Below are 115,343 nucleotides of genomic sequence, written 5' to 3'. Positions count from 1 at the left end.
AGTCGACGCATTCGTCCGGGTGGATGTACAAGGACCGCTGGCCCTCGTAGATGCAGTCGACGGGGCACTCTTCGATGCAGGCCTTGTCCTTCACGTCGACACAAGGCTGCGCGATGACGTAGGTCACGCTGTCGTTCCTCCTCGGTAGGGCGTTGGCTCTCGCGCGGGAGCGCGGCGTCGTCGATGCCCGCCCCTAGTATCTCCGTTCTCGGGCACGATCCGAACAGGAGGGGCGGACAGAGCTGTGGAATTCACCATGGGCGGACGGCTGGAAGTCCGCATCACACCGGCTGACGTGGGCAAACGCGTCTCCGTCCGGCGGCGGTCCGAGGGGGGCGGCGCGGGCGCGGAGTTCACCGATACGGTCGGTGTTCTCACATCATGGGACGAAGGTGTGGTCGCGATCACACGAAAGAGCGGGGAGTCCGTCCACATCGCGGAATCCTCCCTGGTCGCGGGCAAGGTCGTCCCGGCCGCCCCGGCCCGCCGGCGGGGCCCGGCGGCCTCCTTCCAGGAGCTGGCCGCCGTCACCGCGCGGGCCTGGCAGCCGGTGGAGAGCGAGCCCTTGGGCGAGTGGCGGCTGCGCGCGGCCGGGGGTTTCACCCGGCGCGCCAACTCGGCCCTGCCGCTCGGCGATCCGGGGATGCCGCTCGGCGAGGCGTTCGGGCGGGTCGGAAGCTGGTACGAGGAGCGGGGCCTGCCCCCGTACATCCAGACGGCGACCGGGGCCGAGGGCACACAGGAGGCCCTCTGCACGGAGCTGGAGCGGCACGGGTGGCGGCGGGAGGTCACCGCGGAGGTGCGGATCGCCGCGCTGGCGCCCATCGGCGACCTGGACGCGGATGTGTCGGCGGTCCGGCTGAGCCGTGCGCCGGACGAGCCGTGGCTCGCGCGCTACCAGCGGTTCTCCACCCCCGGCCCGCATGTGCTGCGGGTGCTGGGCAGCGGGCCCTCGGTCTGGTTCGCCACGGTGCCGGGCGCGGGCGACGGCGGGGAGGCTCCCGCCGCGATCGGCCGGTGTGTCGTGGACGGGCGGTGGGCGGGGTTCATGGCCGTCGAGGTCGCCCCCGAACACCGGCGGCGCGGGCTGGCCACCTCCGTGATGGCGGCCCTGGCCCGCCGCGCCCTGGACGAGGGCGCCTCGGCCGCCTGGCTCCAGGTCGAGGAGGACAATGGAGGGGCGCGGGCGCTGTACGACGGCATGGGCTTCGCGGCGCACCACCGCTACCACCACTTCCGGCCCGCGTAGCGGGGACCGCAGAGCCCCTGGCCGGGCGGGGGCAGCCAGCAGCAGGGACGAGCAGGGGCATGGGTCGCATATGAGCGCGCAGGATTCCGGTACGGCCGACCGCCGGCGGCAGTTCGCCGAGGAGGCCCGGTCGGAGCGGCCGGATCTGGCGCTGCTCTGCCTGCTGCTGGGCGCGGAGGCGGGCCCGGTCGGTCCGGAGGAGCCGCGCCCGGTCGATCCGGGCCATGCCTCTCCCGACCCGTACGGGATCGACGCGGCGCAGATCGAACTGGACCGGCTCGCCGGGCTGTTGCCGTACGGCTCCCGCTCCGCCGCCGGCTGGGCCTCGGCGCTGGCGGAACTGCTGGGCGAACGGTTCGAGTTCGGCGGCTCCTCCGGCGACTACCAGCGGCTGGAGTCCTCGCTCCTCCAGCAGGTGCTGCGGCGCCGCCGGGGGCTGCCGATCCTGCTCTCGGTGGTCTGGATCGAGGTCGCCCGGCGGGCCGGCGCCCCGGTCTACGGGGTGGCGCTGCCCGGCCACTTCGTCGTCGGCTTCGGGGACCCGGCGCAGCCGGTGCTCGTCGATCCGTTCACCGGGGGCGCGCCGCTGACCGGTGACGACGCGGAACTCCTGGTCACCGCGGCGACGGGGGCACGGCTCGAGCCGTCCATGCTGACGCCCGCGCGGCCGCTGGAGATCGTGCTGCGGATCCTGAACAACATCAGGGCCTGGGCGGCCGCCCGCCCCGAGCGCACGGATGTGGCCCTCTGGGCGGTGGAGCTCTCGCTGCTCCTGCCCTCGCACCCGGCGCGGCTGCGCTACGAGCGGGCCCAGCTCCTGGTCCAGCGCGGGGAGTTCCAGCGCGGGGCGGCGGAGATGGAGGAGTACGCGGAGGTCCTGGAGACCATCGAACCGACGACGGCCGAGACGGTCCGCCGCAAGGCCCAGGCGGCGCGGGCGCTGCTGAACTGAGGCCCCGGGGCGGGGCGGTGGCGAACCTGGCCGAAAGCAGGCCGCATTCCGGCTGGAAACCGCACCTTGCCGTCGTCCATGGCCGAACCCCGGAGAGCCGGTTCCGGCCAGTCCGACACTCCGTGCGCTCCCGATGTACATCCGAACGCCCCCATCCGCGCCCATCAGGCACGGGAATCCGCCAATTCGTCGGCGTACCCGAATGCTCATGCGCTCCACTGGAGACCCGTCACCCGACGCGCACACGCCATCGCATTCTGCGATACGCCTGTAGTGCGCGCGCCAGGAGAGAAAAGCCGAGGGCAGCTTGATGACAACCGTTCTGCTGGTCCACACCGTGCCCCTGTGGCGCGCTTCGCTCGCCTCCCTGCTCGGTTCGGGGCAGGGAATAGACGTACGGACAGCCGACCGGGGCGCGATACGTTCGGCACTCGCAGGCACAGGGCCGGCCCCAGGGCCGGATGTGCTCCTCACCGACCTCGACTGTCCGGACGCACTGGACGTCCTGGAGGAGGTGAGGTCCCTGGCCGAACCGCACGGCAGGTGCTGTCCGCTGGCGGTGCTCACCCGCAGCGACCGGCCGCGCGGGCTGCGCCGGGCCTACGAGGCGGGGGCCCGCGGCTATATCGACAAGTACCGTCCGGTGGACGATCTCTCCGAGGTCATGCACAAACTGGCCGACGGCGGACGGCATATCGACGAGTCACTTGCCTTCAGCCTGTTACAGGTGGCCGACATGCCCTTATCCCCCAGGGAATTGAGCGTGCTGTCCCTTGCCGAGGGCGGGGAAACCGTCTCGGGAATCGCGCAGCGGCTGCATCTGACCCCGGGGACGGTACGCAATTACCTCGCCGCCGCCATTCGGAAGTCGGGGGCGCGCAATCGGGTCGACGCGATCAGAAGAGCGAAGGAGGCGGGGTGGATATGAGCCCGTTCCCACGGGGCCGGCTGTCCGGTTCGCCGTTGGTGTGCCGGGGCTCCTCGTCCGGTTCCCAGAGTCCGGCCAGGTCCCGGTAGAGGGCCGAGGTGCGCAGCAGTTCGGCGGAGGTGCCGCAGCAGGTGCGGGGGCCGTCCATCACGAGGATCCGGTCGGCGCGCCGGGCCGAGCTGAGGCGGTGGGCGACGACGACCAGGGCGCCGGGCAGCGCGGCGAAGGCCAGCTCGGCGCGGGTCTCGGCGGCCGGGTCGAGGCGGCTGGTCGCCTCGTCGAGGACGGTGAGGGGCGGGGCCGCCAGATAGGCCCGGCCGAGGGCGACGAGCTGGCGTTCGCCCTGGGAGAGCCGGTCCGGTTCGAGGGGCGCGTCGAGGGAGCCGAGCCGGGAGATCAGGGGATCCAGGCCGAGCGCGTCGATCATGGCGGCGACGGACCGGTCGCTCGCGTCGGGGCGGAGGTAGCGGAGGTTGTCCCGCAGCGAACCGGTGAACACGTACGCGTGCTGGGGCAGCAGAACCCGTACGGAGGTGGCGTCGGCCCCGCGCACCGGCCGCCCGTGCCACCGCACCGAGCCGCCGGTGGGCGTCTCCACCCCGGCGAGGACGGCGGCGAGCGTCGACTTGCCGCTGCCGCTCGGCCCGACGACGGCGAGGTGTTCACCGGGGTCGACGGTGAGCGAGAGCCGGTCCAGGACGGGATGCGCGGCAGGGCCGTACGCGAAGGTGACGGCCCGGAGTTCGGCGACGGGGGCGGGTCCCTTCGGGAGCGGTGCCCGGTCGTCGGCGGTGCCCTCGGCGGGGGCGGGTGGCCGTCGGTCTCCGTCGCTGTCCTCGGCCGGGGGCGGCGGCGCGTCCGTGAAGCGGTCCAGGACCACCAGCAGGCGGCCGCCGACCGTGGAGAGCATGGTCATCAGCGCCTGGACCGCCGGGGCCAGCGCCTGGGTGAGGTACGTGAGCGCGCCGACCAGTGCGCCGGGGGTGAGGCCGTTGCGGAGCAGCCAAGGGGCGCCGAGGAGCAGCAGGAGGGGCGGGAAGCGGCCGCAGACCGCCAGCGCCACCACCCGTACGCCGGACCAGCGGGCCAGTGAACGGGCCGCGCGGACCTGGTCCTCGGCCAGGACCCGGGACTCCGCCACCGTGCGGTCGGCGGCCCCGGCGGCGGCGATGTCCCGCAGATCGGCGGTCGTCCGGCCCGCGTGGGCGGCGTACGCCTCGTCGGCGGTGAGGTAGTCGCGCTGGCGGGCGGCCATCGGCAGCAGGGTGGCCAGGAAGAGGGCGGCGCCCAGGACCAGCGGGGGCAGCACGATCAGCAGGAGTCTCGGTTCCAGGGCCAGCAGCCCCGCCACGGCCCCGGCCACGGTGAACACGAACGACCGCAGCGTCAGGACGAGTCCGGCCCAGCCGTCGCGGGCGATCTCACTCTGATGGGTGACCTGGGAGAGGGAGCGGGCGGTGGTGTCGGCGGGGTGCGCGAGGGCGCCGGAGAGCGCCCGGGAGACCGCGCGCCGCACCAGCCCGTCGCGCAGCGGCTCCACCAGGTCCGCGAGGCGTCCGAAGACGCCCCGGGTGGCGAGCTGCGCGGGGAGCACGGCCGCGGCGGCGACGGCCAGCCAGAGGAGGCCGGTGAGCGGGCGTCCGGCGAGGAAGCCGTGGTCCAGGGCCCTGGCGACGCCGAATCCGCCCAGGAAGGTCTGGACGAACTCCAGCAGGGACCAGCTGGCCAGCCGCAGGACGACCCCGGTGCGGGCGCGGAGGAAGGGGCGGGCGTCGCGGGTGACCCGGGTGAGGGCGCCGTTGCGGCGGGCGTCGCCCTTGGCCGGTCGGGATGGCCTTGGCGGCTTCACCGGGCCTCCGCCTCCTGCATCGCCGTCGCTTCGGTGCGCGGCGGCCCTGGCAGCGCCTCCGCCTTCCTTTCCGCCTCCCCCGCCTCCGTACGGAACACCGCCCGGTACTCCGGGTCGGCCCACAGCTCCTCGTGCGGCCCGGATGCCCGGACGCGGCCGTCCTCCAGCCAGAGCACCCGGTCCGCGCGGGCCGCCGAGGAGAGCCGGTGGGCCACGATCACGCGGGTGGAGCGCCCGGCCCGCTCGTCGAGGGCGCGGCGGACGTGGTGCTCGGTGACGGTGTCGAGGCCGGAGAGCGCGTCGTCCAGGATCAGCAGGCGGCCCGGGTGGGCGAACGCGCGGGCCAGGCCCAGGCGTTGGCGTTCGCCTCCGGAGAGCGGGGCCTCGGTGAGCGGGGTGGCGTAGCCGTACGGGAGGAGCCCGACGAACCCGTCCGCGCGGGCGGCCCTGGCCGCGTCCCGTACCGCCTCGGGGTCGGCGGTCCACGGCCCGAAGGCGATCGTGTCCTCGACCGTGGCGCCGGGCAGGGCGGGACGGGCGAAGGCGTAGGCGACCTCGGGGCGCAGGAGGGCGGGGTCCATGGCGGTCAGCGGTACGCCGTCGAGGAGCACGGTTCCGGTGTCCGGGTCGATGAGCCGTCCGGCGACAGCCGCGAACACCGACTTGCCCGAGCCCGAGCGGCCGACGACGGCCAGCGACGTACCGCCGGGGACGGTGAGGCGTACGCCGGTGAGCAGGGGCTGTCCGTCCTGTACGACGCCCACGTCCCGGAGTTCGAGGCGGCCCGGGCCGCCGGGGACCGGGCCCAGGCCCTCGTGCGGCAGCGGGTCCAGGGTGAGCAGCGGGTCCAGGGTGCGGGCGGCGGCGCGGCTGCGGGCGAGGGCGCCGAGCGCTCCGGTGAGGGCGCCGATGCCGACGGCGAGGGCCGCGTACCGGGAGGCGGCGACGAGGTCGCCGACGCCGATCGCGCCCGCGCCGAGGCGGAGTCCGGCGACCGCGAGGACCAGCAGCATGAGGAGCGGCAGCAGCAGGGCGCTCTGGCCGGAGGCCCGCCCGTACACGGTCCAGGTGCGGCGGCCGTGGTCGGCCAGGGCGCCCAGCGGTTCGAGGATGCGGCGGTACTCGCGCGCGCCGGTGCGGGCGGCCCGGATGGTGTCGGCGCCGTCGAGGGCCTCGGTGAGGCGGTGGGCGATGACGGACTGGGCGCGCTGGTAGTCGGCCCCGGCGTCGGCGGTGCGGCGGGTGAAGGTGCGCAGGAGGGCGACGAGGAGGGGCGCGCCGAGGAGGAAGGCGGCCGCCGTCCAGGGGTCGATGAGGAAGAGGCCGGCCACCGCGCCGAGCGGGAGCAGGACGCCCGATACGGCTCCGGCGGCGGTGACGGGTGCGGCCGCCGCGTCGGCGGTGCGGGCGGTGAGCCGGGCGGTGAGGTCGCCGGTCGGTACGGCGAGGGCGGCGCGCGGTTCGGCGGCCAGGACCCGGGCGGTGGTGCGGGTGCGCAGATGGGCGGTGAGGCGGGCGGTGGTGCTGGTGCCGAGAACGGCCGCGCCCGCGTCGAACCCGGTCTCGGCGAGGGTCAGTACGGCGCAGAGCAGCAGCCCGGACCAGGGCACGGGTCCGCCGCCGACGAGCCCGTCGACGGTGTGGCCGAGGGCGGCGGGCAGGGCGAGGGCGGCGAGCGCGCCGCCGGTGGAGCAGAGGAACAGGGCCAGGAGGGCGGCGGGGTGGCGCCGGGCGAGCCGCCGGGTGCCGGACACGGTCGCGGGGCGGGGTTTCAGCCGCACGTGGTCTTCCCTTCCGGCTCGCGGCAGCGCATATGGGCTGGCGGCATCGGCTGGCGTACGGACGCCGCCGGTCCCGGGCGGATGAACCGCTCGGGACCGGCGGACGGGCCGCCCGGCCCGCCGGTGGGATCACCGGCGGAGCGGGCGGCGGGGTGTCACGGGGTGCAGAGGGTCACGCTGAGGGAGCTGTACTCACAGACCAGCAGCGAGACCTGGCTGCCCGTGGCGAGCTCGCCGAAGTTCTCCTCGGCCGGGGTCTCCATCGCCTGAAGGTCAAGAAGCGCCATGATGGTGTTTCCTTTCTGGGACGGTAACCGGAACCCGTTGCTCCGGCTGGGTGTTGAGCGGTTGTGGTGCTACGACTCCTGAAGGAGCCGGTCCGTGGGGCCGCTCGCGCGGCCGGGGTGGGCCGCCTGTGGAGCGGCGGCGAGGAAGGGAAGCGTGGTGGGCGGGCCCGGCGCGGGGTCCAGCGCGCTGCCCAGGGCGAGCAGGCAGCCGGCGGTCCCGGTGGCCAGGTCCATCGACAGCCGCATCAACTGCTCACCGGCGAAGGCGAGTCCGCCTTCGTACGTGAGGGCGTGACCGGCCAGGAGGCGGGTGTGCAGGCGGACCGCCCGCTGCCGGGTCTCCTCGTCGCACAGCGGGGTGGCCGCCAGGTGCAGGAGGAGTCCGGCCGAGCCGCGCAGCAGTCCGGGCTGGATGTAGAAGGCGGAGAGCGCGGCGGGGAGCAGGGCGCGGCCCTTGGCCTCCAGCTCCGGGTCGGGGCGGTGGGCCAGGTAGGCGTCGATGACGGCCGCGATACCGGCGCTGCCCGCTCCGAGGTAGGGCATCAGCCGCTTGCCCTCGACGACGAGGAGTTCGCCGTCGTCGCCCGCCCGGCACCGGTCCAGGTCGCGCCGCAGGGCGGCGGCCGCCAGGTCGAGGAGGGCGGTGTCCCCGGTGGTCCCGTACCGCCGGATCAGCAGCAGGGCGACTCCGGTCGCACCGTGCAGGAGGCCGGTGCGGGGTGAGGGCGGGCCGTCGGCCAGGGCGCGTACGGCGAGGGCGGTGCAGCGGCCGGCCGCTGCGGCGAGCACCGGGGCGTCGGCGGCGGAGGCGGTGCGGGCCAGGTCGTCGAGGGCGAGGCCGATACCGGCGTACCCGCTGTGCAGTCCCGGCGTCAGCCCTTCCAGGGGCTGCTCCAGGACGATCCGGGTGAGGTCGGCGGCCTCGGCGGTGCGGCCGATCCGGTTCAGGGTCCAGGCGATGCCGGTGAGGCCGTCGTAGAAGCCGAGGGGGGAGCCGGAGGCCGGGTCCTTGGCCTGCCGGACCAGCCACTCCTCGGCCGGCTCGCAGCGCGGGGCGCCGGTCTCGTGCAGGGCGTAGAGGACCCCGGCCGCCCCGTAGGCGAAGGACTGGCCGCCGGTCGCGGTGGCGAACTGGGCGATGTCGCCCGGGAAACATCGGTCCTCGCGCTCGGGCGTACAGGAGGCGGCGATGGCGCGGGCCATCGCGGCACGGCTCTCCGGCCAGTCACCGGGCGCGGGCGGCGGTGACGAGGGCTTTCCCGCGCCCCGCTGGATCTCCTCCACCGCCGGCCGCAGGCTCTCCTCCGCCACCGGGAAGATCTGCGCGATCTCCCGGGCGAGGCCGTCGGCCTTCGTCCGGTCGATGCCGAAGAGCGTGGTGAGCGGCAGGTACAGGGCGAGCCGCAGACAGGCGAGCGCGTACCGGTCGATCTCGGTGCCGCGCCGGTCGGGCGGGGCGACGAAGGCCGGGTTGGCGACGATCTGGCGGCGGCGGTCACCGGCCGGGGAGGCGGCCTCGAAGTCCAGCAGGACGATCCGGGAGGTCTCCTCGTCGACCATGACGTTGCTCATGTGCAGGTCGCTGATGACGATGCCCCGGGCGTGCACGGCCTCGACGGCGCTCTCGACCTTCCCGTACAACTCCTCGGCCCACGCCGCGTGTTCGGCGAGCAGCTCGGGGGACGGGTTCCGCCGGGCGAGCGGGAAGCGGCGGGCGAAGACGGTGTTGAGGGTGGTGCCCGGTATGAACTGGAGGACGAGGAAGTGGTGGCCGCCGACCTCGAACGCGTCGTGCACGGCCGGTACGCAGTCCAGTCCGGCCAGCTGCTCCAGCGCGGTCCGCTCCCGCTCCAGCCGGGCCACGGCGTCCGCCCCGTCGGCGGCGAGTCCGGCGTAGGGGCGGGCCTCCTTGAGGACGATCTGCTCGCCGGTGCGGGTGTCGCGGCCGAGGTAGACCCCGCCGCCGTTGGAGAAGTGGAGCGCCTTCTCGACGGTGTACGGCACATCGCCGAGTCCGACGGCGGCGCGGGCTTCGAGGTGCGGCTTCAGGAAGTCCGGCGGGGTCACCCAGGCCGGTATCCGGAAGGCCGGGCCCCGGTCGTCGGGGACCAGGCGGCCCTGCGGGTCGGCGACGGCGGGCACGGGCCGCCCGTCGGGGCCCGTGCAGAACCGGGCGGCGAACGCCCCGTACCGGGTGTGCACCGGACCGTTCCCGCACCGCAGATCGCTCAGGATGTACGGGCCGTGCTCGCCCTCCAGCAGCTTCATCAGCGCGGCGCACACCTCGGGGAACGTGTCCTCGGAGTGCGGGTAGACGGTGATGAACTTGCCGCTCCCCGCCCGGTCCGCGTACTTGGAGTTCCGCAGGTTCAACAGGCCGGGCGACGGTACGCACTTGAAGGGCAGCCGGTGGGCCAGACAGTGCTTGGCGACCCGCTCCAGCACGGACGCGGCGTTGTCGGCGGCGGCCGATATGTGGAGCTTCCACCCCTGGGCCGGCAGCCGGAGCCCGTCCGGGCTGTAGGAGAGCCAGTCGCCGCGCCGGGAGCGGGTCCACCCCTGGGGTGCGGCGCCCTGGACCGGTGCGAAGAACGTGCGCTCCTCGGCGCCGTCCTCGAGGGAACGGTGGGGTGCGTCGTAGAAGCGGCGGTCCGCCTGGCAGTACGCGGCGTACTCCGGATTCACGACATTCCCCTCGCTCGGTCGTTGCTGGCGAGAGAGAAATTGTCACAACGATGAGCACCGCCAATAGTCACCGATGTCACGACTCATACATGCGCACGATCCATGCGGACCGCATCGCGCAACGGTGCTTTCCCTGCTGCGGGCGGGGGCGCGCGCGGGGCGCGTTCAGCCTGCGGCGCGCACCAGTCCGTCCCCGGCCGACGTACGGAAATAGAGCACGGACCGCCCGTCCCTGCGGCGCCGCACCAGCCCCGCGTCCAGCAGAACCCGCAGGTGGCGGCCTACGGAGCCCAGCCCCTGACCGGTCAGCGCGGTGAGCTGGGTGGTGGACAGCGGCGAGGCGAGCAGCACGAGGACTCCCGCCCGCGCCGGGCCGATCAGCGCGCCGAGCGCCTGCGGTACGGGGCTGCGCCCGGAGTCGGCGAGGGCGCCCGAGCACGGGTAGACCACGCCGTAGCGGTACGGGATGTCCCAGCAGACCCAGCTGGCGTCGGCGGTGACGGGGGTGAACACCAGCTGGGCGCCGTCCAGTTCGCGCGGCGGGTTGTCGTACGTGTTGATCTGGAGCCGGCTCCCGCCCAGCCACCGCATCCCCGGCCGCATCCCGTCGAGTGCCCGCGCCCACCCGCCCCGGCTCAACTGGGCGGCCCGCGCGATCACATCGGCCTCCAGGACCCGGCGCCGGGCGGGCCACTCGGGCTCCACGGTGTGCGTCCACACCCACTCCAGGAGGTCGGCGCTGTGCCGGGGCAGGTCGTCGCGGTCCAGCGCGCCGGGCAGCGGCCCGCGCAGCGTCACGACGAGATCGGCGCGGGCCTGCTCGGGTGGGGTAGCCCGTACACGTTCCAGCTCCTGCGCGAACGTGTCCGGCTCCTGCCCCGCGGGCCGGGGGACGGGGGCCGGGGTGAGGAAGTCGGCGCTCCAGCGGGGCGTGAAGGCGGCGCGGACGATCCGGGCGGCGAGCGGGTGCCCGGCCTGCCGACGCCGGTAGGCGGGCAGCCACCGCTCCAGCCAGGCACGCTCGCGCGGATGCGCGGCGGCGGCCCGCTCCAGGGTGCGCAGGCTCGCGACGGTCTCGGCGAGCGGGGAGACGACAAAGCGGCTGCTCGCGAGGGTGTCGGCGCTGATCTGCCACCAGCCCATGGGCGCTCCCTGGTGTTGATGTTCGGGCTCGCCGCGGGAGGGCGGCGGGCGGCGTTCCATTTCCGGGGACCGCGACGGAGCGGCGAGCCATGTTCCGCTTCCGGTGGCCGCGAGGGAGCGACGGGCGCCAAGCCCCGTTCCGCGCCCCCACCGGAGATCGGCGAGCGGTGCGCTACGTTTCGCCTCTCCGCGAAAGAGTAACGACCCCGGAGAGCGCCCTCGCACACTCCGCTGATGCGCACCTACCGCGAACTCTTCCGCACCCCGGAGTTCCTCCCGCTCTTCGCGACCGCCTCCGTGCAGGTGGCCGCGCAGACCGCGAGCGGCCTCGCCCTCGGCACCCTCGTGTACGCCTCGACCGGCTCGCCGCTGCTGTCGGCGCTGGCCATGTTCGGCCCGTCGCTGGCGCAGGTCGCCGGAGCCCTCACCCTCCTCTCGGCGGCGGACCGGCTGCCGCCACGCGCCACGCTGGCCGGCTTGGCGCTGCTGTTCGCGCTCGGCACCGGCGTACAGGCGGCCCCGGGCCTGCCCCTGTGGGCCGCCTTCGCCGTCCTGCTGGGGCTCGGGGTGGCCTCCTCGCTGGGCGGCGGGGTGCGGTACGGGCTGCTCAACGAGATCCTTCCGCAGCGGGGCTTCCTGCTCGGCCGGTCCGTGCTCAACATGTCGACGGGAACCATGCAGATCGTCGGGTTCGCCGTGGGCGGGGTGCTGGTGACCGCCCTGTCGGCGCGCGGCACGCTGCTGGTGGGGGCGTCGCTGTACGTCGCCGCCGCCGCCCTCGCCCGGTTCGGCCTCACGGCCCGGCCGCCCCGCGCCACCGGCCGGGCCTCGGTCCGGGAGACCTGGCGGACCAACGCCCTGCTCTGGTCGTCCGGGCCGCGCCGCTCCGTCTACCTCGCCCTGTGGGTGCCCAACGGGCTGGTGGTGGGGTGCGAGTCCCTGTACATCGCCTACGCGCCCGCGCACGCCGGGCTCCTCTTCGCCTGCGGGGCCCTGGGGATGCTGGCCGGGGACACGCTGGTGGGCCGGTTCGTACCGGGGCGGTGGCGGGCCCGGCTCGGCGCCCCGCTGCGGCTGCTGCTGGCCGCCCCGTACCTCGTGTTCGCGCTGAACCCCGGGGTGCCGGTGGCGGTGGTCGCGGTGGTGCTGGCGAGCGTCGGGTTCAGCGCGAGCCTGCTGCTCCAGGAACGGCTGATGGCCCTCACGCCCGAGAAGCTGAGCGGCCACGCGCTGGGGCTCAGCTCCTCGGGGATGCTGGCGATGCAGGGCGTGGGCGCGGCCGTCGCGGGGTCCGTCGCCCAGCTGACCTCGCCCGGGACCGGGATGGCGGCGGTGGCGGCTCTCTCGCTGGCGGTGACGGTGGCCCTGGCGCCGGGGCTGCGGGCGGGACGGGGGCAGGGACCGGCAGGCAGACTGCGGAGGGACGGATCACCCGACGCATCACCCCGTACGAAGGAAACGAAGGAGACGACGACCTCGTGACCAGCCAGGACACCCCCAACTCCCCCGACAACGAAGCGAAGAAGGCGCCGGTCAGCCAGCGGGAGGCCATGCTCGCGGGCGAGCTGTACCTCGCCGACGACCCGGAGATCGCGGCGGACGCCCTGCGCTCGGCGCTCCTGAACGAGCGCTTCAACGCCACGTCGGCCGGTGACCCCGAGGCCCGCCGCGCCGCGCTGGCCGAGTTGCTGGGCGAACTGGGCGAGGGCGCCGAGATCCGGCCGCCGCTGCGGGTGGACTACGGGCACCAGATCACCGTGGGCCCGCGCACGTTCGTCAACTTCGGGGCGGTGTTCCTGGATGTCGCCCGCATCACGATCGGCGCCGACGTCCAGATGGGCCCCAACGTCCAGCTCCTCACGCCGACCCACCCCATCGACCCCGAGCCGCGCCGCGCCAAGTGGGAGGCCGCGCAGCCGATCACGATCGGGGACAACGTGTGGCTGGGCGGCGGGGCGATCGTCTGCCCGGGGGTGAGCATCGGGGAGAACACCGTGGTCGGCGCGGGCGCGGTGGTCACGAAGGACCTGCCGGCGAACGTGGTCGCGGTGGGCAACCCGGCCCGGGTGATCCGGAAGATCGGAGAGGCGGAGGGGGAGACGGAGACGGACCCGACGACTCCGTAACCGTAAACCTGGGGTCGTGGACGTCGTGGACGTCGTGGACGTCGCGGGCCCGTCGGCTCACGGGCTCGCGGGCTCGTGGACGTCGCGGGCTCACGGGCTCGCGGGCTCGTGGACGTCGCGGGCTCACGGGCTCGCGGGCTCGTGGGCTCGTGGGCTCGTCGGCTCACGGGCTCGCGGGCTCGCGGGCCGCCCCGGGCCCACGACCCAGGCGGCCCCCGCCCCTACGCCTCCCGCCACGCCTCCGTGGAGCACGGGACCTCAAAGTGCCACCACCCCTCGTCCTGCCCCCGGACGAGCAGCTCCTTGATCGCCCGGAGGTCCGCGCCGCCCGGCACGGTCAGCGCGACCAGCGGGAACTCCGCGCTGAAGACCTCGCCGCCCAGCCCGAACGGGGCGAACCGCGCATGTACGGCGTGGGCGTCCCGCCCGAGCGGACCGTCCGGCACGGGCAGCACCCGTACGGTGATGTTGCCCGAGTCGGCGACCCGCCCGGTGGCCCAGTGCACCCCGTCCGCGTCGGTCGTGAACCGTACGGTCTCGCCCTCGGCGACCCCGTCCTGGAGGAAGGGCACGTTGTCGAGGCGGGCGGTGTCGGCGCTCAGCCGGGTCGCCCACAGCCCCTCGGTGTCGTACGGCAGCCAGTCCTCACGCGGCACGAAGCGGAACCAGACCTTGATCCGTCGGCCGACGTCCTGGGGCGGGTGCTCGTCGCGGGGCGGGCGCGGCGGACCGGCGTCGGGCGAGCTCATGGCCCCATGGTCCCCCCTGTGCCGGACGCCCGCTCGTCCGGCCTCGCGCCGCCGGGGGCCCACGGCACACACGCGGGACATCAGTTCATGAAGTCAACGAGCGCCCCAACTGCGTACGAAGTCGGCCAATCGCCGCACCACTGACGTCAGTTGTTGCGAATCCGACCTCTCCCACGAGACACATCCCGCACACCTCTTGACGCGTACAGGCCCACCGGGGAAACATCACCGTAACGAGAGAGCGCTCTCTCGCATTCTCCCCCACAGGCGCTCTCCCGCCCGTCCGTCGTGCACGCGTACCACGACCCAGGAGACGTACCTTCATGCATGCTCCCCCCACCGCACCAAGCACCGCACCACGCTCCGCACCGCGCAGGCACCGCCGGTCCAAGGCCCTCGGGTTCGCCGCGCTCGCCGTATCGCTGCTCATGGCCGTCCCCACCGCCCAGACAGCGTTCGGCGAAGAGTCCCAGCAGGTCCAGGCGATCCCCGGCGGCGGTGACCTGGGACCGAACGTCCATGTCTTCGACCCCTCCACGCCTGACATCCAGGGCAAGGTCGACGAGATCTTCAAGAAGCAGGAGTCCGCGCAGTTCGGCCTCGACCGCTACGCGCTGCTGTTCAAGCCGGGCACGTACGACAACATCAACGCGCAGATCGGCTTCTACACCTCGATCGCGGGCCTCGGGCTCAACCCGAACGACACCACGTTCAACGGCGATGTGACGGTCGACGCGGGCTGGTTCGACGGGAACGCCACGCAGAACTTCTGGCGTTCGGCCGAGAATCTGACGCTGAACCCGGTCAACGGCACCAACCGGTGGGCGGTCTCCCAGGCGGCCCCCTTCCGCCGCATGCACGTCAAGGGCGGGCTCAACCTGGCGCCCGACGGTTACGGCTGGGCCAGCGGCGGCTACATCGCCGACAGCAAGATCGACGGCGAGGTCGGGCCGTACTCCCAGCAGCAGTGGTACACGCGCGACAGCTCGGTGGGCGGCTGGACCAACGGCGTCTGGAACATGACGTTCTCGGGCGTCGAGGGCGCACCGGCCAACAGCTTCCCGGAGCCGCCGTACACCACGCTCCAGACGACCCCCATCTCCCGCGAGAAGCCGTTCCTCTACCTCGACGGGGACGACTACAAGGTCTTCGTCCCGCAGAAGCGGGAGAACGCGCGGGGTGTGTCCTGGGCCAACGGCACACCGGCGGGTGAGTCGATCCCGCTGGACCAGTTCTACGTCGTGAAGGAGGGGGCGGACGCCGCCACCATCAACGCGGCCGTGGAGCAGGGCCTGCACCTCCTCTTCACCCCCGGCGTCTACCACGTCGACGAGCCGATCACCATCAACCGCCCCGACACCGTGGCCCTCGGCCTGGGCCTCGCGACGATCATCCCGGACAACGGGGTGACCGCGATCAAGGTCGGTGACGTGGACGGCGTCAAGCTCGCGGGCCTCCTGGTCGACGCGGGCCCGGTGAACTCCGAGACGCTGATCGAGGTCGGCCCCGAGAACGCCTCGGCCGATCACGCGGCCAACCCGACGTCGCTCCAGGACGTGTTCGTACGGATCGGCGGCGCGGGCCCTGGCAAGGCGACCACCAGCATCGTCGTCAACAGCGACGACACGATCATCGACCACACCTGGGTGTGGCGCGCGGACCACGGCGAGGGCTGGGGCTGGGAGACCAACCGGGCCGACTACGGGGTCCGGGTCAACGGTGACGACGTGCTGGCCACCGGGCTGTTCGTGGAGCACTTCAACAAGTACGACGTCGAGTGGTACGGCGAGCGCGGCCGGACGATCTTCTTCCAGAACGAGAAGGCGTACGACGCCCCCAACCAGGAGGCGATCCAGAACGGCGACACCAAGGGCTACGCGGCCTACCGGGTCGACGATTCGGTCGAGGAGCACGAGGGCTGGGGCATGGGCAGCTACTGCTTCTACAACGTCGACCCGACCATCGTACAGGGCCACGGCTTCAAGGCCCCGGTGAAGCCGGGCGTGAAGTTCCACAGCCTGATCGTGGTCTCGCTGGGCGGCCAGGGACAGTACGAGCACGTGATCAACGAGGTCGGATCCCCCACGTCCGGCACGGACACGATCCCCTCGCAGGTGGTGTCCTTCCCATAATCGCGAGACCTGTACGGGAGCGGGGCCCGGCTGCTGATGAGCGCCGGGCCCCGCTCCGCTGCCTTCTCCTGTGCCCTCAGGTCCGCCCGTACCGGATCTTCTCCCGTGCCCTCAGGTCCGCCCGTACCGGATGGTGTGATCGGCGAACTCCAGCGCCATCTCGGTGGTGACGGTGGGCCGGGTGCGGCTGATGGTGCGCAGGAAGTCCTCGGTGGTGGGCTGTGCCCGGGTCCCGGTGTCGAGGGTGCGCTCGAAGACGGCCTGGGCGACGGTCCGGGCGGCCTGCTTGATGTCGGCGGGGGTGAACCCCTCGCTGGCGTCGGCGAGGAGGGCGGTGTCGGCCTCGGCGCCGGTCCGGGCGAGGTAGCTGGCCCAGAGCGCGTTGCGGGCCGCGTGGTCGGGCGGGCCGACGGGCAGGACGTAGTCGAACCGGCCGTGGCGCAGGAAGGCCGGGTCGAGGGCGGCGACGGTGTTGGTGGCGCAGATGAGGAGCCGCCCGTCGCGGTCGCGGAACCGCACGATGGACTTGAGCAGCTCGTTGACGACGCCCACGGAGACGGGATCGGCGAGGTTGCGCGTCCCGGCGACCTCCTCCACCTCGTCGATGAAGACCAGCACATGATCGAGTTGGGCGATCTCCTCGAAGCGGCGGCCGAGCCCGTTGGCGAGCCCGTCCTCCAGGGCGAGGCGGGAGGGGAAGAGCTCCACGAAGGGCCAGCCGAGCCGGGAGGCGACGGCCTGGGCGAAGGTGCTCTTGCCGGTGCCCGGGGGCCCGAACAGGACGACGGCCTGCGGCGGTTCGACGCCGTGCTCGTCGGCGAGCTCGGGGTTGGCCAGCGGCAGGACGAGCCGCCTCTCGACCAGCTCCTTCGCGTCGGCCATCCCGGCGAGCCGCTCCCAGAGCCCGGCGGGCGGCACGGTGGCGCCGAGCGAGGAGAGGACCGCGGACCCCTCGGCGGTCACGGACTGGGCCTTCTCGTAGTAGGTCAGCCCCCGATGCCGGCTGAACCCGGAGTTCACGAGCGCGGCGGCCCCCGTCTCGTCCTCCGGCAGCACCGCCGCGACGAGCACCGCCCCGGCGGCCCGCATCCGCTGCTCCAGCGCGGAGAGCAACGCGGTCCCGAGCCCGAGATTGCGCCAGGCGGGATGCAGCGCCACCCGCAGCACCCAGGCCCGGTCCCCCTCGATCCGCCCCACGGCGGCCCCCACAAGATGCCCGTCGGCCACGGCGACGACCCCGGGATTACGCCCCTGAAGCGCGGCGACGATTTCGGAGAGCCGGAACACGGCGGGCCGCCCACTGGTACGGCTCTCCCCGTCGAGGCGCACGACGCCCTCAAGATCCTCGGCCACGAAATCCCGCACATGCCACACGGCCATGCTCCGGCCCTGCCCAGCCTCCGACGGTCCCCGTCCTGTCTTCCATCATCGACCCGGTGGGGGCGGGGCGCCTGTCGGGGACGGAACGGGCGCAGCCCCCGCCCGGGGTGTCCGGGTGGGGGCTGCGGAGGGTGCGTACGGCGGGCGGGTGGGTCAGCCCTCGCCGGTCAGGTCGATCGTTACCGTGCGTTCTGCCGGGGTCTTGCCCGTCAGGGCCGTCTTCATGGCCTGGGCCACGTCGTCCGGGCCGACCGGGTGCTGCTGGCCGTCGGCCTTGACGGCCGTGATGCCGTCGAAGACGCCGTCCAGGAGGGTCTCGATCGCCTTCTTGTCGTAGACGTCGACCAAGCGGCCGTCCACGGCCTTCATCGACAGGATCTGCGGCAGCGAACGCGCCGGGCCGAACTGGATCTGCTTCGGGCCCGCCTTGATGGTGATCAGGTCGGACATCGCGGGCTCGGCGAACTCCTTCATCGCCCGGGTCAGTTCGGCCTGGGTGATGGTGGGCTCCCTGGTGGCCACGGGCAGTTCGACCACCCTGGCCTGACCGGTCTGGACCTGGGCGCGGTAGGCGTCGCGGACCGAGATCAGCGACTGGCCGACGTCCAGGGTCTTGCCGGGCTTGCCCGGTACCGCGACCGCCTTGTTCGGCTCGAAGCGGATCGTGCCGTCCTGGGACGAACCTGCGGTGCCCGCCAGATCGTTCAGCGCGACGCCGAGCTTCTCCTCGTCGACCGGGATCACCGGGTCGGCGGTGCGCGCCCCGCCGAAGAGCGAGCCGATCACCGAGACCGGGTTGTAGTCGCTGCCCGCGGCGCCGCGCACGGTCTCCTGGCTGTCCAGGGTGAGACCGGCCTTCTCCGGGTCCAGCTTCTGCTCCTTGCCGTCCACGGACAGCGTCAGCGGCGCCTGGGACCGCTCGCCGAGCGCGGCGTCCAGCTTGGCGACCGCCTCCTCCTTCGTGCCGCCGCCGATGTCGACGCCGAGCACGGTGGTGCCCTTGGGGACCTCGGAGTGGTTCAGCAGGAGGCCGGCGCCGTAGGCGATGCCGAGCAGCACGATCGCGGCCACGCCGAGGAGGACCAGCTTGGAGCGGCCCTTCTTCGCGGGGGCGGAGGGGGTCGGTGCGGGGCGCGCGGCGGCGGGGGTGGGCGAGGGGGCTGCCGTGCCCGGACCGCCGGGGAACGGGCCGCCCGCGCCACCGGGGCCGCCCGCGAACGGGCCGCCGGTGCCGCCGGTGTCCGGCCTGCCCGGGAACGTCGTCCGGGGCTCGCTGGGCACCACGGGGATGCCGCTCGTCAGCGTGTCGCCCGAGACATGGCCGCCGGGGCCGGGGCCGAAGTCGGCGTCGGGTCCCGGGGACTGCGGCGTCAGGATCGCGGTGTCGTCGGAGAGCCGGGGCGGTACGCCGCCTCCGGGGGTGCCCGGGACCATCGGGCCGGGGCCGCCGAGGCCCGGAACGCCGTCGAGGTTCGGGGTCAGCGACGAGGTGCCGGTGACGGGGCCCGTGGTGGGGCCGGACGGGCCGGGTGAACCGGGCGAACCCGGCGTACGGACTCCGAGGTCGGGCGTGGAGCGCGGGCCCGCGCCGGGCGGCTCCGTGCTGTAGCCGTCCAGGGCGCTGCCGGAGCCGGGCATGCCGGGGGCGGGGAGGCCGGAGCCGGACGTGCCGGGGCCGCCGCCGGGGCGCGGAGCGGCGTCCGAGAAGTACGGCAGGTCGGGACGCGCCCGGCCGCCGTCGTCGGGGCCGCCACCGGGGCCCGCCGGGCCGGGCAGGCCGGAGCCACCCGGAGCGCCGGAGCCCGCACCCGCGCCGAGAGGGCCCGCGCCGCCGGAACCCGTACCGGGCGCACCACCGGAACCAGGCGCACCGCCCGTACCGGAAGCCGGTGCGGGCGCCGGAGCCGGGCTCTTGCGCGGGGCGAACCAGTCGCTCCCGCTCTTCGCCTTGGCCGGCTCGTCGGCGGCGGCGGACGCCTCCGTGGAGCCGCCGTCCCGGGGCTGCGCGGAGGACGGGGAGGACGGGCCACCGGACGCACCGGTTCCGCCCGACGCGCCGCCCGTCAGGCCTGAAGGCGCGGACGGAGGCGTGCCGGGGCGCGGAGTGCTGCCGGTGCGCTCCGCGTCGGAACGGCCGGCGGCGATGTCGCTCTCGGCCATCGGCGTACGCATCACGACCGGCGGGATGGGACGCGACCCGGGGATGTTGATCCGGATGCGCGTCGTCAGCGTCGTCTCGGTCTTCGGCTCTTCGGGCCGGGGCGGATCGACGGATTCCGGGGTCTCGTCCGAGCCGGCCGGCGACGAATACTGGCGGGATCCGTACGGCGGCGTACCCGACGGGTACGCGGCTCCACCGCGCCCCTGGGGCCCGGAGGACGAACTGTCAGTTTCACGACTCAAAGCAGGTTCTCCCGATTGGCTCCGCCGCCCGTACTTCCCCCATGCCGCAGGCCAGGGGACGGCTCGGCGCGCGCACCACCATACTGGCCGCCGCCGTAGGACACTCCGCGACCGGGGGAAACCTCCACCTCGGCATCACACCTGTGGGGGGCATTCCGGGCGCGGACTTAGCACTTCAGATACCGGACCGGCCATTGCGCGTGGCTGATTGCGGCACTTTCGAGGTGGTGGCACACATCACAGCGACGGCGGTTCCGCCGAGCATGAAGAGCACCAGGCCGAGTTCGTCGCCGAAGACGTAGTCGCCTTCCGGCCGGCCGGACAGCAGAAGGAAGACGGTGATGAACCAGCCGACCGCCGGGGCGAGTGCGCCGATCTGGGTGCCGGTCAGGATCCGGCCGCCGTAGAAGAGGCCCGCTGATCCCGCCAGCGCGATGATCAACCCGCCCGGGAACCACGCCGCTTGGACGAGCGTTCCGGCGAGCGCGACGAGGGCGCCGAGTACGGCGAGCCCGAAGTAGGCAGCGATCCGGGCCGGGTTCGGCCGGGCGGTGAAGCCGGTGCCCTCCGGCACCCTGGGGGGCGCGTTGGTCCGTGGGGCGTTGCTGCCGGTGGCGCCGGAGCGTGCCGCTTTGGTACGTGAAGCGGCGGTACGGGCTCCGTCGGCGCGAGAGGCACCGGTGCGCGGCGCGCTGGCGCGGTCACGGCCCTTGCCGGGGTTCCCGCTCATGCGCCCGCCCCCGACACGGAACCCGAGGCAGGACCGTCGACCGGACCCGAAGCAGGAGCAGATGCGGAACCCGGCCGGGCGTCCGAAGCGGAACCCGAGCCGGTCACGTAAGCGGAACCCGTTCCGGCGCCCGAAGCGGAACCGGAAGCCCCACCCCGTACAGAATCCGTATCTACACCCGTCCCAACACCCGTCTCGACACCCGCATCTGCACCCGTCCCGACACCCGTATCGGCAGCCGTCCCGGCGCCCGCATCGGCGCCCGTCCCAGCGGCCACCCCCGCCTCCGCCACCCCCGCGAACAGGTCGTCCTCCCGCGCTCCCCCGTCGGCCCCCGGCACGCCCCGCACCAACTGGTAGCACTCCGCCGTCAGCAGCGGCTGGCCCAAGTCGTTGGAGAGCGCGAAGAAGGCGTCCCCGCCGTCCACCGCGATCTGCGTCGCGTGGGCGCGCATCGCCGCCGCCTTCGCCCCGGCGTACGCCGATCCGTCGATCTCCGCCGTGATCTCGTCCCCGTCGACCACCCCGGGGACGTCGTCCACCGCCGCGATGCCCGGGAAGGCGTCCGGCGCCGTCGTGCGGAGGCGGTCGAAAGCGGCCTCCACCACGGCCCGCTCGGCGCGGTTCCAGTAGATCTTGGCGATGGTGTGCGGGGCGCCCGTGCCGTACGCCGGGTCGGCGGCCAGGTCGGCGGCGCGCATCGCGACGCGGTGGGCCTGGATGTGGTCGGGGTGGCCGTAGCCGCCGTCGGGGTCGTAGGTGACCAGGACCTGGGGGCGGACCTCGCGGATCACCTCGACCAGGGGCGCGGCCGCCTCGTCGACCGGGGTGGACCAGAAGGCGCCGGGGCGCTCGTTCTGCTCGGTGCCCATCATTCCGGAGTCCCGGAACCGGCCCGCGCCGCCGAGGAAGCGGTGGTCGGCGACGCCCAGCTCCTTCATCGCCGCGGCCAGCTCGCCCACGCGGTGGGGGCCGAGGACGTCGTCGCGGTCGGCGGCGAGGTGGGCGAGGACGGGCGGGATGACCTCGCCCTCCTCGCCCAGCGTGCACGTCACCAGCGTGACGTGGGCGCCCTCGGCCGCGTACCTGGCCATGGTGGCGCCGTTGTTGATCGACTCGTCGTCCGGATGCGCGTGCACCAGCAGCAGACGGCGGGCGGGGAGGTCCTTCATGGGGACCACCCTACGAGCCCGGCGGGCCCCGGTGTCCCCCCCTCCCCGCCGACCGCGTCAGCCGTGGGCGTACCCGGCCGGAAACCGGGTACACGCGGTCGGAAGGCGCATGCACGCGGTCAGAACTTGATGCTTCCGATCATCCCCGCCACGTTGGACGTCAGGTCCGAGATGGTCGGAGCCACGGACGAACTGGCGATGTAGAACCCCAGCAGCATGCAGACCACCGCATGTCCGCCCTTCAGTCCGGATTTCCGGATCAGCAGGAAGACGATGATCGCCAGCAGCACCACCGCCGAAATCGAGAGCGCCACGGCGGTTCACCTCCATCAGTACGGTCGGGACGGGGACACGGGGATACACGGAGTCGACGGGTTCTTACCCACCGAGCGCTACGGATCATAACTATCCGTGCCAACGCATTGATCGGGGCACAGCAGCACGAGGGGCGCACGGACCGCTGCGCGAGGCTAAGTTCGGGGCCATGACCTCACCGAAGCTGTCCTTTCCCCGCCAGCACGCACGGACCCAGCGGTTCACTCTCGGCGCACCGCGCGCCTTCACCGTCTCACCGGATGAGACGCGAGTGATCTTCCTGCGCTCCACCTCGGGCACCGACCGCACCAACCGGCTCTGGGTCCTCGACCCGGCCTCCGGCGAGGAGCGGCTCGTCGCGGACCCCGAGGCGCTGCTGGGAGGTTCGGCGGAGCGGCTGTCGCCGCAGGAGCGGGCGCGGCGCGAGCGGACCCGTGAGGGGTCGGCCGGAATCGTCTCCTACGCGGTGGACGCGGCGGCCGAGCTGGCCGCGTTCGCCCTGTCCGGAAAGGTGTACGTGGCCGAGCTGCGGGCCGGAACCGCGCGGGCGCTGCCGGTTCCGGGCCCGGTCATCGACCCGCGCCCCTCCCCCGACGGGCGCCTCATCGCGTACGTCTCCAAGGGTGCGCTGCGGGTCGTGGGCGCCGAGGGCGAGGAGGACAGGGCGCTGGCGGAGCCGGAGGACGCCCATGTCACCTACGGTCTGGCCGAGTTCATCGCCGCCGAGGAGATGCACCGCTTCCGGGGCTTCTGGTGGTCGCCCGATTCGGACCGGCTGCTGGTGGCGCGGGCCGACGACAGCCCCGTACAGCGCTGGTTCATCGCCGATCCCGCGCACCCGGAGCGCAAGCCGGCCGAGGTCGCCTATCCGGCGGCGGGGACGCCCAACGCCGAGGTGCGGCTCTTCGTGGTGGACCTGGAGGGGGCCCGTACGGAAGTGGTCTGGGACCGGGCGGCGTTCCCGTACCTGGCCCAGGTGCACTGGTCCTCCGCGGGGGCCCCGCTGCTCCTCGTGCAGGCCCGTGACCAGCGCAGCCAGCGGTATCTGGCCGTGGACCCGGAGTCGGGTGAGACCCGGGTCGTCCATGTCGACCAGGACCCGGTGTGGCTGGATCTGTTCGGCGGGGTGCCCGCGTGGGCGCCGGACGGGCGGCTCGTGCGGATCGCGGACGAGGGCGGCGCGCGGGTGCTGGCCGTCGGTGACCGGCCGCTGACCGGGGCGCAGTTGCACATCCAGGCGGTGCTGGACATCGGGGAGTCGGACATCCTCGTCTCCGCCGTGGCGGGCGAGGAGGCGGCCGCGCCGGAGACCGGTGAGAGCCATGTGTACCGGGTCAACGAGCTGGGAATCGAGAGGATTTCCGAAGGGGTGGGTGTGCACTCCGCCGTCCGCTCGGGCGGTCTGACCGTACTGGTCTCGGCCACTCCGGACGAGCCCGGATCGGCCGCCTGGGTCCTCCGGGACGGCAAGCGGCTGGTCCGGATCGCGAGCCACGCCCAGGAGCCGGTGCTCGCCGCCCGGCCCACGCTCACCGAGGGGGGCGCACGGCGGATTCCGTGCGCCGTGCTGCTTCCGTCGGACTACCAGGAGTCGGACGGTCCGCTTCCGGTACTGATGGATCCGTACGGTGGACCGCACGGCCGCCGCGTGGTCGCCGCCCACAACGCGTACCTCACCTCGCAGTGGTTCGCGGACCAGGGCTTCGCGGTGATCGTGGCGGACGGGCGCGGCGCGCCGGGCCGCTCGCCCGCCTGGGAGAAGGCCGTACGGGACGACTTCGTCCTCACCCTGGATGACCAGATCGAGGCCCTGCACGCACTGGCCGGCCGCTTCCCGCTGGATCTGGACCGGGTCGCCATCCGGGGCTGGTCGTACGGGGGTTACCTCTCCGGCCTCGCGGTGCTGCGCCGCCCCGACGTCTTCCACGCGGCCGTGGTGGGCGCCCCGGTGACGGACTGGCGGCTCTACGACACCCACTACACCGAGCGCTATCTCGGCGACCCGGCCGCGCGGCCCGAGGTGTACGCGTACAACGCCCTGATGACCGAGGACGGGCTCTCCCACGCCGCCGAGCAGGTGCGGCCGATGATGATCGTCCACGGGCTCGCGGACGACAACGTGGTGGTCGCGCACGCGCTGCGGCTCTCCTCGGCGCTGCTGGCGGCCGGGCGGCCGCACGAGGTGCTGCCGCTGAGCGGGGTGACGCACATGACGCCGCAGGAGCAGGTCGCGGAGAACCTGCTGCTGCTCCAGGTGGACTTCCTCAAGCGGTCGCTGGGGCTGACCGGCGCCTAGGGCCTGGCCCTGGAGGGTGTCCGACGGGTCGGGGCCGGAAAACGGGCGACCGGCCGGAGCGACAAGACGACGCTCCGGCCGGTCCACGGCACCCGCACGGCCGTACGTTGTCCAGCATGGGGCGTCCGTATATCGGTGTGGCGACGGCCAAGTTGCCTGGCTGTTAACGGATCCGGCGGCGGTGCGGGAGGTGCCGGGCGGTAGGTTTCTGCACTGATCATCACATCACCCGCACGGGGGAACACCTTGACCAGGAACATCCACGGGCCGCTGCGCCTCGCCGCCGCCCTGACCGCCTGTACGGCACTCCTCGCCGGCTGCGGTGCGTCCGGCTACAACCTCACCAAGCCGCCCTTCTCGGGCAGTCCGGCCTGCACCACGCTCACCGGCAAGCTCCCCGCCAAGCTGGGCGGGTACGAGCTGGAGAGATCGGACGTGACCGGCGCCGCCGCCTGGGGGGACGGCGACGTCATCGTGTACTGCGGGATGCCCGCGCCGAAGGCCGGCGGCGACTGCATCGACGAGGGCGGCGTCGACTGGGTCGCCCAGACGCCCGCGGACGACCGGACCGCCAAGATGTTCGCCACCCACGGCCGCGAGCCCAGCGTCCAGGTCCGGCTCCGCAACGAGACCACCGACGCCTCGGCCGTCCTCTCGGACCTCGGCCCGGCCGTGCAGGACATCAAGGCCGGGGAGCCCTGCGGCACCGCGGGCTGACCCCGTAACGCAGACGGGCCGAAGGGTCAGGACCGCGGAGGCTCCTCCGGCGGACCCTCCGGCCCGCCCAGATCCTTCCCGGGCCTGCCCAGCCCCTCCCTCGGCCCGCCCAGGCCCTCCCCCCGCTCGCCCAGATCCGCCCCCGCCCCGCCCACGTCCTCCACCGGCCGCCCGCGCGTCGTCGTCCCCGGGGCCTCCACGTCCGGGCCCGGTGAACGGCCCGGCGGCCGCCCCGGCGCCTCCAGCTCCCCCTCCTGCGGCACCACCTGCTTCTCCTCCGCGAAGTGGCACGCCGAGTCGTGCCGGGCCGGGGTGTCCACCAGCCGGAACTCCGCCGGGACCGCCAGCAGCGGCACCTCCAGCTCGCACCGCTCCCGCGCCTTCCAGCAGCGGGTGCGGAAGCGGCAGCCCGAGGGGATGTCGGCCGGTGAGGGCACATCGCCGTGGAGGATGATCCGCTCCCGGTGGGCGCGGGCCTCCGGGTCCGGTACGGGGACGGCGGAGAGCAGCGCCTGCGTGTACGGGTGGGTGGGGTGGTCGTAGATCTCCGCGTCGGAGCCGATCTCCACGATCCGGCCGAGGTACATCACGCCGACCCGGTCGGAGATGTGCCGCACGATGGAGAGGTCGTGCGCGATGAAGACGAAGCTCAGGCTGAACTCCGCCTGGAGCCGGTCCAGCAGGTTGACGACCTGGGCCTGTACGGAGACGTCGAGGGCGGAGACCGGTTCGTCGGCGACGATGATCTCCGGGTTGAGCGCGAGGCCGCGGGCGATGCCGATGCGCTGGCGCTGGCCGCCGGAGAACTGGTGCGGATAGCGGTTGATGTACTCCGGGTTGAGCCCGACGACGTCCAGCAGGTCCTGCACCCGCTGCCGGCGGCTGCCCTTGGGGGCGACCTCGGGGTGGATCTCGTACGGCTCCCCGATGATGTCGCCGACCGTCATGCGCGGGTTCAGCGAGGTGTACGGGTCCTGGAACACCATCTGGATGTTGCGGCGTACGGCCTTCAGCGCGCGCCCGGAGAGCTTGGAGATGTCCTCGCCCTTGTAGCGGATGGCCCCGGCGGTGGGCTTCTCCAGGTGGACCAGCATCCGGGCGACCGTGGACTTGCCGCAGCCGGACTCCCCCACGATGCCGAGCGTCTCGCCCGCGTGGAGGTCGAAGTCGACGCCGTCGACGGCCCGGACCGCGCCGACCTGCTTCTTGAAGAGGATGCCCTGGGTCAGCGGGTAGTGCTTGGCCAGCTCCCGTACTTCGAGGATCGGCTCGCCCTCGGCGTACGGCCGCCTGCCCTCCCCCGCCTTGGACAGCAGGGTCGAACCGGCCGCGTTCCCCTCGTGGTCAGCGGGCATCGAGTGTCTCCTTCCAGAAGTGGCAGGCGCTCCGGCGCTGTTCGTCCACCTCGTAGAGCGGCGGCACATCGGTGCGGCACACGTCCTGCGCCATCGGGCAGCGGGGGTTGAACGCGCAGCCGGGCGGGATGTGCAGCAGGTTGGGCGGCAGGCCCTTGATCGCGTACAGCTCCTGCCCCTTCTGGTCCAGGCGCGGGATCGACCGGAGGAGGCCCTTGGTGTACGGGTGGGCGGGCGCCTTGTAGATCTCGTGGACGGGGGCGGTCTCCACGATCCGGCCCGCGTACATCACCGCGATCTTGTCGGCCACGTCGGCGACCACGCCGAGGTCGTGGGTGATGAGGATGAGGCCCATGTTCAGCTCGCGCTGGAGCTCGGCGAGGAGGTCCATGACCTGGGCCTGGACGGTGACGTCGAGGGCGGTGGTCGGCTCGTCGGCGATGATCAGGGACGGCTCCAGGGCCAGCGCCATCGCGATCATGATGCGCTGGCGCATCCCGCCGGAGAACTGGTGCGGATAGTTGCCGACCCGCTCCTTCGCGGCCGGGATGCGGACCCGGTCCATCAACTCGACCGACTTGGCCCGCGCGTCCTTGCGGGACATGCCCCGGTGGACGACGAACATCTCGCCGAGCTGCTCGCCCACGGTGAGGACCGGGTTCAGCGAGGAGAGCGCGTCCTGGAAGATCATGGCCATCTCCTGGCCGCGGATCTTGCGCCGCTCCTCCGCCTTGAGCTTCAGCAGGTCCTGGCCCTTGAAGACGATCTCGCCGCCGGTGATCTTCCCGGGCGGCATGTCGAGGATGCCCATGACGGCCTGGGCGGTGACGGACTTGCCGGAGCCGGACTCCCCGAGGACGGCGAGCGTCTCGCCCTCGGCCACCGAGTAGTTGACCCCGTTGACGGCCTTGGCCACGCCCTCGCGGGTGTGGAACTCCACGTGCAGATCGCGCACTTCGAGCAACATGGCAACCGGCTCCTCAGCGCAGCTTGGGGTCGAGGGCGTCGCGCACCGCGTCGCCGAGCATGATGAACGCGAGCACGGTGACCGCCAGCGCTCCGGCGGGCCAGAGCAGCATGTGCGGGGCGTTGCGGATGTAGTTGGAGGCCGCGGAGATGTCGATGCCCCAGGAGACCGCCGGGTCCTTCAGGCCGACCCCGAGGAAGGAGAGCGTCGCCTCCAGCGAGATGTACGTGCCGAGCGCGATGGTCGCCACGACGATGACGGGCGCGATGGCGTTCGGGGTGATGTGGCGCAGCAGCATCCGGGAGTTGGAGGCGCCGAGCGCGCGGGCCGCCTGGACGTAGTCGTTCTGTTTGGCGGTGATCACCGAGCCGCGGGCGATACGGGCGATCTGCGGCCAGCCGAGCAGGACGATGAACCCGACGACGGGCCAGACGGTGGAGCTGGTGACGACGGAGAGGAAGACCAGGCCGCCGAGGATGACGGGGATGCCGAAGAAGACGTCGGTGAGGCGGGAGAGGATCGAGTCCCACCAGCCGCCGAAGAAGCCCGCCAGCCCGCCGAGCACGGAGCCGAGGATCGCGACGCCGAGGGTGGCGCAGACGCCGACGGTGACCGAGGTGCGCGTCCCGTACACGACCCGGGTGTAGACGTCGCGGCCCTGCGGGTCGAAGCCGAAGGGGTGGCCGGGCTCGGAGCCCTTCTGGGCGTCGTCCAGATCGGCCTGGAGGGGGTCGCCGCTGGCGATGAGTGAGGGCCAGATCGAGATGACCACCAGGAAGAGGATGACCAGCGCGGAGATGATGAAGACCGGGTTGCGCCGCAGGTCGCGCCAGGCGTCCGACCAGAGGCTGCGCGGCTTTCCGGCGGGTCCGGTGCCCTCGGGGCCGCCCGGGGTCTTCTCCAGGCTGGTGCCCTCCTCCATGGCGAGGTCCGTCGCGCCGCCGGCGCCCGCCTGGGAGATCGCTTCGTCCGGGGTCTGCGGCTCAGGCATAGCGGATCCTCGGGTCGAGTACGGCGTACAGGAGGTCGACGATCAGGTTGGCCGCCAGGAAGACGAGGACCAGGATGGTGACGAACCCGACCACGGTCTGGGAGTTCTGGCGCAGGATGCCCTGGTAGAGCTGGTAGCCGACCCCGTGGATGTTGAAGATCCGCTCGGTGACGATGGCCCCGCCCATCAGGGCGCCCACGTCCGTACCGATGAAGGTGACGACGGGGATCAGGGAGTTGCGCAGCAGGTGCCGTACGACGACCCGGCGCCGGGGCAGGCCCTTGGCGACGGCGGTGCGTACGTAGTCGGCCCGGGCGTTCTCGGCGATCGAGGTCCGGGTGAGCCGGGTGACGTAGGCGAGCGAGACCGAGGCGAGGACCAGGCCGGGGACGAGGAGCTCGTCGATGGTGGGGTCCGAGGAGACCGAGGGCTTGATGATGCCCCACTTGACGCCCAGCAGGAGCTGGAGCAGCAGTCCGGTGACGAAGGTCGGGACGGCGATGACGACCAGGGTCAGGATGAGGACCGTGGTGTCGACGGGGCGGCCGCGCCGCAGGCCGGTGACGACGCCGAGGCTGATGCCGATGACGATCTCGAAGACGATCGCGACGATGGTGAGCCGGATCGTGATGGGGAAGGCGGTGGCCATCAGCTCGGTGACCTTCTGCCCGTTGAACGCGGTGCCGAAGTCGCCGGTGAAGAGGTTCCCCATGTACGTCAGGTATTGCTGCCAGACCGGCTTGTCGAGGCCGAACTCGGAGCGCAGCTGGGCGGCGGTGGCCGGATCGCACTGGCGGTCGCCGCAGAGGCCCGCGATGGGGTCGCCCATCACGTTCACCATGAGGAAGATCAGCAGCGTGGTGCCGAAGAAGACGGGGATCATCTGCAGCAGCCGCCGGATCACATAACGTCCCATGAGGGGCTCCGGGGGTCGGGGCGGGTCTGGCGGGATGGACCGGGGCCGGGGCGCGCACGTCGGGCGCCCCGGCCCCCTCGGCCTCAGCGGGTCACACGGCCGTGGTGTCCGTACGGACGGGCCTCGTGCGGCGGTCTCCGTACGGACGGGTCACTTGACCGTGATGTCCGTGTAGACCGGCACGCTGAACGGGTTCAGTGCGACGTTGTCGACCCGGTCCGAGTAGCCCGCGCTGCCGTTCTGGTACCAGAGCGGGATGGCCGGCATCTGCTCCACGAGCACCTTCTCGGCGTCCTGGAAGGTGGTGATCGCCTTCGCCTTGTCGGTCTCGGCGTTCGCCTGGTCGACCAGGTCGTCGAAGTCCTTGTTGGTCCACTTGCCGTCGTTGGACGAGGCGTTGGTGTAGTAGAGCGGCTGGAGGAAGTTCTGGATCAGCGGGTAGTCCATCTGCCAGCCCGCGCGCCAGGGACCCGTCAGCTTCTGGGTGGAGACCTGGCTGCGGAAGTCGGCGAAGGTGCCGATCGCGCCGCCGACGCAGGCCTGGTTGTTGCCCATGACGTTGTTGATGCTGTTGCAGACGGCGTCGACCCACTCCTTGTGGGAGCCGGTGTCCGCGTTGTACGAGATCTTCAGCTGGCCGCCGGGGATGCCGCCGCCCTCGTCGATCAGCTTCTTGGCCTCGGCCTTGTTGTACGTGCACTCCTTGCCGCAGAGCCCCTTCTTGAAGCCGCCGTCCTCGCCCAGGACCGGGGAGGTCCAGTCGGAGGCGGGGGTGCGGGTCTTCTGGAAGATCTGGTCGGTGATCTGCGGCCGGTTGATCGCCATGGACAGGCCCTGGCGGACCTTGCGGGCGTTGTCGGTGTCCCACTTCTCGTCGTAGAAGGGGAAGGCGAGCGTCTGGATGATGCCGGCGGGGGTGTTGATGTACCGGTCGCCGAGGTCCTGCTCCACGTTCCTGAGCTGGGAGGCGGGCACGTCGTCGACGAGGTCGAGGTTGCCCGAGGTCAGGGAGGTGTAGGCGGTGTTGTTGTCGGTGAAGACCTTGAGGTCGACGCCGCCGTTTTTCGCCTTGTCGTCGCCCGGGTAGTCGTCCCAGCGGCGCAGGTTCATCGAGGAGCCCTTGGCGTACGACTCGACGGTGTACGGGCCGTTGCCGATGGGCTTGGAGAGCCAGGCGTCGTGGTCGTCGTAGAACGCCTTGGGCAGCGGGGCGAAGGCCGCGTAGCCGAGGGTGTCGGGCCACAGGGAGAACTTCTGGCTGAGCTTGGCGGTGAAGGTCAGGTCGTCGACGACCTTGAGGCCCGAGAGGGTGTCGGCGGAGGCCGAGCCGGACTCGGGGTGGACCTTGTCGTACCCCTCGATGTACTGGAAGAAGTAGGCGTTCTTCTGGTTGTTCTTCAGCGCCGCGCCGTAGTTCCAGGCGTCCACGAAGGACTTGGCGGTGACCTTCTCGCCGTTGGAGAAGGTCCAGCCGTCCTTGAGCTTGATCGTGAAGTTCTGGGCGTCGCTGGAGTCGATGGACTCGGCGAGCATGTTCTGCGCCTCGCCGGTCCTGGGGTCGTACCGGACGAGTCCCCGGAAGACCATGTCGAGGACCTTGCCGCCCTGCACCTCGTTGGTGTTCGCGGGCTCCAGCGGGTTCTGCGGGTCGCCCCAGGAGGAGCTGACGATCCCGTCGGCACCGCTGCCGCCGCTGTCGTCGCCTCCGCCGCCGCAAGCCGTCGCTGCCAGGGCGACGGCCACCGCACATGCGGCCCACCTGGCCCGTGTGGCTCCGCGCATGAAGTGCCTCCTAGAGTCATCGAGTAGCTCAATGCCTCATATCACCCCATACCGCCATGCATCGCATGCGGGCTTACCCCGTACGGGCACGGGGTCGGCCGGACGCACGGATGCCCGGCCCCTCGAAAGGGGCCGGGCATCCGACGTACAGCTACCGGAAGCGGTTACGCCGCGTGAACGACGTCCTTCTCCTCGGCGAAGTGGCACGCCGACTCGTGCGCGGCCGGGCCGCCCGAGGCGACGAAGCGCTCGGGGATCGCCAGCAGCGGCATCTCCGTGGCGCAGCGCTCCTCCGCCTTCCAGCACCGGGTGCGGAAGCGGCAGCCCGAGGGCGGGTTCGCCGGTGACGGAACGTCACCGGTGAGGATGATCCGCTCGCGGCCCTCACGCGCGGAGGGGTCCGGCACCGGCACCGCGGAGAGCAGCGCCTGGGTGTACGGGTGCGTCGGGTGGTCGTAGATCTGCGCGTCCGTACCGATCTCGGCCATCTTGCCGAGGTACATGACGCCGACCCGGTCCGAGATGTGCCGCACGATGGACAGGTCGTGCGCGATGAAGAGGTAGGAGAGGTTGAACTCGTCCTGGAGCTTCTCCATCAGGTTGATGACCTGCGCCTGCACCGACACGTCCAGCGCCGAGACCGGCTCGTCGCAGATGATGATCTCCGGGTTGAGCGCGAGGCCGCGGGCGATGCCGATGCGCTGGCGCTGACCGCCGGAGAACTGGTGCGGGTACCGGTTGATGTACTCCGGGTTCAGGCCGACGACGTCCAGGAGCTCCTGGACCTTGCGCCGCCGGTCGCCCTTCGGAGCCACCTCGGGGTGGATCTCGAACGGCTCCCCGATGATGTCGCCGACCGTCATGCGCGGGTTCAGCGAGGTGTACGGGTCCTGGAACACCATCTGGATGTTGCGGCGCACGGCCTTCAGCGCGCGCCCGGACAGCTTGGTGATGTCCTGGCCCTTGTAGAAGACCTCGCCGGCGGTCGCCTTCTCCAGCATCATGAGCAGCTTGGCGACGGTGGACTTGCCACAGCCGGACTCGCCCACGATGCCGAGGGTCTCGCCCTGGAAGAGGTCGAAGGAGATCCCGTCCACGGCCTTGACCGCGCCGATCTGCTTCTTGAAGAGGATGCCCTGGGTCAGCGGGAAGTGCTTGACCAGGTTGCGCACCTGGAGGATCGGCTCGCCCCGCTCCACCGGCGCCTCGATGGCGGCGACGGCCTCCTCTTCGGTGGCGGCGTCGACCGTCTCCACCTCGGTGACGTTAGGGGTGGCGTCCACGGACTCCTTGTCGAGCTCAGCCATGGATCGTCTCCTTCCAGAAGTGGCACGCGCTTCCGCGGCCCGGCAGGTCGGTGCCGTCGCGCTCGGTGACCGGGTGCAGCGGCGGGACGTCCGTACGGCAGATGTCCTCGGCCTTGGGACACCGGGGGTTGAACGCGCAACCCGGGGGGATACGCGTCAGGTTGGGCGGCAGGCCCTTGATCGCGTAGAGCTCCTGGCCCTTCTGGTCCAGACGCGGGATCGAGTCGAGGAGACCGCGGGTGTAGGGGTGCGACGGGCGGCTGTAGAGCTCGTGCACCGGAGCGGTCTCCACGATCCGGCCCGCGTACATCACCGCGATCTTGTCCGCGACGTCGGCGACCACGCCGAGGTCGTGGGTGATCAGGATGAGCCCCATGTTGTACTCGCGCTGAAGCTCCGCGAGCAGGTCCATGACCTGGGCCTGGACGGTGACGTCCAGGGCGGTGGTGGGCTCGTCCGCGATGATCAGGTCGGGCTCCAGGGCGAGCGCCATCGCGATCATGATGCGCTGGCGCATACCGCCGGAGAACTGGTGCGGGTAGTCGTCGACCCGCTCCTTCGCCGCCGGGATGCGGACCCGGTCCATCAGTTCGATGGCCTTGAGCTTGGCGTCCTTCTTGGACATGCCCAGGTGTACGCGGAACATCTCGCCGAGCTGGTAGCCGACGGTCAGGACCGGGTTGAGCGAGGACAGGGCGTCCTGGAAGATCATCGCGACCTTGCGGCCCCGGATCTTGCGGCGCTCCTCCTCGGGCATGGTGAGCATGTCCTTGCCGCGGAAGAGGATCTCCCCCTGCGGGATGCGGCCCGGCGGCATGTCCAGGATGCCCATGATCGCCTGGGCGGTCACGGACTTGCCGGAGCCGGACTCGCCGAGCACGGCCAGCGTCTCACCGGCGTCGACGGTGTAGTTGACACCGTTGACCGCCTTGGCGACACCCTCGCGGGTGTGGAACTCGACGTGCAGGTCCCGGACTTCGAGCAGCGGACCCTGGTGGTCCTCCTCGCCGCGAGGGGCGGGGACGTTCGCAGTTTTTTCCATGGTGGTCACGTACGCCTCCCTCAGCGCAGCTTGGGATCGAGGGCGTCGCGGACCGCGTCGCCGAGCATGATGAACGCCAGCACGGTGATGCTGACGAAGCCGGCCGGGAAGAGCAGCGGGTGCAGCGACTCGCGGATCCGCCCCAGGGACTGGTTGATCATGACGCCCCAGGAGATGGTCGGCTCCTGGATGCCGACGCCGAGGAAGCTGAGCGTCGCCTCGGCCGAGATGATCACACCGAGCGAGATGGTCGCCAGCACGATCAGCGGGGTCAGGGCGTTCGGCAGCACATGACGGAACATCAGCCGGCCGGTGGAGGCGCCGAGCGAGCGGGCGGCGGTCACGTAGTCGGACTGCTTGGTCTGCATGGCGGTGGACCGCATGATGCGGGCCATGCTCATCCAGCCGAGCACGGTGAGCGCGGTGAGCACACCCCAGATGCCGCCGATGCGGAACCCGTCGTCGTCACGGAAGCTGTTGAGGATGACGATGGCGCCGACCAGGAACGGAATGCCCATCACGATGTCGATGCCGCGCGAGATGATCGCGTCGACCCACCGGCCGTAGAAGCCGGAGATCAGCCCCAGAAGCAGGGCGATGACCGCCGATCCCAGGGTGGCGAGGACGCCGACCGTGATCGAGGTACGGGCACCGTAGATCGTACGGGCGTAGACGTCGCAGCCGCGGGCGTCGTAACCGAACCAGGCGTCGGCGCTGGGCTGCTGCAACGAGCGGCCCAGCTCGCACAGTTGCGGGTCGGCGCTGGCGAACAGGGACGGGAACACAGCCATCACGACCAGCACCAGGATGATGCCGGAGGAGATCAGGAAGAGCGGCTTGCGCACGAGGTCGCGCACCGCGTCCTGGAGGAGGCTGCGCGGCTTGGCCGGCTCCTTCACGGGAGCCTTGGGAGCCTGCGCCGAACCGGCCGGGGTCTCGTCGCCGGACGCCGGGGCGACGGAAGTCTTGGTTGCGTCACGCATAACGAATCCTCGGGTCAAGCACGGCATAGAGCAGGTCCACGACGAGCGCCATCACCACGTAGACGATGACGAGCAGAGTCACGAAGCCCACCAGTGCGGGTCCGTCCTCGATCTGGATCGCCTTGAAGAGGTTGTAGCCGACACCGGGGATGTTGAAGATCCGCTCGGTGACGATCGCCCCGCCCATGAGCGATCCGAGGTCCGCGCCGAGGTAGGTGACCACGGGGATCAGCGAGTTCCTCAGGACGTGGATACCGGTGATCCGCGACGGGGAGAGGCCCTTCGCCTTGGCCGTACGCACGTAGTCCATCCGCAGGTTCTCCGCCACGGAGGCCCGTGCGAGGCGTGCGATGTAGGCGAGTGAGACGGAACCGAGCACGAGGCCGGGCAGAAGGTAACTCATGAAACCTTCGTTGGTCCCCGAGACGGGGAAGATGCCGGCCTTGACGCCCAGGAAGATCTGGCTGACCTGCCCGAGGACGAAGATCGGGATGGCGATCACGGTGAGCGTGGAGAGCAGGACGAGGTTGTCCAGGAACTTTCCGCGCCGCATGCCCGCCATCACACCGGCCGCGACACCGATGATCATTTCGAAGACGAAGGCGATGCCGGCGATGCGGAGGGTCTCCGGCCACGCGTCGGCGATCATTTCGCTGATGGGACGGGAGCCGCTGAGGCTCGTCCCGAAATCACCCTGGACCAGACCCGCGAGGTAATACCCGTAGCGGATCGGCAGGGGGTCGTCCAGGTGGTACTGCGCGGTCAGCGCAGCTCTGATGCCCTCCGGGACAGGTCGCTCTCCGTACAGGTTCTGTACCGGATCGCCGCCCATGGCGGTGACGAGAGCGAAGACCAGAAAGGTGGTCCCGATGATGACCGGGAGCATCTGGAGCAGCCGTCTTGCGACGTAGCGGCCCATGGTTCCTCCTCGTGGGAACGACGGGGGGCGGATTGGGTCCGCCCCCCGTCGTCAGGCCCTAATTTTTGACTACTGCGTCATGCGGGACGCAGGTCAGGACTTCTCGACCTTGGTGAGCTCAACCTGGTTGAACAGGTTCATCTCAACGTTCTTCACGTTGGTCGAGTAACCGAAGACGTTCTTGCCGAAGCGCAGCGGGATGACCGGCATGTCCTTGGCGAGAATGTCCTCAGCGGCCTGCCACTTGGCGATGGCCTCTTCCTCGGTCTTGGCCTCGCGGCCCTCCTGGAGGAGGCGGTCGAAGTCCTTGTTGCTGTAGCCGTAGTAGTTCGAGGAACCGTTGGTGCTGTACAGCGGGCCCAGGTAGTTCTCCATGGACGGGTAGTCCATGATCCAGCCCATGCGGAACATGCCGGAGAACTTCTTGTTCTCGACCTGCGTCAGCAGCTCGGCGAACTTCGGCACGGCCTGGCTCACGCACTCCAGGCCCAGGTTCTTCTTGAGCTGGTCACACGTGGCGTTGACCCACTGCTCGTGACCGCCATCGGCGTTGTGACCGATGTTGATCTTGTTGCCCTCGATGCCGCCGGCCTCGGCGAGCAGCTTCTTGGCAGCGGCGGGGTCGAACTTGCACGCCTCGCCACAGGTGTCCTCGCGGTAGCCGCCCACGACCGGGGAGACGAAGGAACGCGCGGAGGACTGCGAGTCCTGGAAGACGACCTTGATGATCTCGTCACGGTCGATGGCCATCGAGATGGCCTTGCGGACGCGCGGGTCGCTGTACTTCTTGTCGTACGTCGGGAAGGCGACGAACTGGAAGGTGGAGGCCGTCGACGTCTTGAAGCGGTCGCCCAGCTCGCTCGGGGCGGTGCCCATGACCTCGGTCGGGATCTGGTCCACGATGTCGAGGTTGTTGGCGAGCAGGTCGTTGTACGCGGTGTTCTGGTCCTGGAAGATCCGGAACTCGACCGAGTCGACCTTCGGCTTGTCGCCGAGCTTGTAGTCCTTGTAGGCCTTGACCTTCACGAACTTGTCGTGGTTCCACTTGCCGTCCATCTGGAACGGACCCTGGCCGATCGGGGCTTCCTCGTACGCCTTGACGTCGGCGAGGGCCGCCTCGGGCACGGGGTAGAACACCGTGTAGCCGAGGACCGACTTGTAGCCGGCGAACGGGGCCTTGAGGGTGACCTCGATGGTCTTGTCGTCGACGGCCTTGAGGCCGGAGAGCTCCTTGGCCTTCGGCTCGGCGGCCTTCTTCGGGCCTTCCTCGCCGTCCGGGTCGACGGGGTTCATCTCGTCGTAGCCCTGGATGGTCTGGAAGAAGTAGTTGCCGTCGGCGGCGTTGGGGCCGTAGGCGCCCCAGTTCCAGGCGGCCACGTAGTCCTTGGCGGTGACGGGCTTGCCGTCGTGCCAGGTGGCGTCCTTGATCTTGATCGTCCAGACCTTGTTGTCCGGGCTCTCGATGGACTCGGCGGCGGCGAGCACCGGCTCGTTCTTCGAGTCGAACTCGACGAGCGGGGTGAACAGGCCCGACAGGACCTGCGAACCGCCGGACTCGGTGGTCGACTGCGGGATGAGTCGCTTGGGCTCGGCGATGTTCATGCTGAACCCGCCACCGGACTTGCCCTTGTCGCCCTCGTCACTACCGCCACCGCCACAAGCGGTTGCGGCCAGGGCGACGACTATCGCGCACCCGACCATCTTGGAACCACGCATGGGTTCTCCTCCTCAAGAGTCCACTTTTGATCACTGCAAGAGGGGCACTGGTACGTCGCCGACACCCCTGACGGCGATGAGCAGTAACCCCGAAGTGTGCTCGTGAGTCGGCGCTCCCCACAGCGCGTGACCCATTGACCCGAGCTCAATGGAGCCAACTATTGAGTACGGCCGGGCCGTAAACCACACTTAAAGGGTCTCGGTTTGACAACATCACCGGCCCCCGGATGCCCGAAATCCGGACAAAGTGATCCTAGACAGACGCCCGCGAAACGGACTGTTAACGCAACTTCCGGAGGGCGACGCCCGATAACCGGACACATGCATCAGGAAAATGGATTGCGTCCGAACCCGCCCCGGACGGCATTCTCCCACCGGAACCAGGGCCCCGACAGGCGTATTGCCGACCCGGTGGGACCGGATCGGCAATGGACCGTCAGCTGATGTGCGGCCCCATCAGGCCCGCCCCGATCAGCGGCACTTCTTCTTCCCGGCGGCGGCCGTCACGGGGCACGCGAAAGGTCCGGCCTCCACGGGTCGTGGAGGCCGGACCGATCTCGTCACACCTCAGCCCTGCCGCCGGGCGCCGAGGACCCCCTCAGCGCCCCGCCCAGGGGTACGTCAGCGCTTGGCGCGGGAGGCGGCGCGGCCGCGCTCCTTCGCGTCCAGGACGACCTTGCGGATACGCACGGTCTCCGGGGTCACCTCGATGCACTCGTCCTCGCGGCAGAACTCCAGGGACTGCTCCAGGGAGAGCTTGCGGGCCGGGACCACGTTCTCCGTGGTGTCCGCGGAGGCCGCACGCATGTTGGTGAGCTTCTTCTCCTTGGTGATGTTCACGTCCATGTCGTCGGCGCGGGAGTTCTCGCCGACGATCATGCCCTCGTAGACCTCGGTGCCGGCCTCGGTGAAGATGACACCGCGCTCCTGGAGGTTGACCATCGCGAACGGGGTCACCGAACCCGAACGGTCCGCCACCAGCGAGCCGTTGTGACGGGTGCGCAGCTCGCCGAACCACGGCTCGTGGCCCTCGAAGATGGAGTGCGCGATGCCCGTACCGCGGGTCTGCGTCAGGAACTCCGTACGGAAGCCGATGAGGCCGCGGGAGGGCACGATCCACTCCATGCGGACCCAGCCCGAACCGTGGTTCGTCATGGTCTCCATACGGCCCTTGCGGGTCGCCATGAGCTGCGTGATGGCGCCGAGGTGCTCCTCGGGGGAGTCGATCGTCATGCGCTCGATCGGCTCGTGGGTCTTGCCGTCGATCTGCTTGGTGACGACCTCGGGCTTGCCGACGGTCAGCTCGAAGCCCTCACGGCGCATCTGCTCCACGAGGATCGCCAGCGCGAGCTCACCACGGCCCTGGACCTCCCAGGCGTCGGGACGCTCGGTGTCCAGGACGCGGAGCGAGACGTTACCGATCAGCTCGCGGTCCAGACGGTCCTTCACCTGACGGGCGGTGACCTTGTGGCCCTTGCCGCCCTTGCCGACGAGCGGCGAGGTGTTGGTGCCGATGGTCATCGAGATGGCCGGCTCGTCGACCGTGATCAGCGGCAGCGCGATCGGGTTCTCGGGGTCGGCCAGGGTCTCGCCGATCATGATGTCCGGGAATCCGGCGACCGCACAGATGTCACCCGGGCCCGCCACCTCGGCCGGCTTGCGGGTGAGCGCCTCGGTCATCATCAGCTCGGTGATGCGGACGTTGGACATGGTGCCGTCACGCTTGATCCAGGTGACGGTCTGGCCCTTGCGCAGCTCGCCCTGCTCCACGCGGCAGAGCGCGATACGGCCGAGGAAGTTGTCGGCGTCCAGGTTGGTGACGTGGGCCTGGAGCGGCGCGTCCTCGTCGAACTCGGGGGCCGGGACGTGCGAGAGGATCGTGGAGAAGAACGGCTCCAGGTTGTCGCTGTCCTGCGGGACGGTGCCGTCCTCGGGCTTGGTCAGCGAGGCGACGCCGTCACGGGCGCAGGCGTAGACGATCGGGAACTCGATCTGGTCCTCGTCCGCGTCCAGGTCCAGGAACAGGTCGTACGTCTCGTCGACGACCTCGGCGATCCGGGAGTCGGGGCGGTCGGTCTTGTTGATGCAGAGGATGACCGGCATCTTCGCGGCCAGCGCCTTGCGCAGCACGAAGCGGGTCTGGGGCAGCGGGCCCTCGGAGGCATCGACGAGCAGCACGACCGCGTCCACCATCGACAGGCCGCGCTCGACCTCGCCGCCGAAGTCGGCGTGGCCGGGGGTGTCGATGATGTTGATCGTGATCGGGTCCCCGCCGTCCTTGGGGTGATACTTCACCGCCGTGTTCTTGGCGAGGATCGTGATGCCCTTCTCACGCTCCAGGTCGTTCGAGTCCATCATGCGATCGTCGAGGTGCTCGGCGGCGTGGGCGGCGAACGCTCCGGCCTGCTTGAGCATGGCGTCGACCAGCGTGGTCTTGCCGTGGTCGACGTGGGCGACGATGGCTACGTTACGGATGTCGTGGCGCGTGGGCATGGGTGGCTTGCGCTTCTCTCGGATCGTGGGATCAGGCGTCTCAGTCGGTCTTCGAGTCCTCGTACGCCCGCCGGGCGGCACGCCACGGCTCGTCCCATGGTACGGGCCTTGCGCGTGCCGGGCTTCCCGGGCCGATCCGCGAATGCGGTCTTCCCGTGTGATTCAGCCGATATTCAGCTCATGTCAAGAAGCGGCGGCGGCCGGTTGAGGACCGCGTGGGGAGAGGGTGTGAGGAGGTCGAACGGCCCGGGTCAGGGCGGATACCACCTTGCCCGCCGGGGTCGCCGACGGGCAAGGGTTTTGAGCAGCATCTGAGCTTGTGCAAACCGTTGACCTGCTGTTTTCTCCGCTGACCTGCTGGTTCTCCCCGGTGACCTGCTACTTCTTGCGGTCTGCGGGGGAACCTGCCGCTTGCCGGTCCGTGAACCCGATGTCCTGGTAACGGGGGGCCGCGAAACCGAAGGCGCCGACGTTCGCGAGCTTCTTGTCCACGGCGACGAGCTGCGGGCGCTGGAAGAGCGGAATCGATCCGGCGGCGGCCCAGATCCGGGCGTCCGCCTGCTTCATCAGCTCCCGGGAGGCCTTCTCGTCGAGTTCGGCGACCGCCCGGTCGAAGAGCTGGTCGATGTGGTCGGTGCCGACCCGGGTGTAGTTCTGCTCCACCAGGAGCGACCCGTCGGTGGCCGGCTCCGGCTTGGCGTAGATCGGGCGTCCGTCGGTGGCCGGGTAGGCGGTGGCGGGCCAGGAGTAGAGCGCCAGGTCGTAGTCGCCGGAGGCGACATGGTCCTTGAAGTAGCTCTCGTCGGGGACCTTGGTGATCTCCGTACCGATCCCGATCTTCTCCAGCATCGCCGCGATCCGCTCGCCGACGCCGCGCAGCGACTGCGAGCCGGGCCCGGAGGGGAGCACGAAGCGCAGGGTCAGCGTCTTGCCGTCCTTGCCGAGCGGCCCGTTGACCGAGGCGGGGGCGGGTGCGGCCGTGCCCATGGGGGCGTACGCGCCGGCCGCGCCGCCGGGCTGCTTGTCCTGGGAGGTGACCTTGGCGGCGGCGTCGGTGTCCCCGGTGACGGCGCCCGCCTGGCGGAGCAGGGCGATGCTCTGGGCGGCGGCGCTCCCGGCGGGGGCGAGGACGTAGGAGGCGTCGGGGCCCTGGACGGGTCCGGCGCCCGGCTTGTTGTCCTGGCCGACGATGTAGAGGCCCTCGGCGCGGGAGGAGGCGCTCTCACCGGAGCCGGAGGCGGCCTTGTCGGCCTTCTCCTCCTTGTCGTCCTTGTCGGCGTCCTTGTCGGCCTTCTTCTCCGCCTTCTCCTCGGCCTTCTTCTCGTCCGCGTCGGCCTTCTCGGCCTTCTCGGCCTTCTCGGCCTTCTCCGTGTCCTTGGTGCTCTCCGTGTCCTTGTCGTCCTTGTCCTTCTTCTCCGCCTCGCTGCCCGCCTTGGTGTCCTTCGGCTTCTCGGCCGCACCGCCCCGGGTCCAGCCCGCGTCGGCCAGCAGGGCCTGGGCCTCCTTGGTGTTCTGGTCGCCGAGCGCCCCGCTGCCGTCCTTGTAGCCGGGCTGTCCGGCCAGGGCCAGGTGGCTGCCGAGCGGCTTCGCCGGGAGCCCGAGCGGCTTCAGTACGGTCTCGGCGAGCTCCTGGCGGTTCAGGGCGCGGGCCACCGCCCGGCGGACCCGGTCGTCCGCGAGCGGGCCGGACTCGCCGTTCAGCGCGAGCTGGGTGTAGGCGGGCTCCAGGGACTTGCGTACGGCGTATCCGCGCAGGGCCTTCTGCTCCGCCCCGTACGCGGCGACGGCCTTGCGGTTCTTCTCCCGGGCGGCCTGGGCGATCTCCGCCTGCTCCTCGTCGGAGCCGTGGGCCAGGGCCCAGGAGCGCAGGGCGGCGGCGGGGGTGAGGTCGGCGCCGGGGCCGTGGGTGAGCGGCTGGCCGTTGCTGCCGTCGCGCAGGGCGAGGGCGATGCGGTTGGCGGTGGCGGCGTCGACGTCGGTGACGTGCACGGTGCCGTCGGCGAGGGCCTTGGCGCGGTCCTTGGGGGCGACCGCCCGGAAGACGAGGCTGTCCAGCTTGGCCTTCTCGCCCCACCAGCGGGGGCTGCGGACGAGGGTGACGGTCCCCTTGGCCTTGCTCACGCTCTTGAGCTGGAAGGGGCCCGCGGTGTTCTTCAGGGCGGTGCGCGCGCCGTCGTTGAAGGTCTCCGGCGAGCCGGTGATCTCCTTCGGGTAGAGCGGCGAGAAGAGCGAGCGCCAGTCGGCGTACGGCTTGGCGAAGGTGACCCGGACCTGGAGGTCGTCGGCGCCGCGTTCGATCTTCTCGATCCGCTCGTAACCGGCGTTGCGGGCCGTCCAGAAGGCCGAGTCCTTGCCGCTGAGCGCCCGCCACTGGGCGACGAAGTCGGGGGCGCCGATCTCGCGGCCGTCGCTCCAGACCGCCTGCTGGTTGAGCTTGTAGAGCACGACCTGCTTCGGCTCGCGTTCGATGATCTTCGCGGACTCCAGGTAGTCCGGGTTGAGCTTCGGCTGCCCGCTCGCGTCCATCGGGAAGAGCGTCGGCAGCAGGGCCCCGGTGATCTTGGTGGTGGCGCTGTCGGCGTCCGCCTGGAAGGCGTTGAGGGTGGTGGGCATCGCGTCGACGGCCCAGTTCACCGTCGATCCGTCGGCGACCCGGTCGCGGGCGGCGGGGGCGATGTCCTGCGGGACCCCCCGGGAGGTCTCCTCGGTGCCGGAGCTGCACCCCGCCAGCGCGGGGATCGTGAGCACCCCCGCCGTGAGGAGCGCGAGCGAGCGGCGCTTTCGTACCGTCCCGCGCGGGACGCCGACGTGGGACATGGCTGATACCTCCGGGGCCGGCCCGGACCACCCCGTACCGGAATGGACCGGATAGTGCTTGTTTGGTGGCATTTGCAGTTGATCACACTGATTCCTTCCACCCACTGAAAGCGCCTCCGCGCGGGAGGGGCGGCCGACACGGCGGACGGGGGCGGCAAGCTCACCCGCCCGGAGGAACGTTTTGGCACGCCCCCACCCCCGCCTTGGCACGCCCCCACGCCCGCCGCGACACGCCTCCACCCCCGCCCCGGTCGCCTCGGAACGCCCCGCCCTGCCCCGCCCCGGTCGCCCCGGATCGCCCCGTCTTGCTCCCCCGGCGGCCCAGGATCTAGGGTGAATGCGCTTTCACGAGCCCGTGATCGCAAGGGCCGGCACCGGAAGCCGCCGGCCCGGGATCAGCATCCGCGCCCGGCGCGGCGGACGAAGAAGCGGACGGTCGGTCGAGTGAGCGCCCCCACGGTGTACGACGTCGCCGAGCGGTCGGGCGTCTCCATTGCCACGGTCTCGCGGGTCTACCGGAACCCCGACTCCGTACGCGCCCAGACCCGCGAACGGGTCCTGGCGGCGGCCCGCGAGCTCGGTTACGTACCCAGCGGCAGCGCCCGGGGCCTGGCCAGCCGCACCACCGGCGTGCTCGGCCTCTGCTTCCCCGATTACGCCGACCCGGACGCCGAGAGCGCGGCCGCGCTGAACGACGCCGACGACGACCAGGCCGTCATGCTCTACTCCGACCAGATCATCCGGGGCATGGAGCGGGCGGCGAGGCGCCACGGTTACGCCCTGCTCATCGCCGCCTCGCTGGACGGCGGGCCGGAGAGCCTGGTCGCCAAGGTGGCGGGGAGGGTCGACGGGTTCGCCGTACTGGCCCGGACCGTGCCGACCGAGGACCTGGAGGTCATATCGCGCCGACTGCCGGTGGTGATGCTCGCCGGGCCCCGCGAGATCGACCACCTGGACCACATCGTCGTCGCCAACGCGGACGGCCAGCGCGCCCTGACCCGCCACCTCATCGAGGACCACGGGCTGCGCCGCCTGGCGTTCGTCGGCGGCGAGGACGATTCCCCGGACGCCGTCGCCCGCTTCCACGGCTTCCGGCAGGCGTGCCAGGAGGCCGGGCTCCCGGTCCCCTCCCGCCCCGAACTGAGCACCGGCACCCTGACCCAGGCCGAGGGAGCGCGGGCGGCCGACGCCCTGCTGGACCGCTCGGAGGGTGCGGGGGTGGAGCGGCCGGAGGCGATGCTCTTCGTCAACGACCAGATGGCGATGGGGGCCCTCCAGGCGCTGGAGCGGCGCGGGGTACGGGTCCCCGAGGACATCGCGGTGACCGGCTTCGACGGCATCCCGCTGAGCCGGATCGTCCGCCCGCCCCTGACCACGGTCCGCCAGCCGATCCGCCAACTCGGCGAACAGGCGGTGGAGTTGCTGGTCCAACGCCTGGCCGACCCGGGCCGCGCCCCGGTCTCGCTGGAGCTGCCGGTCTCGGTGACGCGAAGGGCGAGCTGCGGCTGCGGGTGACGGGTCGGCTGCGGCCGCGGATGACGGTGAGGCCGCGGACGACAGGCAGGCCGCGGCTCCGGACGAAGGAGAGCACATGAACGAGCACGCCCCGCAGGACGACCGTACGAGCCCCGCCACGGAGGCGCGGATCCGCGACAGCTTCGGCCGCCAGGGGCTGATGCGCCACCTCGGTGCCCGCATCACCGAGGTCGCGCCGGGCCGCGTCCGCATCGTCCTGCCGAGCCGCCCCCAGGTGACCCAGCAGCACGGTTACGTCCACGCCGGTGCCACCAGCGCCATCGCGGACAGCGCGGGCGGTTACGCGGCGCTGACGCTGTTCGCCGAGGGCAGCGAAGTCCTCACCGTGGAGTACAAGATCAACCTCCTGGCGCCCGCCGCCGGTGACCACCTGGAAGCCGTGGGTACGGTCCTGAAGTCCGGGCGCACCCTGACCGTGTGCCAGCTGGAGGTCTTCGGCGTCCAGGAGGACGGCCGCCGCAAGCTTGTGGCCAACGGGCAGCAGACGCTGATCCGGGTGGACGCCCCGGGACCGGCCTGACCGCCGGGGTACGCCTCCCGCACGGGTGGCCGCCCGAACCCGGCATCCTGCCCGTTACGCCCGTAAAGTCGCTTACGTCGGCGCGTGCCGCAGGACCGGAGAGGCCCGACGGAGAGCGGACCCCCGAGCGACGGAAAGGCGGCACCGGCATGGCCGGCACGATCCTCATCACCGGAGCAGGCACCGGATTCGGCAAGGAAGTCGCCCTGCGCCTGGCCGCCGCCGGGCACGACGTCATCGCGGGCGTGGAGATCGTCGCGCAGGTGACCGCCGTGCGCGAGGCGGCGAAGGAGCGCGGGGCGCGGCTGCGGGTGGAGAAACTCGACGTCACCGACCCCGACGACCGCGAGAACGCCTGGACCTGGGACGTGGAGGTGCTGCTCAACAACGCGGGCATCTCCGAGGGCGGCTCCACCGTGGACATCCCCGCCGACCGGCTGCGCCGCCAGTTCGAGGTGAACGTCTTCGGGCCCGTCCTGCTGACCCAGGGGTTCGCCCGGAAGATGGCCGCGCGCCGCAGCGGCCGGATCGTCTTCATGTCGTCGGTCGCCGGGCTGACCGTGGACCCGTTCACCGGGGCGTACGCGGGCTCGAAGCACGCCGTGGAGGCGTTCGCGGACGCCCTCGACCAGGAGCTGGCCGAGTTCGGCGTCACGGTCGCGACGATCAACCCCGGCCCGTTCCTGACCGGCTTCAACGACACCATGTTCGAGACCTGGAAGCAGTGGCGCGACGACCCGTCCCGGCGGCTCTTCGACTACGCGGAGATCGCGTTCCCGCACGAGCAGTACGACCCGGAGCCGGTGTACGACATGACGGTCAAGGTGCTGCTGGGCGAGGACCCCCGCTACCGGCATGTGCTGCCGGCCGAGATGGAGTCCTCGGTACGGGAGCAGGTGGCCGCCCAGTGGGAGCGCGGGCTCAACGACGGTTCGCGACCGGAGCTGGTCGAGAAGGCGTACGCGATCGACCCGGCGACGCCCGTCGAACGCTGACTTCGGCCGCCGACCCCCACGTCCGGCCGGTCCGCCGTACCCCCACGCCCCCCTCAGCCGTCCGCCGAAGCCACGCCCCGCCCCAGGTGCCGGGCGAAGAACGCCGTCCGCCCCGCGTCCAGCTCCGCCGTCTCCGCCACCATCCCCCGGTACGGAAAGTGCCCCGCGCTCAGCACCTGGAGCTCGCGCTCCCCGGCCAGCGCGTTGTATACGGCGAACTGGCCCGGCGGCGGCACGGCCGGGTCGAACAGCGCCGCCGCGACCAGCGTCGGCAGCTCCAGCCGGGTCGCCGCCGTCGCCGCGTCGAAGTAGCGCAGAACGTCGGCGACTTCGGGGAGCTCGCGGTGGTACGCCCGCACCGCCTCGCCGCTGCCGGTGCAGGGCAGGGTCAGCCGCAGGGGGTGGTTGCCGAAGGTGGGGACGGTGAGCTGGGCGGCGCCGAAGCGGTCGTCCCAGGGCAGCGCGAGGGCCCCGAGCCCGCCGCCGAAGCTCTCGCCGAGGTAACCGAGACGCGGCCCGCCGGGGCGCCGCCCACCGGCCGGGGCCCCCACCACATCCGGGCGCCGCCCACCGGCCGGGGCCCCCACCGCATCCAGCCCCCCGCCACCCGCGGCATCCGCACCCGCATCCAGCCGCCCACCACCGGCCGCCGGGACTCCCGCCGCATCCGGCACCCCGCCACTCACGGCACCTGCGCCCGCGCCCGCACTCGCGTCCACCCCCGCCCCCGCCAGCTCCGGGACGACCTCCAGGAGGGCCGAGGCGGCGCACCAGAGGTCGGCCACGCACTCCCCGATGACGTACGCGTCGCGGGAGCCGATCCCGTACAGCACATGCTCGTCGGCCAGGTCCGGGATGCCGTCGACCCGGCCCCGCTCCCCCATCCCCCGTACGCACGGCAGGATCGCGGCGGCCCCGGGCAGCGGCGGCGGGAGGTCCCGGCCCGGGTCCTGGCGGCCGCCGTACCCGTGGCCGATGACGAATCCGCAACCCACCGGCCCCTCGGCGGGCAGCGCGAACCAGCCGCCGAGCCGGACGCCGCCCACGGAGGTGTAGGTGACCGAGTGGATCCGTACGCCGTCGCGCTCCTCCTCCACCGGGCCGAGGACGGGCCGGGTGGCAACCGCGCGGGCCCGGGCGTACCGCTCGCGCCAGAACGCCTCGAAGTCCTCGGGGGCGGGCGGCGCCGGGACCTGGAGCAGCTGGTCGAGGGCGGTGTACCCGTGGGCCGGGTCGAACGGGAAGTCGTGGGTGAAGGCGACGGGTGAGGCCATGCGGCGAGGGTAGACGCCGACCCGCCGCAGGCACCCAGAGGCCCCAGGGACCCAGAGGCACAGGGGCACAGGGGTCCCGGAGCACAGGCCGACGAATCGGTCACATCGCCTGTTGTTCCACAAACGGCGCGATTACGGTGCGGGAGTGGGCGCCCAGGTGTCGGCCACGTTGCACGAGTGTGACCCAGCACCCTCTTGCGGATTCCGGAAAGCCTGGCGCAGAGTGATGTATGCGCTTACAGGCAGCGCATACATCGCGCAGCATCAGGATTGCTCAAGGAGGAGCCCTCCATGTCCCGCATCGCCAGAACCGCCCCCGCCGGCCTCGCGCTCGCGCTCGCCGTCACCCTCTCCGCCTGCGGCTCCTCCGGCGGAGATGTCGCCGCGGACGAGAAGCAGACACTCACCGTCTGGGCCATGGGCGCCGAGGGCGAGAAGCTCGCGGAGGTGGCGAAGGTCTACCAGAAGGCCAACCCGAACATCACCGTCAAGGTGACTCCGGTCGGCTGGGACGTGGCCCACCAGAAGCTCGTCTCGGCCGCCGCGGCGGGCACGCTGCCCGACGTGGCCCAGATGGGCGGGAGCTACATGGGCGAGTTCGCCGAGCTGGGCGTGCTGGAGCCGGTGGACACCAAGGTCTTCGACAAGAAGGACTTCTTCCCGGCGGGCTGGGAGCAGGGCGAGGTGGACGGCACCGCGTACGGCGTGCCGTGGTACGTCGACACCCGCGTCCTCTACTACCGCACGGACCTGGCCGAGAAGGCGGGCGTGACCAAGGCTCCGGCCGACTGGAAGGAGCTCCAGGACCTGGCCACCGCGTACCAGAAGAAGGCCGGTACGAAGTGGGGGCTGTCCATCCAGCCCAGCGGTCTGGACACCGTGCAGAACTTCTACTCCTTCCTCTACTCGGCCGGCGGCGAGATCGTCAACGCCGAGGGCGAGGCGGTCATCGACAGCCCGGAGGCGGTCAAGGCGCTGAAGGAGTACGGCAGTTACTTCGACAAGGGCCTGTCCAACAAGTCCGTGCAGCCCGGCTACGACGTGGTGAAGGACTTCGGCAACGGCCGGGTCCCGATGTTCTTCGGCGGCCCCTGGCACGTGACCCTCCTCAACGAGGGCCAGCCCCAGATCAAGGGCAAGTGGGCGATCGCCAACGTTCCGGCGGACGCCTCCTCCACCTCGATGGCCGGCGGCTCCTCCCTCGTCATCTCCAAGGACAGCGAACACAAGGCAGCGGCCACGGAGTTCATCGAGTACCTCACCGATACCGAGGGCCAGGCCGACTGGTACGAGCGGACGAAGGACCTGCCCGCCAACACCTCGGCCTGGGAGTCCGGCAAGCTCGCCGACGACGCCGACCTCCAGGTCTTCAAGAAGCAGATGGACACCGCCAAGTCCTCGCCCTCGCTGGCGCAGTGGACCGAGATCACCGACAAGGTCGACCAGGCCATCGCCAAGGTGACGCAGGGCAAGGCGTCCGCCGAGGACGCGCTGAAGCAGGCGCAGTCCGAGATCGAAGGCCTCGTGAAGCAGTAGCCATGAGCACCACGACCGAGAAGGCAGCCGTACGGCAGGACCCGCCACCACGCGCCACCGCGTCCGCGGGCAGGAAGAGCCGCAAGCAGTCGATGGGCGTGCAGAACGCGGCGGGCTGGCTGTTCTCCACCCCGTTCCTCGTCCTGTTCACCGTCTTCATGGCGTTCCCGATCCTCGCCACGCTGGTGATGAGCTTCACGGACTTCGGGCTGCGCAATGTGACGCGCCCGTGGGAAGCGGACTTCATCGGGTTCGAGAACTACGTGAAGCTGTTCGGCGACGAGAAGTTCCTCAAATCCCTTTTCAACACCGGGTACTTCGTGGTGGTTGGCGTCCCGCTGACCATCGCGATCGGGCTGGTCACCGCCGTCCTGCTGAACAACGGCATCGACCGGGCGCGGACCTTCTTCCGGGTCGGCTTCTACGCCCCGGTGGTGACCACGATCGTCGCGGTGGCCGTCGTCTGGCGGTTCGTCCTCGACCCCAGCGACGGTCTGATCGCGGGCCTCTTCTCCGAAGTGGGCTGGACGGCACCGGACTTCCTCGGCTCCGAGACGCTGGCGATGCCGTCGCTGATCGTGATGGCGGTCTGGCGGAACGTCGGAACGGTGATGGTGCTCTTCATCGCGGGCCTCCAGGCGGTCCCGACGGAGGTGCGGGAGGCGGCGAAGCTGGACGGGGCGAGCGTGTGGCAGGAGTTCCGGGGGATCACGGTCCCGCTCCTGCGGCCGACGGTCCTCTACGCCACGGTGATCACGACGATCGGCTACCTCAACGTGTTCGAGGAGCCGTTCGTGATGACGCAGGGCGGCCCGTCCGACTCGACGCTGACGGTCTCGCTGAACATGTACCGCGAGGGGTTCAACTTCTTCCACATGGGCTACGCGAGCGCCATGGCGTACGTCCTGTTCGTGGTGATCATGGGCATCACGGTGCTCCAGCTCCGACTGCTGAAGGACAACACGAAATGAGCGCCAACAGCAGCCACGCGCCCGCCGCCCGGACGCCGGCGCCGAAGAGGCGAAGCGCCTCCCGCCCCCTGGTCTACATCCTGCTCTCCCTCGGCCTGCTGGTCATGTCGGCGCCCTTCCTCTGGATGGGGCTCTCCGCCTTCAAGACGCAGAGCGAGCTGTCGGCCAGCCCGCCGGTGTGGATTCCCACCGAGTGGACCCTGACCAACTTCCGCCAGCTGCTGGACAAGCTGGACCTGCCGCTGTACTTCATGAACTCGGTGATCGTGGCGGTCCTGGTGACCGTCTCGAACCTGGTCTTCTGCTCCATGCTCGGCTACGCCCTGGCCAAGCTGAACTTCGTGGGGCGCAACAAGCTCTTCGGCCTGGTGCTCGGTGCGCTGATGGTGCCCGGCAACCTGATGCTGCTGCCGCTGTTCGTGCTGATGAGCAAGCTCCGGCTGATCGACAGTTACGCCGGTCTGGTGCTGCCGTTCGCCGCCGGGGCGTTCGGGGTCTTCCTGATGCGCCAGTTCATGCAGTCGATCCCGGACGAGCTGCTGGAAGCGGCCCGGATGGACGGGGCGAGCGAGTGGTACATCTTCTGGCGGATCGTGATGCCGCTGGTGAAGCCCGCCCTCGCAACGCTCTCGATCTTCACGTTCCTGGGCTCCTGGAACAACTTCGTCTGGCCGCTGATCGCGACCAACGACCCCGACAAGTACACGCTCCCGGTCGCGCTGGCGACCTTCGCCACGGACCCCAACAAGGCGGGCGGATCGAACGGGATGCTGATGGCCGGGGCGTTCCTGGTCGTGCTCCCGGTGCTGGTCCTCTTCATCGCCCTGCAACGGCACTTCACGCAGGGCATCGCCACGGCGGGCCTGAAGTAGCGCTTCCGCCGAGGAACTTGACGTAACGAGGCCGCCGCACCCCACCCCGTAACAGCGGCGGCCGCACCCCTCACCACCCACCAGAAAGACATGTCGCGATGACGAACACCCCTGCTCCCGTCCCGTTCCCCGAGGGCTTCCTCTGGGGCGCCTCCACGGCCGCGCACCAGATCGAGGGCAACAACACCAACAGCGACTGGTGGATCAAGGAGCACAGCACCGGCACCCACATCCAGGAGCCGAGCCTCGATGCCTGCGACAGCTACCACCGCTGGCCCGAGGACATGGATCTGCTGGCCTCCCTCGGCTTCACCGACTACCGGTTCTCGATCGAGTGGGCCCGGATCGAACCGGTCGAGGGCTCCTTCTCGCGCGCCGAACTCGCCCACTACCGGCGGATGGTGGAGGGCGCGATCGCCCGCGGCCTGCGCCCGATGGTGACGCTGCACCACTTCACGGTGCCGCAGTGGTTCGAGGCGCGCGGCGGCTGGACGGCCGAGGGGGCGACGGAGCTGTTCGCGCGGTACGTCGCGGCCTGCGCGCCGGTGATCTCCGAGGGCGTACGGCACGTCTGCACGATCAACGAGCCGAACATGATCGCCGTGATGGCGGGCCAGGCCAAGCGCGGCGACATCGGCTTCCCGCCCGCCGGCCTGCCCACGCCCGACGACGAGACGACCCAGGCGGTCATCGCGGCCCACCACGCGGCGGTCAAGGAGGTCCGGGCGCTGGACGCGGGCATCCAGGTCGGCTGGACCATCGCCAACCAGGTCTACCAGGCGCTGCCCGGCGCGGAGGACGTGACGGCCGCCTACCGCCACCCGCGCGAGGACGTGTTCATCGAGGCGGCGCGCGGTGACGACTGGATCGGCGTGCAGTCCTACACCCGTACGCGGATCGGTCCCGACGGCCCGATCCCGGCGGCGGACGACGCCGAACGGACCCTGACACAGTGGGAGTTCTACCCGAGCGCGGTCGGCGAGGCGCTGCGGCACACGGCCGAGGTGGTCGGTGACGTCCCCCTGATCGTCACGGAGAACGGCATCGCCACGGCCGACGACACCCGCCGCGCGGACTACTACGCGGGCGCGCTGAACGAGGTCGCCTCCGCACTGGCCGACGGCATCGACATCCAGGGCTACCTGGCGTGGAGCGCGCTGGACAACTACGAGTGGGGCTCGTTCAAGCCGACGTTCGGCCTGATCGCGGTGGACCTGGAGACCTTCGAGCGCACGCCGCGCCCGTCGGCGAAGTGGCTGGGCTCGCTGGGCCGCACGCGCGAACTGCCGCGCACGGCAGCGTAATCAAGGCGTCCCCTGGCTACAGAGGACACCCACCATACGGGGAGCCACCTGACGGCTCCCTCCGGCGCGGGAGCCGGCGGAACCTGACGACCGCCGGCTCCCGAGCCGCCCGCACGAGCACCGTTCCCCCTCCCCTTCTGCCACCAGGAGCCGGACCGATGGACCGTCGCACGTTTCTCACCGCCGCAGGGACCGGGGCCGCGGCCCTGTCGCTCGGAGCCGTATCCGCTCCGTCCGCACCAGCGGCCACCCCGCCCGACCCGCGCCTCCTCCACCACTGGTTCCGCGACACGTACCGGTCGCTGGAAGCCATGACGACGGACTTCGGCCTGGTCACCGACAAGATCGACCTCAGCGCCCCCGGAGCCCCCGCCCGGTCGATCCAGACTTCACCCACCAACATCGGCTGCGGCCTCTGGTCGACGGTGGCCGCCGCAGGGCTGGGCGTGATCGGCGAGAGCGCGATGACCCGCTCCCTGACCCGTACGGTCACGGCCGTGGAGAAGCTGGAGCGCCACCACGGCTTCTGGCTCAACTGGTATGACGCGCACGACGGTTCAGTCCTCACCGAGTGGCCGGGAACGGGCGAGCCGGTGCGCCCGTTCCTCTCCTCGGTGGACAACGCGTGGCTGGTGACGGGCCTGCGGATAGCCGCCGACGCGGCCCCCGCCCTACGCCCCCGCATCGACCGCATCCTGGCGACGGCGGACTGGTCGTACTTCTACACGCCGTACGACCCGGCGGACCCGGTGGCGGGCCCCGGCCAGCTGCGCGGCGGCGTCTGGACGGACACGGAGGAGCCGACGCCGCACCACTACGGAGCGCTCAACACCGAGCCGCGCATGGCGAGTTACCTGGGCATAGCGGACGGCTCGCTCCCCCGCGACCACTACTGGCACCTGCTGCGGACGATGCTGCCGGAGCACGAGCAGGAGCAGAGCCCCGGCGGGGTTTACGTCACGGTCGACGGCGTACGGGTGTGGAACGGCCACTACACCCACCGCGGCCGGAAGGTGGTCCCCACCTGGGGCGGCTCCATGTTCGAGGCCCTGATGGTGCCGCTGTTCGTGCCCGAGCCGCAGTGGTCGCCGCGCGCCTGGGGCCTGACCCACCACCGCTACGTACGGAGCCAGATCGACCACGGCCTGCGGGAGGCGCAGTACGGCTACTGGGGCTTCTCACCCTCCAACGTTCCGGAGGGCGGCTACCAGGAGTACGGGGTCGACGCCCTGGGCATGGCGGTCGACGGCTACGCCTCCAACACGGACCGCACGCACACCACGGACGGCGAACCGCTCCCGCCCCCCTCGGCGTTCACCAACGGAGTGGTCACCCCGCACGCCTCGTTCCTGGCGCTGCCGTACGCGGGCCGGGAGGCGGTGGCCAACTTGCGTGCCCTGGAGCGGGACTTCGGGGCGTACGAGGAGGGGCTCGGCTTCCGGGACTCGGTGAACGTGTCCACGGGCCGGGTCAGCGACTTCATGCTCGCCCTCGACCAGGGCATGGTCATCGCCGCCCTGGCCCAGGAGTTGCGCCCGGGCCTGCTCCAACGCCCGTTCCGCACGGGCGGGTTCCGGTCCCGGGTGCGGCCGCTGCTGGAGCGGGAGCGGTTCTCGATCTGAGGCTCCAGGGACGTGGTCCGGGGCGGCGGCGTTCGGTCATGCCAGGACAGGCACCGGGTTGCCCGGGGTGTCCAGCCACGGCACATGCGTGCCGTCGGGATTGATGGTCAGACCGAACCGCGCCGGCCCCGGGCTCCCGGCCCCGCGCCACCAGTCGTAGGCGGTCTCGACCATCCCCCACAGCGGGCGAGGCCCGTACTGCCACACGGTGAAGCGGCCGGCGGACCGCCCGTCCCAGTCCACGGCCGCCCAGGAGGTCGCGTCGGTGGTGGCCAGCCACAGGCGGGAGGCAACCCCCTCCACATCGGGGTCGTCGTGCCAGGTGCGCCATACGTCCGGGAGCTGGAGCCCGACCGCGAACTGTGCGGCCCAGTCGTCACCGGCGACGGCCCACGGGGGCAGCCGGGTCGCGGACTCCACCGGAACGTGGCTGTCCCGCACCACATCGCGATAGATCCGCAGGTCCGTGCGCTGCCCGCGCATGAGCATGAACGCCGAGTGCGGGGAGAAGAACCCGGAGGCACCCCCGTACGCGTCCACGGTGAGCCTGAGGAGCCCGTAGCAGAACCAAGGCGACTCCCACGGTACGAGGACCACGCCACCCGGCGCCGTCTGCGCGATCCACGCCGGAGGAACGGCCCGTACGGAACAGGTGGCGAGAACCCGGTCCCAGGGACCACCGGCCTCATGCCCCCAGGCCCCATCGCCCTGGATCACCCGGGCATCCAGCCCCGCGCGCTCCAGACAGCCCGCCGCCTGTGCCGCGAGCACCGGGTCCACCTCGATGGTGGTGACCAGCCCGGGCCCGAGCCGGTGCGCGAGCAGCCCGGCGTTCCAGCCGGTGCCCGTACCGATCTCCAGGACACGATGGCCTGGCCGAACGTCCAACGTTTCAAGCATGCGGAAGACGATCGAGGGAGCGGAGGCCGAGCAGGACGCCCAGCGCTCCCCCGGCTCGGCGACGGCCTGTCCGTCGTTGACCTGCGTGACGACTGCGGTGTCGGCATAGGCATGCCGCAGCCATTCCTCCGGCGCCACACCCCGGGAGCACTCGGCCAGGTCCTCCCCCACCCAGACCTTCTCGGGCAGGAACGCGTGCCGGGGCACATCCCGGAAGGCGGCCTCCCAGACCGGAGCCATGGGCGCGCCGAAGCTTCCGCGCACCGCACCGAGCAGACCGCACATGGCGTCCCGCTCATCCGCGCCGATCGGCTCCATCTGGCCTGCGCCTACTTTCCCTTGTGCTTCGGCTCCGGCACCGGCTTCGCGGTGTCCGAGGAAGGTTTCGCGGTGCCCGGGTCCTTGCCTCCCGAGTGCTTTCCGTCGCCACCGCCGCCGCCCTTGCCCGTTCCCCAACCCATAGCGGTCCCTTTCCTCTTGGAGTGGGAGCCCGGGGGCTTGGCCCCGCTCTCCGGCTCGGTGGAACGACCCTAGGGAGGCGGTGGGCGGGGAATCCACGTTGTTGCACGTAGTTGCGCCGATTCACCCCGGGGAGTCCAGAGCAGCCGTGATCAGGGCGCAGGCGTCCGGCCGCGGTGGAGCCCCGGAAACGCCGGTCCAGGAAGTTGCACGCGGTTGCACGCGCCCCCTGATCAGCCTTGACGCCCAGTCGGAAGGTCGTGAGGCTGCGCGCAGTCGGCTGCTGAAGCCGACTCGACGTGAGGAGGGGCCATGCGCTTACGGTTCGTCGGGAAGGACCCTGAGTCCGGAGATCACGGCTGCCCGGCCGTATGGGTGGACGAGGAGACGAAGGAACTCGTCATTCAGGGTGTGACGGCCGATGCCGACACAACTGCCCTGACCACCCGGAACAGTCCGCTTCCGGCACACGAGAGCGTGGTGCGGCTGCCGCAGCGCATGATTCCGTTGCTGAGGGAGGCACTTGATGGCGCAGAGCCTGAGTAACTTCACCGACCTGATCCGGTCGGCCGAGCGGTCCGCCGTCCATCTGGAGATGCGCGATGTCTACGCCGTACCGGACGAGGACGAACGGTTCGCGGCCTGGCGGCAGGGCAAGCGGCTCGACCAGGACGACCGCGATTCCTGGTGGCGCCCCTGGCTGGACCTCGTGCAGGAGATCACCGCCAAGGGTGTCCGCCTGCGCCGCGCCCGCATCGTGAGCGAACCGCACAGCGAGTACATCCGCTACGAGCACTCGTTCACCTTCACCAACATCGCCGCCGGCGAGGAAATCCGCTGGCTCCCCCGCCGGTCGGCCTCGGGACTTGCCCTGCCGGGCAACGACTTCTGGTTGTTCGACGGCAGGCTGGTCCAGTTCAATGTGTTCGACGGTGAGGGGCGTTGGGTCCACACCGACCAGACCGATGATCAAGCAACGGCCGACCTCTGCTCCGACGCTTTCGAAGCCGTCTGGGAGCAAGCCGTCCCGCACGACAAGTACGCCGTCTGAGAAGCACGTTCATGCCCGAGTCGCCGCTCTCCACCGCCCAGGCCGCCCGTGAGGCCCTCGCGTCCCGTCTGGACGGGCTCCGGCGGGACGCCGGGCTGACCGGGCATGAACTGGCCGTGCGGTGCGGCTGGCACAAGTCCAAGGCCTCCCGCATCGCACGGGCCGTGACGGCCCCCTCGGATGCCGACATCCGGGCGTGGTCCGAAGCCTGCGGGGCGGGGGCCCAGGCCGCCGACCTGATCGCCGCGTCCCGGAGCGCCGAGTCCATGTACGTCCAGTGGCAGCGGATCCACCGGGACGGCATGCGGCGGGTCCACGAGAGCACGGTCCCGCTGTACGAGCGGACGACGCACTTCCGCGTGTACGCCTCCAACGTTCTGCCGGGCATGCTCCAGACCCCGGAGTACGCGACGGGACTCCTCCGCTCCATCACCACCTTCCAGGGCACCCCTGACGACGTGGCCGATGCCGTGCGGGCCCGGATGGCCCGCTCCCGCGTCGTCCACGAGGGCGACCACCGCTTCGCCCTGCTGGTCGAGGAAGCCGTCCTCCACTACCGCGTCTGCGACGGGCCTGAGCTGGCCGCACAACTCCGTTACCTTTACGAGGTCATGGCCCGGCCGAACGTGTCTCTGGGGATCATCCCTAAGGAGGCTCGGCGTACCGTCTGGCCGCTGGAAGCGTTCTACGCGTTCGACGACGCCCAGGTGGCCGTGGAAACACTGACCGCCGAGGTGAACATCACGGCACCCAGCGAAGTGCACACCTACCTCAGGGCGTTCGTGGAGCTGTCCCGCATCGCCGTCTACGGAGCGGCTGCACGCGGCCTCATGGCCAAGGCCATCAACTCCGCTCTCCCCTAGACGATGCCCCGTACGGTGTGGCCGCCCACCGAACACACCCACACGGCGCCGGACGCAGTGCTGGTGGCGTGCAGAGCGACCCGGTGGTCGGGGCAGAGCGGCCAGATCAGGCGGTCCCGGTCCGCGAGGAGGCATTGCAGGCCCTCCGCCGCTTCGGTGTGGATGTCGCTCGGGGCGATGCCCTGGACAGGTTCGGGGCCGACGTGGACGGTGCCTTCCGGGTCGCGTTCGGTGGGTGGGGAATGCCGCACGGGGGCTTCGAGACGCCGCCCGGTTTCCGCCTGGACCTGGGTGAGCAGCGCGGTGACGGCCTGCTCCGCGTGGGCTTGGCGGTGCGCGGCGAGCAGAGGGGCGAAGTGCGAGGGCGGCATCGCGCCGTTCTCCGCGAAGGCCGACCAGAGGAACGTAAGGGCCGCCCGGGAGGCGAGGGCGTCTTCCGGATCCGTGTCGAGGGCTTCGGACAGTGTTCGGAGCCACGTCCGGAAAGCCGGGTCTTCCGGATCGGCATTCACTTACGTCACACCCGCCCCTGCGGCTCTGAAGCAGACACACCGGACCGGAAGCCGACGTACCGCCGCCGGTCAGGGCAGTGACGATACGTCAACGGGTGGCGGAAGCGCATCGGAGAAGGTGGCCCCTGTCCGGCCGGGTCAGTGTGCGGGAGAGTGCAGAGGCTCGTGGTCGCGCTCGTAGTTGGCGAGGGCGAGCCCGAGGGCGAAGAAGGTGGGTGCCCATTCGCCGACGAAGATGCCCCACCGGTCCGCGCGGGCGGTGCCGGCGGCTTCGGCCTTGAGCGAGGTGGCCCAGGAGGCGACGGACAGGCCGATCGACACGAGGCCGGCGGTGTAGGCGTGCTCGGACGTCAGGCCCTTCTCGTGCAGCGTCTTGATGATCATGGTGCTCCTCAGGGTGGACGATTTCTCTTCTCTCCCACCGTGGCCCTCAGTCCCCTGATGCGCATCTCGGCTGCCGGAGCCGGGAAGCGCTCGGCGGTCTGCGTTGTCCGGTGCCGGGCTCCCGGGGCGGTCGCGCCCGGTGCCGGGCCCCCGGGGCGGTCAGCCGCGTCCGGTGCCGTAGAAGCGCACATAGTCGATGGTCATGCTCGCGGGGAAGCGGGTGGAGTCGTCGGGGGAGCCCGGCCAGTCGCCCCCGACCGCGACGTTCAGCAGGAGGTGCATGTCCTGCTCGAAGACCCAGTCGCGCTCTGCGGGCAGCTGGTTAGGGGTCAGGGTGAAGTACGGCTTCCCGTCGACGGACCAGGTGACGCGGTGCGGCCTCTTCTCGACCGCGTAGGTGTGGAAGGCCTGCGACGCGTCGGCAGGGAGGGTGGTGGAGCCGCCGATCCCCCGCTCGTTGTAGTACGTCGGGCCGTGCGCGGTGGCGTACACCGTGCGCGGTTCACCTCCGACGACCTCACTGATGTCGATCTCGCCCTGCCGGGGCCACTGCGCACCGTTGTCGCCGAGCATCCAGATCGCCGGGAGCAGCCCCGTGCCGGTGGGCATCTTCGCCCGGACCTCGACGCGCCCGTGGGTGAGCGCGGCCTTCCCGGCTGTGGTCAGGCGCGCCGAGGTCCACGGGCAGGCCTCCTGCGTATGGCAAGGGAGTCCAGCAGCTCCTTCGGGGGCTCTCCTCGCGGTGATCACCAGGTGACCGGAGCCGTCCAGCGCCGAGTTGGCCGCGTCGTCGGTGTAGAACTGCAACTCGTTGTTGCCCCACCCCTCCTCGTCCCGGTTGCCGATCTCGGTGTTCCAGTGCTCGGCCGACGGCCGTTCCCCGGCGGCACCGCCGAACTCCGCCTGCCAGAAGGGCTCGTCGCTGTCAGAGGCCCGCCCTCCCGCCCCGACCGGTGCCGACACGCATCCGGCCAGGAGCGCGCCGACGGCGAACATGAGGGCCGGGCGGACATGGTGCTTCACAACAGGGCTCCGTAAGCCAGAGAGGGCTACGCGCAGGTGCGGGGCTCCCGCGGGCCCGTGGCACGGGCCTCCGGGAGCCTAGCCCGCCCTCCCCCGACCGGTACCGGCGAGCGGCCCCGCGCGCCACCGGCTGTTGCCCCCGACGGAGAAGAGGGAGCAGCCGTGGAGGCTTACGGGTCACCATCTGATCGAAACGATCATATTCGCCAAACGATTGACGGTCTCGATCGACCGCACTAGAAACGAACGCGTCGGACGCCACAGACTTCTGGACCCCCACACAACAGGAGCAGGCCATGCCTCGGCTCAGCATGAAAGCGCAGTCCCTCCTCGCGGCATCAGCGGCATCGGTGCTGCTGATGACCGCTTCGCCTGCCCACGCCTCCGTGATCTGGGACGGCGACCCCGCCCTCGGCACGAAGGTCTTCGGCACCACGCTGTGCGACTCCCCCGGCAGCGTCACGGTCGGAAACTGGAACGACGGCCACGGCAGCTTCTTCAGGTTCGACAAGCCCGCCGGGTCCACCTCGCGCTGCGAGGGCCACAACGTCCGCATGCCCAACGGCGAGGAGTACGCGTGGGAGAACAACAGGACGTACTGGTTCGGCTGGGACTCGATGACCAAGACCGGCGACACCGGCTGCGTCTTCCAGTGGAAGTCCAACGGGACCAACGCCCAGCACAGCCAGAACTACCCCGTTCTCATGAAGGTCGAAGGCGGCCGGCTCAAAGCCTGGTACGTGGCCACCGGTGAGGAGTGGATTCCCATCGGCAGCACCGCCTGGAGCGCCGGAGAATGGCACTCCATCCAGCTCGGCATCACCACCAGCTCCTCCGGCAGCGGCACGCTGAACGTCTACAAGGACGGCGTCAAGTTCGCCTCACGCTCCAACGCCCGCACCTGGGACAACCTGGGCAACAAGCCCCGGTGGGGCACCTACTTCGGCACCGACAACACCAAGGCATCCATCCACTGGGTCGCCGGACCGAAGCTGGGCACCGCACGCGCCGACGTCCTGTGACCGGCCCCGGCCCACCACACGCGAGACCTTCACCATGACCAAGCCCAGCGTGCGCCGACCGGACCGACAGGCCTAGTGCGCCGCCAGCCTCTCCACCAGCCCGATCCCCCGCGCCAGCAGTTCCCGCTCCTCGTCCGTCAGCTCCGACTCGATCGCCCGCGCGAGCCAGTCCGTCCGGCGGCCCCGCTCCTCCTCCAGCAGCGCCTGCCCGGCGGTGGAGAGTTCGACCAGGCTCTTGCGGCCGTCGGTGGGGTGGGCGCGGCGGGTGATCAGGCCCTGGTCCATGAGCAGGCCGACGGCCCGGGCCATGGACTGCGGACGGACCCGCTGGTCGGCGGCGAGTTCGCTGGTCGTCATCGCGCCGCTGCGGTCCAGGGCGCCGAGGACGGCCACCTGGCCGAGCGGCATCTGGTCCTCAAGCTTCACGCGCCGCGTGAGCTTGCCCATCGCCGTGCGCAGTTCGGCCGCGACGGCGGCGGATTCCGGTTGGGACATACCGAATTTTAACGCGGGTGAGCTGGAGAGCCGCCCCCATCCCACAGCTGGGCTGTACAGCTCAGCTGAACAGCACAACTGCACAGCATTGCTGTAGAGTATTACGGAGCCGGGTACCGCGCCACCGTCGCCGCAGCCGAGCCCGGCGGAACGCATGCCCCAACGGAACGCATGCGACAACGGGAAGGGCATCCCCATGACCGCCATCACCTCCGTCACCGGCCGCACCGTCCTCGACAGCCGGGGCAACCCCACCGTCGAGGTGGACGTGGAACTGTCCGACGGGTCCACCGGCCGGGCCGCGGTCCCCTCCGGCGCCTCCACCGGCGCCCGCGAGGCCGTCGAACTCCGCGACGGCGACCCCGCCCGCTGGCACGGCAAGGGCGTCGACCAGGCCGTACGCAACGTGAACACCGAGCTTGCGGCCGCCGCCATCGGGCGCGAGGCCGAGGATCAGGCCGGTCTCGACGCCGCCCTGATCGCCACCGACGGCACCCCCGCCAAGTCCCGCCTCGGCGCCAACGCCGTCCTCGGGGTCTCCCTCGCCGCCGCGAAGGCCGCGGCCGCCGCCCACCGGCTGCCCCTCTACCGCTACCTCGGCGGCTCCGGCGCCCGCCTCCTGCCCGTGCCGATGATGAACATCGTCAACGGGGGCGCGCACGCCGACAATCCGCTGGACTTCCAGGAGTTCATGATCGCCCCGATCGGCGCGGCCACCTTCGCCGAGGCCGTACGGATGGGCTCGGAGGTCTTCCACACCCTGCGCCGCGACCTCCTCGCCGCCGGGCACTCCACCGGCGTCGGCGACGAGGGCGGCTTCGCCCCCTCCCTGCGCACCGCCGAGGAGGCCCTCGACTTCGTGGTGGCCGCCGTCGAACGCGCGGGCTACCGGCCGGGCACCGACATCGGCCTGGTCATGGACCCCGCCTCGTCCGAGTTCTTCCGCGACGGCGTCTACGACTACACCGGCGAGGGCGTGCGCCGCTCGCCCGCCGAACAGGCCGACTACCTGGTCAAGTTGATCGACGCCTACCCCATCGTGTCCATCGAGGACCCGATGGCCGAGGACGACCTCCCGGGGTGGCGGGACCTGACCGCCCGCGTCGGTACGCGCTGCCAGCTCACCGGCGACGACGTCTTCTGCACCGACGAGACGATCCTCCGCGAGGGCATCGCCTCCGGCGTCGCCAACTCGGTTCTGGTGAAGGTCAATCAGATCGGCACCCTGACCGAGGCCCTCGCCACGGTGGGCACCGCCCACCGCGCCGGCTACACCGTCGTCATGTCCCACAGGTCGGGCGAGACCGAGGACACCACCATCGCGGACCTGGCGGTGGCGACCGGCTGCGGCCAGATCAAGACCGGGTCCCTGTCCCGGTCCGACCGCACCGCCAAGTACAACCAACTCATGCGCATCGAGGAGCAGTTGGGCGACAGCGCTCAGTACGCGGGGGCGCACGCCCTGCGGGTCGGCGCAGGCACAGGCGCAGGCGCGAGCTGATGGCACCCGCCCAGCCGTAGAAGCGATCGAAAGAGGGCCGGGAGCTCGCAGCTCCCGGCCCTCGTCACATCACACCGCGCGGTTCAGTTGCCGATGCCGGAGCTGCCCACGCCCGAGTTGCCGATGCCGTGGCTGCCCAGGCCCGTGTTGCCGAGACCCGCGTTGCCGATGCCGCCGTTCTCGATGCCCGCGTTGCCCAGACCCCAGTTGGCGATCCCGGCGTTGCCCAGACCCGAGTTGGCGATGCCCGCGTTGCCGATGCCGGAGTTCTCGATACCGGCGTTGCCCAGGCCCCAGTTGGCGATGCCCGCGTTGCCGGCGCCGCCGTTGTGGAGGCCCGCGCTCCCGACGCCCGTGTTGCCGATGCCGGAGCTGCCCACGCTGTCGGCACTCGCCGTACCGGCGCCGCAGAGGGCCAGAGCGGCGGCGGCACCGAGCGCGGTCGTCACGCGGATAAGGGTCGTGCGCATCGTGGCATACCTCCTATTTAGGAAATCTTGCTGCTATCCCTAGCACGCAGCCGGGCCGGATACGGGGATGAACGCCTGGAGCCGCCGTACGCTCACCGGCGCGAGTGGTCCCTACGGCCCGTCCGGCGGGTCGGCCCGGGGCGCCGCGGGGTCCGGCCATCCGTCCGCGACCGCGTCCACCGCCTGCATCGTGGGGTCGACCACATCCCAGTCGTGTACGGAGGGGTGCCCGGCGAACAGCCCGCACGCGTCCTCGCTCCGCGGGTCGATCGCCGTACACCAGGCCAGCCCCACCAGCCGGGCGCTGTCCCCGCTCCACCGCACCCACACGGCCTCGCGGTTCGCGTCGTCCTCCCACAGCAGGGACGCGTGGTCGTCGTCGTGGTCCTCGCCGAGTTCGCACAGGACGTATCCGGCCTGCGGCGGGTTCCCGGGCGGGGCCAGGCGGACGACGTGGTCCGGAGGCGGTAACAGCGCCACGGCGGTGCATTGGTTCATGGGGCGGAAGACCTCCGGTTGCCGTCAGGGCTCGTCGGTGCCGTCGGGCGACGCGATCAGGTCGCCGAGCGGGTCGGTCACGTGGAAGGAGTGCGGGGCGGGGTGGTGGTCGAAGTACGCGCACAGGGTGACCGTGCGGGTGGCCAGGTTGCGGAGGCGCGCCGGGCACAGGGGCAGGACGGCCAGCCGGTAGACCCGGTGCGCGCCCGTCCCCGTCCACAGCAGCCACAGGTCCTGGTCCACGCCCGGGGTCTCGGCCGCCCAGAGGTACGCCGCGTGCTCGGCGGACTCGTCGTGCTCGCCCAGCTCGCAGAGCAGGAACTCGTCCGGGGCGAGAACATCGGGCGCGTGCTCGGGGCCGCCCTCCATCGTGGCGAGCGCCAGAAGAGCTTCGGCGTACGGGACGGGGGTCACGGCGGTGCATTGCAGCACGGCGTCAGATCTCTTCCCTTCGGGGCCGGGGCGGTACGAGGCCCCGCCCACGGCTTCGGGGGCGGTACGGGGATGGCGGCGACGGCCGATCCGGGCCGACCGGCCATCCGGCGAGGGTGACCCGCAGCCCTACGGCGGGGTCGACCACCGTGAGCAGGGCGGGGCGCCCGGACTCCAGGGCGCTTATCGCCTCCCCCTGGCGGCCCTCGTCGCCCGCCCACGCCCGCAGCCCTTCCGGGGCGTCGGTGCCGTGGAAGGCGACCTGCCGGACGTCCCGCGCCCGGAGCCAGGGAGCGGGGGGAGGCAGGTCCCGGCCGTGGCCGTCGGCCAGCCGCAGCGCCTGCCGCCGGAGCCAGCGGAGGACGAGCCGGCGGTTCGGTACGGCGATCCCGCCGAGCCAGAGGGCCCGTCCGCCCGCCGTGACCGTGACGGCGGCGACGTAATCCAGGTCCCTCATGAGCCACCCGCCTGCCGCGCCCGTCGGGCGACCCCAACCCGTAAGCCATGTACGCGCTTTGACGTCCTGGGTGCGCTCACAGCACTTCCCCTCTGCTCCGGGCGTTGAGGCGTGCGGTACGGGCTCGAAGCTGCTCTATGAGGAGTGCGGGGCGTACGTGGACGGGTTCGGCCTCCCACTCGCGCCCGCCGCCCACCGGCCGGAGGGACCAACGGGTTCCGGCGACGCCTCGGAACTCCCCCACGCGGTCGGCGCGGCTGGTGTCGACCACGAGGGCCCCGAGGGCGGGCGGAAACGGGAGGCCGGGAGGCTGCTGGGAATTCGGACGCACGTGCTCGCCGTACACCGATAGTTCCTCTCCGTAGCTGACTGACTACCGGGATGGCTCAGCGTCGCTTAGCGTTGAATCTCCTTCAACGTTTCAGGGGTGGAGAGAACGTTGGTAAACCTCAAGGACTTAAACCCGGACGCGAGCCCGGAAGCGGCCTACGGCGCACGTCTGCGCAGTGCGCGCGAGGAGCGGGGCTGGCGGCAGGACGACCTCGCGCAGCGGATCGGGTACACCGGACGCCATGTCTCGGGGGTGGAAACTTGTCACAAGTCCCCAACTCGCAAGTTCTCGATCGCCGTTGATGTCGCACTGGGGTTCGTGGGGACGGCCGAGTCGTTCGAGCGCGAGTGGCGGAAGATCAAGCACGGGGTGCTGTTGCAGGGCTTCCCGGAGTACCTGGCCCTGGAGGGGCGGGCGGCGGAGATCAGGCTCTTCGAGTCGGGCCTGATTCCCGGTCTGTTGCAGACGCGGGAGTACGCGCAGGCACTGGCCGACGGAGCGGTCGACCGAGGAGTCATCACCCGCGAACAGGCCGATGAACGCGTCGCGTTCCTCATGGCGCGCCAGGAAGCGCTGGTGCGGGACGTACCGCCCCTGCTGATCGCCGTGCTGGACGAGAGCTGCATCCTCCGGCCGGTCGGCGGCCCGGACGTCATGAAGGCGCAGTTGCAGTATCTGATCGACTTCGCCGCCCAGCCGCACACCACGCTCCAGATCGCCCCCTACAGCATCGGAGAGCGCCGCCCCTTCGACCGGTCGGTAAATCTGTTGACGCTCCAGGACCGGTCCGTGGTCTCCTATGTCGAGTCCCAGACGCAGGGGCACTTGGACCGCGAACTCAGCTCCGTCATCCCGATGGTGAGGGCCTACCATCATTTGCAGAACGTGTCTCTGTCGCAGACAGATTCCGTGGACTCGATCCACCAGCATCGGAAGGGCACCCCGTGACGACCGAAACGACGACCCAGCAGTGGGTCAAGTCCTCCTACAGCAACAACGGCGGCACCTGCGTCGAATGGGCCCCGCACACCGCGACCACCACCGGCACCGTCCCCGTACGCGACTCGAAGAACACGACCGGCCCGGTGCTGAGCTTCCCCGCCGCCGCGTTCTCCGCCTTCGTGACGGGCGTCAAGTCCGGGGAGCTGTAGCCATATGACGACCGAATCCCCGTCCGGGCAGCAGTGGGTCAAGTCCTCCTACAGCGGCAACGGCGGCACCTGCGTCGAGTGGGCCCCGGGCACCGCGACCGCCACCGGCATCGTCCCCGTACGCGACTCGAAGAACACGAACGGCCCGAGCCTGCACGTCAGCGCCGAGGTGTTCTCGTCCTTCGTCGCGGGCGTCAAAGCCGGGGAGTTCGGCACCGTCTGACCCGATCGGGCCGACGCCACGACGCCCCACCGTGCCGTGCACGGTGGGGCGTCGTGCTGTTGCCGGATCTGAACGATGTCGCGCCGCGTGAGCGGGTCGAGGCGTTGCACCATGCGCCGACCGACACGTCGGTGCCGAACCGGGTCCGTCACGAGGAGGCCGAAACTGGTATGCGGGCGGGCCCATCACGCGGAGGCGGGCGGGCAGCGCTTCACGCCGGGGCCGTCGGACATCCGCGTGTTCCACGAGCCGGCCCCGCGTGTCTACGGCTGGTCCGGCGTGGGCGCGTCCCAGGCCGTCACCATCGACATGACCGACCCCGGCCTGCCGGTCGAAGCTGTCGTCCACGCCTCGCTGCGGCTGCGCTCCAGCCCGATGCACGAACTGGTCCCGGCCCGCCTGCGGATCAGCCTGGAGCAGCGGGTGATCAGCGAACGCCTCGAACGCGCCCGTCACATGCCCGGTTCCTCCGGCTACGCCCACCTGTCCATCGCGGCCATCGCCGTACGCTGCGGCTCCACCGGCCACAGCCACTCCACCCGGCGGTTCCGGGCCGCCTACGGGACCACCCCGAGCGCACGACGCCCGCGCCGGGCGGAGGAGGCCGAAGTGGTCGTAGACGTCGAGGTAAGCGGTGAGCGGCCGACGGGGGGCGGTGGCCGACGGGATCAGCGGCCGATCCTCAGTACGGCCTTCCCCTCGTTCTCGCCCGCTTCCCGTACGCGATGGGCCTGCGCCGCGTCGGCCAGGTCGTACTCGACCGTGATGCCGATCCGTACGGCACCGGAGGCGACCAGGTCCAGCGCTGCGAGGGCGTGGCGGCGGAGCGTCTCGGGGGCGCGGCGGGAGAGGTCGCCGATGTTGTAGCCGGTCAGGGCGCGGTTGTTCTTCCGGACCGGGAGGACCGGGAGGTGCGGGCCGGGGTGGCGGGCGGCCTCGCCGTGGACCGCGACCCGGCCGAAGGGGGCCAGCACCTCGAAGCTCGCCAGGCGGGTGGGGCCGCCGACCGGGTCCAGGACCAGATCCACGCCCCGCCCGTGCGTCGCCTCCCGTACCGCCTCCGGGAAGCCGTCGCGGAGGAACACCGCGGCGTACCCGAAGCGGCTCGCGTACGCCGCCTTCTCCTCCGTACCCACCGTGCCGTACACCGCCGCCGTGCCCAGCGCCCGGGCCGGCTGCGCCGCCGCCGAGCCGACCCCGCCCGCCCCGGTGCACCACAGCGCGGCGACCGGTCTCTCCCGTGATGGTCTTCAGCTCAGTGGTGCGCCCCTCCGGGCGGCTTCGCGTTGGCAGGTTCCGGCCGAGCGCGCTGCACAAAGTTGTCATGCCCTTGACGCTCATCCGTACCGCGTAACAGGCTCGGAACCCCCAGTTCCAGTGGACAGCCCGACGACGAAGAGGTGCACGCTCATGCGCTCACGCCCCATCGGATTCCTGCTCGCGACGGTCGCGGGAGCGGTTCTCGCGCTCGGCGGCACCTCGGCCGCGACCGCGACCCCGTCCACGGCCCCCGCCTCCACCGCGTCCGGAGACGTCGGAACGGCCGACGCCTGCTACACGTGGAGCGGGACCCTCCGCGAGGGCTCCAGCGGAGAAGCCGTACGCCAGCTCCAGATCCGCGTCGCGGGGTACCCGGGCACCGGGAACCAGATCGCCATCGACGGCGCGTTCGGCCCGGCCACCAAGGCGGCCGTGCAGCGCTTCCAGGCCGCGTACGGCCTGAGCGCCGACGGCATCGCCGGGCCCCAGACGTTCAACAAGATCTACCAGCTCCAGAAGAACGACTGCACCCCGGTCAACTTCACCTACGCCGAGCTGAACCGCTGCAACTCCGACTGGTCCGGCGGCAAGGTCAGCGCCGCCACCGCGCGCGCCAACGCCCTGGTGACCATGTGGAAGCTCCAGGCCATGCGGCACGCCATGGGTGACCGGCCCATCACCGTCAACGGCGGCTTCCGCAGCGTCTCGTGCAACAGCGCGGTCGGCGGCGCCGCCAACAGCCGCCACATGTACGGGCACGCGGCGGACCTCGGCGCCGGGTCCCAGGGCTTCTGCGCTCTCGCCCAGGCGGCGCGCAACCACGGCTTCACCGAGATCCTCGGCCCGGGCTACCCGGGCCACAACGACCACACCCACGTCGCCGGGGGCAGCGGCCGCTTCTGGTCCGCGCCCAACTGCGGTATCTGAGACCCGGCTCGGCCCCTGGGTTTCCTCCGGTCGGCGGGCCGGAGGAAACCCAGGGGCCGAGGTGTCTCCGCGTCAGCTCGTGCTTGCCGGGGCCCGTAGAGGCGCCCTGGAACCGCTGTCGGGTGCGGCACCGCGCCGACCATCCGGGTGAACCTCGCAGCGGTCAGGAGGGGTTGCCGGGGGCTGGATGATCATCATGGGCGTATGAGTCGACCCGTGTCCCGACGTACCGCCCTTGCCGCCGTGATCACCGGCGCGGCCGCCGCGGGCCTGCCCCACGCTCCTGCCCTGGCCTCCGACCGCGGCGCGGCAGCCGGGAGGAACGGGGCCGCGCACACGGTGGACATCTATGCGCCGCTGTCCGGGGAGATCGTGAGTATCGAGGACGTTCCCGACGTGGTGTTCGCGGAGAAGATCGTCGGTGACGGCATCGCCATCGCACCGTCCGGCAGCGCGATCGTCGCGCCCGCCGACGGCACCATCGGCAAGATCTTCGACACCGATCACGCGTTCTCGATCGAGACCGACAGCGGCCTGGAGCTGTTCGTCCACTTCGGGATCGACACCGTCGAGTTGAAGGGCGAGGGCTTCCGGCGCGTCGCCGAGGAAGGACAGCGCGTCACCCGGGGCGACACCATCATCGAGGTCGACCTGGCGCTGCTGGAGGAGAAGGCCAAGTCGACCCTGACACCGGTGGTGATCTCGAACATGGACGCGCTCACCGGGCTGACCAAGCTCTCCGGTCCGGTCACCGCCGGCCGGTCGGTGATCCTGCGCGCCACCAAGGAGTAGCCCGGCGGGCAGTCCCGGCGGGCAGTCCCGGCGGGCCGCCGCTGTCCGGTGCGGGGCGACTCTGCACAGGTCAGCTCCAAGCTGCGTCTGATCCTGCGGTGGTCGGAGTGGCCTTGCACCGAGGTGTACCGGGACCCGGGCTGCCAGTTATCGTGTCCGCCATGCGTTGCTGAAGACCTGCTTCTGATGTGCGGTGCCGTTGAGCTTGTCTCCGGCGCCCGTCAGCCATGGGCGTGGTCTCGCTCGCATGGCCTGCCGGCTGCGGGCGTATCCCTCCTGGTCCCGGGTCTGGCCGGCGCATCTTCTTCCGGCCCGCACAGAAGCCCCCTTCCCCGCCATGGCGGCGGTTTCCGTGACCCACCTCTTCCTCGGCCGCGCGTAGGCGCGTCGGCCTGAGCGATGCTTCTGAGGAGTTCCTTCTGTGCCCGTAGTCCACATGCCTCCACTGGCCGGCCGACGCCAGTGGGCCGGCCTGACGGTCCTGATCACGGCGTGCTTGTTCGTGTCGATGGACATCAGCGTGCTCTTCTACGCCGCTCCGTCCCTCAGCAGGGATCTCGCGCCCAGCGCCGGTCAGCTCCTGTGGATCCTGGACGCCTACGGCTTCCTGCTCGCCGGGCTGCTGGTGACCATGGGAGTGCTCGGTGACCGGTACGGACGGCGCCGGATGCTGATGGCCGGAGCCGCGGTCTTCGGTGGCGCTTCGGTGGTCGCCGCGTTCGCTCCCTCCGCCGGGACGCTGATCGTCTGCCGGGCGGTGATGGGGATCGGCGCGGCCATGCTCGCGCCGTCCACCCTCGCTCTGATCAGCACCATGTTCCGTGATCGTGCCCAACGGCGGACCGCGATCGGTCTGTGGTCGGCGGCGTTCGCGGCCGGCGCGGCCCTCGGCCCGCTCGTCGGCGGTCTCCTGCTGGGCCACTTCTGGTGGGGCTCGGTCCTCCTGGTCAACATCGCGGTCGTCGCCCTGCTCCTGGGAGCGGGTCCGTGGCTGCTTCCCGAGTCCGAGGACCCCGCGCCGGGCACCGTCGACCTGTTCGGCGCGGTGCTGTCGGTGGCGGCGATCCTGCTGGTCATCCACGGGGCCAAGCGCGCCGCCACCGAAGGCCCTGACGCCTGGGCGCTGACCTGGCTCGTCGCGGGCCTGGCCGTGGGGGCGGTATTCGTCCGCCACCAGCTGCGCCGGGCCCGCCCGCTGATCGACCTCGCCCTCTTCCGTCGACGTACTTTCAGCACCGGCATCCTCGCCAACGGGATCACCCAGTTCGCCCTGATGGGCATGACCCTGCTCGCCGCCCAGTACCTCCAGAGCGTCCTTGGCCTCAGCGCCCTGGCCGCCGCCCTGTGGATGCTGCCGAGCGTCGCCGGTGTGATCGCCGGGCTGGCCCTGGCCGGGAAGGCGGCCGGACGGCTGGACCCCGCGGTCACCGTCGCGCTCGGTCTTGGCCTGGCCGCCCTCGGGTGCGCGGTCATCAGCCGTACCGGCGACGGACCGGCCCTGCTGGTCACCGGAGCCACCGTGACCGCCGTCGGGGTCGGCACGGTGGCGCTGCTGGCCACCGACATCGTGCTCGCCGCCGCCCCGCCCGAGCGGGCCGGCGCCGCCTCGGCCCTGGCGGAGACCAGCACCGAACTCGGTGCCGCCCTCGGCGTGGCCGTCCTCGGCACGGTGAGCACCGCGCTCTACCAAGCGGGCCTCCCCGGCTCCCTGCCGGACTCCGGGACACTTGCCGGTGCCCTCCAGGAGGCCCACAGGCAAGGCCCGGCAGTCGGTGCCGCGGTACGGGAAGCCTTCACGCATGGCCTGCGGGTGACCATGGTGGCCACGGCCGCACTCCTGGGTGCCGCGGCCCTCACAGCCTTCCGCGTACTCCGTGGCATCCGCCTGGACAACCCGCCCGACGACGCGGCGGGCCCACCTGGCTGACCTGAACCCTGGAAGGCCGTTGACGCGGCCTGCCAGGGAGCCGTGCCGAATACGCGGAAGAAGTGAGGTCCGACTGCGCGTATCGGATCGGCGCCGCCCACATGAAGGGATGAGGGACAACGGACAGCCGGGACCGGGGGCCGGACCGCGCCGACGGCTCCGGCTCCGGCTCCGGCTCCGGCTCCGGCTCCGGCGAGGCGTCTACCACCGCATCCCCACCGCCACCGCCAGGACCACGAGCAGCGCGCACAGGACGGCGTTGACGACGCGGTTCTCCCAGAAGACCGCGACGAACTCCCGGATGGTGGCGCTCGGCCAGAAGTACGCGGCGGTCGGCGACCCGATCACCTGACCGCGCACACCTTCCCGGCGGGCGGTCATCGCCGCCCGGAACGCGTGGAAGTTGTTGGTCACCACGACACAGACGTAACGGTCGTCGGCCTCCTCCATCATCCGGCGGCTGAAGCGCAGGTTCTCGGTGGTCGTACGGGAGCGCGCCTCCTGCCGGACGAGCGCCGGGTCGGCGCCCTCCGCGACCAGCCAGCGCCCCATCGCCTCCGCCTCGGGCAGCTTCTCGTCCGGCCCCTGCCCGCCGGAGACCAGCAGCACGGGCGGCTCCGCACCCCGGTCCGCCTGCTTCCGCTGGACGGCGAGGCCGGACCGCAGCCGCGAGGCGAGCAGCGGGGGGACCCGTTCGCCGCCGATGAGGCCCGAGCCCAGCACCACCACGAAGTCCACGTCGCCGCGCACCCGGATGCGGCCGTAGAGGAAGGCGTACGCGAGGAAGCACAGGAAGAGGAAGGACACGTAGCCGGTGACGAGCACGACGGCCAGGAGGAACGACTGGTACGCGTGCGAGCCGCCCAGGTAGTCGGCGGAGACCACCAGCGCCAGGACGGCGAAGATGCCCAGACCCGCCAGCCCCGACAGCAGGTTGGCCGGGCGGCGGCCCTCCTTGCGGACCATGGTGAAGCCGTTGCCCACCAGGAAGCCGCCGAGGAGCAGGATCGCCAGCGCGGGCACGAAGAAGACCAGCGAGTACACCAGGACGGCCAGGTCGCCCGGCAGCCGGTCCACCTGCGTCAGCAGGGCGAACGACAGGCACAGCACGGTCAGTCCGAGCAGGACCGCGTTGCGGAACTGCCGGCGGTCCTGCCGTACGCCCCAGCAGAACCAGAGGAGGAAGACTGCGGTCGGTACGAATGCGATCACGGGTGACCTCGGATGCGTCGGCCGCCCGGAGGCGGCACGGGGATCGGCGCGGAAGGCGGCAGCACGGTCGGGAGCGTCCTACTGCGCCGAGGACGGCCGGCGGTTCTCCTCCATCCAGTCCCCGTTCGTCTGCCAGGCGTACAGCGTGTGGTCCTCCAGCGAGACGTAGTAGGAGCCGCAGCGGCCCTGCGCCTCACCCGCCCGGTCCGAGGGGAACCAGGAGGCGCTGATCTCCGGGTCCGGAGCCTTCTTCCCCTTGAGCGGCTCGCAGGACGCCGGGAGCCGGTCGCCGTCGAGCGTGGCCTTGAGGATGCGCTCGCCGCCGGTGGTGCGCATGGCGTACTCGACGGACGCGGCGTCGTCCGGGAGCCAGCGGGGGACGGAGTCGCGGTCGGCCTTCGCGGCCTTGCCGGTGGCGTAGGAGGAGGTCTGCTCGTGGCGCCCGTCGTACCACTCCCTGGCCTCGGGCACGGCCACCGCGGCCGTGATGCCGAGAACCACCACGCCGCCCAGGGCACCTATCAGAACGCCACGCATCTTCGGTTCTCTCCTCGCCGGTATCCGCTTCGTCTGCCGCGAGCCCGGGGAACATCCCTGCTCGCTTACGTCCATTTTCGTAGCCGTATGGCCGGAAAAAGTCAGACTCTGCGGCATATGGAGGTACGCCTCTGGTCGCACATCCCTGATACCGACCCGGACCCGGCGCCGTTCTAGCCGCTCACGGCGGCCGCGGGCCCGGCCGCGACCGCCGCCACGGTCCGCAGCACGGCGGAGTTGACCGCCTCCGCGCCCCAGCTGGTCCGCTCCAGCTCCTTCGCCCGCTGGTGGAGCTGGCCGGACCACGGGATGGTGCGGTGCAGGTTCGGCAGGGAGCCGCTGGCGGAGAGCAGGCCGATCAGCGCGGCCGTGCGGACGTCGGGCTCCTCGCCGTCGATCAGGACGGCCCGGACCTTCTCCAGGAGCGCCGTCTTGTACGCGGTGTCCGCGATGGTGGTCGACGTCGTACGGAAGAGGCCCAGCGTCTTCTTCGTCTCCCGGCGCAGCGTGCCCCGCTCCACGAGCCGGTCGAACACGGGCTCGCGCAGGCCCGTGCCGATCTCGATCAGGAGCGTCTGGACGCCTCGTACCTTCTCGGCGACCTTCTTGTACGCGTCGCGCAGCAGCGGGTCCTGCGGCGGGCGGCCCACGACGGCGTGCACGCGGATGCCGGTCAGGCCCTGGTCGCCCTCGTCGACCCGGACATGACCGGCGAGCCCCAACTCGACCAGGACCGCGCCGCCCTGCGTGTAGTAGAGCGTGCCCGCCGTCGGGATCGCGCCGGAGGCGTCGTCCATCAGCAGCAAGGTCAGGTCGTCGACGATCAGCGTCTTGCTCGGCATGTCTCTTCCCACCGTCGGATAGGGGCCTTTCGGCCACGTTATCCACGGCCAGGCGGAGCGGCGCGGTGCGAGCTGTCACCGGCATCGATGACAGATGTCATGACCGCCTCCCCGCCCGGTACCCGTGCCCGACTCATTGACAGCGAGGTGCCACCCTGTCACCGTCTCGACTGACGGCGGCAGTTCCCGGACCCGGACCCCAAGGGGGCCCAGGGTCCACCGCGCGTATCCCCCACCCCCACCCCGCGCCTCCCTCCCCCACCGCTCGGCCGCCGCACAGTGGGAGCGCTCCCAGAGAAGGGCCGCACTTGTGAGACGACTTCTTCGTACGCTCGCCGCCTCAGCCTTCGCCTGTCTGCTCCTGCCGCTCAGCGCCGGGCCCGGCAACGCCACCGCACCCACCGCCGCCACCGCAGCCCAGGCGAGCCCCATCGGCATGACCAGCGGCTTCTACACCGACCCCCACTCCGGCCCCGCCGCCTGGGCCGCCGCCAACCCCGGCGACGGGCGCGCCGCCGCCATCCGGGACAACATCGCCTCCCGCCCCATGGCCCGCTGGTTCGGGGCGTGGAGCGGGGACATCGGGGCCGCCGTCGGCTCGTACGTGGGCGCCGCCGACGCCGCCGACAAGCTGCCCGTGCTCATCGCGTACAACATCCCCGGCCGCGACGCCTGCGGCGGCCACTCCGGCGGTGGTGCGGGCACCCCGGCCGCGTACCAGGCCTGGATCTCCGCCTTCGCCTCGGCCATCGGCACCCGCCCGGCCCTCGTGGTGATCGAACCCGACTCGCTCGGCGACTTCAGCTGCCTGAGCCAGGCGCAGATCGACGAGCGCAACGGCATGCTCAGGGGCGCCCTGGCCCAGTTCCGCGACCGCGCCCCCAACACCTGGACGTACCTGGACGCCGGAAACCCGGCCTGGATCGGCGCGGCCACCATGGCCCAGCACCTCGACGGGGCCGGTGCCCGCGAGGCGCACGGCTTCTCGCTGAACATCTCGAACTACTTCACCACCGGCGAGAACACGGCGTACGGCAACGCCATCAGCTCGGCGCTCTCCGCGTCCTACGGCTACACGAAGCCGTACGTCGTCGACACCAGCCGCAACGGCAACGGCTCGAACGGCGAGTGGTGCAACCCGGGCGGGCGCCGGATCGGGTCCGTCAGCCAGACGGGCGGCGGCGCCGAGATGCTGCTCTGGCTGAAGACGCCCGGCGAGTCCGACGGCGACTGCGGGGTCGGCGGCGGGTCGGCGGCCGGGCAGTTCCTGCCGGAGGTCGCGTACAAGATGATCTTCGGGTACTGAGGGCCGGGCAGGCCGTGCGGGGCGCGGAAAAAAATCCGGCGACCATGTCGAGAACCCGCGTCCCGCTCCGTCTCCCAGGTGAACGCGACCACAATGGATCGCCCCGCACCGAGGAGAATCCCATGGCCAAGTACCTGATGCTCAAGCACTACCGAGGCGCTCCGGAGGCCGTCAACGACGTGCCCATGGACCGGTGGACGCCCGAGGAGGTCTCGGCGCACATCCAGTACATGAACGACTTCGCCGCCCGGCTGGAGAAGAGCGGGGAGTTCGTCGACGGGCAGGCGCTCGCGCCCGAGGGCGCCTGGGTGCGGTACGACGGGGAAGGGCGGCCGCCGGTCACCGACGGGCCGTTCGCCGAGACCAAGGACCTGATCGCCGGGTGGATGATCATCGACGTCGACTCGTACGAGCGGGCCGTGGAGCTGGCCGGTGAGCTGTCGGCCGCTCCGGGCGCGGGCGGGAAGCCGATCCACGAGTGGCTGGAGCTGCGGCCGTTCCTGACGGCGCCGCCCACCATCGCGGAGTGACCTCGTCCATGGACGAGCTGCTGCTCCGGAGCATCGTCCCGGGCGTGCTCGGGGCCCTCGTCCGCCGCGGAGCCGACTTCGCGGCGGCCGAGGACGCCGTACAGGACGCGCTGGTCGAGGCGGTGCGGGTCTGGCCCGCCGATCCGCCGCGCGACCCGAAGGCGTGGCTGGTCACCGTGGCCTGGCGGCGGTTCCTCGACGCGACCCGGGCGGATGCCGCCCGGCGCCGCCGTGAGGAGCTGGTCGAGGAGGAGCCTGAGCCCGGGCCCGCACCGGCGACCGACGACACCCTCCAGCTCTACTTCCTCTGCGCCCACCCCTCCCTCACGCCCTCGTCCGCCGTCGCGCTCACCCTGCGCGCCGTCGGCGGGCTCACCACCCGCCAGATCGCCCAGGCCTACCTGGTGCCCGAGGCGACCATGGCGCAGCGCATCAGCCGGGCCAAACGCACGGTCTCCACCGTGCCGTTCGACCGGCCCGGCGATGTCTCCACCGTGCTGCGCGTCCTCTACCTGGTCTTCAACGAGGGGTACTCCGGCGACCTCGACCTCGCCGCCGAGGCCATCCGCCTCACCCGCCGGCTCGCCGCCGCGATCGACCACCCCGAGGTGGCGGGGCTGCTCGCCCTGATGCTGCTACACCACGCCCGGCGCGCCGCCCGCACCGCCCCCGACGGCAGCCTGGTGCCGCTCGCCGAGCAGGACCGGGGGCGGTGGGACACCGGCGCGATCGCCGAGGGGGTACGAATCCTCCAGGCGGCCCTCGCGCGCGACCGGCTCGGCGAGTACCAGGCGCAGGCCGCCATCGCCGCGCTCCACGCCGACGCGCCGACCGCCTCGGAGACCGACTGGGTGCAGATCGTCGAGTGGTACGACGAGCTGGCGGGCCTGACCGGCAGCCCGGTGGTCCGGCTCAACCGGGCGGTGGCCGTCGGGGAGGCCGACGGGCCGCGCGCCGGTCTCGCCGCCCTCGCGGAGCTGGACGGTGCGCTGCCCCGGTACGCGGCGGTGGCGGCGTACCTCCATGAACGCGACGGCGACCTGGAGCGGGCGGCCCAGCTCTACGCCGAGGCCGCCCGCAAGGCCCCGAACCTCGCCGAGCGCGACCATCTGACCCGGCAGGCCGCCCGGCTCAACTCCCGCGCGGAGCCGTGATGTCACGAGCCGGGGTCGCTGGCCTCAGCCGTGGGCCAGGGCGCCCTTGAGGAGGGGGAGCAGGCGGTCCCAGTGGCGCTGGAGCCCGGCGGGGTCGAAGACATCGGTGTCGGACATGGTGAACCCGTGGGCGGTGCCGGGGTAGACCTCGGAGGTGTGGTCGATGCCCGCCGCGTCCAGGGTCCTGTTCAGCTCGCGCAGGCCGTCCGGCGTCACATCGCCCTCGGCGTGGCCGAAGTGGACCCGCGCGGTGATCCCGGCCAGGGCGTCGGGTCCGTCGGCGCCCACGGGGGCGTGGAACGCGGCGAGCGCGGCGACTCGGTCCGGGTGGGCCGCGGCGGTGCGCGTCGCCAGCAGGCCGCCGAAGCAGTAGCCGGTCACCGCGACCGGTCCGGCGGCGACCTCGGGCCGGGCGGTGAGGAACCGGAGGAAGGCGTCGGCGTCGCGCAGGGCGCGTTCGGCGGTGTGCTCGTGGATCAGGGGCATCAGCCGGGCGAGGACGGCGGACCGCTCCTCTCCCCCGATGTACGCGGGGAGTTCGACCACCGGGGTCGGGCCGTGCCGGTAGAAGATGTTGGGGACGAGCACGTAGTACCCGTGCCCGGCCAGTTCGGCGGCCATCTCCCGCAGCACGGGCCGGATACCGAAGGCGTCCGGGTACATCAGCACCCCCGGGTGCCGCCCGCCGCCGTCGGGGAAGGCGGCGAAGGCGTCGGCCCGGCCGTCGGCGGTGGGGATGTGCAGTGTCTGGGTGGGCATGCGTTCTCTCCTGTCGTGGGTGACGCCATCAGCTGTGGTCAGCCATGAGCTGTGGTCGCCATGAGCCGCGGTCGTCATGAGCTGTGGTCGGCACGACAGGAGGCGGGGCCCGCGCGGCGCTCAGAGCGGCGCCGGGCAACCGATCGGTGAGTGGCGCGAGGCCGTCCCGGTAGTCATCGCCGCCAACGTAACCCACCGGGCCGGACCGGTGCCACCGAGGTGACGGCCCGTCAGGGAGTCGGTGCAGCTCAGGGGTTTCGCGCCCCGTCCGTCACCCGCTCCAGCCCGTAGAAGTCCGCCACACACCCGCCCGGCCAGTAGCTGGCGCCACCCCGGCTGAACGGCTCCAGCATGGCGCTGATGACCAGCCGCTCGTACGGCATCACCCGCTCACCGTCCGCCGCCCCCTCCCGCAGCCGCCGGTCCTGCGCGTCCCACTTCTCCGCCCGGGCCCGCAGGTTGGTGTCCAGGTTGAGCAGCGAGACGGCCGGGCCGAAGCAGACCAGCACGCAGAGCGCGGCGCACACGGCCTTCACCGGTGCCGTACGGCGTACGTACTGCCGTACCGCCAGGCCCAGCAGCGCCCCGGCCGCGACGAGCAGGACCACGTACAGCAGGAGGTAGTCGTTCCAGAGGCGGTTGGCGCTGGGGTCGCTCACCCGGTCCTGGAACACGGGGTACGCGATCACCGTGCACAGGTAGCCGGAGAGCAGGAGGGTCAGCAGGCCGGTCCAGGCGAGCAGCGGCCAGTGGGCGGGCGGGCCGGGGGTGCGGCCGTCCCGGCGGGCGCCGAGCAGGCCGAGCAGGACGCCGGCCGCGAGCCCGCCGACGTACTGCCACGTCGTGACCGTCTGGACGGTGATCTCCGCGAAGGCGCGCAGGGAGGCGGCGAGCGAGTCGGGGGCGAGCAGCGACGTGGTCTCCGCCCCGAACCGCGCGCGGCGGTGGAGGGAGCCGGGCGAGGTGATGAGGGCGAGGCCGCCCGCCACCGTTCCGGCGATGCCCGCCCCGCACCACAGGCGGACGAACCCCCGGGCGGGGGCGGCGACCACCCGGCCGCTCACCACCAGCGTGGCCAGCAGCACGAGCACCACCACGATCGCCGTCTCCTCCGAGAGGGTGGCGAGGAAGGCGCCCCCGAACAGCGCGACGGCGAGGGCGAACCCCCGGCCGCGACGGGTGCGGGCGAGCAGCAGCGGGATCAGGGCGGCGCAGGCCAGGACCGGGGGCAGGGTGTGCGAGACCGAGGCGGCGGGCCAGTAGAACGTCTTGTACGTGTTCGGCGTGACGAACAGGAAGAGCGCGGCCACCATCGCCGCGACCAGCAGCGGCAGCCCGCGCGGCACCCTGATGCCGCCCCGGCGCAGCGCGACGGCGGTCACCGCCCACAGGACCGCGAGGATCAGGACCCCGCTCACCGCCGGGTACCACTGGTGTCCGGCGACTTGGAACTTCGCGTACGTGCCGACCAGAAAGGCGTTGGCGACACGTCCGTTGTCGTCGAAGTAGAACTTCCCGACCAGGCCGGTGATCCCCTCGTCCCGTACGAGAGGGAGGAAGCACCAGTCGTCGGCGCCGGGCCGCACCCACCGGCCGAACCAGGACGCGGCGGCGAGCAGGGCGAGGGGCGGGAGCGCGAGGGCGCTCGCCCAGAGCGCGGTCCAGGGGCGGGGGCCGCGTTCCGGCCGACCCTTCCCCTCTTCACCGGCCTCCAACCGGTCGTGCGGCACGGCGTTCTCCTGGGTGCTGTCGGGCATCACGGTGCTCATCGGTCCTCGGAGGAGCGCAGGGAGGTGTGGTGGGGGGCGCGGGCCGTGGTGGTCCTCGGTGCGAGCGGCCGGTCCGCCACCGGGCGTCCGTGCGACGGCTGGGCCGGACGGTCCGGTACGGAGACCTCGGGGGCTGCGGAGGCTCCGGAGGTCGCGGGAGCTGTTGAGGTGCCGGGGGCCTGGGGCGCGTCGGGGATCTGCGTGGCCGTGGGGGCCTGGTTGCGGCGGCCCGACATGATCGCCCACCGCGCCAGCAGGAACGAGACCGGCGTGACGATCACCCCGGCCGCCAGCGCGGCGAGGTTCTTGTCCATCCCGAGACCGCTGACCGCGCCGAAGAGCAGTGCTCCGGACGCCACCAGGTTGACCAGACTGGAGACCGGATAGCGGACGAACCCGCGCCAGGTCGGCTTCGTCCGGCAGGTGACGTAGGAGTTGAGGAGGAACGAGCAGACGATGCTGACCACATAGCCGAGGACATGGGCCACGAGGTAGGGGATCCAGCGGTTCAGCGAGGCGTAGACGCCCAGGTAGACGACGGTGTTGACGCAGCCGACGAGAACGAAGCTGCCGAACTGGCGGGCCGTGCGGGACCGGGCGGCGGCCGTACGGGGCGGGGTGGTGGGCTCCCCCGGCTTTTCCAGCTTCCCCGGCTCCCCCGGCCCTCCCGGCTCCCCGATGACCAGCGTCCCCGTCGGCAGGCGGGGTTCCGGCCGGGTCCGGCAGGTCGCGTCGGTCTCGCGCACCACATAGGGCGGGCGGTGTTTCGCCTCGTGGTAGATGCGGCCCACGTACTCGCCGATGACGCCGAGGGTGACCAGCTGGATGCCGCTCAGCGCGACGACGGCGGTGAGGAGCGTGGCGTACCCCGGGGTGTCCGCCCCGTGCAGGACCACGTTGACCACCGTCCACAGCGCGTACGCCAGGGCCGAGACGAAGACCCAGAAGCCGGTGTAGATGGCGAGGCGGAGGGGGCGGTTGTTGAAGGAGAGGAGGCCGTCGATGCCGTAGTTCAGCAGCCGCCTGCTCCCCCACTTCGACCGGCCGGCCACGCGCTCGCTGTTGCGGTAGCGGAAGCTGACCGTGTCGAAGCCGATCCAGGAGAAGATCCCCTTGGAGAAGCGGTTGCTCTCGGGGAGCGAGAGGACGCTCTCCACGGCCCGCCGCGACAGCAGCCGGAAGTCGCCCGAGCCGTCGATGAGTTCCACGTCCATGCACCGCCGGACCAGGGCGTAGTACGTGTGGCTGAGCGTGGAGCGCACCACCCCTTCGCCGGCCCGGTCGCGGCGCGGGATGACCTGGTCGTAGCCGTGCCGGTGCAGTTCGAGCATGCGGGGGATCAACTCGGGCGGGTGCTGGAGGTCGGCGTCCATGATGACGACCGCAGCCCCGCGCGACATGCGCAGACCGGCGAGCATCGCGGCCTCCTTGCCGAAGTTGCGGCTGAAGGCGGTGTAGTGGACGCGCTCGTCGCGCAGGGCGAGGGTGGCGAGGAGCTCCCGGGTGCTGTCGCCGCTGCCGTCGTCCACGTAACAGATCTCGAAGGGGGTGCCGAGCCCTTCGAGGACGGTGAGCAGGGCGCTGTGGAAGGCGTCGAGTACCTCTGCCTCGTTGAAACACGGCACGACGACGGAGAGCTGAAGGCCGTTCATGGGAAACCTCCGGACTTCGGCGGCGGCCGGTCTTTTACACCACATAGGGATGTTTTGCACATTTTTCTCTAGGTTTGCCCATTCGGTGGGGGAGACCGGGCCTTCCCGCCCCGGACGCGCGAGCCGCCGCGCCCTTTCATCCGAACAGCGCAGACGCCCGAGGACGACGTCTCCTCCGAACAGCGCGGAGGCCCGAGGGCGGCGGCCGAGGCCGCCGGGACTCCGGGTCGCGGGCTCCGATAGGCGGACATAACCTCGCAAACGTGACGCCATCCGTGGACCGTATCCGGAGCTCCGCGCCCGGCAGGGCCCTGCTCACCGGCCTGCTCGCCACGCTCTTCGCCGCGTGCTGGCTCGCCGTGCCCGCCGCGGTGGAGGCCCGCGCGGAGGACCCGGTGGAGCTCTCCCGGGACGGCCAGATCACCGACCGGGTCGGCGCCCTCCGGGACCGGGACGACGCGGTGGACGACGCCCTCGACCGGCTCTACGCGGAGCGGCGCATCCAGCTCTTCGTGGTGTACGTACGCGACTTCTCCGGGCGCTCCGGCCAGACCTGGAGCGACGAGACCGCCGACCGCAACGGGCTCGGCCAGGACGATGTGCTGCTCTCCGTCGCCACCCACGACCGGCAGTACGCCTACTCCGTGGACGCGGACTCCCGGCTCACCGACGAGCAGCTGCGCGAGGTGGCGTCCACCGCGATCGAGCCCGCGCTGCGCGAGAACGACTGGGCGGGGGCGGCGATCGGGGCGGCGGACGGGTACGTCTCCGTCCTGGCCGGACGGCCCGTGACCGCCCCCGCCATCACCCCGGGCCCCAGCGACCCCGGTACGGGCGCCTCCGGCCCCTCGGGCGCCGGTGACTTCATCCTGCCGGTGGCCGTCGTCGGGGGCGCGGGGGCGCTCGCCGCGTATGCGTACACCCGGCGCAAGCGGCGCTCCACGACCCGCACCACCCCGGCCGCGACCGGCTGGGGGCGGCCCTCGGAGGCACAGGACGCACCGGTCCCGCTGGAGGAGCTGGACGCGCGGGCGAAGCAGCTGCTGGTGGACACCGACGACGCGGTCCGCACGAGCGAGGAGGAACTCGGCTTCGCGACCGCCCAGTTCGGCGAGGAGGCGGCGAAACCCTTCACCGAGGCGGTAGCCCGGGCCAAGGACGAGCTGACCCGGTCGTTCCGGCTGCGCCAGCAACTCGACGACGCCTTCCCCGAGGACGACGCCACCCGCCGCCGGATGCTGGAGGAGATCCTCGCCCGGTGCACGGCCGCCGACGAGGGCCTGGACGCGGTCGCGGAGGACTTCGACCGGCTGCGCGCCCTGGAACGCGACGCCCCGCAGGCCCTGGCCGCCGTCGAGACCACGTACAGCTCGCTCACGGGGCGCGTCTCGGGTGCCGAGGCGGCGGTCGCGGGGATGCGTGAGCGGTACGGGGACGGGGCCGCCGCCCCCGTCGCGGGCGACGTCGACCGGGCGAAGGACCGGCTCGCCTTCGCCGCCTCCGCCCTGGACCAGGCCCGCCAGGCGGTCGGCGGCACCGACCACGCGCGGGCCGCCGTCTACATCCGGGCCGCCGAGGGCTCGGTCGGCCAGGCGGGCACCCTCATCGACGCGGTGGACCGGCGCGCGGCCGAACTGGCCGAGGCGGCCGGGAAGCTGCCCGCCGCCCTCACCGAGACCGAGACCGACCTCGCCGACGCACGCGGCCTCCTCGAAGGCACCGCCCAGGCCACCTCCACGGCCGACCTGCGGGGCCGGATCGCCCGCGCCGAGGCCGTACTCACCGACGTACGAGAAGCGATGGCGGCAGGCCCGTTCGACCCGGTCGACGCGCTGCGCCGGGTGGAGGAGGCCGACGCCGCCCTGGACGAGGCGCTCGCCGGGGCCCGGGAGCAGGAGGCGGGCGGGCGGCGGGCGCGCTCGCTCCTCGACCAGGCGATGCTGACCGCCCGTTCAGCTATCGGGGCGGCGGCCGACTACATCACCACCCACCGGGGCGCGGTCGGCTCCCAGGCGCGCACCCGCCTGGCGGAGGCCCAGCGCCGCTGGGAGCAGGCCCGGCAGCTGGCCGACGGCGACGCACAGGGCGCGCTGAACGAGGCGCAACAGGCGGACGCGCTGGCCCGGCAGGCGCTGGGCCTGGCCGAGCAGGACGTACGCGGCTTCCAGGGCCCGGGCGGCTTCGGCGGTCCCGGCGGAGGGCGGGGCGGCGGCGGGATGGGCGGGGCGGTGCTCGGCGGGATCATCCTCGGCGGGCTGTTCGGCGGGGGCGGCCGGGGCGGCATGGGCGGCGGTCTCGGCGGGGGGTACGGGCGCGGCGGCCGGTCCGGGGGGTTCGGCGCCGGGCCCGGCAGCTTCGGCGGGGGCGGCACACGGGGGCGCCGGGGCGGTGGCGGGCGCTTCTGAACGATTCGGGCCCCCCGGCGGGGCGGTGGCGGCCTTCTCCGGACGACCGGCACACACCACAACGCAGCTGTTCTCGATACCCAAGGAGCCGTGCCATGACCAAGCAGACCATCCTCGGCCGCGTCACCCAGCTGGCGAAGGCCAACATCAACGCCCTGCTGGACCAGGCGGAGGACCCGCAGAAGATGCTGGACCAGCTGATCCGCGACTACACCAGCAACATCGCGGAGGCCGAGCAGGCGGTGGCCGCCACCATCGGCAACCTGCGGCTGATGGAGCAGGACCACAAGGAGGACGTGGAGGCGGCCGCCGAGTGGGGCGCCAAGGCGCTGGCGGCCAGCCGGAAGGCCGACGAGCTGCGCGGGGCGGGGTCGGGCGCGGAGGCGGACAAGTTCGACAACCTGGCCAAGGTGGCGCTGGGCCGTCAGCTCCAGTCCGAGCAGGAGGCGAAGACGGCGATGCCGACGATCGCCTCGCAGACCGAGGTGGTGGACAAGCTCAAGACGGGGCTTGACCAGATGAAGGCCAAGCTCTCCGAGCTGAAGGCCAAGCGCGACGAGCTGGTGGCACGCGCCAAGTCGGCGCAGGCGCAGAACCAGATGATGGACGCCGTGAAGAACATCGACGTCCTGGACCCGACGAGCGAGCTGAGCCGCTTCGAGGACAAGGTGCGGCGCGAGGAGGCCCGGGCGCTGGGCAAGCAGGAGCTGGCCGCCTCCTCGCTGGACGCGCAGTTCGAGCAGCTGGACAGCCTGGGCGCCAGCGCGGAGGTGGAGGCCCGGCTGGCGGCCCTGAAGACAGCTGGCTCTTAGCGGTTCAGTACATGCTCAGCAGCTGCTCCACCGAGAGTTCCGCGGCCGGCGCCCCGGTCGGCAGGGCCAGTTCGAACCAGACGGTCTTGCCGCGCGGGGTCCGGCGCGAGCCCCACGCCGCGCTGAGCAGGCCGACCAGCTGGAGCCCGCGCCCGCCCTCGTCGGTGTCGCGGGCCCGGCGGCGGCGCGGCTGGACGAGCCCGGCGTCCCACACCTCGCAGACCAGGGTGCGGTCGCGCAGCAGCCGGAGCCGGATCTCGCCCTCGCCGTAGCGCAGGGCGTTGGTGACCAGCTCGCTGACGAGGAGTTCGGTGGTGTCGACCAGGTCGTCCAGGTCCCAGGCCATCAGCTGGGAGCGGGCCAGCTCGCGGGCGCGGCCCACCGAACGGGGTTCGCGCGGCAGCGTCCAGTCCCCGACCGCCTCTCCGGGCAGCCCCTGGATACGGGCCATCAGCAGGGCGATGTCGTCCTCGCCGTGCCGGGTGTCGAGGGTGGAGAGGACGAAGTCGCAGGCGTCCTCCAGGGGCATCTGCGGCCCGGTCAGCACGGAGCGCAGGGCGTCCAGGCCCTCGTCGAGAGGCTGGTCGCGGGATTCCACCAGCCCGTCGGTGTAGAGGGTGAGCAGGGCATTCTCGGCCAGCTCCACCTCCACCTCCTCGAACGGTTCGCCGCCGACGCCCAGCGGCATCCCCGGCGGTACGTCGATGAGCCGGGCGGGCCTGCCGGGTTCGACGACGGCCGGGGGCATGTGCCCGGCGTTGGCGAACGTACAGCGCCGGGTGACCGGGTCGTAGACCGCGTACACACAGGTCGCGAGGTACACCTCGGAGAGGTCCGCCTCGCGGGACTTCTGCGCGGCGCGGGAGGGCCACTGGGCTCCACCGCTGCCGCCGAGCCCTTCGGAACGTTCGCCGCCGCCCGGGGAGCCGAGGCCGCGCGCGACCTCGTCAAGGGCGGAGAGAACCTCGGCGGGTTCGAGGTCGAGGAGGGCCAGCGTCCTTACGGCGGTGCGGAGTTCGCCCATGGCGACGGCCGCGCGCAGGCCCCGGCCCATGACGTCGCCGACGACCAGGGCGGTGCGGTGGCCGGGCAGTTCGATGACGTCGAACCAGTCGCCGCCGACCTCGGTGGCGGTGTTGCCGGGGAGGTAGCGGCAGGCGATGTCGAGTCCGGCGGCCTCGGGGTCGCCGGGGGGCAGCAGGCTGCGCTGGAGGATCAGGGCGCGTTCGTGCTCGCGGCGGTAGAGGCGGGCGTTGTCGATGCAGACGGCGGCGCGGGCGGCCAGCTCGGTGGCGAGGGCCCGGTCGCGCTCCCCGAACGGCTCGCTCCCCTTCGTACGGGAGAACTGCACCAGGCCGACGACGGTGTCGTGGGCGACCATCGGGACGGCGAGCGTCGACTGCACGAACCCCATGTCGTCGCCGGGGACGTCCTCGACATGGCCCGAGCGCAGGGCGATGGCGCAGGGCGAGCCGAAGGGGAAGCGGTGGACCGAGCCGAGCGCGGGCGGCAGGTCGTGGGGGCCCAGGGAGCCGCTGCCCGCCACGGCGGTGGGCAGGGCGTCGGCGACGGCGCTGGCGTGGGCGACCCGGCGCAGCTCGGCCGAGCCGCCGCCGGACTCGCGGTGCGGGGGCGCCCAGGAGCCCGGCGCGGCCTCCTCGCCGGTGAGCAGTCCCTGGTAGAGGTCGACGGCGGCCAGGTCGCAGAAGCCGGGGACGGCGACGTCGAGGAGCTCGCGGGCGGTGGTCTCCAGGTCGAGGGAGTTGCCGATGCGGGCGCTGGCCTCGTTGAGGAGGGCCAGGTTGCGGCGGGCGCTGGCGGCCTCGCGGGCGGCGATGTGGCGGCGGGTGACATCGGTGGCGAGGCCCGCGACCCCGACGGGGCGGCCGGCGCCGCTGTGCACCCGGTAGAGGTTCATGGACCAGTGGCGGCGGCCGGCGCCGCCGGGGGTGGGTCCGACCAGCTGGAGGTCGGTGACGGCCTCGCCGGTCTCCAGGACGCGCTTCAGCGTGGCGGCCAGCCGCTCGGCCTCGGGGCCCGGGAGGTAGTCGTCGACCGTGCGGCCCCGGTGGTCGTCGGCCGCGCCGCCGAAGACGGTGGCGAAGCGCTGGTTGGCCCGGACGACGGTGAAGTCCGTACCGAACAGCACGAAGCCGAAAGGAGATTGGCCGAATATGGCCTGCGAGGCGGCGAGGTCGGTCTCGATCCTCCGCAACGCCCGGACGTCCACGACGATGCAGAGCGCGGCCCGCTCACCGGCCGCGGTCTCACTGGGCATCACATAGACCTCGGCGAGCCCGTGCGCACCGCCCTCGCCCGGCATCCGGAACGGAACGAGGCCCGTCCACTCCCGGCCGTCCAGGATCTCGCCGACCCGCCGGTGGCCGTCAGAACGCAGCTCGGCGGGCATGAAGGCCTCGACCGGGTCACGCCCGATCGCCTCGTCGGCGGCCATGCCGAAGAGGCCGGCGGCCCGGCGGCTCCACTGCTCGATCAGGCCGTCGGGGCCGATCGAGAAGGAGGCGACCCTGATGTAGTCGTAGATCGAGCCGGGCGGACTGCTCTGCCACACGACGTCGCCCGTTGTCCCAGGTATTTCGCTCACGCGACCGTCCCCTCCAGCTCACACACCGGACCGGTCCTGCCCGCAGTATTCAGCACTACGGCCCCGACCGACACGGCGTTCACGATCACAGCACGGTCTCAGTCCCTTTCAGCCAGGTTCTGCCCGACCTCTGGTGATCGCTGTGCGTCCCTCCCCACTCCTAACCAGGGAGAGCGAGCTCGAACCACACCGTCTTGCCACTCTTTCCGCGACGGGTCCCCCAACGGCGTGCGGAACAAGCCACGAGCTGTAGTCCCCGGCCACCCTCGTCGTCGGGTCCCGCACTGCGTTCGGTGGGTGGATCCGGAAGCGGATCGGAGACTTCCACCAGGAGTCCGGGGGTGGCGGGAGGGGGGTCGGCGGCGAGCCGGAGGTCGGTGGAGAAGTCTCCGGTCAGCTCGCCGGACCCGTTGCTCCCGGCCCCCGGGTGCGAGCGCTCGAGCCGTACGCCGATGGGGCCGGAGGCGTATCGCAGGGAGTTGGTGACCAGCTCGCTGACCAGCAGAACGGTCAGGTCACCGACCGTCGTGTCCAGCCCCCAGCAGTCCAGGGCGTCGCGGACGGCGTGCCGGGCGCTGCGCACGGAACCGGGTTCGGCCGGGAAGGTCCACTCGGCGCAGTCGCCTTCGGTATCGATCACGCCGATCACTTCCCAGGAACAGCCACGGGCCCACCCCATAGATAAATGGGGACTAAACAGCCCATACCCACCATTTATTGCTTACTACCGCGCAGGCCTGCGTTTGGTGCAGACGGGGGTACGTGACGGGGCCCGCCGCACGGCGGGGATCAGCGCAGCTCGCCCGCGGCCGCGAGGTCGTCGAAGAGGAGCTGGTCGACCGGGGGCACGCGGGGACGGTCGGCGTAGGAGAACCACGCCACCTCCTCGATCTCGCTGCTCGCGGCCAGGGTCCCGCGATAGTCGGCGTAGTAGCAGCTCATCGTGACGAGGGGGGCGCCCGGACCGTCATGGGCGTGCGCCTCGTACGTACCGGCGTGGAGGACCGTCTCCGGGAGCAGGGCGACCGTCAGCTCCTCCTCGATCTCGCGCAGGAGGGTCTCCCGATCGGTCTCGGCGCCCTCGCGCTTGCCGCCGGGGATGTAGAAGACGTCCTTGCCCTTGGGCCGGGCGCAGAGAATCCTGCCGTCCTCGATCCGCACCCACGCCACCGTGTCGATCAGCACCGACTCCACCGCTCCGCCCTCGCTCGCCGCGTCCGGGACGCTCGTACCGGACGGGCGGGACCCTACCGCGTGGGCGGCAGGGTCCCGGAACGAGCCAGAAGGCCCCTGGAACGCGGCGGGGCGCCCCAGCCGGCCCTCCGGCCGTCAGGCCCTCGCCCCCCCAGGGCCTCAGCCCCTCAGGGCCGGCCGCCCTGGCCCATGCGCTCCACCCGGTAGACCTGGCGGTGCTTGCGGTCGTCGAGGCCGTCGGCGACCTTCTGCGCCTCGGCCTGTGTGGCATACCTGCCGACGCGATAGCGGTTGCCGCTGTCGTCCTGCCGTATCACCAGCCACGGGAGCACGGCACCGCTGTCGCTCATCGTGTCGCTCCCCCGCATGTCGCCCCTCTTTCCACCGGCGCACACGTCACCGGCGCGCACGTCTCTAAGGATCCCCAGGAAACCGCAGTACGCATATGCCCGAGCGTACGCCTGACCTTCACTCAGCGCAGGCGTCTTTGCACAAAGAGATACACATCCGGCCATGACGAAGGGGGCGCATCCGCTGGATGCGCCCCCTTCACGGCACCATCACCCCTGGTTCCGGGCCCGTCGTCCGGCCCGACGGGGCGTCAACTCATCTGACCGGCAAGTGATAAGCGACCCGGTAGCGGTCGGCGGGCACCACCACATCGGCCGTCTCCACGGCACGCCCCGAGGCGTAGTACGTACGCCCGATCACGATGACCACATGGCCGGGCACCCCGCCGAGCGCCAACAGCTCCTCCGCGAGCCCCGGGCGCGCGCCGACCTCCTCGGCCACGTTGTCCACGACGATGTCGATGGCCGCCATCCGGTCGACCACTCCGCAGCCGCCCAGCGGACCTTCCTCAGGGAGCATCACCGGCGTACGCCCGGTGACAGAGAGGGGCTCCCAGGAGGTGGAGAGCATGATCGGCTCACCCGCTTCACGGAACACGTAATGCGTCCGCATGACCCGGTCGCCCACCTCGATGCCGAGCCGCTCGGCGACCTCGACGCTCGCCCCCTCCTGCTCGCTGCGCGACTCCCAGGTGCCGCGCACCCCGTCGGCGGTCTGCTCCTGGCGGAACGGACTGGCCCCCTTCTCCGGCCGGTATCCCGAGCGGGCGATCATGCGGGGGACGGGGCGCTCGCGGACGTACGTACCGGAGCCGGAGCGGCCCTCCACCAGCCCCTCGGCCATCAGGACCTTGCGCGCCTCCAGGGCGACGGTGTCCGAGACCCCGTACTCCTCCCGGATGCGGGCCTGCGACGGCAGGCGGGTATGGGGCGGCAGCGCGCCGTTCACGATCTTCTCCCGCAGATCGCTCGCCACGCGCAGATAGGCGGGCTGCTCACCGAAAGTCACAGGCCACTCCCAACAGGTTGACAGTCTGCAACAGCCTGACAACCGTGGGTTGTGCACCGCAAGCATGGGCCAGGGTTTCACTCAATGTGATGACAGTGCGGCGGATCATGCATGGACCGGCCGTGGGCGCCAGAGTGGTTCCCGGCCAATCCATGCCCATCCATGCCCCGGATCGCGGCGATCGACACGGCCGCGACGGCCCGCAACTCCCCACCCCTTGACCGTTTTTGGTCCAGACCAATACCTTCCTGTGCACAGCACGGCTCCGCATGTCCCTTCCGCATCCGCATGTCCCTTCCGCACCGGATCTCGCACAGGAACGAGCCTCATGCCCCGAAGAAACCTGTCCCGACTGACCATCGCGGGCGTCACCTTCGCCCTGCTGGCGAGTGCCGCCCCGGCCGCCATGGCCGGCGCGGACCACGGCCGGAACAACGGCGGCGACCGCTCCAAGGGCCAGCACAGGCCCGCGTACAAGAACATCGGCTACTTCACCCAGTGGGGCGTCTACGGGCGCGACTTCCAGGTCAACGACCTCCAGACCAGCGGGTCCGCGGCCAAGCTGACCCACATCAACTACGCCTTCGGCAACGTCAGCGCCGAGGGCAAGTGCTTCACCGGCAACATCGCCGGCCAGGCCGACGCCTGGGCGGACTACGCCCGCCCCCTCGACGCGGCGAACTCGGTGGACGGCGTCGCCGACACCGACACCCAGGCGCTCGCGGGCAACTTCAACCAGCTCCGCAAGCTGAAGGCCAAGAACCCCGGCCTCAAGGTCATGATCTCGCTCGGCGGCTGGAGCTGGTCCACCCACTTCTCCGACTCGGTGCGCACGGCGGCCTCCCGCAAGGCGCTCGTCGCCTCCTGCATCGACCTGTACATCAAGGGCAACCTGCCGGTGGACGGGGTGCGCGGCGGCCAGGGCGCGGCGGCCGGCGTCTTCGACGGCATCGACGTCGACTGGGAGTGGCCCGGCTCGGCGGCCAACGAGGGCACGGTCTTCCGTCCGGAGGACAAGAAGAACTTCACCGCTCTGATCAGCGAGTTCCGCACCCAGCTGGACGCGTACGCGAAGAGCCGGGCGAAGGCGGCCAAGTCCGCGCAGGGCAAGGGCCACGGACACCACAAGCCGAAGCCCAAGCACTACGACCTGTCGGCGTACGTCCCGGCCAACCCGAAGGCGATCGACGCGGGCTTCGACGTGAAGCGCCTCATGAAGGACTTCGACTTCGTCAACCTTCAGGGCTACGACTACCACGTGTCGGGCGAGAAGAAGACGGCCCAGCAGTCGGCGCTGTACGCGAAGAACGACTTCAGCGTCGACCGGACGGTCCGGGACTGGATCAAGCGCGGCGCGCCCAAGCACAAGCTCGTGGTGGGCATGCCGACGTACGGCCAGGGCTGGACCGGAGTGAGCGGCGGCGGCAAGGGCCTCGGCCAGCCGGCCACCGGCCCGGCTCCGGCCACCTGGGCGAACGGCTACGAGGACTACAAGGTTCTGAAGAAGCTGGCCCGGTCCGGCACGTTCAAGGTCCACCGGGACACGAAGAACGGCCACGCCTGGCTCTTCGACGGGACCACCCTGTGGACGTACGACGACCCGCAGGTGCTGCGCGCCAAGACCTCGTACATCCGGGACAAGGGCCTGGGCGGCGCGATGTTCTGGTCGCTGGACGGGGACACGGACGACGGTGAGCTGGTCGCCACCGTCGACCGCGGGCTCAACCGGCGCTAGCGGAAACGGGGTCGGGGCGGTCGCGTGATGCTGCGACCGCCCCGACGTCATGTCACCGGTTCACCATGGCTGCGCGGGGATCAGAAGTGCAGACCCCAGCTGTTGATCCGGCCGGTGTCGTACGTCCAGTTGTCGGCGACCCGGAGCTTCCAGGTGCCGTTCGCCGGGACGGAGGAGGCGTTGACCGTGTACGTGGTCACCACGTCGTCGGCGCTGCCGCCGGAGCCGAACGCCTTCAGGTTGAAGACCGTGCCGTTGGGCGCGACCAGGTCGATCCGCAGGTCACCGATGTAGGTGTGCGAGATGTTGACCGGGACCTTCAGCGCCGACGGGGCGTTGCCGGTGATCCCGGTGACCGTGATCGGCGACTCGACGGTGGAGTTGTCGTTGATCGGGTAGCTGGTGGTGTTCTCGAACTTCTTGCCCGGGTCCGGGTCCGGCGGGGTGGTGCCGCCCGCGCCCACGTACAGGAGGCGGTTGGGCGAGCCGGTGCCCGGGTTGCCGACGACGCCCGGGGTGGCGGCCGCGACGAGACCGGCGGAGACCTGGGCGGGGGTCGAGCCCGGGTTGTCGGCGAGGTAGATCGCGGCCGCGCCGGCGACGTGCGGGCTGGCCATCGACGTACCGGAGATCGTGTTCGTGGCGCTGTCGCTGGTGTTCCACGTCGAGGTGATCGAGGAACCGGGCGCGAAGATGTCCACGACCGCACCGAAGTTGGAGAAGCTGGAGCGGGCGTCGGTGTTGGTCGTCGAACCGACCGTGATGGCCTCTTCGACGCGCGCCGGGGACTTCGTGTTCGCGTTGGTGGACTCGTTGCCCGCCGCGACGGCGTAGGTGATGCCGGAGGCGATGGAGCGGCGCACGGCCGCGTCGAGGACCGAGTCCGCGCCGCCGCCGAGGCTCATGTTGGCGACGGCGGGCTTGACGGCGTTGGCCGTCACCCAGTCGATGCCCGCGACGACCTGGGCGGTGGTGCCCGAGCCCTGGTTGTTCAGCACCCGGACGCCGACGATCTTCGCCTTCTTGGCGACGCCGTAGGCGGTGCCCGCGACGGTGCCCGCCACATGTGTGCCGTGGCCGTGGCCGTCCTGCGACACGTTGTCGTTGTCGATGGCGTCGTAGCCGTTGAAGGCCCGGCCGCCGAAGTCGCTGTGGCTGATCCGTACCCCGGTGTCGATGACGTAGGCGGTGACGCCCTCGCCGGCCTTGTCGGGGTAGGTGTAGCGCTGGTCCAGCGGGAGGTTCCGCTGGTCGATGCGGTCCAGACCCCAGGAGGGCGGGTTGTTCTGGGTGGCGGAGACCGTGAAGGTGCGGTTCTGCGAGACGGACGCGACGGCCGGGTCGGCGGCGAACTTCTTCGCCTCCGCTGCGGTGGCCTCGACCGCGTAGCCGTTGAGGGCCGAGCGGTAGGTGCGTTCGATGCTCGCGCCGTACTTCTTCGCGAGGGCCTTGCCCTGGGCGGAGTCCGACCTCGCGGCCGAGTCCTTCAGCGTGACGATGTAGCTGTCGCTGATGGTGCCCGGGGCGCCCGCGTTCAGAATCACGCCTTCGGGTGCGCTCTCGGCCGCGGTCGCCGGGAGGGTACCGGCGGTGGCGAGGGCGACGGCGGCTGCGGTGGCTATGACGGTCGCCGCGGCGAGTCTTCGACGTGCATGGGGGGTGTGACGCATCACTGACATGTGAGGGGTCCTCCTCATAGGCGGTGCGCTGGTGGGGGGTGGTGCCGGAGCCGCGCGAGGCTCCCGACAGGGGCATGACAAATCAGCCGTCCGAACGCTCCGCTTTCCGCGTCGTCCGTGACCGGCATGCCCTGCTGCCAGCGAAAGATTGACCGATCCATGGCAAACCCACAAGGGTGCCTTGGGCCACGCCATACGCACGCCATTCATCTGCCATATGCCTGACATCCTGGCGGCCATGACCACCTATCACTGCCCCCAGGACGGAACCCGCTCCCCCACTTCCGCCCTGACCTGGCGCTGTCCGGTCTGCCGAGGCCCGTGGAACCTGGACTTCCGGCCGCCCCCCGGACTCACCCTGAATGTGCTTCCCGGACGTGCCAATTCACTCTGGCGTTACGAAGAGAACCTGCCGCTCTCCGCCCCGGAGGTCTCCCTCGGCGAGGGCCGCACCCCGCTCGTCCCCCTGACGCCTTCCGTCTCGGCCAAGCTGGACTACCTGATGCCGACGCTCTCCTTCAAGGACCGGGGCGCGGTGATGCTCGTGGAGCTGGCCCGCCGGCTGAACCCGGACCGGGTGGTGGCCGACAGCAGCGGCAACGCGGGCACGTCGATCGCCGCGTACTGCGCACGGGCGGCGCTGCCCTGCACGGTGTACGTCCCCGAGGGCACGTCCCCCAAGAAGACCGAGCAGATCCGGGCCCACGGGGCGCGATTGGTGACTATCCCCGGCGGCCGGGAGGCGACGGCGCTGGCGGCCCGCGCGGCGGCGGACGAGCCGGGGGTCTTCTACGCCTCGCATGTCTTCAACCCGTACTTCCTGCACGGCACGAAGACGTACGTGTACGAGCTCTGGGAGGACCTGGGCGGCCGCCTCCCCGACACCCTGGTGGTCCCGGTCGGCAACGGCACCCTGCTCCTGGGCGCGGCCCTCGCCACGGAGGAGCTGTACGCGCTGGGGCTGATCACGACCCGGCCGCGGCTCGTGGCGGTACAGGCGGAGGCGGTGTCGCCGCTGGCGTCCGCGTTCGGGGCGGGGGCGGAGGATCTGGTGGCGGATGGGGGTGCCGCTGCCGCTGGGGAGGCCGCGTCGGGTGACCCACGCGTCGGGCTGGGCGCCGCTGGGCCTGGGGAGGCCGCGTCGGGTGACCTGCTGGGCGCCGCTGGGCCTGGGGAGGCCGCGCCGGGTGACCTGAGCGTCGGGCTGGGCGCCGCTGCCTCTGCGGAGGCCGCGCCCACGCTGGCGGAGGGCATCGCGATCCCGCGGCCGCCGCGCGCCCGGCAGATCCTGGCGGCGGTGCGGGCGTCGGGCGGCACGTTCCTGACGGTGACGGAGGACCAGATCAGGGACGCCCAGCGGGACTTGGCGGCACGCGGCTTCTACGTCGAGACGACGGGGGTGGCGTGCTGGGCGGCGGTACGGGACGGCTCGGCACACCGGCCGCCGGGGAGCGTGGTGGTGCCGTTGTGCGGGGCGGGGGTGAAGACGGGGATGGCGGGTTAGGGGGCGGCGGGGCGTGGGGAGGCGGGCGTCAGGAGGCGGCGCGTGGGGAGGCGGCGTCCGGTGTGCTCAGCCCCTGCACGTACGCGGCGTCCGGCGCCTCCCGCTCCAGCAGGTACGCGTCCAGCTCCGCGGCCCCCGACAGCAGCGCGCGGCCGCGGGCGGCGAGCCGGGAGTGCCAGTCGCCGAGGGCTGCCTCCAGGGATTCCAGCCCGCCGGCCGCCCGGACCTGGGCGATCAGCGGGGCGATCTGCTCCAGCAGGTAGCCGCCGCGCCGCAGCTGGTGGACCAGCCGGGCATCGCGCACGTCGGCCTCGCCGTACACCCGGTACCCGGTCAGCGGGTCGCGGCGCGGGCGCACCAGCCCGGCCGCCTCCCACTTGCGGAGGGTGGCGGGCCGGAGGGAGAGACGGCGGGCCAGGGGGCCGATGAAGGTGCCGGTGGGGGTGTCCGCGGAGACGTCGGTGGGGTTGTCGGTGCAGGCGGGGCTTTCGAGCGGCCCGGACCCGGTCACCTCGGGCCCCAGATCACGCAGGGCGCTCTCCACCGCGCGCAGGGTCCGCCGGTCGTCGAGGAGCTGGGCGTGACTCTCGTCGATGAGCAGGAGTGCCTCGTCGGCCGCACCCCGGTTCACGGCCCGCATGATGCCCGTCGCCGTCCGGTGGCCGTGGCCGGGAAGGAGGGAGAGGAACGTGCCCAGAGCGCGGGCGTGCAGCGGGGTGTAGGTGCGGTAGCCGCTCCCGGTGCGCTCGGCGGCCGGGAGGATGCCGGCCTCCTCGTAGTTCCGCACGGCCTGCGTGGACAGCCCGTGCGGACGGGCGAGGTCGACGGGCCGGAGGCGTACCCGACTTTGAAGGTTCTCTCCCACACCAACCCCGTCATCACGGCCTGCTTGTCGGCTCCGGCGTAAAAGTCTCCACCGAAGGTTCAACGATACCGTTGAATGCATGGCCAATGACACCGCGCGGATCGCGCCCACCGCCCATGCCGTAGAAGCAGCCGCCGTCATGAAACTGCTCCCGGCCCGCCCCCGTGTCCTCGCCCTGGGCGAGCCCACGCACGGCGAGGACACGCTCCTCGACGTACGCAACGAACTCTTCCGGCAACTCGTCGATCAGGAGGGTTACCGGACGATCGCCATCGAGAGCGACTGCCTGATGGGCCTGGCCGTGGACGCCTACGTCACCGGCGGCGCGGGCACGCTGGACGAGGTGATGGAGCAAGGGTTCAGCCACGAGTTCGGCGCGTCCGCCGCCAACCGTGAACTCGTGCGGTGGGCAAGGGAGTACAACGCCGCCCGCCCCACCTCCGACCACCTCCGCTTCGCAGGCTTCGACGCCCCGCTGGAGATCACGGGACCTGCCAGTCCCCGCCAGGCCCTCACCGCCCTCCACGACCACCTCGCGTCCTGGCTGGACGCGGACGACCTGCTCCCCTGCTCCGCCCGGAGACTCGACGAGTTGCTCGGACCCGACGGCCGCTGGATCGAACCGGCCGCGATGACGGACCCGTCCCGCTCCTTCGGCCGGTCGCCGGAGGCGGCGGAACTCCGCCTGGTCGCCGACGACTTGATGTCGCTGCTCGGCGAGCGGACCCCGCACCTGATCGCGGCGGCCGGGCGGGAGGCGTGGGACCGCGCCCGCCTGTACGGCCGCACCGCCACCGGCCTGCTGCGCTACCACTCCTGGATGGCGGACACCTCACCCGGCCGCATGACGCGGCTGCTCGGCGTACGGGACCAGCTGATGGCCGAGAACCTGCTCGCCCTGGCCGCACGCGGCCCGGTCCTGGCTTTCGCCCACAACAGCCATCTCCAACGGGAGAAGAGTTCGATGCGGCTGGGCGGCGAGCGGCTGGAGTGGTGGAGCGCGGGGGCGATCGTGCAAGCACACCTGGGGACGGCGTACGCCTTCCTCGCCACGGCCCTCGGCACGATCCGGCATCACGGGGTGGACGCCCCGCCGCCGGAGACGGTGGAGGGGCTGCTGTACGCGCTGCCGGAGGACCGCTGCCTCGTGGACGCGCGCCGGTTGGCCACCACGCTGGGCAAGGCGCTCCCGGCACCCCGCGTCTCCCCCTGGTTCGGCTACTTCGGCCTGGACCCGGCGCATCTGGCGGAGCTGGACGGCCTGGTATTCGTCAAGGACGTACCGCAGGTCTGAGCGCCGCATCCGGGAGACGGGTCCGAGCCCTGCCACCCGACGATGCCGCCAAGGACAGAACCACCCGACCGCTCCGGCACGGACAGGGCCACCCGACGACTCCGGCGCGGACAGGGCCATCCGGCGGGCGCGTTCACGCCAAGTTCCGGGGGCGGGCGTGCCGTTCCGCCCGCCCCCACCGCCGCCTCCCTACCTTCGTACCGTGAGCCTCTCGCGTATCTCCGCCCTCGCACTCGCACCCCTGGTAGCGGCCGCCCTGATCGCACCTCTGCCGCCCCACCCCCAGGCGGCCGCCACCACCCCGAAACCGCCGCCGTCCGCCGTACCCGCCTGCGGCCGCACGGACGGCCAGGACCCCACCTGGGCCTTGTCCTCCACCCGCTTCGGAGAGTCGGAGGGCTATGACCCGTACGTGGGGAACGGCTACCTGGGCCACCGGATCCCCGCCACCGGCACCGGCTACGCCGCGACCGGCGAGAAGACGGGCTGGCCCCTCTACACGCCGCGCTACGACGGCGCGTTCGTCTCGGGGCTCTACGCACGGGACAAGGCGGTCTCCGAGGGCCGCGAGGTGATCGCCGCGCTGCCGAGCTGGACGACGATCGAGGTGGGAGTCGGCGACGAGAAATTCGGCGCGGACACTCCGGCAGGCCGGATCTCGCACTACCGCCAGACGGTCTTCCTCAGCTGCGGCCTCGTCCGCACCTCACTGCGGTGGACGACGGCGGACGGCCGGGCCACGGACCTGACGTACGACGTCCTGGCCGACCGTTCCGACGTCCACACCGGGGCCGTACGCCTGCGGATGACGCCGCGATGGAGCGGTACGGCGACGGTCACCGGCCGGCTGGACGACCGGGGCGCACGCCGGATCACGCTGCGCAAGGACGGCACGTTCAGGACGCTCGGCACTGGTGTGGAGGGCGCGGTGGCGCAGACGATGCGCCGGGGCTCGGGGGTCGTGGAGACGCTGCGCCCCGAGGCGCGTACGGCCCCGAAGCCGACGCCGGTACGCGAGGGCACGACGTACACCTTCGAGAAGTACGTCGGCGTCGACACCGCCCTGACCTCCACGACCCCCGCCGACGACGCCCGCGAGGCGGCTCACCGGGCGGCCCGGCGCGGCTGGGACCGGATCTTCGCGGCGAACGAGGCGGCGTGGCGCGAGGCGTGGTCGGCCGACGTCCTGGCCCCCGGCGACCCGGAGCTGCAACGCTGGCTGCGCTCGGCCCAGTACGGCCTGCTGGCGAGCACCCGGCGCGGCTCCGCGGACAGCATCGCCCCGGCGGGCCTGACCAGCGACAACTACGCGGGCATGATCTTCTGGGACGCGGAGACGTGGATGTTCCCGGGGCTGCTCGCCACCCGCCCGGAGCTGGCGCGCTCGGTCGTGGAGTACCGCTACCGCACGCGGGACGCGGCCCGGGCGAACGCCGAGAAGTACGGCCACCGGGGCCTATTCTACCCCTGGACCAGCGCGAGCAAGGGCCGTATCGACTCCGAGTGCCAGAGCTGGGACCCGCCGCACTGCCTGACCCAGAATCACCTCCAGGGCGATGTGTCCCTGGCCGTCTGGCAGTTCTACCTTTCCACCGGCGACCGCGACTGGCTTGCGGCACGGGGCTGGCCGCTCCTGCGCGGCATCGCCGAGTTCTGGCAGTCCCGCGCGACGGCGAACGCGGACGGCAGCTACTCCATCAAGAACGTGGCCGGGCCCGACGAGTACAGCAACGGCGTCGACGACGCCGTCTTCACCAACGCGGTGGCCGCCACCGCCCTGCGCAACGCGACCCGCGCCGCCGAACTCCTCGGCCACCGCCCACCGACCGCGTGGAACGAGGTGGCGGACGGCCTCCGCATCCCGTACGACGCGGAGCGGAAGGTCTTCCTCCAGTACGCGGGCTACAACGGCTCCACGATCAAGCAGGCGGACACGGTCCTGCTGATGTACCCGCTGGAATGGCCGATGGAGCCCGGCGCCGCCGCTGCCACCCTGAACTACTACGCGGCCCGCACCGACCCGGACGGCCCCGCGATGACCGACTCCGTGCACGCGATCGACGCGGCGGCGATCGGGGAGCCGGGCTGTTCGACGTACACGTATCTGCAACGCGCGGTACGCCCGTTCATGCGCGGCCCCTACGACCTCTTCTCCGAGGCGCGCGGCGAGAAGTCCGGCGCGGAGGACCCCCTCTCCGGCTTCCCTGCCGAGGACTTCCTGACCGGGAAGGGCGGCTTCCTCCAGGTCTTCACCCACGGCCTGACGGGCCTGCGCCTGCGCGAGGACGGCATCCACCTGGACCCGCTGCTGCCGCCCCAGCTGAGTGAGGGCGTACGGCTGACGGGCCTGCGGTACCGGGATGCGACGTACGAGGTCGAGATCGGCGCCCGCACGAGCACGGTCCGCCTGACGTCGGGCACCCCGTTCACGGTCCACACGGCGGAGGGCCCGCGCCGACTGTCCGCGCCCCTGACCCTCCCCACCCGCCGCCCGGACCTGACCCCGACGCCCGACGCGGCCCGCTGCCGCCCGGTGGAGGCCACGTCCGAGGCCCCCGGCCTCTACGCGGAAGCGGCGGTGGACGGCACCCCGACGACATCCTGGTCCCCGGACGGCGCGGAGGGGACCTTGACGGTCGACCTGGGCCCGCACCCCCTTCGCATCACCTCGGTGACCCCGCGCTGGAGCGACGTACCGCCCGCGTCCCACACGTTGGAAACCTCCGCCGACGGCCGCTTCTGGCGCCCGTACCTGCCGGGCGACACGGCCCGCAAGGTGCGGCTGACGGTGCGATCCGAGGACCCGGAGAAGCCGGCGGGGGTGACGGAGCTGAGGGTGGGGGCGGAGCGGTAGGGGCGGGCAGCATTCTTTCAGCTCATCGCGGCAGGGTAGGACCGGCCGCAGGTCGATCAGCTCTCAACGGTAGATCCGGCTTCTGCAGTCAGCTGATCGAGGAGCGGCTCAACGCTGTCAAATTTCCATCCGCACATCTCGCTGAGGAAATCCTGCAGGTTCTGCTGCACAGTCTGCTCTCGGTGCCGCAGGAACTCCACAACGTTGCCCGAGGCGAGAAGCTGGGCCACTCCACGATTCACCGCATGAGATGCCAGGACCGACTCCCACTCGGCGTCATCCAGGTGGATCGGCTGGTTGGCGATCAAACTGTCGATCTCGTTCGCCGGGTGCGCGGCAGAGCTCAAGATCAGGCGATTGCTGGCAGAAAGACGCTGACTGCTCCCCACATTCCTGGGGTTGACGATATAGCTGATGGCCGGAGCAGCCGTATTGGATTCTCCAATTACACGAGCAAGACGTGGCTGCTCAATAGTGTCTCCGGTCAGGAAGTCACGCGGACCGAGAGCCCAGAGGGAGCAGAGGATGATCTTTCCGGCCCCCTCGTTGGTTCGCAGGCGAGCGGCATTCGGCATAGCGTGCTCAGACCGCTCCACGACGTCGATCAGGCCGCGAAGGGACTCCTCCGTCGAGTGGGGCAAAATCTTGTAGGTTTGTGCCTTCATTGCACCGGTGGCGCTACCACGGAAGATATAGGGACCGACCACCGCGGCCCGCCAGAACCACCTGCGAAGCACCTCCAACCCACCAGGCCCCGGGTCGGGATGGTGAGCGAAGAAGCGTGTCAGCACCACCAGGAGAAACCTGTAGGGCAGGAGATGGAAGTGAGGAACGCCAGCCTCCTCCTGCACGAATTTGACGGCCCGAAGCAATGCCTCCTCCCCTGCCTTGAAGGCGGCATCCCGCCCCTCCTTCCCATCGTCGAACTCGTGATGGATATCGCGCGTCACATCAGGACCACGCCTCGCCAGAATGGCCCTCAGAATAGTGTCGTCATCGATGGTGCCGAACTGCCTCTCGACGTTGATCCCCTGACCGATTCTCTCGATGGTGAGGGTCTCGTCCTGCTTGGACTCTTCACCGGCATAGAGCGCCGAGAACACCTCGGCGCGCTTGAGCCTCTTCCCATAATTGTTCATCCGGTCGAAGATTTCCTGAAGGGCGTCCGGACTTCCTTGCTTGACAACGTATGCAGGGATAGGGAACTGACGCAGCCGCTTGGTCACGTTCGTCGCGTCATCGAGGTGTTCCGCAATTTCGGGATACTTGGCGAACCACTTCAAGATCTGCTGAAGGTCAAAGACGATAGGGAGCGGGATGACCATCGGATCAGCAGATGGCGGCGACGAGATGAACTTACCGTTCTTGAGATTGTACGAAAGGGCAAATTTCTGATCGGCCTGCCCTGAGGGGTGGAGCGCGTTAGCCAAAGCCGTGATGCGCTGCTGCCCGTCGACGACCCACTGGGCCGCATCTGTAGCAGGGGCATCGAAATGCAGGGCACCCAGACTCACCTGCTGCTTGACAGCAGGCCGCTCCCACAGCAGGAGGCTGCCGACCGGGTACCCCTTGACGATGCTGTCGAAGAGACGCCGAACATCCTCACGTGCCCACCGAAAGCCTCTCTGGAAGTGCGGGACACGGATCTCACCATTCCACGCGGCCGCCACAAGGGCCTCAACATCAAAAGTCGCAGCCGTAGGCTTCTCTTTCAGACTGGACATATTTGATTCCCCTCAAGTGCTTCACTGCGCGACGCGCACGAACGAACCTTCAAGCCAGCAGGGTTGCAGCTCACACGGCACGGACGAGCAGGTTCTCAACAACTTGGCAGATTGGCCGAAAATAGCCCTCTTGTGTCTGGTACTTCAGCTTCTCCACTGGGGCCTCGCGATGCGTGGAATCCGCGAGCAGTCACACACCTGCGCCTGATGACGGCAGGAGGGCCAGCTTCCACGGAAACTGGCCCTTCGTCAGGCGAGTTCGAAGCTCGGCCATCACACCCCCGGCATGGACGCCGCACCGTCACTATCAGTAGGTTCACTCTGTGGTGACCGTCATCGCATGAGGGCAACTGCCGGGGCACCGCTGCCCGGCTCAGCCCCCGGACACGGGCGACGGGCGTCAGCCCTGCGCCCGTCCCGGCCGCTGGGCCTCCCCGGCCGCCTCGGCCTCGGCCTTCGCGTCGCTCACCGCCGCCGCGGCCTGCTTGGCGACCTCGTCGGCGGCCGTGGCGGCGTCCAGGGCGAGCGTCGGGTCCGCCTCGATCTCCGGAGCGCCGGCCTCGTCCGGCGTGGCGTCGTCGGCAGCTTCCTCTCGCTCGCGCTCCGCGGAGACGGGGGAGCCCATCTCCGACCGGTCGCCGAAGGCGCTGGTGACGGCACGGACGGCCTCGGTCAGCTCGCCCGGGATGACCCAGAAGGTGTTGTTGTCGCTCTGCGCCAGATGCGGGAGGGTCTCCAGGTACTTGTAGGCCAGGACCTTCGCGTCGGCGTTGTTGCGGTGGACGGACTGGAAGACCAGCTCCACCGCCTTGGACTCGCCGTCCGCCCGCAGGATCATGGCCTGCTGCGTGCCCTGGGCCTCCAGGATGTCCTTCTGCTTCGTACCCTCGGCGGTGAGGATCTTGGCCTGCCGCTCGCCTTCCGCGTGCAGGATGGCCGCGCGCTTGTCCCGCTCGGCCCGCATCTGCTTCTCCATCGCCTCTTTGATGGTGTTCGGCGGGTCGATGGCCTTGATCTCGACGCGGTTGACCCGGATGCCCCACTTGCCGGTCGCATCGTCGAGGACGGCGCGGAGCCGGGCGTTGATCTCCTCACGCGAGGTGAGGGTCCCCTCCAGGTCCATGGAGCCGATGACGTTACGCAGCGTGGTCACGGTCAGCTGATCGATGGCCTGCAAATAGTCGGCGACCTCGTAGGCGGCCGCTCGCGGGTCGGTGATCTGGTAGTAGAGCACGGTGTCGATGTTGACCACGAGGTTGTCCTCGGTGATCACGGGTTTGGGGTCGGACGAGTACACCTGCTCGCGGACGTCGAGTTTGGTGTTGACCCGGTCCGCCACCGGAAGGACGAAGTTCAGGCCGGGCTGGAGCGTCCGGCGATACCGCCCGAACCGCTCGATGTTGTAGCGGCGCGCCTGCGGAACGATCCGCACCGTGGCGGAAACCAGAAAGACAACGACGATCGCCGCCACAAGAATCGGGATGACCACCGGGTCCATGCGTCCTCCCTCGCTAGGTGTTCAGCCGTTCGGCCGTTCACGTGGTCACGTGTTTCACGTGTTCACGGAAGAAGCTCGCGCGGGTACACGACAGCTGTGGCGCCCTCGATCTCCATGACGTCCACCAGCGCTCCCACCGGGATCACATGGCTCTCGTCGAGAGCCCGGGCGGACCATTCCTCACCGGAGACCTTGACCAGGCCGTGGGTCGCGGTCACCTCCTGCATCACCTCGGCCCGCTTGCCGATCAAGGCATCGCTGCCCTCATGCGTGACGGGTCCGCGGTCCAGGGCCCGCAGGGCGACGGGCCGCACGAGGACGAGCCCCGCCACGGCGGCCAGGGCGAGCGCGACCAGCTGGCCGAGCAGGCCGATGCCCACACCGGCCACGACAGCGGCGACCAGCGCGGCGCCGGCCAGCAGCCCGAAGACCAGCGTCAGGGTGAAGAACTCCGCAGCGCCAAGCGCCGCGGCGGCGAGCAACCATGCGAACCACGGCATCGGATCAGCCTCCCCAAGGGGACCTATCCGTCACTTACCCACCGGCTCAGGGGCGGAACCGCTTCTCCCCGGGTCCGATCTCTCTCCCGGTTCCGATCTGCGATGGGCCCGGACCCGCCCGCCGCGTCGGCACCCGGCTCCGCCCCTCCTCCGCCAGGGTTACGCGGTCCTGACCGGGAGCTGGAGGTAGGAGGCGTGGTCACCCCCGGTGTGGATGACGTGCCGGCCGCTGTTGGCCGGGACGTACTCCCGGTTCCCCGGCATCATCGTGCCCAGGAGCGACCGCCCGCTGATGACGAGGCGCAGCTGTTCGCCCGGGTGGAAGGCGAGCCCGAGCGGGAGCAGGTCGATCTCCACCTCGACGACCTCGCCGTGGAAAAGCTTCTCGACCCGGTCGAAGCTGTGGGCGGGAACGTCCTCGGTGGACAGGGCCTTGTCCAGGTGGCGCATCGAGACGCGCAGACGTCCGTCCGCGCCCTTGTACCGCAGGATCGAGGCCCCCCGCTCAGTCACATCCTGGATCATCGCGCCTTGGTTGGGGACGGTGAACTGCTGCAACGGCGTGCCGTGGGCGTCCAGCTTCTGGACAAGGAGGAACAGGTCCATGTCGTCGGAGCCCTCCGCCTCGACCCACAGATGCGCCTTCGGGTATCCGACGAGCACGGTCTCCTGGTCGAAGCGCGTCACGAACGACACCGCGTCCGGGTTGGACCCGACGACGTAACCCGCCGTCGCCCCGGCGGTGGGCGCTGCCGTGGCCAGGGTCCGGGAGCGCCCGTCGAGGTAGAACCTCGCCGATGTGACGTCCGCCGGCGGGAACCGGTCCGCCGGTACGTTCACCTGGTCGCCGCCCTGGAGGTCGAGGAGGGAGTAGCGCACGCGGGGCGTCTGCTCCCAGCCGTTCTCCTCACCCTTGAGGAAGTGGTCGAAGAACCGGCGCAGATCCTCCGTGTTGTCCGCGTCGTAGTAGTCGGGCCATTCCTGGCTGTTGTGGACGCGGAGCCACTTCTGCTCGGAGGCCATCCGCCGCCACGCACGGAAGGTGCCTGCGGTGTGCAGCGTGTTGGAGTAGCTGGCGACGACGTACGCGGGCACGGTGATCTTCTCGAACTGCGGGATCTTGTTCTCCCACAGCTCGTTCACCAGCGGGTACCGCTCGGCCTCCGCGAGGATGTCCTCCCGCCGGCCCTTGCCCCAGAAGCTGTTGTTCTGGAGTTGCTCGGCGAAGCCGGTGTCGGGCATGCCGCCGCGCATCACCAGGTCGCGGTAGACATCGCTCACGCCCTCCCACGGGTTGACCGCCGCCAGGTGGGGCGGCTGTTCGGCGGCGGTGAACCACTGCGAGACCGCGAGGTACGAGGTTCCGCTCATCGCGACCTTGCCGGTGCACCACTCCTGGCCGGCCAGCCACTCGACGAGGTCGTAGCAGTCCCGGCCCTCCTGCCGGTCCCATACGACGCTGTCGCCCTCGGAGTCCACGACGCCCCGGATATCCGGGTTGCAGATGGCGTAGCCGTGCGCGCACCAGTACGCCGGGTCCGGCCCCTCGAACTTCGCCAGCCCCGAGACGACCCCGTTGTCCAGCCCGACCATGCCGAAGATGCCCATGACACTGGCGGACGTGCCCTGCCCCTTCCCGTACGGGCTCCACGCCACGATGACGGGCACCCGCTCCGCCCCGGCGGGCCGGAAGACGTCGACGTGAATCGTGACGCCGTCGCGCAGGGTGACCGAAACGTCCTTCTCCAGAACGATGTCGACCGGCAGGGCCCGGAACGGCGGCGCGATCCGGAACCCCGCCTCCAGCGTCCGGGTCCCGGGCTCGAACCCGCTGAGGATCCCGTAACGGGGCCCCGGCTCCAGCGGCTGGGACGGCGTGTACACCCTCTGGTCGTCACTCATGGTGAGCTCCTCATGTTTCTGCGCCTGCGCCTGGGAACGGGCGGCTCCGGCGCAACAAATCGACCGTAAGTCCGCAGAGCTTTTAACTCAACCCCTGTTGAGTTTCTAACTCCACGATCGTTGATATCCACCCGTCGAGAGGTAGATCCCGGGAGGTACGTTGAGGACATGACCGCGCACACGAGCCCTGCCACCGCCGCGCGCCGCGGACGCCGACCCGGGACGAACACGACCCGCCAGGCCGTCCTCGACGCGGCCCGCGCCCGCTTCGCGACCGACGGCTTCACCGCGACCACGATCCGGCGGGTCGCGGCGGACGCAGGGGTGGACGCGTCCCTGGTGATGCAGTTCTTCCGGTCGAAGAACGAACTGTTCGCCGCCGTCATGTCCATCCCCACGGACGCGCTGACGCGCTTCAGCGCGGCGTTCGAGGGGACCGACGACGACCTCGGCGAACGCGTGGTGCGCGCCTTCATCGACATCTGGGAGGGCGACGCCCGGAGCTCGGAGCCACTGATGGCGATGTTGCGGGGCTCGATCGTCAACGATCAGGCGAACGAGCAGCTACGGGAGTTCCTCCAGGAGCGACTGCTGGTCGACGCCATCGCCTCGCGCGACGTCGGCGACGCGACGCTCCGGGCGGGGCTCGTGTCGTCGATGCTCGTGGGACTGATGGTGGGACGGGGCATCGTCGGCGTCCCGACCCTGACCGGCGCGGAACGGGAGACACTCGTCGCACTGGTGGGCCCGGCCGTACAGAGTGTGCTGGTCCCGCAGGCGGCTGGGGCGGCGGCCACAGCCGGCTGAGGGCTAACGTGCGGGTGGTTGTCAGTGACGGCTGCTTCCATGGCGTCATGAGCACTGCGCACGAGACCGCAACCGCTCTGCCGGACCCCGCCGAACTCCGCACGCGTGTGCGTGCGTTGTCCGTTCTGAACGCCGCGATGGGCGACGATCCGAGGTTCCGCCGCTACACCTTCGACGGCACCAAGGGTCCCGCCGGCGTGGAAACGGCCTCGATGAAGAACGGAGCGGGCGACGACTTCTCCGTCCACTTCACCCCGCCCGGCGTGCTCATACGCGGCTTCGACCACGAGTCGCAGATGAGCCCGTACGCCACGGACGACGAGCAGGTCCGGCCCTGCCTCCCCGACGACGTCCCCGCCTCACTGCGCCCGCTCCTGGCCGAACCGGCTTTCCACGACGAGGATATTCCACTCCCACCTCGCTACGCTCCGGCTTCCGACCGGGTCGTCCGTTCTACGGCGCTGTGGCGGTGCTTCGCCCGTACTCCCGGATTGACCCCCCGGACGACATGCTGACAGTCCATCGCATCATGCACGAGGGCTTTCAGTACAAACTCGTGGAGCGTTCGGTGAAATTCCAGAAGAAGCAAGCCTGGACTGTAGCGGACACGAAAGCAGCGGCCCCGAAGCTCTGCTCGCCACTCCAGGCCGGCCCCATCGCGCCCGCTGACAGGCAGTATCCGTTCGGTCTGCTCCCAAGGTGGACGGGCAGGCGGCGACCATCGAAACCTGTGCGCCGTTCCCACTGCTGAAGGGAACCGTCCCAACCGATCTCAAGCTCCAACTTCACCCAGGTGTCAGGTCATTGAACGATCAGGGGCGCGCGCCTCGTGCGATAGACTTTTACCGCTGCGCACCTTCCCGGAGGGTACGAGGCAGAATCCACGGTCCAGCCCGCTGGCCGTGAGTGACGGATGGGGCGGATGCCCGGTAGGGCGGTCCTACCATTCCGAACTCACACCATGGAGTGGGCCTTATGGAGCCGGTCGAGTACAAGCCTGCGCGTCGTCCCTGGATCCGCGAGATCCTGGTCGGCGCCGCCGCGAGCATGATCTCCAACCTCGTGTGGGAGGCACTGGCGGCGGCAGCACGTCACCTCATCTGAGGCAGGCATGTGGCGGGCCCGGCGAGCCCGCCACCACTTCTTCAGCTTGTCCGGCTTCGCCAAACGACGAGGATCCTTCAGAAGAGCAGCTCCTGCCCTGGAGGCGTGTCGCCACCCTTCCTCTTCGGGCTGGGGGGATGCGGTACCCGCGCCTCCGCAGAGAGGTTTCCCCGCGTGGGCCGTAGACCGTGTATCTGCACGTCACCTACGCGGCTCTTCAGATACTCCTGTGTCTCCTCATCCGTGGAGTACAGCACCGTCGCCCGGCTCGCCCTGGTCATGAGTACGTGGTAGGCGTGCCGCACACATCGGGCGAACTGCTCCTCTCTTTCTTCCTCGCTTCCTGTGCCCTCACGAAGCTTCATATCGAACGAACCGGGCACTTTGACACGCTTTACCTTGCTTCCCGGGTCCTTACGCCACTGGCCCTTGCGGTAGACCCAGCGGTCGCCGCGTCTCACCATGTCGTCGCCAAGGATCACCCCGCACCAGTCCCACTCAAGGCCCTGAGCCGTGTACACGCAACCGATCTGATTGATGCCGTACGGGTGCACTGCCCATTTCGTGGACGGGGGCGCCGCTCCGTTCTCACGGAAGGAGTCACCTTTGGCGTTCCAGGGCCTGTGCCAGCCACCGATTCGCACGTCCGCCTCCAGACGTGCGGCCTTCCCCTTTCCCACCGGCTCGGTCCACGGCCAGCAGAAGCCGGCCACCATGCGGGCCGTCGCTCCCGCCGCTGCCTCCGTTTTGATGATGTACTCGAGTTCTTCCGGGCTATCGGCCACCTCGACGTGCATCAAGCCGTCGGGGGTCCACTCGGTGGTTCCTGCCTCGATGTCGAGTACGGCGCGCACCCAGCGGATGTAAGCGTCACTGCCCCCACAGCGCCATTCCTCCCTGAGCTCATAGCGGAGTGGAGTGATCCCCCGCGCTCTTGCGGCTTCCTCGATCAGGCTCGCTGTTCCGACTTCCTTAGGTCGCACGGACTGGCTCTCGTCGAGGAAGAACACCGTGAGCCGGGAGGCATCGAGCAGATCATCCACTTGAGGCTGTTTGCCCGACTTCTCCTCTCGCTGATACATGTCGATGGTCCGCTCTCTCAAACGATGCGCCTCGTCGCAGATGAGGACGTCCAAAGGAGGGGCCGGGGGTGTCACGAAGTGGCTGAAGTAGGCGAACCGCTCCCTGAACTCCTTGTCGGTATAGCCCACCTGTTCTTGGAGCGCCCCGTTGAAGGCACGGCTGCCGCTGGCGTACTTCACCGTTTGCCCGGCAGCCTCGAAATCGGCCCTGAGCTGTAGACCCACGGCACTCTTTCCGGTACCTGCGCCACCCGTCACGATGAACACGGCTCCTTCGGCGTTCGGGGACGGAGCGGGCTGATCGGGATGGCCGAGAACCAGAGCGGCTCGCTGCAGAACACTCTCCGCCACTCTCTTCTGCTGTCCCCGCAAGGTGAACACCGTGTCCTCTCCGCGAGATCTGATCATCGCGTCGAGAAGCGGCGTGTTTCGTAGGTTCATGAACCGCAGGAGTTGCTCGGCCTCGGAGTCCGCACCATCCTCCGCGAAATGCCGTCGGAGGTCCGCAAGGAGCAGATCGCGGCTGTCTCGGGTGTACACACGCTCATACGCTCCAGTCGGCGCCAGCGTATCGAGCAGCGGTCGAACCGAGTCATCGGTGGCATTGTGCAGATATGCGAATCCGCCACATTCGACGGCGATGCCACGAAGCGGTCCCTGGGCTCCGGTGAACAATTGGTATGTGTTCCTGAGTTGCAACGCAGGGTGCTTCTTAGGCCTTTGGTATCCCGGCACATTCACGAGCTTCGCGGTGGCGGATTCCACCTGCGTCACCATTGACCACCGCTTCAGCTCGACGAGTTGGAACGACGGCAGACGCGTCTCAGGGTGTCGGCCCACGAGCACGACATCGATGAGGGGTGGCTCCCCCTTCTTCGGTCCGTCGACCGTAGCCGCGCACTCGACGATCATCTCGACGTTGCCCCGTTCCGCCCCGACCAGGTCTTCCGCCAACTCGACCAGGCTCTCGGCCCATGCCTCCCGTTCTGTATCGGACACATCGCGCCCTCGGAAGTACCGGTATCTGGCGGCGAGATGCGGCACCATTCGCCGCCTTGAGTTCAGAGTGAGCAAATCCTGGGCAGACAGCCTCAACAGGAGCATGGACACGAGGTGGTTCCCCCAGGGCACGAGTGACTCGTGCGGGTGGGGGCGTGTCCTCGCGTGGAGGAAGCCCGTCGGGCCGCAATTGGTACAGGCGATCTTAGGGAGCGCGACAGCTCACGTGCCACTCCCCCCCCCCGGATTCATGGCACGTCGGTGACAAGTCGGCGAGAAAGCTGTTGGTTCAGCTCGGGTGTCTGTGCCGTAACAGCCACGCACCTGCCAGCACCGACCAGTTCTCGTAGTTTCTCCTGCGTATCCTGATCCGTGGAGTGAACGACCGTGCCGACCATTCCGCGGGTAAGCAGCACCTTGTACGTGTTGCGGATCAGGCGATCCACGTCGGCGTCCGGTGTCGAGCGCTTGAACACCGGGTCCTTGGACGCCGTACGGTCCGTCACCCATCGGTCGCCGCGCCACAGCAGGTCGGGGCCGATGATGACGCCGGACCAGTCGTACTCGAAGCCTTGGGCCGTGAAGACGCAACCGATCTGGCCAAAAGCCCGCCGGGTCCGTGGCCCACAGGGCAGACGGCGGTACGCCGGAGACGGAGCGGTCGCCGCGCAGGTTCCAGGAGCGCGCCCAGGCGCCGATCCTCACGTCATCCGAAGAGGCTGTCCCGGCTTGGGTTCCGGGGACCACTGCCAGCAGTAGCCGGGTGACATGCGGGCGCTGTAGCGTCGACCGCGGCGGCCGTCCAGGGCGCTTTCCATCTCTTCCGGGCTGTCGGCCAACAGGAGTTGCATGCGGTCGTCCGGGTCCCACACCACAGGCCCGCCGGGCTCCAGACCCAGAAGCCGCACCACCCTGCGCAGGTACACCTCGCTCCCGCCGCAGCGGAACTGGCTGTCCGGCCGTACGACGGGGCAGTTCAGCCCCCTGCGTGCCGCTGCGGCTCGGATGTCTTCCACCGTGCCCATCTCGCCCGGGCGCACGACCTGGTGTTCGTCGGGCAGAAAGTCGGGGACTCTGGCCACGTCTATCAGTTCGTCGATCTGCTGCTTGCCGGTCCGGCGTGAGGCCGACGTGTACCGATTCGCGGATGTCTCACGGATGCGGTGGGCCTCATCGCAGATCAGGGCGTCAAGGCTGTTCTTCTCCGCGGTCATGAAGCTGTTGAAGTATTTGAAGAGATCCTGAACTTCGCGCTTCCTGGCACCCGCGACCTTGCGCAGCGTCTTGGCGAAGGACTGGGACCCGGTCGCGCGCAGAGCCGGAATGTCTCGCCGGTACAACTCGCCGAACAGGGAGAGCGCCATGACGCTCTTACCGGTGCCAGGACCACCGGTGATAACCACGACCTCTTTGTGGTCGGACTGCTGGGCCTTGCGTACCGCGTTGCGGACCATGCGGTAGCAACCTGCTGTTCGTCGAGAAGCACGAATTGCTCTCTCACGGGCTTCCTGCGCTGCGACCGCCATCAGCTGCTTCGAGGGGATCGTATTGCCCCCGAGCAGCGCGTCAGCGGCTGCGGCGCCCGGATGCTCAGGGCTGAGCTGGGCGCGCGCGTAGTCGATGAACCCGCCCCGGGTGTCGCCCGCGAACAACTAGCCCCACTAGTCGGACTCGATCTCGCACAGTGCGGCAACATCGAACTCGGTCGCGTTGTGCAGGAAGGCCACTCCCGTGCCCCTCTCCAGGTGGCCGGCGACAGCTCCGTTGAAGTTGACGAGGTACTCGCAGTAGAGGCGCACCTGCTCGATGGGGTTGAGGACTGGCTGATTGCAGGAAGAGATGTGGCAGAGGACCGGGTCGTCCTCGTCCGGGGCCACATCGCTCCACTGCTTGAGCTCCACGACAACATAGGAGGGGTCGCCCGTGCGCGGGTGGGTCCCGGCGAGAACCTCATCGACCCGCTAGCTGTTCATCCGGAGCGCGTACTCGAGCATGACCTCCACGTCACCGAGCCCCGAGTCATTGAGCGCTGCGACCAGCTGGGGGAATGCTCCGCTCCAGGACCGCGCCTCCGAGGGGGTGGGCCGGTAGCCGTGCATGTGGATGAACTACTCGGTGAGGTGGAGATAGAGCGAACTGCCGAGCGCCATAGCGGCGATCGTTTTCGCAGACGCGCGAAACAACAAGGACTTTCCACGGACAGCATGAAATGGATTGTGCGGATGGGGGGGCACGACCTTCGAAACTCCACGGGGTGGAGCGGAAGCCCGTTGGGCCGCGTTGACGATGCATCCGAGGGCACCTGGCGGTATTGACTGTCGTACCGATAACCGAGCGGCGGACGCGTCTGGGTCGACGCCGGTCCGGTCCAGCACCGTCAGCCCCGTCTCAATCCCGGCACAATCCCACCACGGGAAAAGCCAAGGGTCCGACCCAGAAGAGTCGGACCCTATCTGACCTGCATGTTTGCCAGTCAGCGACGTGGCGATAAGTCAGCGGCTACACGTTGAAGCGGAACTCCACCACATCCCCGTCCTGCATCACGTACTCCTTGCCCTCCATGCGCGCCTTGCCCTTCGCGCGGGCCTCGGTGACCGAGCCTGTTTCGACCAGGTCGTCGAAGGAGATGATCTCCGCCTTGATGAAGCCCTTCTGGAAGTCGGTGTGGATCACACCGGCCGCCTCCGGGGCCGTGGCGCCCTTCTTGATGGTCCAGGCGCGGGCTTCCTTCGGGCCTGCTGTGAGGTAGGTCTGGAGGCCCAGGGTGTCGAAGCCGACGCGGCCGAGGGTGGCGAGGCCGGGTTCGTCCTGGCCCATGGACTGGAGGAGCTCCAAGGCCTCGTCGTCGTCCAGCTCGATCAGCTCGGACTCGATCTTGGCGTTGAGGAAGATCGCCTCGGCGGGAGCGACCAGGGCGCGCTGCTCGTTCTTGAAGTCCTCGTCCACCAGCTCGTCCTCGTCCACGTTGAAGACGTAGAGGAACGGCTTGACGGTGAGCAGGTGCAGCTCATGCAGGAGCTTGCCCTTCTCCGTGGCGGCCGTGATGCCCGCCGAGAAGAGGGTCTGGCCGGACTCCAGGATCTTCTGGGCGTCCTCGACCGCGGCGAGCACCGCGACCTTGTCCTTCTGGAGGCGGGACTCCTTCGTCAGGCGCGGGACGGCCTTCTCGACGGACTGGAGGTCGGCGAGGATCAGCTCGGTGTTGATCGTCTCGATGTCGTCCTTGGGCGAGACCTTGCCGTCGACGTGGACGACGTTCTCGTCCTTGAAGGCGCGGATGACCTGGCAGATCGCATCGGACTCACGGATGTTCGCCAGGAACTTGTTGCCCAGGCCCTCACCCTCCGACGCACCCCGGACGATGCCGGCGATGTCGACGAAGTCCACCGTGGCCGGCAGGAGCTTCTGGGAGTTGAAGATCTCCGCGAGCTTGTTCAGGCGCGGGTCCGGGACGCCGACCACGCCGACGTTCGGCTCGATCGTGGCGAACGGGTAGTTGGCCGCCAGCACGTCGTTCTTGGTCAGGGCGTTGAACAGGGTCGACTTGCCGACATTCGGCAGACCGACGATTCCGATCGTGAGCGACACTTTGGCGACTTCCTGGAGTGAGGAGGGGGTCAGGGGCGTCCGGGGCCGGCTCGGCTGTTCGGGCCGGGTCTCGGAGTGGACCGGTTCTCCAGTTTACGGGCGGGGGCGCGCGGCCCCGCACGGGTCCACCCAGGGCCGTGGCCGTCCCGAGGCCGTGGGCGGTGGCTCCTGTCTCTGTGCCCCCCGTCCGTGGGGCTGTGGCTCCTGCTCCTGTGCCCCCAGTCCGTGGGCGGTGGCTCCTGTCCCTGTGCCCCGAGCCCGTGGGGCTGTGGCTCCCGCCCCTGTGCCCCAGTCCATGGGCGGTGGCTCCTGTCCCTGTGGCTCGCAGCCGTACGGCCTTCGCCCTCGTGCGCCTGGCTGCGGCTCGCCGAGCCTTATGTGCCTCGCCTGCGCCCCTTGTACACCGCCGAACAGGTTCGTTTCGGCCGGACTCCATCGAACGCAACGCCAAGCTCAGCCAAAGCGCGTGTCCAACGCCTGATTCCTCCCGCTCCGCGACCTACGTTGTCCCCGTGGAGCAGCACAGGACACGTCCCCCGCAGCGCAGGCCGGCCCCGCAGGCCGCGTCCGCCCCTCCCGTCGCGCCTGTGCAGGGTGCCTTCGGGGAGAACGCCACCGTCTACCGGGCGGCGGGGAGCGTCGGCGGGCGGGTGCGGGCCGTGCCGCCCGTGCTGCTCGCGCTGAAGCGGTTTCCCAATCCCCGGCTGACCGGGATCGGGGCCGGGCTGTTCGCCGCGCTCGCCATGTTCGTGCTCGCCTGTCTGGACCGGCTGCTGTTCGACAGCTCCGAGCTCGTCTACGGGCTGCTCTTCCTGCCGGTCAGCGCGCTCACCGCGCTCTGGGTCCGGCCCGCCGACCTGGTCACCGCGCCGATCAGCGTGCCCATCGCCTTCGCCGTCGGGGTCTTCCCGATCTCCGGCGGGTCCGAAGGCTTCGGCGGGCAGACCATGGCCCTGGTCACCGCGCTCGCCGTGCATGCCGGCTGGCTGTACGGCGGGACGCTGATCGCCGGTCTCATCGCCACCGTACGCAAGGTCCGGTATCTGCGGGCCCGGCGGCAATATCTGCTGGCTCAGGGGCGTACGGGAGCGGAGAAGGCCGCCCGGCCCGCGGCGGGCCGGGTGCCCAAGAAGGTTGCCGGGGCGGGTGCCAGGCCCGTTCCTGCCGACCGCTCGCGGGCCGGCAGGTGACGTCGTCCGGGTTTCCCGGGCGACTCCGCGCCGGCAGGTGGCGCCGCCCCGGCGCACCGGCCGGGCGGGCCGAGCGGTAACGCCAGGCCCTACTTCTCCGCCGCCGCCATCGCCGCGCCGACGATCCCCGCGTTGTTCTGGAGCTCCGCCGGGATCATCTCCGCGCGCACCTTCTCGATCAGCGGCAGGAACTTCTCCGCCTTGCGGCTCACCCCGCCGCCGATGATGAACAGCTCGGGCGAGAACAGCATCTCCACGTGCAGCAGATACTTCTGCACCCGGTGCGCCCAGTGCTGCCAGCTGAGGTCCTCGTCCTCCTTGGCCTTCGTGGAGGCGCGCTTCTCCGCGTCGTGGCCGTGCAGCTCCAGGTGGCCCAGTTCCGTGTTGGGGACGAGGCGGCCGTCGACGAAAAGCGCGCTGCCGATGCCCGTACCCAGGGTCAGCATGATGACCGTGCCCTTGCGGCCCCGGCCCGCGCCGAACGTCATCTCCGCGACCCCGGCCGCGTCCGCGTCGTTCAGGATCGTCACCGGCTGGCCGACCCGCTCGCCCAGCAGCGCGCGGGCGTCCGTGTCGATCCAGCCCTTGTCGACATTGGCCGCCGTACGCGTGACGCCGTCCGTGACGACCCCCGGGAACGTGATCCCGATGGGGCCCTGCCAGTCGAAGTGGGCGACGACCTCGGCCACGCAGTCGGCCACGCGGTCGGGCGTGGCCGGATGCGGTGTCAGCACTTTGTGGCGCTCCTGCGCCAGGTCCCCTCGGTCCAGGTCCACGGGAGCGCCCTTGATCCCTGAACCGCCGATGTCCACGCCGAAGATCTCCATGGAAACACCGTACGGGCAGGCCGCGCCCTGTGCCCTCTACTCCGCCTACTCGTGCCTACTCGGCGGAGAGGGCGGCGGCCTCGGCGCGCAGGTCGCGGCGGAGCTCCTTGGGGAGGGAGAAGGTGATCGACTCGTCGGCCGTCTTGACCGTCTCCACGTCCTCGTAACCGCGCTCCGCGAGCCACTCGATGACCCCGTCGACCAGGACGTCGGGGACCGAGGCCCCGGAGGTCAGGCCGACCGTGGTCACGCCCTCCAGCCACGCCTCGTCGATCTCGCTCGCGAAGTCGACCAGGTACGCGGCGTCGGCTCCGGCGTCGAGGGCGACCTCGACCATGCGGATGGAGTTCGAGGAGTTCTTGGAGCCGACCACGATGACCAGCTCGGCGTCCTCGGCCAGCTTCTTCACCGCGATCTGGCGGTTCTGCGTGGCGTAGCAGATGTCGTCGCTGGGCGGCGAGAGGAGGTTGGGGAACTTCGACTTGAGCGCGCCCACCGTCTCCATCGTCTCGTCGACGGAGAGGGTGGTCTGGGAGAGCCAGACGACCTTCGACTCGTCGCGTACCTCGATGTTCGCGACGTCCTCGGGGCCGTCGACCAGCTGGATGTGGTCGGGGGCCTCGCCGGAGGTGCCGATGACCTCCTCGTGGCCCTCGTGGCCGATGAGGAGGATGTCGTAGTCCTCCTTGGCGTACCGGACGGCTTCCTTGTGGACCTTGGTGACCAGCGGGCAGGTCGCGTCGATGGTGGCGAGCTTGCGCTCGGCGGCCTCCGCGTGGACCGTGGGCGCGACTCCGTGCGCGGAGAACATCACGATGGAGCCCTCGGGGACCTCCGCGGTGACGTCCACGAAGATCGCACCCTTCTTCTCCAGGGTCTGCACGACGTACTTGTTGTGCACGATCTCGTGGCGGACGTAGATCGGGGCCCCGTACTGCTCCAGGGCCTTCTCGACGGCGATCACGGCGCGGTCCACGCCCGCGCAGTAGCCACGCGGTGCGGCGAGCAGGACACGGCGGGCAGGCTTTGCAGTCATGCGTCCCATCGTAAGGCCGTACCCAGCAGGCGCCGCGACGGCCGGGTCGGGAGACTGATGGCTGCACGGGTGTTGCGGACGGTGACTGTGGAGGGTTCATGACGTCTGTCTCGGGGAGCGGTACGGGAGCGGGGGGCGCCGGCACGGGCGGCAGCAGCGTCGAGGAGGGCAAGCTGCGGCGGACCCTCGGGTTCCGGGACCTCGTCGTCTACGGGCTGCTGTTCATCGCCCCCATGGCCCCCGTCGGCATCTTCGGCACCCTGGACGCCAAGTCCGGCGGTTCGGTCGCCCTCGTCTACATCGTGGCCACCGTCGTCATGGGGTTCACCGCCTTCAGTTACGCCCAGATGGTGCGGGTCGCGCCCTTCGCCGGGTCCGTCTTCACGTATGCCCGCAAGGGGCTCGGGGAAGGGCCCGGGTTCATCGCGGGGTGGATGGCGATGCTGGACTATCTGCTGATCCCGGCCGTCGCCTACCTCTTCTCCGGGATCGCGATGAACGCGCTGGTCCCTGAGGTGTCGCGGTGGGTGTGGACCGCGATCGCCGTCCTCATCACCACGCTGCTCAACCTGTGGGGGGTACGGGCGGCCGCGCGGGTCGGGTTCGCCGTGCTGGCCATGGAGATCGTGGTGCTGCTGGTCTTCGTGGTGTCGGCCGTGACCGTCCTCGTACGGGACGGGGCGCAGCGCGGGTGGCTGACGCCGCTCACCGGGGACTCGGCGTTCTCCATGGCGGCGGTGCTGGGCGCGGTGTCGGTGGCCGTGCTGTCGTATCTGGGGTTCGACGCCATCGCCTCGTTCGCGGAGGAGGTGACGGGCGGCTCGCAGAAGGTGGCGCGGGCGGTGCTGTTCTGTCTGGTGCTCGCGGGGGTCCTGTTCATCGTGCAGACCTATCTGGCGGCGCTCCTTGAGCCGATGAGTTCGGCCGAGCTGGCGGCGGACCCGGCGGCCCAGGGGTCGGCCTTCTACGACACGGTCGACGCCTCCGTCGGGACCTGGCTGCACGACCTGGTGGCGGTCAGCAAGGCCATCGGTGCGGCGTTCGCGGCGCTGGCGGGGCAGGCGGCCGCCGGGCGCCTCGTCTTCGCGATGGCCCGGGAGCGGCGGCTGCCGCCCTTCCTCGCCAAGGTCGACCCGAAGTCGGGTGTGCCGCGGCTCGCCATCCTGGGTGCGGCGATCGTGACGCTGGTGGCCGCCGTGTGGGCCGCCCGGCGCGACGACGGCCTCGACCATCTGGTGTCGGTCGTGGACATCGGGGCGCTGACGGCGTTCGTGCTACTGCACGCGTCGGTGGTCGGCTGGTTCGTCGTACGCCGGATGTCGGGGCCGCCCGTCTGGTGGAAGCACGTGCTCTTCCCGGTGGTCGGTGCGGGGGTGCTGGTCGCCGTCATCATCGAGGCGACGACGAGCGCCCAGGTGGTGGGGTTGTGCTGGCTGGCGGTGGGGTTCGTGGTGCTCGCGGTGCAGGGGGCGGGCGGGCGCGGGATGGAGCGGCCTCGGTAGAGGGACTGCCCTGAGTAAGGGGTTGCT

97 protein-coding genes and 2 pseudogenes (1 of these 99 only partly in view) are annotated in these 115,343 nt (G+C 70.9%); 40 read left to right on the top strand and 59 right to left on the bottom strand.

Features of this window, described 5'->3' with window-relative positions; all coding sequences use genetic code 11:
• Nucleotides 1-127, bottom strand: partial view of a ferredoxin gene (fdxA, locus tag GTY67_RS23450; RefSeq protein WP_003966501.1) — the start only. It extends 194 nt beyond the left edge of the window; 127 of the gene's 321 nt are visible here — the first part of the coding sequence; it begins with the start codon at nt 125-127; the stop codon falls past the left edge of the window.
• Nucleotides 128-244: 117 nt separating this feature from the next.
• On the opposite strand from fdxA, the gene GTY67_RS23445 reads away from it, so the two are divergent.
• The 3 genes from GTY67_RS23445 (at nt 245) to GTY67_RS23435 (ending at nt 3,129) form a co-directional block, all read left to right on the top strand.
• Complete coding sequence (locus tag GTY67_RS23445) at nt 245-1,249, top strand: GNAT family N-acetyltransferase (RefSeq protein ID WP_161279881.1); 1,005 nt, start codon at nt 245-247, stop codon at nt 1,247-1,249.
• Nucleotides 1,250-1,319: 70 nt separating this feature from the next.
• A complete protein-coding gene (locus GTY67_RS23440; RefSeq protein ID WP_161279880.1) occupies nt 1,320-2,201 on the top strand; it encodes a transglutaminase-like domain-containing protein in 882 nt (293 codons plus the stop codon).
• 310 nt (nt 2,202-2,511) lie between these two features.
• Complete coding sequence (locus tag GTY67_RS23435; protein WP_093692446.1) at nt 2,512-3,129, top strand: response regulator transcription factor; 618 nt, start codon at nt 2,512-2,514, stop codon at nt 3,127-3,129.
• On the opposite strand, the gene GTY67_RS23430 is transcribed toward GTY67_RS23435, so the two are convergent.
• The 5 genes from GTY67_RS23430 to GTY67_RS23410 form a co-directional block, all read right to left on the bottom strand.
• Nucleotides 3,098-4,978 carry an ABC transporter ATP-binding protein gene (locus tag GTY67_RS23430; RefSeq protein ID WP_161279879.1) on the bottom strand — a complete coding sequence of 627 codons (1,881 nt, stop codon included), beginning with the start codon at nt 4,976-4,978 and terminating at the stop codon, nt 3,098-3,100. The two genes, GTY67_RS23435 and GTY67_RS23430, sit on opposite strands and share 32 nt — an antisense overlap.
• On the bottom strand, nt 4,975-6,759 hold the full coding sequence (locus GTY67_RS23425) for an ABC transporter ATP-binding protein (RefSeq protein WP_161279878.1): 1,785 nt from the start codon (nt 6,757-6,759) through the stop codon (nt 4,975-4,977). Before GTY67_RS23425 ends, GTY67_RS23430 begins: the two co-directional genes overlap by 4 nt.
• Before the next feature lie 155 nt (nt 6,760-6,914).
• The gene (locus GTY67_RS23420) at nt 6,915-7,046 is read right to left on the bottom strand and encodes a SapB/AmfS family lanthipeptide (RefSeq protein ID WP_093692443.1); all 132 of its coding nucleotides are present in this window, start codon (nt 7,044-7,046) and stop codon (nt 6,915-6,917) included.
• Nucleotides 7,047-7,115: 69 nt separating this feature from the next.
• On the bottom strand, nt 7,116-9,731 hold the full coding sequence (lanKC, locus tag GTY67_RS23415) for a class III lanthionine synthetase LanKC (RefSeq protein WP_161279877.1): 2,616 nt from the start codon (nt 9,729-9,731) through the stop codon (nt 7,116-7,118).
• Between the two features lie 165 nt (nt 9,732-9,896).
• The gene (locus GTY67_RS23410) at nt 9,897-10,874 is read right to left on the bottom strand and encodes an ArsR family transcriptional regulator (protein WP_161279876.1); all 978 of its coding nucleotides are present in this window, start codon (nt 10,872-10,874) and stop codon (nt 9,897-9,899) included.
• 234 nt (nt 10,875-11,108) lie between these two features.
• On the opposite strand from GTY67_RS23410, the gene GTY67_RS23405 reads away from it, so the two are divergent.
• Complete coding sequence (locus GTY67_RS23405) at nt 11,109-12,356, top strand: MFS transporter (RefSeq protein WP_161279875.1); 1,248 nt, start codon at nt 11,109-11,111, stop codon at nt 12,354-12,356.
• 68 nt (nt 12,357-12,424) lie between these two features.
• On the top strand, nt 12,425-13,000 hold the full coding sequence (locus GTY67_RS23400; RefSeq protein WP_093692478.1) for a sugar O-acetyltransferase: 576 nt from the start codon (nt 12,425-12,427) through the stop codon (nt 12,998-13,000).
• 221 nt (nt 13,001-13,221) lie between these two features.
• Here GTY67_RS23400 and GTY67_RS23395 read toward each other — a convergent pair whose 3' ends face one another.
• Entirely contained in the window at nt 13,222-13,749 is a 528-nt protein-coding gene (locus GTY67_RS23395) for a DUF4265 domain-containing protein (protein ID WP_093692439.1), read from the bottom strand.
• 323 nt (nt 13,750-14,072) lie between these two features.
• Between GTY67_RS23395 and GTY67_RS23390 the strand changes: the two genes are divergently transcribed.
• Nucleotides 14,073-15,881 (top strand): coagulation factor 5/8 type domain-containing protein, encoded by a 1,809-nt coding sequence (locus tag GTY67_RS23390; RefSeq protein ID WP_161279874.1) that lies wholly within the window; start codon nt 14,073-14,075, stop codon nt 15,879-15,881.
• Nucleotides 15,882-15,992: 111 nt separating this feature from the next.
• On the opposite strand, the gene GTY67_RS23385 is transcribed toward GTY67_RS23390, so the two are convergent.
• From GTY67_RS23385 to GTY67_RS23360, 5 genes and pseudogenes are all read right to left on the bottom strand, one after another.
• Entirely contained in the window at nt 15,993-17,261 is a 1,269-nt protein-coding gene (locus tag GTY67_RS23385) for a bifunctional GNAT family N-acetyltransferase/ATP-binding protein (protein ID WP_161279873.1), read from the bottom strand.
• Between the two features lie 153 nt (nt 17,262-17,414).
• Nucleotides 17,415-19,664: a hypothetical protein gene (locus GTY67_RS23380; protein WP_202461541.1), complete on the bottom strand. Its 2,250-nt coding sequence runs from the start codon at nt 19,662-19,664 to the stop codon at nt 17,415-17,417.
• A 175-nt stretch (nt 19,665-19,839) separates the two neighbouring features.
• Nucleotides 19,840-20,394, bottom strand: coding sequence for a DUF6113 family protein (locus GTY67_RS23370; protein WP_093685996.1), 555 nt, complete (start codon nt 20,392-20,394; stop codon nt 19,840-19,842).
• 281 nt (nt 20,395-20,675) lie between these two features.
• Nucleotides 20,676-21,566, bottom strand: a pseudogene (gene mshB / locus GTY67_RS23365) (N-acetyl-1-D-myo-inositol-2-amino-2-deoxy-alpha-D-glucopyranoside deacetylase); the annotation flags it as partial.
• 119 nt (nt 21,567-21,685) lie between these two features.
• Nucleotides 21,686-21,880 carry a hypothetical protein gene (locus tag GTY67_RS23360; protein WP_015611142.1) on the bottom strand — a complete coding sequence of 65 codons (195 nt, stop codon included), beginning with the start codon at nt 21,878-21,880 and terminating at the stop codon, nt 21,686-21,688.
• A gap of 170 nt (nt 21,881-22,050) precedes the next feature.
• Between GTY67_RS23360 and GTY67_RS23355 the strand changes: the two genes are divergently transcribed.
• Nucleotides 22,051-24,177 (top strand): prolyl oligopeptidase family serine peptidase, encoded by a 2,127-nt coding sequence (locus GTY67_RS23355; protein ID WP_161279870.1) that lies wholly within the window; start codon nt 22,051-22,053, stop codon nt 24,175-24,177.
• A 246-nt stretch (nt 24,178-24,423) separates the two neighbouring features.
• Complete coding sequence (locus tag GTY67_RS23350) at nt 24,424-24,894, top strand: DUF3515 family protein (protein WP_161279869.1); 471 nt, start codon at nt 24,424-24,426, stop codon at nt 24,892-24,894.
• A 26-nt stretch (nt 24,895-24,920) separates the two neighbouring features.
• Here the strand turns inward: GTY67_RS23350 and GTY67_RS23345 are convergent, their stop codons facing one another.
• From GTY67_RS23345 to GTY67_RS23290, 12 genes are all read right to left on the bottom strand, one after another.
• Nucleotides 24,921-26,249 carry a dipeptide ABC transporter ATP-binding protein gene (locus tag GTY67_RS23345; protein WP_237502676.1) on the bottom strand — a complete coding sequence of 443 codons (1,329 nt, stop codon included), beginning with the start codon at nt 26,247-26,249 and terminating at the stop codon, nt 24,921-24,923.
• Entirely contained in the window at nt 26,239-27,216 is a 978-nt protein-coding gene (locus tag GTY67_RS23340; RefSeq protein ID WP_093685993.1) for an ABC transporter ATP-binding protein, read from the bottom strand. The genes GTY67_RS23345 and GTY67_RS23340 overlap by 11 nt, the downstream gene beginning before the upstream one ends.
• A gap of 13 nt (nt 27,217-27,229) precedes the next feature.
• The gene (locus GTY67_RS23335; protein ID WP_093685992.1) at nt 27,230-28,207 is read right to left on the bottom strand and encodes an ABC transporter permease; all 978 of its coding nucleotides are present in this window, start codon (nt 28,205-28,207) and stop codon (nt 27,230-27,232) included.
• Nucleotides 28,200-29,123 carry an ABC transporter permease gene (locus GTY67_RS23330; RefSeq protein WP_093685991.1) on the bottom strand — a complete coding sequence of 308 codons (924 nt, stop codon included), beginning with the start codon at nt 29,121-29,123 and terminating at the stop codon, nt 28,200-28,202. The genes GTY67_RS23335 and GTY67_RS23330 overlap by 8 nt, the downstream gene beginning before the upstream one ends.
• A 150-nt stretch (nt 29,124-29,273) precedes the next feature.
• Nucleotides 29,274-30,905 (bottom strand): ABC transporter substrate-binding protein, encoded by a 1,632-nt coding sequence (locus GTY67_RS23325; RefSeq protein WP_093685990.1) that lies wholly within the window; start codon nt 30,903-30,905, stop codon nt 29,274-29,276.
• Between the two features lie 164 nt (nt 30,906-31,069).
• Complete coding sequence (locus GTY67_RS23320) at nt 31,070-32,212, bottom strand: dipeptide ABC transporter ATP-binding protein (protein ID WP_093685989.1); 1,143 nt, start codon at nt 32,210-32,212, stop codon at nt 31,070-31,072.
• Nucleotides 32,205-33,263, bottom strand: a complete 1,059-nt coding sequence (locus tag GTY67_RS23315) for an ABC transporter ATP-binding protein (RefSeq protein ID WP_093685988.1) — start codon at nt 33,261-33,263, stop codon at nt 32,205-32,207. Before GTY67_RS23315 ends, GTY67_RS23320 begins: the two co-directional genes overlap by 8 nt.
• A gap of 11 nt (nt 33,264-33,274) precedes the next feature.
• Nucleotides 33,275-34,237: an ABC transporter permease gene (locus GTY67_RS23310; RefSeq protein ID WP_093685987.1), complete on the bottom strand. Its 963-nt coding sequence runs from the start codon at nt 34,235-34,237 to the stop codon at nt 33,275-33,277.
• A complete protein-coding gene (locus tag GTY67_RS23305) occupies nt 34,230-35,156 on the bottom strand; it encodes an ABC transporter permease (protein ID WP_093685986.1) in 927 nt (308 codons plus the stop codon). Before GTY67_RS23305 ends, GTY67_RS23310 begins: the two co-directional genes overlap by 8 nt.
• A gap of 93 nt (nt 35,157-35,249) precedes the next feature.
• Entirely contained in the window at nt 35,250-36,872 is a 1,623-nt protein-coding gene (locus GTY67_RS23300; protein ID WP_093685985.1) for an ABC transporter substrate-binding protein, read from the bottom strand.
• A gap of 621 nt (nt 36,873-37,493) precedes the next feature.
• The gene (gene typA / locus GTY67_RS23295; RefSeq protein WP_093685984.1) at nt 37,494-39,365 is read right to left on the bottom strand and encodes a translational GTPase TypA; all 1,872 of its coding nucleotides are present in this window, start codon (nt 39,363-39,365) and stop codon (nt 37,494-37,496) included.
• A gap of 378 nt (nt 39,366-39,743) precedes the next feature.
• On the bottom strand, nt 39,744-42,182 hold the full coding sequence (locus GTY67_RS23290) for an ABC transporter family substrate-binding protein (RefSeq protein WP_161279868.1): 2,439 nt from the start codon (nt 42,180-42,182) through the stop codon (nt 39,744-39,746).
• A gap of 444 nt (nt 42,183-42,626) precedes the next feature.
• Between GTY67_RS23290 and GTY67_RS23285 the strand changes: the two genes are divergently transcribed.
• From GTY67_RS23285 to GTY67_RS23275, 3 genes are all read left to right on the top strand, one after another.
• Nucleotides 42,627-43,697 carry a LacI family DNA-binding transcriptional regulator gene (locus GTY67_RS23285; RefSeq protein ID WP_161279867.1) on the top strand — a complete coding sequence of 357 codons (1,071 nt, stop codon included), beginning with the start codon at nt 42,627-42,629 and terminating at the stop codon, nt 43,695-43,697.
• 76 nt (nt 43,698-43,773) lie between these two features.
• Complete coding sequence (locus GTY67_RS23280; protein ID WP_161279866.1) at nt 43,774-44,238, top strand: PaaI family thioesterase; 465 nt, start codon at nt 43,774-43,776, stop codon at nt 44,236-44,238.
• 149 nt (nt 44,239-44,387) lie between these two features.
• Nucleotides 44,388-45,233 (top strand): SDR family oxidoreductase, encoded by an 846-nt coding sequence (locus GTY67_RS23275; RefSeq protein WP_161279865.1) that lies wholly within the window; start codon nt 44,388-44,390, stop codon nt 45,231-45,233.
• A 53-nt stretch (nt 45,234-45,286) separates the two neighbouring features.
• Here the strand turns inward: GTY67_RS23275 and GTY67_RS23270 are convergent, their stop codons facing one another.
• Nucleotides 45,287-46,507, bottom strand: a complete 1,221-nt coding sequence (locus tag GTY67_RS23270) for an acetylxylan esterase (RefSeq protein WP_161279864.1) — start codon at nt 46,505-46,507, stop codon at nt 45,287-45,289.
• Between the two features lie 291 nt (nt 46,508-46,798).
• Here GTY67_RS23270 and GTY67_RS23265 point away from each other — a divergent pair, with 291 nt between their 5' ends.
• The 5 genes from GTY67_RS23265 (at nt 46,799) to GTY67_RS23245 (ending at nt 52,812) form a co-directional block, all read left to right on the top strand.
• Complete coding sequence (locus tag GTY67_RS23265) at nt 46,799-48,043, top strand: sugar ABC transporter substrate-binding protein (protein WP_161279863.1); 1,245 nt, start codon at nt 46,799-46,801, stop codon at nt 48,041-48,043.
• Between the two features lie 2 nt (nt 48,044-48,045).
• Nucleotides 48,046-49,014, top strand: coding sequence for a sugar ABC transporter permease (locus GTY67_RS23260; protein ID WP_093685978.1), 969 nt, complete (start codon nt 48,046-48,048; stop codon nt 49,012-49,014).
• Complete coding sequence (locus GTY67_RS23255; RefSeq protein WP_161279862.1) at nt 49,011-49,886, top strand: carbohydrate ABC transporter permease; 876 nt, start codon at nt 49,011-49,013, stop codon at nt 49,884-49,886. The genes GTY67_RS23260 and GTY67_RS23255 overlap by 4 nt, the downstream gene beginning before the upstream one ends.
• A gap of 98 nt (nt 49,887-49,984) precedes the next feature.
• The gene (locus GTY67_RS23250; protein WP_093685976.1) at nt 49,985-51,190 is read left to right on the top strand and encodes a family 1 glycosylhydrolase; all 1,206 of its coding nucleotides are present in this window, start codon (nt 49,985-49,987) and stop codon (nt 51,188-51,190) included.
• A gap of 158 nt (nt 51,191-51,348) precedes the next feature.
• On the top strand, nt 51,349-52,812 hold the full coding sequence (locus GTY67_RS23245; RefSeq protein ID WP_161279861.1) for a glucoamylase family protein: 1,464 nt from the start codon (nt 51,349-51,351) through the stop codon (nt 52,810-52,812).
• Nucleotides 52,813-52,848: 36 nt separating this feature from the next.
• Here the strand turns inward: GTY67_RS23245 and GTY67_RS23240 are convergent, their stop codons facing one another.
• Entirely contained in the window at nt 52,849-54,030 is a 1,182-nt protein-coding gene (locus GTY67_RS23240) for a methyltransferase domain-containing protein (RefSeq protein WP_161279860.1), read from the bottom strand.
• A 667-nt stretch (nt 54,031-54,697) separates the two neighbouring features.
• Here GTY67_RS23240 and GTY67_RS23235 point away from each other — a divergent pair.
• Nucleotides 54,698-55,222 (top strand): DUF6879 family protein, encoded by a 525-nt coding sequence (locus GTY67_RS23235; RefSeq protein ID WP_161279859.1) that lies wholly within the window; start codon nt 54,698-54,700, stop codon nt 55,220-55,222.
• Between the two features lie 11 nt (nt 55,223-55,233).
• Nucleotides 55,234-56,085 (top strand): helix-turn-helix transcriptional regulator, encoded by an 852-nt coding sequence (locus GTY67_RS23230; protein ID WP_161279858.1) that lies wholly within the window; start codon nt 55,234-55,236, stop codon nt 56,083-56,085.
• Here GTY67_RS23230 and GTY67_RS23225 read toward each other — a convergent pair.
• From GTY67_RS23225 to GTY67_RS23215, 3 genes are all read right to left on the bottom strand, one after another.
• Nucleotides 56,082-56,456: a hypothetical protein gene (locus tag GTY67_RS23225; RefSeq protein ID WP_161279857.1), complete on the bottom strand. Its 375-nt coding sequence runs from the start codon at nt 56,454-56,456 to the stop codon at nt 56,082-56,084. The two genes, GTY67_RS23230 and GTY67_RS23225, sit on opposite strands and share 4 nt — an antisense overlap.
• Nucleotides 56,457-56,735: 279 nt before the next feature.
• Nucleotides 56,736-56,981, bottom strand: coding sequence for a hypothetical protein (locus GTY67_RS23220; RefSeq protein WP_093685970.1), 246 nt, complete (start codon nt 56,979-56,981; stop codon nt 56,736-56,738).
• A 159-nt stretch (nt 56,982-57,140) separates the two neighbouring features.
• Nucleotides 57,141-58,004: a glycoside hydrolase family 16 protein gene (locus GTY67_RS23215; RefSeq protein WP_161279856.1), complete on the bottom strand. Its 864-nt coding sequence runs from the start codon at nt 58,002-58,004 to the stop codon at nt 57,141-57,143.
• A 296-nt stretch (nt 58,005-58,300) separates the two neighbouring features.
• On the opposite strand from GTY67_RS23215, the gene GTY67_RS23210 reads away from it, so the two are divergent.
• Nucleotides 58,301-59,026: a heparin lyase I family protein gene (locus GTY67_RS23210; protein ID WP_161279855.1), complete on the top strand. Its 726-nt coding sequence runs from the start codon at nt 58,301-58,303 to the stop codon at nt 59,024-59,026.
• Nucleotides 59,027-59,098: 72 nt separating this feature from the next.
• Here the strand turns inward: GTY67_RS23210 and GTY67_RS23205 are convergent, their stop codons facing one another.
• A complete protein-coding gene (locus GTY67_RS23205; RefSeq protein ID WP_161279854.1) occupies nt 59,099-59,521 on the bottom strand; it encodes a MarR family transcriptional regulator in 423 nt (140 codons plus the stop codon).
• A 196-nt stretch (nt 59,522-59,717) separates the two neighbouring features.
• Between GTY67_RS23205 and eno the strand changes: the two genes are divergently transcribed.
• Nucleotides 59,718-61,022, top strand: coding sequence for a phosphopyruvate hydratase (eno, locus tag GTY67_RS23200; protein ID WP_161279853.1), 1,305 nt, complete (start codon nt 59,718-59,720; stop codon nt 61,020-61,022).
• 83 nt (nt 61,023-61,105) lie between these two features.
• Here the strand turns inward: eno and GTY67_RS23195 are convergent, their stop codons facing one another.
• The 5 genes from GTY67_RS23195 to GTY67_RS35130 all read right to left on the bottom strand — a co-directional run bounded on the left by GTY67_RS23195 (nt 61,106) and on the right by GTY67_RS35130 (nt 63,225).
• A complete protein-coding gene (locus tag GTY67_RS23195; protein WP_093685966.1) occupies nt 61,106-61,492 on the bottom strand; it encodes a hypothetical protein in 387 nt (128 codons plus the stop codon).
• Between the two features lie 111 nt (nt 61,493-61,603).
• On the bottom strand, nt 61,604-61,990 hold the full coding sequence (locus GTY67_RS23190) for a hypothetical protein (protein ID WP_093685965.1): 387 nt from the start codon (nt 61,988-61,990) through the stop codon (nt 61,604-61,606).
• 24 nt (nt 61,991-62,014) lie between these two features.
• Nucleotides 62,015-62,422: a hypothetical protein gene (locus GTY67_RS23185; RefSeq protein WP_093685964.1), complete on the bottom strand. Its 408-nt coding sequence runs from the start codon at nt 62,420-62,422 to the stop codon at nt 62,015-62,017.
• A gap of 4 nt (nt 62,423-62,426) precedes the next feature.
• Entirely contained in the window at nt 62,427-62,879 is a 453-nt protein-coding gene (locus tag GTY67_RS23180; protein ID WP_161279852.1) for a hypothetical protein, read from the bottom strand.
• A gap of 76 nt (nt 62,880-62,955) precedes the next feature.
• Nucleotides 62,956-63,225, bottom strand: a complete 270-nt coding sequence (locus tag GTY67_RS35130; protein ID WP_093685962.1) for a hypothetical protein — start codon at nt 63,223-63,225, stop codon at nt 62,956-62,958.
• 93 nt (nt 63,226-63,318) lie between these two features.
• Here GTY67_RS35130 and GTY67_RS23170 point away from each other — a divergent pair, with 93 nt between their 5' ends.
• From GTY67_RS23170 to GTY67_RS23160, 3 genes are read left to right on the top strand one after another with little or no spacing between them, the layout of a single operon-like run.
• On the top strand, nt 63,319-64,158 hold the full coding sequence (locus GTY67_RS23170) for a helix-turn-helix transcriptional regulator (RefSeq protein ID WP_161279851.1): 840 nt from the start codon (nt 63,319-63,321) through the stop codon (nt 64,156-64,158).
• On the top strand, nt 64,155-64,361 hold the full coding sequence (locus GTY67_RS23165) for a DUF397 domain-containing protein (protein ID WP_161279850.1): 207 nt from the start codon (nt 64,155-64,157) through the stop codon (nt 64,359-64,361). The genes GTY67_RS23170 and GTY67_RS23165 overlap by 4 nt, the downstream gene beginning before the upstream one ends.
• 4 nt (nt 64,362-64,365) lie before the next feature.
• Nucleotides 64,366-64,584 (top strand): DUF397 domain-containing protein, encoded by a 219-nt coding sequence (locus tag GTY67_RS23160; protein ID WP_161279849.1) that lies wholly within the window; start codon nt 64,366-64,368, stop codon nt 64,582-64,584.
• 668 nt (nt 64,585-65,252) lie between these two features.
• Here the strand turns inward: GTY67_RS23160 and GTY67_RS23155 are convergent.
• Entirely contained in the window at nt 65,253-65,804 is a 552-nt protein-coding gene (locus tag GTY67_RS23155) for a zinc-binding dehydrogenase (RefSeq protein WP_161280235.1), read from the bottom strand.
• A gap of 190 nt (nt 65,805-65,994) precedes the next feature.
• Here GTY67_RS23155 and GTY67_RS23150 point away from each other — a divergent pair, with 190 nt between their 5' ends.
• From GTY67_RS23150 to GTY67_RS23140, 3 genes are all read left to right on the top strand, one after another.
• A complete protein-coding gene (locus GTY67_RS23150) occupies nt 65,995-66,771 on the top strand; it encodes a D-Ala-D-Ala carboxypeptidase family metallohydrolase (RefSeq protein WP_161279848.1) in 777 nt (258 codons plus the stop codon).
• A 216-nt stretch (nt 66,772-66,987) separates the two neighbouring features.
• Nucleotides 66,988-67,563 (top strand): PTS glucose transporter subunit IIA, encoded by a 576-nt coding sequence (gene crr, locus GTY67_RS23145; protein WP_343238732.1) that lies wholly within the window; start codon nt 66,988-66,990, stop codon nt 67,561-67,563.
• A 421-nt stretch (nt 67,564-67,984) separates the two neighbouring features.
• A complete protein-coding gene (locus tag GTY67_RS23140; RefSeq protein WP_343238731.1) occupies nt 67,985-69,490 on the top strand; it encodes an MFS transporter in 1,506 nt (501 codons plus the stop codon).
• Between the two features lie 201 nt (nt 69,491-69,691).
• Here GTY67_RS23140 and GTY67_RS23135 read toward each other — a convergent pair whose 3' ends face one another.
• The 3 genes from GTY67_RS23135 to GTY67_RS23125 form a co-directional block, all read right to left on the bottom strand.
• Nucleotides 69,692-70,702 carry a YdcF family protein gene (locus GTY67_RS23135; RefSeq protein ID WP_161279846.1) on the bottom strand — a complete coding sequence of 337 codons (1,011 nt, stop codon included), beginning with the start codon at nt 70,700-70,702 and terminating at the stop codon, nt 69,692-69,694.
• Nucleotides 70,703-70,780: 78 nt separating this feature from the next.
• Nucleotides 70,781-71,239 (bottom strand): hypothetical protein, encoded by a 459-nt coding sequence (locus GTY67_RS23130; RefSeq protein WP_161279845.1) that lies wholly within the window; start codon nt 71,237-71,239, stop codon nt 70,781-70,783.
• A 173-nt stretch (nt 71,240-71,412) separates the two neighbouring features.
• Nucleotides 71,413-72,081, bottom strand: a complete 669-nt coding sequence (locus GTY67_RS23125; protein ID WP_161279844.1) for a GPP34 family phosphoprotein — start codon at nt 72,079-72,081, stop codon at nt 71,413-71,415.
• Nucleotides 72,082-72,391: 310 nt separating this feature from the next.
• On the opposite strand from GTY67_RS23125, the gene GTY67_RS23120 reads away from it, so the two are divergent.
• The 3 genes from GTY67_RS23120 (at nt 72,392) to GTY67_RS23110 (ending at nt 75,071) form a co-directional block, all read left to right on the top strand.
• Complete coding sequence (locus GTY67_RS23120; RefSeq protein ID WP_161279843.1) at nt 72,392-73,387, top strand: glycoside hydrolase family 6 protein; 996 nt, start codon at nt 72,392-72,394, stop codon at nt 73,385-73,387.
• Nucleotides 73,388-73,509: 122 nt separating this feature from the next.
• Nucleotides 73,510-73,917, top strand: a complete 408-nt coding sequence (locus GTY67_RS23115) for a YciI family protein (RefSeq protein ID WP_030561250.1) — start codon at nt 73,510-73,512, stop codon at nt 73,915-73,917.
• Between the two features lie 8 nt (nt 73,918-73,925).
• The gene (locus GTY67_RS23110) at nt 73,926-75,071 is read left to right on the top strand and encodes a DUF6596 domain-containing protein (protein ID WP_093685951.1); all 1,146 of its coding nucleotides are present in this window, start codon (nt 73,926-73,928) and stop codon (nt 75,069-75,071) included.
• Nucleotides 75,072-75,095: 24 nt separating this feature from the next.
• Here GTY67_RS23110 and GTY67_RS23105 read toward each other — a convergent pair whose 3' ends face one another.
• The 3 genes from GTY67_RS23105 to GTY67_RS23095 all read right to left on the bottom strand — a co-directional run bounded on the left by GTY67_RS23105 (nt 75,096) and on the right by GTY67_RS23095 (nt 79,251).
• Nucleotides 75,096-75,830 (bottom strand): dienelactone hydrolase family protein, encoded by a 735-nt coding sequence (locus tag GTY67_RS23105; protein ID WP_161279842.1) that lies wholly within the window; start codon nt 75,828-75,830, stop codon nt 75,096-75,098.
• A 248-nt stretch (nt 75,831-76,078) separates the two neighbouring features.
• A complete protein-coding gene (locus GTY67_RS23100; protein WP_161279841.1) occupies nt 76,079-77,599 on the bottom strand; it encodes a DUF6056 family protein in 1,521 nt (506 codons plus the stop codon).
• Entirely contained in the window at nt 77,596-79,251 is a 1,656-nt protein-coding gene (locus tag GTY67_RS23095; protein ID WP_161279840.1) for a glycosyltransferase, read from the bottom strand. Before GTY67_RS23095 ends, GTY67_RS23100 begins: the two co-directional genes overlap by 4 nt.
• A gap of 275 nt (nt 79,252-79,526) precedes the next feature.
• On the opposite strand from GTY67_RS23095, the gene GTY67_RS23090 reads away from it, so the two are divergent.
• Nucleotides 79,527-81,656, top strand: coding sequence for a TPM domain-containing protein (locus GTY67_RS23090; RefSeq protein ID WP_161280233.1), 2,130 nt, complete (start codon nt 79,527-79,529; stop codon nt 81,654-81,656).
• Nucleotides 81,657-81,751: 95 nt separating this feature from the next.
• Nucleotides 81,752-82,468, top strand: coding sequence for a PspA/IM30 family protein (locus GTY67_RS23085; protein ID WP_161279839.1), 717 nt, complete (start codon nt 81,752-81,754; stop codon nt 82,466-82,468).
• Between the two features lie 4 nt (nt 82,469-82,472).
• Here GTY67_RS23085 and GTY67_RS23080 read toward each other — a convergent pair whose 3' ends face one another.
• From GTY67_RS23080 to GTY67_RS23060, 5 genes are all read right to left on the bottom strand, one after another.
• On the bottom strand, nt 82,473-85,040 hold the full coding sequence (locus GTY67_RS23080; RefSeq protein ID WP_176727554.1) for a SpoIIE family protein phosphatase: 2,568 nt from the start codon (nt 85,038-85,040) through the stop codon (nt 82,473-82,475).
• A 193-nt stretch (nt 85,041-85,233) separates the two neighbouring features.
• Entirely contained in the window at nt 85,234-85,722 is a 489-nt protein-coding gene (locus GTY67_RS23075; RefSeq protein ID WP_093692895.1) for an ATP-binding protein, read from the bottom strand.
• Between the two features lie 140 nt (nt 85,723-85,862).
• Complete coding sequence (locus tag GTY67_RS23070; protein ID WP_161279838.1) at nt 85,863-86,267, bottom strand: NUDIX domain-containing protein; 405 nt, start codon at nt 86,265-86,267, stop codon at nt 85,863-85,865.
• A gap of 167 nt (nt 86,268-86,434) precedes the next feature.
• Nucleotides 86,435-86,635, bottom strand: a complete 201-nt coding sequence (locus GTY67_RS23065; protein ID WP_084749037.1) for a hypothetical protein — start codon at nt 86,633-86,635, stop codon at nt 86,435-86,437.
• 238 nt (nt 86,636-86,873) lie between these two features.
• Nucleotides 86,874-87,626, bottom strand: a complete 753-nt coding sequence (locus GTY67_RS23060; RefSeq protein ID WP_093692897.1) for a GntR family transcriptional regulator — start codon at nt 87,624-87,626, stop codon at nt 86,874-86,876.
• 328 nt (nt 87,627-87,954) lie between these two features.
• On the opposite strand from GTY67_RS23060, the gene GTY67_RS23055 reads away from it, so the two are divergent.
• Nucleotides 87,955-89,361 carry a glycoside hydrolase family 18 protein gene (locus GTY67_RS23055; protein WP_161279837.1) on the top strand — a complete coding sequence of 469 codons (1,407 nt, stop codon included), beginning with the start codon at nt 87,955-87,957 and terminating at the stop codon, nt 89,359-89,361.
• 80 nt (nt 89,362-89,441) lie between these two features.
• On the opposite strand, the gene GTY67_RS23050 is transcribed toward GTY67_RS23055, so the two are convergent.
• On the bottom strand, nt 89,442-91,040 hold the full coding sequence (locus GTY67_RS23050; protein ID WP_093692899.1) for a S8 family peptidase: 1,599 nt from the start codon (nt 91,038-91,040) through the stop codon (nt 89,442-89,444).
• Between the two features lie 238 nt (nt 91,041-91,278).
• On the opposite strand from GTY67_RS23050, the gene GTY67_RS23045 reads away from it, so the two are divergent.
• The gene (locus tag GTY67_RS23045) at nt 91,279-92,544 is read left to right on the top strand and encodes a threonine synthase (protein WP_237502674.1); all 1,266 of its coding nucleotides are present in this window, start codon (nt 91,279-91,281) and stop codon (nt 92,542-92,544) included.
• Nucleotides 92,545-92,572: 28 nt separating this feature from the next.
• Here GTY67_RS23045 and GTY67_RS23040 read toward each other — a convergent pair whose 3' ends face one another.
• A complete protein-coding gene (locus tag GTY67_RS23040) occupies nt 92,573-93,409 on the bottom strand; it encodes a TioE family transcriptional regulator (protein ID WP_161279836.1) in 837 nt (278 codons plus the stop codon).
• Nucleotides 93,410-93,488: 79 nt separating this feature from the next.
• On the opposite strand from GTY67_RS23040, the gene GTY67_RS23035 reads away from it, so the two are divergent.
• Both GTY67_RS23035 and GTY67_RS23030 read left to right on the top strand, forming a co-directional pair.
• Nucleotides 93,489-94,703, top strand: a complete 1,215-nt coding sequence (locus tag GTY67_RS23035; RefSeq protein WP_161279835.1) for an erythromycin esterase family protein — start codon at nt 93,489-93,491, stop codon at nt 94,701-94,703.
• 202 nt (nt 94,704-94,905) lie between these two features.
• Nucleotides 94,906-97,557, top strand: coding sequence for a glycosyl hydrolase family 65 protein (locus tag GTY67_RS23030; RefSeq protein WP_161279834.1), 2,652 nt, complete (start codon nt 94,906-94,908; stop codon nt 97,555-97,557).
• Between the two features lie 56 nt (nt 97,558-97,613).
• Here the strand turns inward: GTY67_RS23030 and GTY67_RS23025 are convergent, their stop codons facing one another.
• The 4 genes from GTY67_RS23025 to GTY67_RS23010 all read right to left on the bottom strand — a co-directional run bounded on the left by GTY67_RS23025 (nt 97,614) and on the right by GTY67_RS23010 (nt 103,181).
• Entirely contained in the window at nt 97,614-99,281 is a 1,668-nt protein-coding gene (locus tag GTY67_RS23025) for a DUF262 domain-containing protein (RefSeq protein WP_161279833.1), read from the bottom strand.
• A 400-nt stretch (nt 99,282-99,681) separates the two neighbouring features.
• Entirely contained in the window at nt 99,682-100,779 is a 1,098-nt protein-coding gene (locus GTY67_RS23020; protein WP_093692903.1) for an SPFH domain-containing protein, read from the bottom strand.
• Between the two features lie 62 nt (nt 100,780-100,841).
• Entirely contained in the window at nt 100,842-101,279 is a 438-nt protein-coding gene (locus tag GTY67_RS23015; RefSeq protein WP_093692904.1) for an NfeD family protein, read from the bottom strand.
• Between the two features lie 159 nt (nt 101,280-101,438).
• A complete protein-coding gene (locus GTY67_RS23010) occupies nt 101,439-103,181 on the bottom strand; it encodes a CocE/NonD family hydrolase (protein WP_161279832.1) in 1,743 nt (580 codons plus the stop codon).
• 168 nt (nt 103,182-103,349) lie between these two features.
• Here GTY67_RS23010 and GTY67_RS23005 point away from each other — a divergent pair, with 168 nt between their 5' ends.
• The 3 genes from GTY67_RS23005 to GTY67_RS35125 all read left to right on the top strand — a co-directional run bounded on the left by GTY67_RS23005 (nt 103,350) and on the right by GTY67_RS35125 (nt 105,092).
• On the top strand, nt 103,350-103,988 hold the full coding sequence (locus GTY67_RS23005) for a TetR family transcriptional regulator (protein ID WP_161279831.1): 639 nt from the start codon (nt 103,350-103,352) through the stop codon (nt 103,986-103,988).
• A 47-nt stretch (nt 103,989-104,035) separates the two neighbouring features.
• A complete protein-coding gene (locus GTY67_RS23000) occupies nt 104,036-104,503 on the top strand; it encodes a hypothetical protein (protein ID WP_202461539.1) in 468 nt (155 codons plus the stop codon).
• A 460-nt stretch (nt 104,504-104,963) separates the two neighbouring features.
• A complete protein-coding gene (locus tag GTY67_RS35125; RefSeq protein WP_237502672.1) occupies nt 104,964-105,092 on the top strand; it encodes a DUF6408 family protein in 129 nt (42 codons plus the stop codon).
• 77 nt (nt 105,093-105,169) lie between these two features.
• Here the strand turns inward: GTY67_RS35125 and GTY67_RS22995 are convergent, their stop codons facing one another.
• The 4 genes and pseudogenes from GTY67_RS22995 to ychF all read right to left on the bottom strand — a co-directional run bounded on the left by GTY67_RS22995 (nt 105,170) and on the right by ychF (nt 110,761).
• Nucleotides 105,170-107,278, bottom strand: coding sequence for a DUF2075 domain-containing protein (locus tag GTY67_RS22995; protein WP_202462299.1), 2,109 nt, complete (start codon nt 107,276-107,278; stop codon nt 105,170-105,172).
• A 143-nt stretch (nt 107,279-107,421) separates the two neighbouring features.
• Nucleotides 107,422-108,627, bottom strand: a pseudogene (locus tag GTY67_RS35120) (DUF2075 domain-containing protein).
• Nucleotides 108,628-108,834: 207 nt separating this feature from the next.
• Complete coding sequence (locus GTY67_RS35115) at nt 108,835-109,074, bottom strand: hypothetical protein (RefSeq protein ID WP_237502671.1); 240 nt, start codon at nt 109,072-109,074, stop codon at nt 108,835-108,837.
• 598 nt (nt 109,075-109,672) lie between these two features.
• On the bottom strand, nt 109,673-110,761 hold the full coding sequence (ychF, locus tag GTY67_RS22985; RefSeq protein ID WP_093692912.1) for a redox-regulated ATPase YchF: 1,089 nt from the start codon (nt 110,759-110,761) through the stop codon (nt 109,673-109,675).
• A 650-nt stretch (nt 110,762-111,411) separates the two neighbouring features.
• Here ychF and GTY67_RS22980 point away from each other — a divergent pair.
• The gene (locus GTY67_RS22980; RefSeq protein WP_343238757.1) at nt 111,412-111,951 is read left to right on the top strand and encodes a DUF6542 domain-containing protein; all 540 of its coding nucleotides are present in this window, start codon (nt 111,412-111,414) and stop codon (nt 111,949-111,951) included.
• An 89-nt stretch (nt 111,952-112,040) separates the two neighbouring features.
• On the opposite strand, the gene GTY67_RS22975 is transcribed toward GTY67_RS22980, so the two are convergent.
• Nucleotides 112,041-112,778 (bottom strand): ROK family protein, encoded by a 738-nt coding sequence (locus GTY67_RS22975; RefSeq protein WP_093692914.1) that lies wholly within the window; start codon nt 112,776-112,778, stop codon nt 112,041-112,043.
• Nucleotides 112,779-112,833: 55 nt separating this feature from the next.
• Complete coding sequence (locus GTY67_RS22970; RefSeq protein ID WP_176727553.1) at nt 112,834-113,823, bottom strand: 4-hydroxy-3-methylbut-2-enyl diphosphate reductase; 990 nt, start codon at nt 113,821-113,823, stop codon at nt 112,834-112,836.
• An 89-nt stretch (nt 113,824-113,912) separates the two neighbouring features.
• Between GTY67_RS22970 and GTY67_RS22965 the strand changes: the two genes are divergently transcribed.
• A complete protein-coding gene (locus tag GTY67_RS22965; RefSeq protein WP_093692916.1) occupies nt 113,913-115,316 on the top strand; it encodes an APC family permease in 1,404 nt (467 codons plus the stop codon).
• Nucleotides 115,317-115,343: the final 27 nt, after the last annotated feature.

This window comes from Streptomyces sp. SID8374 (genome assembly GCF_009865135.1).
Taxonomy (GTDB): Bacteria; Actinomycetota; Actinomycetes; order Streptomycetales; family Streptomycetaceae; genus Streptomyces.
The sequence above is the reverse complement of the archived record's forward strand: the minus strand, read 5'-3'. Positions and strand labels throughout refer to the sequence as shown.

Bases quoted from the DNA above. Each gene is read 5' to 3' on its own strand.
- GTY67_RS23385 (WP_161279873.1), bottom strand. From the start codon at position 17,261: ATGGCCGTGTGGCATGTGCGGGATTTCGTGGCCGAGGATCTTGAGGGC.
- GTY67_RS23015 (WP_093692904.1), bottom strand. From the start codon at position 101,279: ATGCCGTGGTTCGCATGGTTGCTCGCCGCCGCGGCGCTTGGCGCTGCG.
- GTY67_RS23370 (WP_093685996.1), bottom strand. From the start codon at position 20,394: ATGAGCGGGAACCCCGGCAAGGGCCGTGACCGCGCCAGCGCGCCGCGC.
- GTY67_RS22975 (WP_093692914.1), bottom strand. From the start codon at position 112,778: ATGGAGATCTTCGGCGTGGACATCGGCGGTTCAGGGATCAAGGGCGCT.
- GTY67_RS23095 (WP_161279840.1), bottom strand. From the start codon at position 79,251: ATGAACGGCCTTCAGCTCTCCGTCGTCGTGCCGTGTTTCAACGAGGCA.
- GTY67_RS23275 (WP_161279865.1), top strand. From the start codon at position 44,388: ATGGCCGGCACGATCCTCATCACCGGAGCAGGCACCGGATTCGGCAAG.
- GTY67_RS23150 (WP_161279848.1), top strand. From the start codon at position 65,995: ATGCGCTCACGCCCCATCGGATTCCTGCTCGCGACGGTCGCGGGAGCG.
- GTY67_RS23260 (WP_093685978.1), top strand. From the start codon at position 48,046: ATGAGCACCACGACCGAGAAGGCAGCCGTACGGCAGGACCCGCCACCA.
- GTY67_RS23230 (WP_161279858.1), top strand. From the start codon at position 55,234: ATGCCCGAGTCGCCGCTCTCCACCGCCCAGGCCGCCCGTGAGGCCCTC.
- GTY67_RS23190 (WP_093685965.1), bottom strand. From the start codon at position 61,990: ATGAACCAATGCACCGCCGTGGCGCTGTTACCGCCTCCGGACCACGTC.
- GTY67_RS23085 (WP_161279839.1), top strand. From the start codon at position 81,752: ATGACCAAGCAGACCATCCTCGGCCGCGTCACCCAGCTGGCGAAGGCC.
- GTY67_RS23320 (WP_093685989.1), bottom strand. From the start codon at position 32,212: ATGGCTGAGCTCGACAAGGAGTCCGTGGACGCCACCCCTAACGTCACC.
- GTY67_RS23195 (WP_093685966.1), bottom strand. From the start codon at position 61,492: ATGCGCACGACCCTTATCCGCGTGACGACCGCGCTCGGTGCCGCCGCC.
- GTY67_RS23265 (WP_161279863.1), top strand. From the start codon at position 46,799: ATGTCCCGCATCGCCAGAACCGCCCCCGCCGGCCTCGCGCTCGCGCTC.
- GTY67_RS23020 (WP_093692903.1), bottom strand. From the start codon at position 100,779: ATGGACCCGGTGGTCATCCCGATTCTTGTGGCGGCGATCGTCGTTGTC.
- GTY67_RS35125 (WP_237502672.1), top strand. From the start codon at position 104,964: ATGGAGCCGGTCGAGTACAAGCCTGCGCGTCGTCCCTGGATCCGCGAG.
- GTY67_RS23340 (WP_093685993.1), bottom strand. From the start codon at position 27,216: ATGTTGCTCGAAGTGCGCGATCTGCACGTGGAGTTCCACACCCGCGAG.
- GTY67_RS23330 (WP_093685991.1), bottom strand. From the start codon at position 29,123: ATGGGACGTTATGTGATCCGGCGGCTGCTGCAGATGATCCCCGTCTTC.
- GTY67_RS23110 (WP_093685951.1), top strand. From the start codon at position 73,926: ATGGACGAGCTGCTGCTCCGGAGCATCGTCCCGGGCGTGCTCGGGGCC.
- eno (WP_161279853.1), top strand. From the start codon at position 59,718: ATGACCGCCATCACCTCCGTCACCGGCCGCACCGTCCTCGACAGCCGG.
- GTY67_RS23000 (WP_202461539.1), top strand. From the start codon at position 104,036: ATGAGCACTGCGCACGAGACCGCAACCGCTCTGCCGGACCCCGCCGAA.
- GTY67_RS23325 (WP_093685990.1), bottom strand. From the start codon at position 30,905: ATGCGCGGAGCCACACGGGCCAGGTGGGCCGCATGTGCGGTGGCCGTC.
- GTY67_RS22965 (WP_093692916.1), top strand. From the start codon at position 113,913: ATGACGTCTGTCTCGGGGAGCGGTACGGGAGCGGGGGGCGCCGGCACG.
- GTY67_RS22995 (WP_202462299.1), bottom strand. From the start codon at position 107,278: ATGCTCCTGTTGAGGCTGTCTGCCCAGGATTTGCTCACTCTGAACTCA.
- GTY67_RS23130 (WP_161279845.1), bottom strand. From the start codon at position 71,239: ATGCGTGGCGTTCTGATAGGTGCCCTGGGCGGCGTGGTGGTTCTCGGC.
- GTY67_RS23045 (WP_237502674.1), top strand. From the start codon at position 91,279: ATGACCACCTATCACTGCCCCCAGGACGGAACCCGCTCCCCCACTTCC.
- GTY67_RS23210 (WP_161279855.1), top strand. From the start codon at position 58,301: ATGCCTCGGCTCAGCATGAAAGCGCAGTCCCTCCTCGCGGCATCAGCG.
- GTY67_RS23440 (WP_161279880.1), top strand. From the start codon at position 1,320: ATGAGCGCGCAGGATTCCGGTACGGCCGACCGCCGGCGGCAGTTCGCC.
- GTY67_RS23010 (WP_161279832.1), bottom strand. From the start codon at position 103,181: ATGAGTGACGACCAGAGGGTGTACACGCCGTCCCAGCCGCTGGAGCCG.
- GTY67_RS23205 (WP_161279854.1), bottom strand. From the start codon at position 59,521: ATGTCCCAACCGGAATCCGCCGCCGTCGCGGCCGAACTGCGCACGGCG.
- GTY67_RS23240 (WP_161279860.1), bottom strand. From the start codon at position 54,030: ATGGAGCCGATCGGCGCGGATGAGCGGGACGCCATGTGCGGTCTGCTC.
- GTY67_RS23160 (WP_161279849.1), top strand. From the start codon at position 64,366: ATGACGACCGAATCCCCGTCCGGGCAGCAGTGGGTCAAGTCCTCCTAC.
- GTY67_RS23400 (WP_093692478.1), top strand. From the start codon at position 12,425: ATGCTCGCGGGCGAGCTGTACCTCGCCGACGACCCGGAGATCGCGGCG.
- GTY67_RS23270 (WP_161279864.1), bottom strand. From the start codon at position 46,507: ATGGCCTCACCCGTCGCCTTCACCCACGACTTCCCGTTCGACCCGGCC.
- GTY67_RS23390 (WP_161279874.1), top strand. From the start codon at position 14,073: ATGCATGCTCCCCCCACCGCACCAAGCACCGCACCACGCTCCGCACCG.
- GTY67_RS23235 (WP_161279859.1), top strand. From the start codon at position 54,698: ATGGCGCAGAGCCTGAGTAACTTCACCGACCTGATCCGGTCGGCCGAG.
- GTY67_RS23395 (WP_093692439.1), bottom strand. From the start codon at position 13,749: ATGAGCTCGCCCGACGCCGGTCCGCCGCGCCCGCCCCGCGACGAGCAC.
- GTY67_RS23280 (WP_161279866.1), top strand. From the start codon at position 43,774: ATGAACGAGCACGCCCCGCAGGACGACCGTACGAGCCCCGCCACGGAG.
- GTY67_RS23220 (WP_093685970.1), bottom strand. From the start codon at position 56,981: ATGATCATCAAGACGCTGCACGAGAAGGGCCTGACGTCCGAGCACGCC.
- GTY67_RS23335 (WP_093685992.1), bottom strand. From the start codon at position 28,207: ATGCCTGAGCCGCAGACCCCGGACGAAGCGATCTCCCAGGCGGGCGCC.
- GTY67_RS23125 (WP_161279844.1), bottom strand. From the start codon at position 72,081: ATGCCGAGCAAGACGCTGATCGTCGACGACCTGACCTTGCTGCTGATG.
- GTY67_RS22970 (WP_176727553.1), bottom strand. From the start codon at position 113,823: ATGGGACGCATGACTGCAAAGCCTGCCCGCCGTGTCCTGCTCGCCGCA.
- GTY67_RS23035 (WP_161279835.1), top strand. From the start codon at position 93,489: ATGGCCAATGACACCGCGCGGATCGCGCCCACCGCCCATGCCGTAGAA.
- GTY67_RS23050 (WP_093692899.1), bottom strand. From the start codon at position 91,040: ATGTCAGTGATGCGTCACACCCCCCATGCACGTCGAAGACTCGCCGCG.
- GTY67_RS23405 (WP_161279875.1), top strand. From the start codon at position 11,109: ATGCGCACCTACCGCGAACTCTTCCGCACCCCGGAGTTCCTCCCGCTC.
- GTY67_RS23025 (WP_161279833.1), bottom strand. From the start codon at position 99,281: ATGTCCAGTCTGAAAGAGAAGCCTACGGCTGCGACTTTTGATGTTGAG.
- GTY67_RS23250 (WP_093685976.1), top strand. From the start codon at position 49,985: ATGACGAACACCCCTGCTCCCGTCCCGTTCCCCGAGGGCTTCCTCTGG.
- typA (WP_093685984.1), bottom strand. From the start codon at position 39,365: ATGCCCACGCGCCACGACATCCGTAACGTAGCCATCGTCGCCCACGTC.
- GTY67_RS23245 (WP_161279861.1), top strand. From the start codon at position 51,349: ATGGACCGTCGCACGTTTCTCACCGCCGCAGGGACCGGGGCCGCGGCC.
- GTY67_RS23310 (WP_093685987.1), bottom strand. From the start codon at position 34,237: ATGCGTGACGCAACCAAGACTTCCGTCGCCCCGGCGTCCGGCGACGAG.
- GTY67_RS23255 (WP_161279862.1), top strand. From the start codon at position 49,011: ATGAGCGCCAACAGCAGCCACGCGCCCGCCGCCCGGACGCCGGCGCCG.
- GTY67_RS23300 (WP_093685985.1), bottom strand. From the start codon at position 36,872: ATGCGTGGTTCCAAGATGGTCGGGTGCGCGATAGTCGTCGCCCTGGCC.
- GTY67_RS23055 (WP_161279837.1), top strand. From the start codon at position 87,955: ATGCCCCGAAGAAACCTGTCCCGACTGACCATCGCGGGCGTCACCTTC.
- GTY67_RS23345 (WP_237502676.1), bottom strand. From the start codon at position 26,249: ATGCCCGCTGACCACGAGGGGAACGCGGCCGGTTCGACCCTGCTGTCC.
- GTY67_RS23005 (WP_161279831.1), top strand. From the start codon at position 103,350: ATGACCGCGCACACGAGCCCTGCCACCGCCGCGCGCCGCGGACGCCGA.
- GTY67_RS23105 (WP_161279842.1), bottom strand. From the start codon at position 75,830: ATGCCCACCCAGACACTGCACATCCCCACCGCCGACGGCCGGGCCGAC.
- GTY67_RS23100 (WP_161279841.1), bottom strand. From the start codon at position 77,599: ATGAGCACCGTGATGCCCGACAGCACCCAGGAGAACGCCGTGCCGCAC.
- GTY67_RS23180 (WP_161279852.1), bottom strand. From the start codon at position 62,879: ATGAGGGACCTGGATTACGTCGCCGCCGTCACGGTCACGGCGGGCGGA.
- GTY67_RS23420 (WP_093692443.1), bottom strand. From the start codon at position 7,046: ATGGCGCTTCTTGACCTTCAGGCGATGGAGACCCCGGCCGAGGAGAAC.
- GTY67_RS23065 (WP_084749037.1), bottom strand. From the start codon at position 86,635: ATGCGGGGGAGCGACACGATGAGCGACAGCGGTGCCGTGCTCCCGTGG.
- GTY67_RS23435 (WP_093692446.1), top strand. From the start codon at position 2,512: ATGACAACCGTTCTGCTGGTCCACACCGTGCCCCTGTGGCGCGCTTCG.
- GTY67_RS23410 (WP_161279876.1), bottom strand. From the start codon at position 10,874: ATGGGCTGGTGGCAGATCAGCGCCGACACCCTCGCGAGCAGCCGCTTT.
- GTY67_RS23225 (WP_161279857.1), bottom strand. From the start codon at position 56,456: ATGCCGCCCTCGCACTTCGCCCCTCTGCTCGCCGCGCACCGCCAAGCC.
- GTY67_RS23115 (WP_030561250.1), top strand. From the start codon at position 73,510: ATGGCCAAGTACCTGATGCTCAAGCACTACCGAGGCGCTCCGGAGGCC.
- GTY67_RS23355 (WP_161279870.1), top strand. From the start codon at position 22,051: ATGACCTCACCGAAGCTGTCCTTTCCCCGCCAGCACGCACGGACCCAG.
- GTY67_RS23290 (WP_161279868.1), bottom strand. From the start codon at position 42,182: ATGTCCCACGTCGGCGTCCCGCGCGGGACGGTACGAAAGCGCCGCTCG.
- GTY67_RS23305 (WP_093685986.1), bottom strand. From the start codon at position 35,156: ATGGGCCGCTACGTCGCAAGACGGCTGCTCCAGATGCTCCCGGTCATC.